Below are 115,343 nucleotides of genomic sequence, written 5' to 3' on the forward strand. Positions count from 1 at the left end.
GCGACCATCGTCACCGACATCAAGCACGCCTCCGGCAACATCCATACCGCTGCCGCAGAGATCGCCGCCGGCAACAACGATCTGTCGCGCCGTACCGAGCAGCAGGCGGCCAATCTGGAAGAGACCGCTGCCTCGATGGAGGAACTGACCTCCACCGTGCGCCAGAACGCCGAGCACGCGCGTCAGGCCAACCAGCTGGCCATCGGCGCGCACACGGTCGCCTCGCAGGGTGGCAGCGTGGTCGGCCAGGTGGTGGCAACAATGGGCGCGATCGAGACCTCGTCGCGGCAGATCGCCGAGATCATCAGCGTGATCGATGGCATCGCGTTCCAGACCAACATCCTGGCGCTGAACGCGGCGGTTGAAGCGGCACGCGCCGGTGAGCAGGGTCGCGGCTTCGCCGTGGTGGCCAGCGAAGTGCGCACGCTGGCACAGCGCTCGGCCGGTGCCGCAAAGGAGATCAAGGCACTGATCGAAGCCTCGGTGGAACAGGTCGGCCACGGCGCGCAGCGCGTGCGCGAGGCCGGCGACACCATGGCCGAGATCGTGGCGTCGGTGCAGCGCGTGACCGACATCATGGCCGAGATCTCCGCGGCCTCGCAGGAGCAGAGCGCGGGCATCGAACAGGTCAGCCAGACGGTGATCCAGATGGATGGCACCACCCAGCAGAATGCGGCGCTGGTGGAAGAAGCCAGTGCCGCCGCACGCAGCCTGGAACAGCAGGCGAACCGATTGATCGATGCAGTGGATGTGTTCGACCTGTCGACCACCGCCGCAGCGAAGGACGCGCTGGCGCGCGCGGCCTGATTGATCCGGTTGCCGGCCAGCGGCCGGCACTACCGTGGAACGCGGTCACGGGTAGTGCCGGCCGCTGGCCGGCAACCCAACTCAACGCAGGTAATCGCTCCGCGCCATCGCTTCGCCCAGGTAATCCAGGAACGAGCTGATCCGCGCCGATACTGCGGTGTTGCGGTAATACACCGCATGGATCGGCTGGTACACGTCCAGCGTCTGTGCCGCCAGCACCGGAACCAGGGTGCCGGCGGCGCGGTCGCGATCGGTCACGAAGTCGGACAGGCAGGTGATGCCCCCCCCTTCCACCGCCAGCCGGCGCAACGTCTCGCCGCTGGACACCGCGATGTCCGGGCGCACCCGCAGCAGGCCATCGGCATCGCCCGGCAGCGGCCAGTGATTCAGCGATTCCGGCTCGTTGAAACTGAGCAGGGTGTGCTGGCCCAGCGCCGCCACGCTGGCCGGTTCGCCATGTGCGGCCAGGTAGGCCGGGCTGGCCACCAGGCGCAGCTGGCAGCGGCCCAGTGGTCGTGCATGCAGGGTGGAATCGGCCAGCGGACCAATCCGGATCGCCAGGTCGGTGCGCCGTTCCAGCAGGTCGATGTAGCGCTCGGAGCTGTTCAGCTCCAGCTGTACTTCCGGATAGCGCGCACGATAGCCGGCGACCAGCGGCGCGATCACATGCAGCACGAACGGCATCGCCGCATCCACGCGCAGGCGTCCGGCCGGGCGTTCGCGGCGCGCCGCCATCTGCTCCTCGGCTGATTCCACTGCGTCGATGATCGCCCGGGCATGGCGCAGGTAAGCCTCACCCTCGGCGGTCAGGTGCAGGCGGCGCGTGGTGCGGGTCAGCAGGGTGGTGCCGAGCTTGTCCTCCAGCCGCCCCAGCGCGCGGCTCACGCCGGAGGGCGTCTGCCCCAGCTGCTCGGCCGCAGCGCTGATCGAACCGCTGTCGATCACCGCCAGGAACGCCTGCATTTCATCGAGGGTGGTTTTCATGGCGCCATTATTGACCACGCGGCAAGAGTGATTGGCGTGAAGACGGGTTTTTAGGCAAAGGTTCGCCGCGCACACTGCGCGCCTTCCTTCCCTCTGGAGCCTGCCATGATCCGTGGCATTCCCCTCGCCCTGCTGGCGCTGACCCTCGGTGCCTTCGCCATCGGCACCACCGAGTTCGTCATCGTCGGCCTGATTCCAACCATCGCCGCCGACCTGCAGGTCAGCCTGCCCTCGGCCGGCCTGCTGGTGTCGCTGTACGCGCTGGGCGTGGCCATCGGCGCGCCGGTGCTGACCGCGCTGACCGGCCGCGTGCCGCGCAAGACCCTGCTGGTGGCGCTGATGGTGCTGTTCACCCTCGGCAACATCATCGCGTTCATGGCGCCGGGCTACACCTCGCTGATCGCTGCACGCATCCTTACCGGCCTCGCCCACGGCGTGTTCTTCTCGATCGGTTCGATCATCGCCACTGCCGTGGTACCGAAGGAGAAGGCGGCCAGTGCCATCGCCATCATGTTCACCGGCCTGACCGTGGCGCTGGTGACCGGCGTGCCGCTGGGCACCTTCATCGGCCAGCACCTGGGCTGGCGGGCCACCTTCCTGGCCGTGGCCGGGCTCGGTGTGATCGCACTGCTGGGCGCGCTGCTGTTCGTGCCGCGCAGCGTGCCGCAGAGCGCCCCGTCCAGCTTCCGCCAGCAGATGGCGGTGCTGGCCCAGCCGCGCCTGCTGCTCGTCTATGCGATGACCACGCTGGGTTATGGCGGCACCTTCCTGGCCTTCACCTACCTGGCGCCGATCCTGCAGGACGTCACCGGTTTCTCGGCCAACGCGGTCAGCCTGGTGCTGCTGGTGTACGGCGTGTCGGTGGCGATCGGCAACCTGTGGGGCGGCCGCATGGCCGACCGCATGGGCCCGGTGCCCGCGCTGAAGCGCATCTTCGCCCTGCTGGCGGTCGTACTGTTCGTGCTCACCTTCACCGCCTACAACATCTGGCTGATGCTGCTGACGGTGCTGGCGCTGGGCGCGGTGGCATTCGGCAACGTGCCGGGCCTGCAGGTGTACGTGGTGAAGCAGGCGCAGCGCTACGCACCGCAGGCCAGCGACGTGGCCTCGGGCCTGAACATCGCCGCCTTCAACATCGGCATCGCCCTGGGCGCCTCGCTGGGTGGCCTGGTGGTGGAGCACATCGGCCTGATGCACACGCCGTGGCTGGGCGCGCTGGTGGTGCTGGGCGCGTATGCGCTGACCGTGCTCAGCGGCCGCCTGGACCGTCGTGATGGCATCGATGATCGTGCCGACGGCATCGCCGTGGCCGTGCACTGAGACAGTCCACGCCGTACCAGCGCCCTGCCGGTACGGTGGTGCAATGCACCGTTGCCGGCATGCATGCAGCCACTGGCCTACCCTTTGCCGGATATTCCCGCACCCCTCCCCCTTTGCTGGAGCTCCCCATGACTGTCCCCGCCTTCGGTCTCGGCACCTTCCGCCTGAAAGACCAGACCGTGATCGACTCGGTGCGCAACGCGCTGGATGTCGGCTACCGCGCCGTTGATACCGCTCAGATCTATGGCAATGAAGCCGAGGTCGGCCAGGCGATCGCCGATTCGGGCGTGCCGCGTGATGATCTGTACCTCACCACCAAGGTGTGGATCACCGAGTTCAAGCGCGATGCGCTGCTGGCCAGCCTGCATGGCAGCCTGGAAAAGCTGCGTACTGATCATGTGGACCTGACGCTGATCCACTGGCCGTCGCCGAACGACAAGGTCGACGTGCCGATGGACGAGTACCTGCCGGCGCTGGCCGAGGCCAAAGCGCAGGGGCTGACCAAGGCGATCGGCATCTCCAACTTCACCATCGCCCAGACCCGCAAGGCCATCGAGATCCTCGGCGCCGATGCAATCGCCACCAACCAGATCGAGATCCACCCGTACCTGCAGAACCGCCTGCTGGTGAAGTTCCTTCAGGACAACGGCATCCACATCACCGCCTACATGAGCCTGGCCTATGGCGAGGTGATCAAGGACCCGGTGATCCAGGCCATTGCCGGCCGCCACCAGGCGACACCCGCGCAGATCGCGCTGGCCTGGGCACTGCAGCAGGGCTTCTCGGTCATTCCGTCCTCGACCAAGCGCGAGAATCTGGCCAGCAACCTGGAAGCGGCCGCGATCCGCCTGACCGAGGAAGACATGGCACAGATCGCCAAGCTGGACCGTGGCCACCGCCTGGCCAACCCGGAAGGCATTGCGCCGGCCTGGGATTGATCAGAAGCCGCCGGGCATGGCCCGGCGCTACCGGATTACCGTGGGTAGCGCCGGGCCATGCCCGGCGGATCCATCAGTCCTGCAACAACCACCCACGCATCGCCGCACTCACTTCGTCCGGTTTCTCCATCGGTGCCAGGTGCCCGCAATCGGGCACCACCACCAGCTGCGAGTGCGGCACCAGGGCGTGCATTTCCTCGCTCACTGCCAGCGGCGTGATGCGATCATTGGCACCACAGATGATCAACAGCGGATCACGGTAGCCGGCCAGCACGTCATGGCCGTCGCGGCGTTCCAGCGCGCTCTGGCGCAGGAACACCTCCGCGCCCAGGCGGGCGGTCATATCGCGCACGCGCTGCACCAGCACGTAGTCGTCCAGCCGCGAGGCATCGATGTAGCTGCGCATCAGCGTATCGCCAAACCCGTGGAACCTGCCCGGCAGGCGCACGCTGGCGCGCTGGCTGCGGCGCTGCTCGGCGCGCTCCGGTGAGTCGGCGTGGATCGAGGTGTCAACCAGCGCCAGCCGCAGTACGCGCTCCGGGGCGATGCGCAGGATCTGCTGGGCGACGAAGCCACCCAACGAGAAACCGGCCAGGGCGAAGCGCTCCGGCGCCTGCGCCAGCACATCCTCGGCCACGGCCTGCAGGGTCTCGCCACGGGTCTGGTCGCCCACGGTGCAATCGGCCATGTCGGCCAGATCGGCCAACTGCGCGCGCCACAGCTCGGCGTCGTTGAGCAGGCCGGGCAGCAGCAACAGGGGAATACGTTCGGTCATGCGGGTATTGTCGCGCGGGTGCGGTGACGGAACCATGCCGCAACGGGCGATTGCGCTGTAGAGTCGAGCCATGCTCGACTGCTCCACAGCCAGTCGAGCATGGCTCGACTCTACAGAAGACCCTACGACACGGACGCGGCCATGGCAGACCCCTACAACAGCGGCAACCCGACGACCTCACTGGCACGTTTCGACGATTCACTGGTCACCACGGCCTTCGAGCTTCCCGGCCACCGGGTCGTGCGCAACCTGGGCGTGGTGCGCGGCATCACCGTGCGCTCGCGCTCGATCGTCGGCAATTTCCTCGGCGGCATCCAGACCCTGTTCGGTGGCAACATCACCATCTACACGGAGCTGTGCGAACAGGCCCGCGAGGAAACCTACCGCGACATGGTCAAGCACGCGCGGCAGCTGGGCGCCAACGCGATCATCGGCATGCGCTACGACGCTACCGATGTGATGACCGGGCTGACCGAGGTGCTGTGCTATGGCACGGCAGTGGTGGTGGAGCCGGTTCGCTGAGGGGATCGCCGGGCAAGGCCCGGCGTTACCAATGGGCGACGATCACGCCACCGGCGGCACGTCGGGCACTTCGACCTGCTGCACCGGCAGGGTCACCATCATCACCGTCGGGTCGTCCGGATCGAGTCTGGTCTTGAAGCCCAGGCTCTGGCACATCGCCAGCATGGTGCTGTTCTCACGCAGCACCTGGCCCTCGACCACATCCAGGCCCAGCCACTTGGCGTACTCGATCATGATCGCCATCAGCCGCCAGCCGATGCCGTGGCCCTTCAGGTCCGAGCGGATCAGGATGCCGTACTCGCCACGGTGGTAATCGGCATCGGCGTGCAGTCGCACGGCACCCAGCATTTCGCCGCTGCGTGGTTCGATCGCCACCAGCGCGATCGAGCGCGCATAATCGAGCTGGGTCAGGCGCGCGATGAATTCGTGGCTGAAGTGCTTCACCGACTGGAAGAAGCGCAGGCGCAGGTCCTCGTCGCTGACACGGGCGAAGAACGCACGGAACAGGGCATCGTCTTCCGGCCGCACCGGCCGCACGAAGGCACGGCCGCCATCGGACAGTTCAATGGTGCGCTCCCACTCCTTCGGATACGGGAACACCGAGAAGCGGGGATGGCCACGACCCTTGTGCAGGATGCGCGACGGCGCCACCGCCACGCGCGCATCGAGGGCAAGGATGCCCTTGCTGTCGACCAGCAGCGGGTTGATGTCCAGCGTGCGCACTTCGGGAATGTCGGCGGCCAGCTGTGCCAGCTTCACCAGTGCCAGGGCCAGCGCGCGCTCGTCGGCAGCCGGTACATCGCCATACGCCTTGAGGATGCGCGAGGCACGTGTCTGCCCGATCAGTTCATGGGCCAGGCGCAGATCGAGTGGCGGCAAGGCCAGTGCCTTGTCATTGATTACTTCCACGGCGGTGCCGCCGCGACCGACCACGATCACCGGGCCGAACGTCGCGTCATCGGCAATGCCGACGATCAGCTCACGCGCCTTCGGGCGGACGATGGTCGGCTGCACCAGCAGGCCGTCGATGCGCGCGTCCGGCCGCAGCTGGCGGGCGCGTGACAGGATCGCATTGGCCGCGCTCTGCACCGCCGGCAGCGTCGTCAGGTTCAGGCGCACGCCATCGACTTCCGACTTGTGCGGAATGTCCGGTGACAGGATCTTCAACGCCACGCTGGCACCACGCTCCAGCAGCGGCTGGGCCAGGTCCATCGCCTCGTGCGCGTCGCGCGCGTGCATCACGGGTGCGGAGGGAATGCCGTAGGCCTTCAGTAGCTCATGCGTGGCCAGCGGGTCCAGCCACTGCTGGCCGTTGGTCAGCGCGGCATCAACCAGCGCGCGTGCCGCAGCCGCGTCGACACTGAAGTCCTGCGGCAGGCTGGGTGGCGTTTCCATCAGCGCGTTCTGCGCTTCGCGGTAGCGCACCAGATGCTGGAAGCCGCGCACCGCTTCGGCCTCGGTCGGATAGGTCGGCACCCGTGCCGCGTTGAGCGTGGCGGTGGCCTGGTCGTCGTTGCCCAGCCACACCGCGAATACCGGCTTGTCTCGGTGATGGCGCGGGCGCAGTCCGAGCGTGCGGGTCAGTGCCTGTGCGGCGTCGGCCGATGAGGTGAACGCGGTCGGGACGTTGACCACCATCACCGCGTCGTTTTCGTTGTCGGCCAGCAGCGCTTCGATGGCCGCGGCATAGCGGTCACCATCGGCGTCGACCACGATGTCGACCGGATTGCTGCGCGACCAGCCCTGCGGCAGCACGGCGTCAAGCTTCTCGACCGTGCTGTCGGACAGGTTGGCCAGGGTGCCACGCAATGCGATCAGCTGGTCCACGGCGAGGCGACCGACGCCGCCGCCGTTGCTGAGAATCGCCAGGCGACGGCCCGGGAAGGTGCCCAACCGCCCCAGCGATTCGGCAGCGGTGAACAGTTCATCCAGCGCGCCCACGCGCAGCAGGCCGGCGCGGTTGAACGCGGCGCCATACACATCGTCGGCGCGCGCCAGTGCCTGCACGTGGGTATCACGGCTGCCCGGCTGCACGCGCTCGGCGCGGCCTGACTTCACCACCACCACCGGCTTGGCGCGCGCGGCGGCACGCGCGGCCGACATGAACTTGCGCGCGTCCTTGATCTGCTCGACATACAGCAGGATGGCGCGGGTGCGATAGTCGGTGGCGAAGTAGTCGAGCAGGTCGCCGAAGTCGACGTCCATCGTGTCGCCCAGCGAGACCACGGCGGAGAAGCCGACCGAACGGGCCACGCCCCATTCCACCAGCGCCGCGGCAATGGCGGAGGATTCGGAGATCAACGCAAGGTCGCCGGCCTGCGGGAAATGCGCGGCGATGCTGGCATTGAGCCGCGCGTGCGGCGCGATCACGCCCAGGCAATGCGGGCCGAGGATGCGCAGGCCATGCTTGCGTGCCACCGCCTCCACCTGTGCCGACAGCGAGCCCGGACCTTCACCCAGGTGCGCGGTGAGGATGATTGCGGCCTGCACGCCGCGCTCGGCAGCGGTGCGCACCACCTGCGGCACGATTGCCGCGGGGGCGGTGATCACCACCAGGTCCGGCACCCAGTCCAGGTCCTTCAGCCGCTTCACAGTGCGGATGCCATCGATCTCTGCGTGCCGCGGGTTGATCCACGCTACCTTGCCGGGGAAGCCCGTGCCGCGCAGGTTGCGCATCACTGCGCGGCCGGCGGAACGCTCACGCGGGCTGCCGCCGATCACCGCGACCGACTGCGGACGGAACACGGACTGCAGGTGGTAGGTACTCATGTGCCTACGGTAACCAAAAAAGGGGACGGAGGGGATCAAGTCGTTTGTGGCACAAACGACTTGATCCCCTCCGTCCCCTTTTTTTGCTTGCGTGCCGACCAAGGTCGGCACCCACCAGAGCACGGGGGCTTCGGCTTACAACAACGTGCCGTGCAGGATCATCGCGGCGATGCTGAAATAGATCACCAGGCCGGTCACGTCCACCAGGGTGGCGACGAACGGGGCCGAGGCACTGGCCGGGTCGAAGCCGAGGCGCTTGAGGATGAACGGCAGCATCGAGCCGGACAGCGAACCGAAGGTGACGATGCCCACCAGCGCCGCACCGATGGTGATCGCCAGCAGGATCCAGTGCTCGCCATAGTCATGCAGGCCGCCCAGCTGCCAGATCACGATGCGCACGATGGCCAGGCAGCCGAGGATGGCGCCCAGCACCATGCCGGTCGGGATCTCGCGGATCGCCACCTTCCACCAGTCGCGCAGGCGCAGTTCACGCAGCGCCAGGCTGCGGATCAGCAGCGAGGTGGCCTGCGAGCCGGAGTTGCCGCCGGAACTCATGATCAGCGGAATGAACAGGGTCAGCACCACCGCGCGCGCCAGTTCGTCCTCGTAGTGCTGCATCGCGCTGGCGGTCAGCATCTCGCCCAGGAACAGCACGCTCAGCCAGCCGGCGCGCTTGCGCAGCATCTCGAAGAAACCGATCTGCATGTACGGCTTGTCCAGGGCTTCCATGCCGCCGAACTTGTGCGCGTCCTCGGTGGATTCCTCGATCAACGCATCCAGCACGTCATCGACGGTGACGATGCCGAGCATCTGCTGCTGCGCATCCACCACCGGGATCGCCAGCAGGTCGTGGCGACGGATCAGCCGTGCCACTTCTTCCTGGTCCATCAGTGCGTCCACCGTGACCGGCGGATTGACCTGGGCCACGTCCAGGATCGACTCCTCCGGCAGGCCGGTGATCAACCGGCGCATGGTCACCACCTGCTGCAGCTGCTGGCTGGCCGGGTCCAGCACGTAGATCGCGTACACCGTCTCGCGGGTGCGCTCGACCTGGCGGATGTGCTGCAGGGTCTGCGCCACGGTCCAGCTGGCCGGTACCGCCACGTATTCGGTGGTCATCAGCGCGCCGGCGGTGTTCGGCGGGTAGCTGAGCAGCTTCTGGATGGCCTGGCGGGCATCGGTACCGAGCAGCGGGATCAGCCGTGCGCGTTCTTCTTCGTCCAGCTCGTGGACGATGTCGGTGGCCCGGTCATCGGCCATCAGCCCGAGCAGTGCGGCGGCGCGGGCCGGTGGCAATGCGGCCACCAGCTCGCCGCTGCGGTGCAGCTCCGGCGCTTCCAGCATCTTCACCGCACGCGGCAACGGCAGCGCAGCCAGCGTTTCCGCGGCGCGCACGAGTTCCAGCGTGTTGAGGAATTCCACCGCGTCGGCGGTGTTGTAGTTCGCCAGCGGTGCGGCCAGGGCGGCGGCATCGGCCACCGGGCGCAGCAATTGCTTCTGGTTCATCGGGTTTGCCTTGTGGGGGTGCGACCTCGCGCAACGCCAACGCAGGCAAACCGTCCCGATGTCAGGCGGTGGCCATCGCTGGCGTCGAACGAGGTCGACTTCTACTGTCGCTGGACATGGGTTGGGGACTCCGGGATGCGTGTGCTGGCGGACGCGCCGCCAGCGGCGGGCAGTCTGGACCCGTGGGCCATGCAGGTCAACCCGGTCCCGCCGCGGCAGCACCCTGTCCCGCAGGTTGTTCTCGTGCGTACACAGACCGGCGCGCATAATGGCGCGGTGGTGTTCGCCACGCTTTCTCCACCCGAACGGACGCACAGCGGGCTCCCCCGATGACCAGGTATTCCCATGCATAGCGGTGGTCTGGAACTGGCCCTGGTGCTGCTGCTGGCGGCGGTCATCGCCGTGCCGGTGTTCAAGAAGTTCGGCTTCGGCGCGGTACTGGGCTATCTGGCGGCGGGCGTGGTGCTCGGCCCGGACGGGCTGGGCTTCGTGCAGGACGCCGACCGCATCCTCGGCGCCGCCGAGATCGGCGTGGTGATGCTGCTGTTCGTGATCGGACTGGAGCTGTCGCCGGCACGCCTGAAGGTGATGCGGCGCTCGGTGTTCGGTGCCGGTGCGGCGCAGGTGGCGCTGTCCGGGCTGGTGCTGGGCGGCCTGCTGCTGCTCGACCACTTCCAGTGGAAGAGCGCGCTGGTGGTGGGCGTGGCGCTGGCGCTGTCATCCACCGCGGTCGGCCTGCAGCTGCTGTCCGAACACAAGGCGATCAACAGCGACCACGGCCGGTTGGGCTTTGCCATCCTGCTGTTCCAGGACCTGATCGCGATCCCGCTGCTGGCGGCCATTCCGCTGCTGGGCGGGGTCAAGAATGAAACCCTGCGCTGGGAAGATGCGGCCGTCGCGCTGGGTGCGCTGGCGGTGGTGATCCTGTGCGGGCGGCCGGTGCTGCGCCGGGTGTTCAGCACCATTGCCCGGACCCGCAGCCCGGAAGTGTTCACCGCCACCGCGTTGCTGGTGGTGCTGGGCACCGCCTGGTTCATGCAGGAAGCCGGCCTCAGCCCCAGCCTCGGCGCCTTCCTGGCCGGCGTGCTGCTGTCCGACTCGGAGTTCCGGCACGAACTGGAATCGCAGATCGAACCATTCAAGGGCCTGCTGCTCGGCCTGTTCTTCATCGCGGTGGGCATGGGCATCGACCTGGACCGCATCGCCGCCGAGCCGTGGCTGATCGCCGCCGGCGTCGGCATCCTGCTGGTGGTCAAATTCAGCCTGCTGTACGCGGTCGGGCGTATCGCCCGGCTCAGCTCGCGGCAATCGCTGCTGCTGGGCAGCGTGCTGTGGCTGGGCGGCGAGTTCGCCTTCGTGGTGTTCAACGAGGCACAGCGTGCGCACCTGCTGGGCAATGCCAACCACGACCGGCTGGTGGCGATCGTCGGCCTGTCGATGGCGATCACGCCGCTGTTGATGATCGCGCTGCTGAAACTGCTCGGCCAGGAGAAAGCCGCGCCGCGAGACCCGGCCGACGCCGACAAGGTGGCGCCGGACAACCGGCCGAAGGTACTGATCGCCGGCATGGGCCGTTTCGGCCAGGTGATCGCGCGCCTGCTGACCGCGCAGAAGGTGCCGTTCGTGGCGCTGGAGGCGAACCCGGACACCGTGGCCGACCTGCGCCGCTTCGGCAACCAGCTGTATTACGGCGACCCGACCCGGCCGGAGATGCTGCGCGCGGCCGGCGGCGAGCACATCGATGTGTTCGTTATCACCGTGGATGACCCGGAAACCAACCTGCGCGCGGTGCGCATGGTGCGACGGCTGTATCCGGACGCGACGGTGCTGGCGCGTGCGCGCAACCGCCAGCATGCGTGGCGGTTGATGGACATGTCGGCCGAACCGTTCCGCGAGGTGTTCGGCACCAGCCTGGAGATGAGCGGCCGCGTGCTGACCGCGCTGGGCATTGCGCCGAACGTGGCCGAACGCCACGTGCAGCGCTTCCGCGAGCACGACGAACAGCTGCTGCGCGACCAGTACCTGGTCTACGACGACGAGGCAGCGGTGATCCAGACCTCGCGCGATGCACGCAACGACCTGATGCACCTGTTCGAGGCCGACGCGGAAAGCGACGACAAGTAGTTCCACGCCATGCGTGGGCACTTTGGCTTCCGGGCACCATCATCCACGCATGGCGTGGATCTACCGGGAAGCATCGACAAGGCTTCGAGACGCGCCGACCAACGGCCGGCACCCAATTCCACAGTAGATCCACGCCATGCGTGGATGGCGCAGACCTCGGCTCAGCCGTTGTCGCGCAGGAACCGCGCCATCGATGAAACACCCGGCACGCGCGGTTCGAACTCGCCGGCCACGTCGATGAAGCCGCGCATCACCGCGATCTCGCGCGGGCTGCGGTTGAGGCTGTCGCGCACTTCCGGATCGGCACCAGCGCGCAGCAGGCGCTGCACCAGCAGCGGCAGGCCGTGCAGGGCCGCGAGGTGCAGCGGTCCGAAGCCGCGCGGATCGCGCACCTCAAGGCTCACGTCCTCGTCCAGCAGGCGTTCCACCGCGGCCATCACCACCTGCTCGTCGCAGGCGGTGCCGGGCTCAGCACGGGCGCCCAGCAGCAGCAGCAGCGGCGTGACCGAACCAGCCGCGGCCTGGTCCGGTTCGGCACCGGCCAGCAGCAGGGTGTCGAGCAGGGCGAGCAGGCGCGAACGATCGCGGGCACTGAAGCCGTACAGCGCGGCACAGTGCAGCGGGCCCAGCTGCTGCGCGTCACCGGCGTGCACGTCGGCACCGGCGGTGAGCAGGCGCGCGACGATGTCCGGCAGGCCCAGCGCAGAGGCCAGCATCAACACGGTCACCCCGCCCGGCAGGCGGTGTTCCAGCTTGGCGCCGGCGTCGAGCAGGGCCGAGACGATATCCACCTGGCGCATGCTGACCGCCGCCGACAGCGGCGTGGCACCGCTGGCCGCCGCGTGCTGCGGATCAGCGCCACGCGCCAGCAGCAGGTCGGTCACCGCCAGATGGCCCCCACCGGCGGCGCGCAGCAGCGCGGTGCAGCCCTGTGCATCGACTGCATCAACGGCGAAGCCCAGATCGATCAGGCGGCGCACTGCATCGACGTCACCGGCCATTGCGGCGGCCGGCAGATCGGCCTCGCGCAGGGTGCGGCGCGGCAACGGCCACACCCGCCAGTCCAGCCAGTCGGCCAGATCGCGGCGACCAATCGACAGCGCCACGCCCAGCGGCGTCTGGCCATCGGCGGCGCGGGCTTCCGGCGAGGCACCGTGCTGCACCAGCAGCTTCAGCGCACCTTCGCGGGCCAGCGCGGTGGCCAGATGCAGCGCGGTCATGCCGTGGCTGTCGCGGGCTTCGCGATCGACGCCCGCCTTCAGCAGGGCCTGCTGCAGCCGCAGCCAGCCCAGGCGCACCGCCAGCGAAAGCGGCGGATCACCGGCCGGCGAAGCTGCGAACGGATCGGCGCCACGCTCCAGCAGTTCCAGCGCCAGCTGTTCCAGGCCGCGCGCCGCCTGGTCGTGCTGGGCGCAGGCGGCAAGGAAGCGCGCCAGGCCGCCACGGCCGGCCGGCGACAGGCCACGCTGCAACATCACCTGCAGCGCCGGCACCGCATCGATGCCGCGCGACAGCAGGGCGAACATCGGCGTATCGGAACAGGCGTCGCGCACGTAGGGATCGGCGCCGTGGCCCAGCAGCCAATCAACCGCGCGCGGCTCAAGCGCCAGTTCCGGATCGAGCAGCAGGCCACCCAGTTCTTCCGGCTGGCACAGCTTGGCCAGCGCGGCCATGCCTTCGGTGTTGCCGAAGCCCAGCGCTTCGCGCAGCAGGGTCAGCGGCGGGCGGTCCGGCAGCAGGCCACTGGCACTGGCGGCTTCGCCACGCTCGGCCAGGCCGTCACTGACCGCGGCCGGCAACGGATAGGAGGGATCCAGCAGCGCGACGATCGCCCAGCGGCCGGCTTCGGCTGCGTAGTCCACCGCGCGGCGACCGACCGGATCGGTCGCGTCGGCGGCGATGCCCAGCTCCACCAGGCGCTTGACCAGCAACGGCGAGACATCCTCCGCCATCACCGCCAGCTGCACCGCGTTGCGGCCTTCGCCGTCAACGGCAACCAGGTCCGGCTTGTGCGGCAGCAGGTGTTCGACCACCGCGGCGCGCCCGGCACGGGCGGCTTCCAGCCACGGCGTGCGCCCCAGTGCATCGCGCGCTTCCAGGTTGGCACCGGCGGCCAGCAGCACGCCGATGATCTCCACGTGGCCGGCCAGCGCCGCCTCGTGCAGCGCGCTGCGGCGCTGGCGATCACGCGCGTCGGCGCGCGCCTTGTGCTTGAGCAGCAGCTGCACGCCAGCCGGATCGTCGTCTTCGGTGGCAGCGGCGGCCAGCAGCACCGGGGTGCCCTCGGCCGGTTCGCTGCGTGCACCGCGTTCGAGCAGGAAGCGGGCCAGGCGCCAGTTGCCAACCTGGCAGGCCACCGCCAGCGGCGACCAGCCATCGCGGTTCAGCGCGTCGACTTCGGCGGCGGCATCGCGCAGCAGCGCGGCCACACCCGGGTCGGAACTGCGCGCGGCATGGTGCAGCGGCGTATTGCCATCGCTGTCGGTAGCACGCGAGTCGGCACCGTTGGCGAGCAGGGTCATCACCGCTTCCGGGCGGCCATGCCAGCTGTCACGCGTGGCGGCCAGCAACGGCGTCATGCCGCGGTGCGGCGCATTCACATCGACGCCGCGGGCGATCAGTTCGCGCAGCAGGCGCAGGTCCGGCAACACCGCGGCCAGCACTGCCAGGCTGCGCTGGTCGCGCCAGTTCGGGTCGGGCAGCGCATACGGATCGGCGCCGGCCTGCAGCAGCTGCAGGCCACGGTCGATGCGGCCATGGCGGGCGGCTTCATACAGTGCCGGGGTCAGTTCCTGCGGCGCCATCGCCTCCAGCGGCGCGGTTTCGGCCGCAGCGGAGAACATCGGTTCGTGTTCGTGGCTGGACGTCGCCAATGGGCTGGAGCGCAACGCCACCAGCGGCGCCGGCTTGACCCGCTGCAGCAGCAGATGCAGCAGCGGTGACAGCAGCACCACCGCCAGCGCGGTGGGCCAGCGTGCGCTTTCCGGCAGCAGGCCCGGCCATGCGGGCAGCACCACCAGCGCGGCCAGCGCGATCACCAGCGCGGCCACGCCGAGACCGCGCCAGGCGGTCAGGTCGCGACCGGCCAGCGCCTGCCAATGCTGGGCCAGGCTGCCATCAAGCCGTTCGACATCGTTCCACAACGGCCAGGTGCGCCAGGCCGCGAGCAGGCCGGCACTGACCAGCACGCTCAGGCCCAGCACCGCCGCAAGGCTGCCGCTGTCACGCAGTGCGGCCAACGGCCAGGCCAGCAGCAGCGCCAGCAACACCGGCGCCGCCGACCACAACGCCAGCAGCGCCGGCAGGTCCTGGCGTGCAACCACCTTCAACGGCAGCAGCGCGCGGCTGCGCCGCCACCACGACACGCCCAGCGCGAACGCCGGTTGTGCCGATGCGGCAAGGACGGCACCGGCAACGCCGCCCACGGCAGCGCCCAGCGCCAGCAGGGCACCGGCAGCGAAGGCGATCGACAGGACGCGCGGACGGGAGGCGTCAGTCATAGTGGCGCGGCATCAGGCTGGCCACCGACGGCGGCACCTGCAGGTAGAACCCGCGCTCGCTCATTTCGCTGCGAACCTTGTCCGGGTCGGCCTGGGCCAGGCGGCGCCCAGCATCCAGAGCCACGTCCAGGACGAAAGTGAGCGTCCCCAGCGATTTGAGCAGCGGCGCAGGCAGCGCGCTGAAATCTTCGCGTCGGGGAACGTAGACGTAGGTGTCCGGCTTGAGTTGGCTTTTATAGACGTAGGCGTGCATGTCCGCGGGACGATAACCCGGGAAGAGCCATGATTGTGTCGGAAAGCCGACACCGGGGAAAGCCGTCAGCCGACGAAGGCGGCGTGTTCAACGGCGTTTCCCCGGCGGGGTTCAGCAATGTGGCGGCGGCGTTCAGGCAACGCCACCGCCCTGCGGTCGCTTACTTGACCTTGGCGTAGGTGCCCTTCAGCGCCACGCCGGCGACGAAGGTGCCGGCCCAGCACTCGTAGTTGGTGCTGCTCTTGAACTCGTTCTTCTTGTAGTAGCTGACGATGTCGACCACCGCGTTGGCACCGCGCGACTTGGCGCCATCCTGCAGCGCGCGCAGCGCCGACAGCGCGACCCAGCGGCAGGCTTCGGCGTCGCTCTTGTTGGCGGCGTTGGTCTTCTTGTTGGTCACGTCTTCGCCCAGGCGCTGCTGCACGCCGACCGGCTGGCCGGCCAGGTAGAAGCGCACGCTGCCGTCAATGCCGGCGTCCCTGGCGGCCTGCGAGCTGACCAGCTCCTGCAGGGACTGCTCGACGCGGGTATCGCGGGCGGAAGCGGTGGAGGTCAGGGCCAGCAGTGCGGTGGCCGTGGCGATCATCAGGGTGCGGCGCATCGGAACATCTCCTTGTCGAGGGTGCGGGTGGGTTGCGGAAAAAGGCGGGATGGGACGGCGGATCATTCGCTCCAGCGGCGGAACACCAGCGAGGTGTTGATGCCGCCGAAGGCGAAGTTGTTGCTCATCACGTACTCGGCCTGCAGTTCGCGGCCCTGCCCGGTGATGAAGTCGAGCTGGCCGCAGCGCGGATCGACCTCGGCCAGGTTCAGGGTCGGCGCGAACCAGCCGGCGCGCATCATCTCGATGCTCAGCCAGGCCTCGAACGCACCACAGGCACCGAGCATGTGGCCGACGTAGCTCTTCAACGAGCTGATCGGCACCCGGCTTCCGAACACCTGCGCGGTGGCCTGGGTCTCGGCGATGTCGCCGTGGTCGGTGGCCGTGCCGTGGGCATTGACGTAGTCGATCTGCGCCGGCTCCAGGCCTGCATCTTCCAGCGCCAGGCGCATGGCGGTGGCCATGGTGTCGGCGCTGGGCTGGGTGACGTGCTGGCCATCGCTGTTGGTGCCATACCCGACCACCTCGGCAAGGATGGTGGCGCCGCGTGCCTGCGCGTGCTCCAGGTCTTCCAGGATCAGCGTGCAGGCACCCTCGCCCAGCACCAGGCCATCGCGGCCGGCATCGAACGGGCGCGGCGTGGTCTGCGGCGCGTCGTTGCGCACGCTGGTGGCGAACAGGGTGTCGAACACCGCCGCAGCGGTGGCGTCGAGCTGCTCGGCGCCACCCGCCACCATCACCGTCTGCTTGCCGCTGCGGATAGCTTCATAGGCCGCGCCGACGCCCTGGCTGCCCGAGGTGCAGGCGCTGGAGGTGGTGTAGACACGCCCGGACAGGCCGAAGAACACGCCGATGTTGACCGGCGCGGTGTGGCTCATCATCTTCAGGTAGGTGGTGGCGCTGATGCCATCGGTGGTGAACTCGTTGAGCATGCGCCCGAACTCGCCGGTGGCTTCGTGGCTGCCCGACGAGGAACCGTAGGCCACGCCGGTGCGGCCGCTGCGCAGCACCGGGTGCTCGTGCAGGCCCGCCTCGCGCAGCGCCACTTCGGTGGCGCGCACCGACATGATCGCGACCTTGCCCATCGAGCGGGTGGTCTTGCGGTTGTAGTTCGGCGGCAGCTCGAAGTCCTGCGCCGGCGCGGCCAGCTTGGTGTTCAGCCCGGCATAGACATTCCACTCGGGCATCGCGCGCACCGCGTTGCGGCAGCTGCGCAGGTGCTCCTCGATGGTCGGCCAGTCATGGCCGAGCGGACTGATCGCGGACGCGCCGGTCACCACTACACGACGATCAGCGGCCATCAGAGCATGCCTCCGTTCACCGAGATCACCTGGCGGGTGATGTAGCCGGCCGGCTCGGACAGCAGGAACGCCACCGTGGCCGCCACTTCGTCGGGACGGCCGACACGGCCGGCGGGAATCAGCTTGAGCGCGTGTTCAACCACTTCGTCGTTGAGCATTTCGGTCTCGATCAGGCCCGGGGCCACGCAGTTGACGGTGATCTGGCGGCTGGCCAGTTCCAGCGCCAGGGCCTTGGTGGCGCCGATGATGCCGGCCTTGGCGGCACTGTAGTTGACCTGCCCGCGGTTGCCGGCCAGGCCGGACACCGACGACAGGGTGACGATGCGGCCCGGCTTGCGCCGACGCACCATCGGCATGATCAGCGGATGCAGTACGTTGTAGAAGCCATCCAGGTTGGTGTGGATGACCTGGTCCCAATCGTCGGCCGACAGTGCCGGGAAGGCGCCGTCGCGGGCGATGCCGGCATTGCAGACCACGCCGTAGTACGCGCCGTGCGCTTCGACATCGGCCTCCAGCACGGCGCGTGCATCCTCTCGATCGGCCACATCGAACATCAGCACGCGGGCCTGCTGGCCCAATGCGTGGATCTCGGCCATCACGGCCTGTGCCTCATCCAGGCGGCTGCGGCAATGCACCGCCACGTCGAAGCCATCACGCGCGATGCGCAGCGCGATGGCCCGGCCGATGCCCCGGCTGGCGCCGGTCACCAGCACACTTCGATTCCCTGTCATGCCTGTCCACTCTCCAGATAGGCCATCGCATCGGCCGGTTCGAACACCGACACGTTGGCTGTCGCCCATTCGTCCTCGCCCGCCAGGATGCGGCAGGCGAACATCCCCAATCCATTGTCACCCAACAGCTCGCAGCGCGCCTGTACACGCAGTCGCGAGCCGCTGGGGAAGCTGCTGCGCGTGCTGTTGTAGCGGCGGCTGCCGAGCAGGAAACCGAGCTGCGGCGGCTTGCCGGCCGCGCGTGCGCGGCAGCCCGCCCAGGCCGCGATGGCCTGCGCCATGTATTCGATGCCGACCCACGCCGGCACCTGCCCGTCTTCGACGAAGAGGCCGGCCTCGGGTACCACCAGTTCGGCCTCGATGGCGTCCTGGTCCCAGTGCGTGATGCGCTCCAGCAGGCACATGTCCTGGCGGTGCGGCACCACCTCTTCGATTGCGTACAGCGTGTTCATCGACGCTCCAGCGCCAGCACGGCGTTGCTGCCGCCGAAGGCGAACGAGTTGCTCAGCACCCGCCGCGGCGGCTGTGCCAGGCGGGTGGCGGGCGCGACCAGCGGCAGCGTCGGCAGCGCGGGATCCGCCACGCCATCCCACCAGTGCGGTGGGAGCTGCTGCTGCGGGTTTTCGGCCAGCAGGATCCAGCACAATGCGGCTTCGATCGCGCCCGATGCACCCAGCGTATGGCCGGTCAGCGGCTTGGTCGAACTGGCCGGAACGTCATTGCCCAGCACCTGGGAAACCGCCAGGCTCTCCATTGCATCGTTGTGCCCGGTGGCGGTGCCATGCAGGTTCACGTAGTCCACTTCATCGGCTGCCCAGCCGGCACGCTGCAGCGCCTGCTGCAGGGCATCGATGGCGCCCAGGCCCTGCGGGTCGGGCGCGGACATGTGGTGGGCGTCGGCCGATTCGCCCCACCCGGCCAGGCACACCGGGCCCGGCTCGCGGGTGAGCAGGAACAACGCGGCGCCCTCACCGATGTTGATGCCGGCGCGGTGCTGCGAGAACGGGTTGCAGCGCAGGGCCGACACCGATTCCAGCGCACTGAAGCCGGCCACGGTGAAGCGGCACAGCGAATCGGCGCCGCCGGCAATCACGGCGTCGACGATACCGGCGCGCAGCATGCGCGCGGCCGACATCAGTGCCTTGGCACTGGACGAGCAGGCGGTGGACAGGGTCCACGCCGGGCCTTGGGCGCCGCTGCGCTGGCGCACGAACTGCGCGGCGGTCCCCATTTCCTGCTGGGCGTAATCGAAGCCCTGCGGCCACTGGCCCTGCTCGGCGTGGGTGCGCAGGGCCTGCTCGGATTCACCGATGCCCGAGGTGCTGGTGCCCAGCACCACCGCCACGCGCTCGGCACCGTGGCGGGCGATGGCAGCACTGACCGCCGGTGCGATCTGCGCCAGTGCCACCTCCAGCAGTGCGTTGTTGCGCCCGCGCAGGGCGACCGGCAGGTCCTCCAGCGCCGGCAGCGGCGTGTGCACTTCACCCAGCGCCAGGGTGCGCCCCGGCAGCAGGCGGTCGTTGTCGCTGAGCCCGCCCGGCACATCGGCGAACATCGCCGACGCGACCGAGGCGCGGCCATCGCCAAGCGCGCAGACCATGCCCAGGTCGTTCAGGTAGATCGGTGCACTCATCGGTCCTGCCCGGCCATGTCGATCGATTCGATGCGCAGCGCATAGCCTTCGGCGCGGTTGTCCAGCTGCACGCTGCCATCGTCCAGGCGCTGCAGCTGCAGCCACACCGTGCCATCGCGCGACAGGCTGCGCTGCTGGCCGTCGTCGCTGACCTGCCAGCCGGCTGGCAGCGCCGCGGCGATGGCGGCGGTTGGCCAAAGCGCGAACTGCAGGTCATCCAGCACACGCTCGGCACGCACCTGCGGCGGCAACCACGGCGCACGCTGCTGGGTCAGTTGCTGGCCGTCCCACTGCAGGCGCACGCCGGTCTGGCCCATCGCCTGCACCGCGAGCTGCACCTGCTGTGCATCGGCTTCCAGCAGCGCATCGAGGTCGCGCTCATGGCTGCCGAAACGGAAGTGCAGCTGCTGCTGCAGCGCCAGCGGCGCCGGCAGGCTGGCCGGCGACAGGCGCAGCGGCGGCAGTTCCACCTGTGGCTTGGGCATGCGCCCGGCACAGGCGGCCAGCAGCAGGCACAGCAGCAGGGCCGCAGTACGGAAGATCAGGCGCTGCACAGTTCCTCCAGCACGCGCATGCGGCGACCACTTTCATCGGCCACATACGGGTTGTTGGTGTCCCAGGCGTATCCGGCCAGGATGGAACTGATCATGTTGCGTACTTCCGGCTGCTGCTGCGGGTGGTAGATGATCTTCTGGAAGCCGCCCTGGTACCAGCTTTCCACGAAGCGGCGGAAGGTCTTCACGCCTGCGCGCAGCGGCCTGGAGAACTCCGCCTCCCAGTCCACGGTTTCACCGGCATAGCGGCGCTTGAGGCACTCGCTGGCCAGCTGCGCGGACTTGAAGGCGATGGTGACGCCGGAGGAGAACACCGGATCGAGGAACTCGCCGGCGTTGCCCAGCAGCGCATAGCCCGGGCCCCACAGCGAGCTGACGTTGGCCGAGTAGCCGGTGATGCGGCGCACCGGCAGCACCGCCCATTCGGCATTGGCCAGCAGCCCGGTCAGGTTCGGGTCCTCGCCGACGATGGCCTGCAGCTTCTGCAGGTCGTCGCCTTCGTAGCGCTCGAAGAACGACGGCTCGGCGACCACGCCCAGCGAGCAGCAGCCGTTGGAGAACGGAATCGTCCAGTACCAGACGTCGATGTGCTCGGGGTGGGTGGTGATCAGGATCTTGTTGCGATCGAAGTCCGCTTCGGCCGGAATGTTGTCGCGCACGTGGCAGAAGATCGCGCCGCGCACCGGGAAGTTGGACGGCGACTCCAGCTGCAGCAGGCGCGGCAGCAGGCGCGCGAAGCCGGAGGCATCGAGGATGAAGTCGGCTTCGATGCGGTATTCGCTGCCATCCGGGCGACGCACGTTCACCGCCGGCTGTTCACCGGGTTCGACCGACAGCACTTCATCACCGAAACGCAGCGTGGTTCCCATGCGCTCGGCGCCACGTGCCAGCACGTTGTCGAAGTCGGCGCGCTGCACCTGGTAAGTGGTGCCCCAGCCCGGCGAGAACTTCTTCCGGAAATCGAAGGCGGTACGTGCTTCACCGTGCACGAAGGCCGCGCCGTTCTTGTACTGGAAACCGGCCTCGACCACGTCCTGCAGCAGCCCGGCCGCTTCGATGTACTCCATGCTCTGCGGCAGCAGGCTTTCGCCGATGGAGAAGCGCGGGAACTGCTGGCGCTCCAGCATCAGCACCTGGCGGCCCTGCTGGCGCAGCATCGCCGCGGCGACGGAGCCGGCCGGGCCCGCGCCGATGATCAGGATTTCAGTGCGTTCGACAGCATCCACAGCAGTACTCATCGGGGCGTCCTTGTTGCTCGATCAGAGGGAAAGAAGAAAAGCGGAAGGCGGGCTCAGGCTGGCGGCAGATCGTGCGGCGGCGGCCGGAACAGCGGCGAGATCAGCCAGACCAGGCCGATGCCGAACAGCAGGGTCAGGCCGAACGCGCGCAGCGCCGGGGTCTGCGACAGGCCCAGCAGGCCGAACGACAGCCAGGTGCTGGCCGCACCCACGCACACCGCCAGCCATGCGCTGGCATCGCCACGGTGCTCGATCAGGAAGATGCCGTAGTCGATGCCCATGCCCAGCAGCAACATCAGCGCCAGTACGTTGAACAGCTGCAGCGGCTGGCCGAACAGGCCCAGCAACCCAAGGGTCAGCGCGCCGGCAATCAGGGTCGGGGCAAACACGCGCCAGGCCTGGCGGCGGTAGCGCAGCCACAGCGCGCCGAACACCAGTGCGATGCCGACCAGCAGCAACCCGCCCATCAGCTTGCGGTAGTGGCCCAGCAGCTTGGAGAAATCAGAGGTGCGGTCTACCCAGCGCACGCCGGGCAGGCCTTCGGCGGCACCTTCCAGCGTGGCCAGGGCATCGGCGCGCGACAGGTCATCAACCATCACCACGCTGATCATCTGCCCACCGACCTCACCCACCCACAGGTGGCGGAACGGCTGCGAGGCCGGCGAGGCCAGGAAGGCTTCGGCGGTAAGCGGCGCATCCGCGAACTGCGGTCGCTGCAGCGGTTCGCCCACCGCCTCGGACACGGCCGACAGCACGCCAGGTTCCACCTTCGCGGTCAGCGCGGCATCGGCCTGCTGGCGTGCCGGTGAGGGCAACCAGTCACTGATGGCGCGGTAGCCGCCGATGCGTTTGTCATCGGCCAGTGCACGCAGGCGTTCGGTCAATGCCTCTTCGCGCTGCAGCAGCTGCGCCGCATCGGTACCCTGCACCAGGTAGAACTGCGCCGGGCTGGGCATGCCCAGCAGCTGGCTCAGGCGGATCTGCTGGGCCATCAGCGCCGGCGGCGACGACTGCAGGCTGCGCAGGTCGTCGTTGCTCTGCAGGCGCGCGATGCCCACCGCGGACAGCGCCAGCGCGGCCACCACGAAGATCGCCACCGGGCGGCGGCCGTGCAGGCGCGGGAATCGCTCCAGCGTGTTGCCCAGCCACTGCGAGAAACGGGTCTGGCGGATCTCGCCACCATCCAGCCACGGGAACCAGAAGATCACCGTGAGGAAGGCGGCGGCCAGGCCGACCACCGAGAACAGCGCCATCTGGCGCAGGCCCGGGAACGGGGCCAGGCCCAGCGCCAGATAGGCCAGCGCACTGGTCAGCAGGGCCAACCACAGGCCGGGCAGCAGATGCCGCAGCAGCTTCCAGCGACGGTCGGCCGGTTCGGCCTGGCGCGACGCAAACCAGTGGATGCCGTAGTCCTCGGCCACGCCCACCAGCGACGCGCCGAACACCAGGGTCAGCACGTGCACCTTGCCAAACACCAGCACGGTCACCGCCAGTGCCACGCCGCAGCCGATCAGCAGCGAGGCGGCCACCAGCAGGATCGGGCGCAGCGAACGGAACGCCAGCCACACCAGCAGCAGCACCGCAGCCAGTGAACCCCAACCGATCGTGTTGATTTCCTGGTTGGCCTGCACCGCCGCCGCTTCAGCATGCAGCGGCACACCGGCATGCAGGATCTCCAGCGACGGCGCAGCCGCCTTGGCCGCCTTTCCGGCCCGCTCCAGCAGGCCATCAAGATGGCGCTCGCCATCGAGCTGGAACGCCGAACCCGGCGTATCGAACTGCAACGCCGCCCAATGCTTGCCCTCGGCTTCGAGCAGGCCGTCATCGCCCAGGCGCAGGCCCGACCCCTGCGCCTGCTGCTGCCACCACTGCGGCCACAGCGACAGCGGGTCCTGCCGCCAGTCGGTCAGGCGCGGCGCACCCATCGGGCCATACAGCGCAGCCAGCGCCTGCTCGGCCAGCGCACCGGTTTCAGTACTCTGCAGCTGGTTACGCTGGGCCGGAGTCAGCAGGCGGTCGCGGTACGGCGCGTAGAACGCGCGCGCCTCATCGAACCAGCCTTCGATCGAACCACTGGGCACCAGCAACGCGCTGTCGGCATCGGCAGCCATGGCTGCGGCGAACGCGGCCTGCGCGCGCTTGGCGGCGGCGCCGTCCTGGCTGCCGAGCAGCACCACCACCTGCCGCGAACTGCCATCGGCAATACGCCGGGTGACATCGCTCAACAGGCGGTCATGCGCATCCTGCGGCAGCAACGCGAGGATGTCGGTGTCGATCCGCGATTCCTGGCTCCACAAATGCCACTGCTGTGCGCCCAGCGCCAGCAGCAGCGCAAGCCAGGCAATGCCCAGCCAGTGCCACCAGCGCCGCAACCGGTCCGGTGCGTTCGATGCCACGGCCTCACTCAAAGCGGCGTGCCTCATCGGGGTTCAACGCTGCAGGGGCCTCGCTCAACGCACTGAACTGGATCTGCGTGCGGTCCTTGTTGGCCTCGACGATCTCGACCTGGCGCACGTAGCGGTCACCTTGCAGCGTCAACGATTCGAAGGCCTTGGCCAGCATCGCCGACTTCGGTGTCAGGCGCAGGCGCCAGCCCTGCCCTTCGCGGCTGGCAGCGACGTTGAACTGGCTGGACAGCGCCTGCACGTCGCCGCTCATCAGCGCGAACATGATCGCGTTGACCGAGCGCATTGCCGGCTGCTGCCGCGCGTCGAGCTCGATACGGGTGCTGCCATCGCGCTGGCGGCTGAGGATGCGGTCGGCCGTGACCACCACTTCGGAGGGGAACGGCTTGAGCGTGGTCCAGATCACACCATGCTGGCGCGCGACCACGAACCGGCCCTGCGAGCGCAGCGGGTTCTTGAAGCCGCTGACCTGCTTTTCCTGGCTGAACTGGCCACGCAGTACGTCGGGCCGCGCCACCGCCTGGGTGATCGCATCGACGGCAGGATCGGCCGCCTGTACACGTGGTACGGCCACCAGCAGCAGCGCGCACAGCAGCACGCTCGAAAGACGGGCAAGCATCGTCACGGCGCAGGCACTCCCAGGCGTTCCCACAGCACCGGCGGGCACTGGTACAGCATTTCCTTGCTGGCCGCGTCCACCGCGACCTGGATGGTCATCGCACGGGTCAGCACCTGGCCGCTTTCCGCATCGAGGATTTCGTACTCGATCTTCAGCCGGTTCTCCCATTCCACGATGCGCGCGACCACGCGCAGGGCCTGGTTGAACAGCAGCGGACGCACGTATTTCACTCGTGCATCGACCACCGGCCACAGGTAGCCCGATTCGAGCATCTGCGGGTAGTCGTAGTCGTAGCGGCCGAGCAGCGCGCAGCGCGCGATCTCGAAGTACTTGAAGTAGTTGCCATGCCAGACCACGTTCATCGGATCGCAGTCATGGAAGGCAGGGGTCAGCGTGATTTCGCCGACCCGTTCGAGGGCCTCATTCACCGGCATACAGCTCCCAACGTTGCGCGCGGATCTCCACCAGCAGTTCCCGCAGCTCGCGATCCAGCGCGCGGTCTTCCTCGACCAGGGCGATGCGCTGCCCCAGGTCGGCGTACATGTCGGCCAGACTGCCATGCAGCTGCGCATTCAGGCCAACCCGTTCGCGCAGGGCCAGGCCCTGGCGCGCGGCAATCAGCATCGCCGCCACCACCTGTTCAGTCAGTTCGATCACGCGCAGGCAGTCGCGCGCGGCGATGGTGCCCATGCTGACCTTGTCCTGGTTGTGGCATTCGGTCGAACGCGAGAACACGCTGGCCGGCATGGTCTGCTTCAGCGCTTCGGCGGTCCACGCCGACACGCTGATCTGCAGTGCCTTCAGGCCATGGTTGATGGCCGCGCGCGGGCCGGTGGCCGCCGACAGGTTGGCCGGCAGGCCATGGTTGTAGCGGGCATCGACCACCAGTGCCAGCTGCCGGTCGAGCAGATCAGCAACATTGGCCACGGTGTTCTTCAGGGTGTCCATCGCCAGCGCGATATGGCCGCCGTAGAAGTGGCCACCGTGCAGGATGCGCTCGCCGTCGGCGTCGATGAGCGGATTGTCGTTGGCGCTGTTCAGCTCGGTCTCGATCAGCTGGCGCAGGAACGGCAGGCTGTCCTCCAGCACGCCGATCACGTGCGGCGCGCAGCGCAGCGAGTAGCGGTCCTGCAGGCGTTGTTCATTGCGCGGCGGACGCTCGCTGTGCAGGTCGCTGCGCAGGCGCGCGGCGATGCGGCCCTGGCCCGGGTGCGGCTTGGCCGCGAACAGGGTCTGGTCGAAGTGGTGCGCGTTGCCATCGCTGGCCAGCACGTTGAACGCGGTCAGGCGCGTGGCCATGCGGGCCAGGTAATCGGCGCGCTGCCAGGCCAGGCAGGCCAGGCCGGTCATCACCGCGGTGCCGTTCATGATCGCCAGGCCTTCCTTCGGCCGCAGCTTCAGCGGGGTCATGCCGATCTTCGCCAGCACCGGGCCGGCCGGCTGCACCTGGCCTTCGAACAGCACCTCGCGCTCGCCACACAGCACCGCCGCCACGTACGACAGCGGGGTCAGGTCACCACTGGCACCGACCGAGCCTTCGGCCGGAATCATCGGCAGCACATCGTGCTGCAGCAGCGTGGCCAGGCCTTCCAGCAGCGGCACGCTGACGCCGGACATGCCGCGCACCAGCGACGCGAGGCGCGCCGCCAGCACCGCACGGGTCTCGACCGGGTCCAGGTAACGACCCAGGCCGCAGCCGTGGTAGGTGTACAGATGGTGCGGCAGCTCGGCCACCAGCGCCGGCGGAATGTTCACCGTGCACGAGTCGCCATAGCCGGTGGTCACACCGTAGATCACGCCATCCTCGCGCAGCAGGCGGTCGAGGAAATCGGCGCCGCGCTGGATGTGCGCGCGGAATGCAGGCGCGTCGCTCAGCGCGGCCTCGCACTGGCGCTGGGCCAGGGCCACCACGTCTTCGATGGTCAACGGTGCATCGCCAAAGCGGCACACGGGTACGGCGTCAGTCGTCATGTGGAGCCTGATCCCAGAAGGGGAAGAAATTGAACCAGTCCAGCGGGGACTGGATGACCTGGAGTTCCAGCCAGCGCGCGAAGCGCTGGGCCTGTTCGGCCAGCGCGGCATCGCGTGAGCCACGCGGCAGCACGATGCGTTCGGCGAACTGTTCGAATGCCACGCGATAGCCCTCGCCCTGGTGCAGGCAGGCCATGGTGTAGACCGGGCAACCCAGCGCGGCGGCCAGCACATAGGCGCCGATCGGGAACGGCGCGCGATGGCCGAGGAAATCGGCGGTGACACTGCGGCCGCCCTGCACCGGCGTGCGGTCGCCGACGATGGCGACGAAGCCACCGGCCGCCACGCGCTCGGCCAGCATCATCGCAGTGGCCGGGCCCATTTCGGTCACCTGCACCAGTTCCACCGCCGCCAGCGGGTCCAGCCGCTGCAGCAGGCGGTTGAAGCGCTGCGCATGTGCGGTATGCACCAGCACGGTGATGCGGAAGCCCGGCACCTGCTCGGCCAGCACCTGGCACAGTTCCAGGCAGCCGATGTGTGCGGTCAGGATCAGGCCGCCTTCGCGGCGCGCGATCTTCTGCAGTACCAGGTCGCGATGCAGGTGGATGCGTTCGGCCGGGTAGCGCCCGCCCAGGCCGAGGATCTTGTCCAGCATCGTGTCGGCGAAGGCGAAGAAGTGGCGCAGGCTGTCGCGCCGCGTGGGTGCGCGGCCCAGCACGCCGCTGTGTGCCTGCAGCCGCTGCAGGTACTGCATCGAGGCCTGGCGGCCGACGCGGTTGCCCAACCAGTGGCAGGCCACCACCGGCCACACGCAGAGGCGGAACGGCCAGCGCCCGAACCAGCGGTGCACCCAGCACAGGAACAGCACGCCGGCCACCGACGTGGATTCGCCAATGTCGGCCCAGTGTGGGGCGCCCTGCGCGGCCGCCATCTCAGCACTGCCCCCGCAGGCGGCGCCACAGCAGGCGCGGTGCGCGCCAGAGCATGCCGAAGAACAGGCGGGTGTGCATGCGGCTGATACGTACGTTGTCACGCCACACATCGAAGTGCGACACGCCATCGGCGGGATAGGTCACGCGCGTGGCCAGGTGTTCGACCGGCACCTGCCGCCAGTACAGGCGAACCATCACTTCAGTATCGAAATCCATGCGCCGGCCGATGGTCTCCTCACCGACCAGGCGCAGCACCGGCGGCAGTGGATACACGCGGAAGCCGCACATGGTGTCGCGCAGATGCAGCGACAGCGTGTTGATCCAGACCCAGATGTGGGTGGCGTAGCGGCCGTACAGGCGCGCTTTCGGAACACTGGCGTCGTAGGCCGGAATGCCGCAGATCACCGCACCCGGGTGCGCGCGCGCCGCCTCGATGAAGCGCGGCAGGTCAGCGGTATCGTGCTGGCCGTCGGCATCGATCTGCAGCACGTGGCTGTAGCCACGCGCAGCGGCTTCGGCAAAACCGGCCAGCATCGCCCCACCCTTGCCCTGGTTGATGTCCAGGCGCAGCAGGTCGACGCCGTGGCGCTGCGCCAGCGAGCGCAGCACCGTCGCGCACGCCTCATGCGAGCCATCGTCGACCAGCAGGCACGGCAGGCCGGTAGCCTGCACGCCGTCGACCACCGCCGCGATGGCGTGCTCGTGGTCATAGACGGGAATCACCACCAGTGGCGCGAACGCGGCACCGGCAACGGCCGGGTCAGTCCGCATCGGCGAAAACCACCTTGCCGCTGGCATGCACACCGTGGCTGGAGGTGTAGCGGAAGGCCAGCACATTGCGTGCGGCATCCCAGTCCAGCTGCAGGGTCAACTCGTCCCCCGGGCGGGCCACGTGCTGGAACTTCACCGCATCCATGCGCAGGAATCCGGCCGGCATGCTGAACGCCTGGCGGCCAAAACGCACGGCCCAGTCCAGCTGCGCCACGCCGGGCAGGATCGCCGCCTGCGGGAAATGGCCCTGGAACGGCCGCAGCGCCGGGTCGAGGGTCATGCGCAGGGTGGCGCTTGCAGCGTCGCGGTGCTCCCATGCCGGTACCGGCATCAGCGGCTGGAACAGCGCCGCCAGTGCCGCCTGGGTGACCTTGCCCTGTGCGTTGATCGGCAGCGCCTGCACCAGGCGCCAGCGGCGCGGCCGGGTGACCGCGTCATGTGCCTGTGCCAGGCGCGCGCCAAGGCGCTGGCCCAGCGCGCGGCGCGCGGCGTCGCCACCCTCCAGCAGCGCCGGATCGGCAGGTACCACCACCGCTGCCAGCTGCTCACGCTGTCCTGGCAGGACCAGCACGCGCACGTCGTCCACTTCGGCGTCTTCGCGCAGCGCGCGTTCCAGCGCATCCAGCGAAACGCGGCGCTCTTCGATCTTGACGATGCGGTCGGCACGGCCCAGCAGGCGGAAGCGGCCATCGGCCAAGGCTTCCACGCGGTCCTGGGTGCGCCACCAGTCGAGGGTTTCCAGATGCGCCGAGGCGACGGCCAGGCAGCCATCCTCGATGCGCCACTGCACGCCCGGCAGCGGCTGCCACGGCGGCAGGTCGGTGTCCCAGCGGCGCCAGGCGATACCACCGGTCTCGCTGCTGCCGTAAACCTCGGTCGGTGCCACGCCCAGCCACTGCCGTACCTGGCGTGCAGCTTCTTCCGGCAGTGGGCCACCGGAGGAGAACACCGCGCGCAGGCGACCGTGCAGGCTGGCCCAGTCGAGCTGCTCAGGCAGGCGCTTGAGGTGGGCTGGCGTCGCCACCAGCACCGTGTCGGTACCAGCCAGCGCGCCTACCAGGTCTTCGTGGAAGAACCGGCGCGGATGGATCAGGCGGCCGGCGGCCAGCGGCCACAGCACGCGGAACAGCAGGCCGTAGATGTGCTGGTGGGACACCGTGCCATGCACCTGCACGCCTTCCAGCTGCGCGCCGAACGCAGCCTGCAGCGCATCCACCTCGCGCGCCAGCTGGTCCATGCGCTTGTTGATCGCACTGGGCTGGCCGGTGCTGCCGGAGGTGAACACGCACAGCTCGCAGGCGCGCTCGTCCAGCACCTGCAGTTCGCCGTCCACGCCAACGGCGGGGGCAACCAGCGGTCGGTAGTCGGCGGAAACATCACCGGCGAAACCGCTCACCTGTGGTTGCAGCGCCTGCAGCGTGGCCGGCAGGTTGTCGGCGGCCAGGAACACCCGCTTGCCGGCATGCCAGGCGCCGAACAGCGCCGCAGCGAAGGCCACCGCGTCATCGAAGTACAGGGCCCAGTCGCGGCCATCGGCAGCAGCAAAGGCCGCGCGCCAGGCCAGCACCCGCTGGCGGAAGCGGGCATGATCGATCACCTCGCCATCGCAGAGGCCGATGCTGCGCTGCGGCTGCGGGTCCACCAGCAGCCGGTCCAGGGCAATCCACTCAGCCATGCGCGTGCGCTGCCTTGACCCGACGCCGCACCAGCCACTCACCTGCAAACAACACGCCCATCATCACGTACGCCAACAATCCGTTGTAGAGCATCCAGACCCGGTCCGACGCGTAAAGCGCGGTCAGCAGGGCCAGGCTGCCGTTGAGAACGAAGAAGCCACACCACACCTGGGTGACGCGGCGGGTATAGGCCACCGCGAACGCCGGCAGGTCCGGCTCCTGCAACCGCGCCAGGCGTTCCACCAGCGGCGGGCCGAAGCGCAGGCTGGTGCCGAACACCGCCAGCATCACCACGTTGACCAATGCCGGGTACAGCTTCAGCGGCAGGGCCTGGTTGAGCACGGTGGCCAGCACGGCCAGCAGGCCGGTACCCGCGGCGGCGGCCCACCACAGCGGCTGGCGCGTACTCAGCGCACGCAGCAGGGCCAGGGTGAACAGCAGCAGCGACAGCCAGCGTGGCTCGAAACGGCCCATCGCCAGGTACACCAGCACCGGGTAGGCCAGCGAAATCGCAGCCACCACGAACGTGCGTGCGCGTGCCATGGCGGAGCCGCCGGCGCTGCGGTCAGGCGGCTGCCTGGTCCGGCAGCAGCCCGTGCACGACATCGACGATGTCCTGTACGGTGCGCACGGCCTTGAACGCTTCCGGCTGCAGGTTGCGGCCAAGCAGCGGCTTGAGCTGCACGATCAGGTCGACCGCATCGATGCTGTCGATATCCAGGTCGTCGTACAGGCGTGCCTCGGGGGTGATCCGGGCGGTTTCGATCTCGAAGCTGTCGGTCAGGATGCTGACGATGCGTTCGAACAGTTCATTCTTGGTCATGGCAATTCCTGGCGCCGTTACGACTGGCGGGCGGCGACGAACTCGCCGAGCGCGCGCACGCTGGAGAAATGGCGACGGGTTTCTTCCGAATCGGCCGAGAGGCTGACACCGTACTTCTTCTGCAGCGCCAGGCCCAGCTCCAGCGCGTCGATCGAATCCAGGCCGAGGCCTTCGACGAACAGCGGCGCGGTCGGATCGATGTCCTCCGGCGTGATGTCCTCCAGCGAAAGGGAGGAAATGATCAATTCCTTGATCTCGTGCTCAAGTGCTTGCACGGGGCGGCTCTCCAGACAGGTCGAAATAACGAGAAAGGTGCTCGGTAACGCGGCGTGCCGCCAAGGCATCCCCCCTTGGCGAGTCGTCTTCGGCCAAGAAAGGCGCGATCGGGATATCTTCGCCGATCTGCAGCCGAACGTGAAAGCGACGTGAGGGGACACGATACCACTTCTGCCCCTTGGTCAGGGTTGGCGGGGTGCAGGTGATCCGCACCGGGGTGATGTCCAGGCGGCCGCGCACGGCGATGTTGGCCGCGCCCCGCTGCAGGCGCGGCGGCTGTCCGGGCACGCTGCGGGTGCCTTCCGGGAAGATGACCAGGGTGCCGCCGGCCTGCACCGCGGCTACGCAGTCGTCCACCAGGCCAGCGCCGTCATCGTTGGAGATGTAGCCGGCCGCCCGCACCGGACCACGCATGAACGGGTTGCAGGCCACGGCCCGCTTGACCACGCAATCGGCGTTGGGCAGCAATGAAATCAGGCAGACCACGTCGATCAGGGTCGGGTGATTGGCCAGAACCAGCAAACCGTCGCGCTGCAGGCGTTCCCGGCCTTCGATCTGCAGGGTCATCACCCCCAGCCGGCACATCAGCCGGACATGGCTGGCAAAGGCGGCCTGGACCACGCGCCGGGCGCGCCGGCGACGGGCCACCGGGTCCCGCATCAGCAGCAGCACCGGCATCACCAGGACACCGAGCAGCAGCCCGCCGAGGCCAAACGCAGCAAAGCTCACGCCGGTGCCGAACACCCGCCAGGCGTGATCGAGGCGGCGCAGCAGCTCACTCACGGCGGCCCCAGCGCCAACGCTGGCCGTGGGCCACGTGCTCCAGCGCCGGCGCGCCGGACAACAGGAAGCGGTGCAGGTCCAGCGCGTGCGGCAGCAGGCCCGGCGCGGAAGTGGCCTGTTCTTCGGCCGGCTGCCACTCCAGAGAAAGAGTCGGGTGGCCCGCGGCGGGCGCGGTCAACCGCCAGCACCACGCAAAGAACGGGTCAGGTTCGTCGGCGAACGTCGCGTAAATTTCAGGAAGCGGAGATTCGTAGACCACCACCCGCACCTCGCGGGCGCCATCGGCCAGCAGGCCAACGGCCTCCAGGCACGCGGCCTCGACCGTGGCCTGGCCGGCAGCCAATGCCAGGTAGTTGCCGCGATGGCCGCGGGCGATGGAATACAGCGCGGCGATCGCGTTGTGCACCGACAGGCCGAATCCAGTGGGCGACAACGGCTGGTCGCCGACCAGCGCACCCAACAGGTCCATCGAACGTGCGACGTCGCCATGGCGGCTGGCGAACACCAGCGGCACGTCGCTGTCGGCCCCCTGCCCCTCCTCGCACCAGCACGCGGCCTGGATCGCCATGCGGCCCAACCGCTCGATGCGACGGCGTTGCATTGCCGGAACCTCCGCCAGTGCCGGCGTATCCCCGCCATGCGGCAGGTACGGCGCATCGGCCCAGCCCAGCCACTGGCTACGCTCGCTCAGGCCGGGCGCCCACGCGGCCCAGTCGACGATGGAGAATTCAATCATTTAGCGTTGGTGCTTCAACGGGAGAACGATAGGCACGAGCCATTACGGCGACGCGCGGCGGCCCCCATTCCTGCAGCCGTGCGTCCGTCCAGGACGTCGCCGGCTGCCCCCCTGGCCGCCGGAAAGGAGCGCACGCTAGCACGTCCCGCGCAGGGTGTGCAGGTTTCACATTCCCCAACGCGGGGCCGGGCAACAGCCGGCCCCGCCTTCAATCGATCAGTGGTAACCGGTGTCGGCGTGCACCTTGCCGCGGAATACCCGATAGGACCAGGCCGTATAGCCGAGGATGACCGGCAACAGAATGACCAGCCCAACCAGCGTGAAGCCCAGCGAGGACGCCGGCGCCGCCGCCTGCCACAGGGTCATCGACGGTGGCAGCAGGTACGGCCACATGCCCAGCACCAGGCCGAGGAAGCCGAGCACGAACAGGGCCAGGCTGAGCAGGAACGGCGGCAGGTCACGGCGAGGATGGGTGGCACTGCGCCACAGCGCGGCCGCCACCGCCAGGGTCAACAGCGGCACCGGCGACAGCCACCAGAAGTTGCCGTCGCTGAACCAGCGCGCCATCAGCCGCGAATCGAGGAACGGCAGCCAGCTGCTGACCAGGCCCATCGCCGCGATCACCGCCACCACCAGCGGCCGGGTCATCTGCCGCGCCAGCGCCTGCACGCGCCCTTCGGTCTTCAGGATCAGCCAGGTGCTGCCCAGCAGCGCGTAGCCGGCGACCAGGGCGGCGCCGGTCAGCATCGCGAACGGGCTGAACCAGGCGAAGGGTCCGCCCTGATAGACGCCGTCCACCAGCGGGATGCCCTGCACCAGCGTGCCGAGGATCACGCCCTGGGCAAACGTGGCCAGCAGCGATCCGAGGCCGAACGCCACGCTCCACAGCCGGCGCGATCGATGCGCCTTGAAGCGGAACTCGAAGGCCACACCGCGGAACACCAGCGCCACCACCAGCAGCAGCACCGGCAGGTACAGCGCCGACAGCAGCACCGCATACGCCTTCGGGAAGGCCGCCAGCAGCCCGGCACCGCCCAGCACCAGCCAGGTCTCGTTGCCGTCCCAGATCGGCGCGGCGGTGTTCATCATCAGGTCCAGCTGTTCCTCGTCCTCGGCGAACGGCGCGAGGATGCCGATGCCGAGCACGAAGCCGTCCAGCACCACGTACATCAGTACGCCGAAACCAATCACCGCAAACCATGCCACCGGCAGCCAGGTCATCAGGTCCATGTCAGCGTTCCTCCAGCGGTTCGTCGGCCGCCGACAACGGACGCGCCGGGGTGTGGCTGCCATGGTCCAGCGATGGCCCTCCGGCATACGGCTGCGGCCCATGGCGCAGGATCTTCACCAGGTACCAGATGCCCCAGCCGAACACGAAGGCATAACCGACCACGTAGACGCCCAGCGACAGCGCGGTCATCCACGCACTCTGCGGGCCGACCGCATCAGCGGTGCGCAGCACGCCATACACCACCCACGGCTGGCGGCCCATCTCGGTGACGAACCAACCCGACAGCAGCGCGATGAAACCGCTGGGCAGCATCCAGTTCCAGCCGCGCAGCAGCCACGGTGAATCCAGCAGCTTCTTCCGCCACAACTGGAAGGCCGACACCCAGGCCAGCAGCAGCATCAACGTGCCCAGCCCGACCATGATGCGGAAGGCGAAGAACACCGGCGTCACCGGCGGCCGCTCGCTGGCGGGGACCGAGGTCAGCGGATCGAAGGTGCCGTCCAGGCTGTGGGTGAGGATCACGCTGCCCAGCTTCGGGATGGCAACTTCGAAGTCGTTGCGCTCTTCCTTTTCGTTGGGCAGCGCGAACACCACCAGGGGTACGCCCTCGCCCTCCTTCGTTTCATGCCAATGCGCTTCCATCGCCGCGATCTTCATCGGCTGGTGCTTGAGCGTGTTCAGGCCATGCATGTCACCGACGAAGATCTGCACCGGCACGGTCAGCGCCGCGAACGCCACCGCCGCGATCAACATGCGCCGGCCTGCTTCCACGTGCGTTCCCTTGCGCAGATACCACGCACCTACGCCACCGATCACGAAACAGGTGGTGATGAACGAGCCCAGCGCCATGTGGGCCAGGCGGTACGGGAACGAGGGATTGAACACCACCTGCCACCAGTCCACCGGATGCACGATGCCGTTGACCATCTCGTAGCCGGCCGGCGTATGCAGCCAGCTGTTGGACGACAGGATCCAGAACGTGGAGAACAGCGTGCCCAGCGCCACCATGCAGGTGGACAGGAAATGCAGGCGCGGCGAGACCCGGCCCCAACCGAACATCATCACGCCAAGGAAGCTGGCTTCCAGGAAGAACGCGGTCAGCACTTCGTAGGTCAGCAGCGGGCCGATGACCGTGCCGGCCACTTCGCTCAGCCGCGGCCAGTTGGTACCGAACTGGAACGCCATGACGATGCCGCTGACCACGCCCATACCGAACGACACCGCGAAGATCTTCTGCCAGAAGAAGTACAGTTCGCGCCACACGGGCAACTTCGTGCGCAGCCAGCGCCATTCGATGAAGGCCAGCCAGCTGGCCGTGCCGATGGTGAAGGCGGGGAACAGCACATGGAAACTGATGACGAATCCGAACTGGATCCGGGACAACAACAACGCGTCCAAGGGACGCCTCCTGCCTGCGACCGGTGGGATACCGGACCACTTTAGGAGGAATTGGTTAAGGTGGGATGCGACCGGGTGACGCGCTGCTTCACTTTGTCGCAGGGACCGGCCGGGGAAGTGATGAACCGTCCTCAGCGCTGGGGGCCATTGGCCCCCAGTCGATTCATCATTGACGATTCTCCAGCAGGTATCCCCTGATCGCGGGGTCCAATCGGACCCTCAACGCAATCTCCTCGATCTGCGCCTCACTTAAACGATAGTTCGAGTCAGCAGGCATCTTCTTGACGAGGGGGACACTTTTCGGATTGGCGATGAACCATACATAGCCTCTCGCAACCCCAGCACGTGGCAGCCCGATCACATCGGAATCGGTCCCATCGGCCATACGCTCTGCTATGAGGTTCTTCGTATGCTCGGAGTTTTCATAGCGTGCGTTCATTGCCTGCAGCAGGGAGTTCTCATACTTCGCTCCCAATTCATCGCTCTGCATGAATCGGAAGTAGCCGTAGACGAAGCCAAGCACGACCGCAGACAGGAGAACCGCCGTTGAGACTTTCCGCATATGCGCCTCAATGATCCGGGTTGAACGACTCAAAGGCAGAGGGCGCAGTTGAGCCCTGCCAAAGCATGGAAATGCTTGCCGCGTTCATCGCTGCAATACCGCCCACCGATACTGGGAATGGGCTGCGGAACGGCATGAGCATCGAGCGAATTCCGCCGGCCGTCAGAGCGTCCTGGGTGCGCGTCGCGCAGGTGTCTCCCCAGGCTTTTACCGGTTCAGACTTGGGATTGGGCAGGCGAATTCCCCTCTTGGTCTCAAGCTGCGCGATCATTCGCGCCTCCTGCTCCGGACTGGTCTTGATCGTAATCAACGTACTGGTTCGGTACTCGGACTGCTTGTTTAGATAGTCTGTAAGTGAGCTACCGTAGTCCGTCAGGGTTCCATCGCTGTAAACACCCTTTCCCGTGAACGCGATGGCCACGTGTCCAGCGGCGTTGCCTGATGTCTCACCCCCGAGGATTACCAAGGTGTCCAGACCGAGAGGGTCCACACGGCTGATTGGATTGGCCCCGGTGTAGCTGTAGGTATTACTGCCCGCGGCCAGCCCGACCGGATCGCTTTGCACATACCGGCCTATGGCCGCGTCGTAGTCCCGGAATCCGTTATACCAAAGCCCCGTTTCCTGATCGAAGTACTGACCGGGGAAACCGATGTTCAAACCACCGATGGAGTCCGTTCGCACAGAACGTCCATATGCATAGTTGTAGGCTTGCCAGACCACTGCCCGATCTGCGTTGCTGGCGGCCTCAGGACGGCCGAGGTGATCGCCGTGGATCTGGGAAATCGTCCCTTGCCGCGACAGTCCAACCAGCTCACCATCGAACCAAAGGTAATTGCTCCATATGCCACTGCCTCGTTCCGACATCAACCTGTTCTGCCCGGCGTACGTGTAATAGCTGGTACCGGCCGGGTTGATCTTCGCCAACCGCTGGCCAAGCGGATTGAGAAGATACTGAGTGCCATATCCGTTGACCTGTGAGGATGTCATCCGGTTGAACGCTGAATAGCCGTAGCTGCGCTCGTCGCCAGCCGCATGCTCTGCGGTCCGGTTCCCCATCGCATCGTAGCTGTAGCTGCGTGATTCATCGCCAGGCTTGTTGGACGAGTACCCAAGCAGACGATTGCTGCCTGCATCGATGCTGAAGGTGCGGGTGTGGTTACCTTCGCCGAAAATCGTCCAGTTGCTGTTTTCATCGTAGCGCATCGTGTGGCCTTTCCCACCTCGCTGCTGCTCGGAAATACGGCCAAGACTGTCATAGCCGATCTGCTGGGAAGCACCGGGTTCAACTGCATCGTCGATTCGGGTAATTTCGTTGCCACTGCTGTAAGCGTAGGTTTTCGAAAGCACCGTTGAATTCGCGCCTGCGATAACCCTCGATTTCAAGCGCCCGTCGACGTCGAATTCCTGACGCTCCTGCAGCCCGTTGGCGAACTGCATGGATCGACGGGCACCGCCCGCCTGGTACTCTGCCTTGTCAACGAGGCGCACCGCCTGACCGTTCTGGATGACGGTCATCGCGTAGGGCGACCCATCCGAGTACTCGTATTGAACCTGCATACCATCGGGATAGGTGATGGTTCTCGGTCTGCGCATCTCGTCGTAGCTGTAGCGCATCGTCAGCAGCTGGCTGACGGTTCCCAGGCGCACGTCGTCACCGCGCTCGGCAACTTGTCCGTCCTGTGTGTAACTGAATGAGGTGATCGCTCCACCCTCTGTGACAGAGCACAACCTGCCTTTGCCGTTCATACAGTTGTCATAGCGGTAGGTCTGCACCTGCCCAGCGGCACTGGCCTGCAGCAGGCGTCCCTGGCCGTCGTACTGGTACGAGGTGTTTATGCCATCGCCGCGCGTGCTCGCCAACAACAGGCCCGCCGGACTGTACGCCAGCGTAGTCGTTCCCGAATCGGGGCTGTCCTGCGCAAGCAGGTTGCCCAGCCCGTCAAATTCATAGAGGGTAACCTTGCCACGAGGGTCTCTGATCTGGACCACGCGATCCGCCGTGTCATAGGTATATGAGGTCACCCCGCCATCGGGATGCGTCACCTTTGACATCCGCCCCAACGCGTCGTAAGTCATGACCAGCCTGCGTCCCAGAGAATCTACCGTCGCGGTGCGGCGGCCTTCTGCATCGTACTCATGGCGGGTCAGCTGACCGTTGTTTCCACGCTCAACGGTCATGCGGCCCAGTTCATCGTACTCAATCGACTTGCTGAGAATCACCGCCGACGCCAGTATCAACAATCCAGAACTCATCATTCTTCCTCGTAGCAGTTGACGCCGCTGCAGTTGGGGCCGCTGCCCTTCCCGCCAACGGTGATGCGATACTCGTGGTTCGGTCCGAAGCGGATACCCGCGTCCATCATCTGAAAGTAGCGGACGTGTGTTCTGGTCAGCGCTTCTGCAGTGGCCTCATAGCTCCAGTTGAACTGCGCTAGCTCGCCGGGGAGCACCCTGTGACCCAATGCGATCTGCTCCCCGGTGTTGAGCACCATCGCAGTACTTCCCGGATTCCAGACGGTGTTACCCGTGTTTCGTACCGTGAATGTAACGCTCCACGTCTGCTCATCACTGAGTGAAGTGCCACGCTCGGGATTGATCAGATCAGCGCCACGCAGCATTGCGGGAACCGTAAATCCGCCCTGCGGTCCAACGAGCGAGTTCGGCCCTCCTGCCGGCGAAATGCCATGGATGAAAATACCTTTGCCGCCATGGGCACGACGCATCCCTGCGTCAAGCGGGAGAGTGAATCGATAAGCCCCTCCGCCAATCTGGCATGCCGCTGCCACCCCAGGCTCGCTTGCCTGATTCGCCGAACCCGAGACTGCGAACGTTCCTGCTCCTGCGGCCCCGCCTGCATAGAGGTGAACGTCGATGGAGCGAGCGACTCCGGTCGCGCATGCCCATCCGCGAACGTAGTAGTTCCAGTTAGAATCGTGACTGACTTCATCGATGTTCCCGACGACCATAGGCGCTGGCACGACCGAAGCTCCGCTTCCACCCAACGATCGATTCTGCCCGCCATCAACGGCGATACCGTAGACCGTTATCGTCTTCCCGCCATGCTGCAGGCGCAGATCGGCGGGCAGACCAATGTGATACCGGTAGTTGCTTCCACCCGCCTTGCAGGACGTAGCAACCTGCGGCTCGCTCACGAGGTTGGCAGTGTTGCCACCAAGGAAGGAAGACCCGCCTGCAGCATCATTGGCGTAAACGTGGACGTCGATGGATCCGTCCATGCCCATGGAACACGCCCAGCCTTCAACGTACCAGTTCCAGTTGGTGTCGTGGGTCACGCGGTCAATCGCACCCGTCACCTGGGTGGTGACAGGGTATGCAGTTTCCATTACCTGCTCGAAGGTCACCTGCGATGCATTGTTGTAGCCGAATGCCCTTCGCGAGTACCCACCACGCTTGTTGGGAGACCACGTCTCCAAAAGACGCAGCGCGGAATCATAGTAGTTGTGGACCTGGCTGCCGTCGGGGTGGACAACCGTATCCACGAGGCCGGCGGGTGTATAGCTGTAGGTCGTGGTGAACGGCTTCCCGTCGACCGTGCTTGTTTCCTTGATCGTGCGGCCACGTGCATCGTACACATAGTCATTGATGGCGCCGTTGGCAGTCGTTATCCGACCCGGCTTTCCAAGGCCATTGTGATTCTCGAAGCGGATGCTGTGTCCCGATCCATTGGTATAGGCGATCAAGTCCCCCGCCACCGAGTACTGAAGGGTGGAGCGGTCTCCTGTACCCGGCAGTGGGCCATCGATCGTCATTTCGGCGACGAGGCCATTGCCGTGCAGGCGATAACCATAGGTAACCTGCTGCTCACGACCCGCACCAGCCGCAGTCAGGTCCTTGTTCGTGATGCTGAGGATGCGCCCCCTGGCGTCGTAGCTGTACCGTGTCGTGGCCTGGCCTGCCAGCGTCTGCGACAGCAGGCGATTGTTCGCCATGTCCCATTCGTAGGTCCAGGTCCGCGCCACGGGCGTACCTGCGGCTTCCACGCGCCGAAGGATGTGGCCCTGGCCGTCGTAGCTGTACTCGGTCACGACGCCCGCGAAGTCGGTGGTGCGTCGCTCGTAGCCGTTTTCGTCGTAGGCCTTCTCTTTGAAACTTGCAGGGCAGCTTCCGGCGGCACCGGACACCGAGACCAAGCGATCGTCTTGGTACGCATAGGTGGTCTTACGGCCCAGGGGCGTTGTCTCGGTAACATCTATGCGTACCGGAATCGCCTTCGCCGGGTCAGACGCTTGCGCGACCGGGGCCGAAGCAGCCATCGCAAACTGCTGCATGGGCTCATCCACCAGGCGTGGCCCGTGGCAGTTCTGCACACCATTGGGTCCGTACTCGCACATCCGCCGCTCTTCGTTGAATACATAGCCGCCGGGCGGTAGCGGCGCAGGTGGCGGAATGACCGGCTTGCTGCTCTTCACATCGTAGGCGAACTGAAAGCGTTCAACGCCACCACTGTGCTGGGTCGAGGTTGCTCGCCCTTCAGCGTCGTAGGTGAAGGTCGAGTAGCGCGTGTCGTTGAATGCCTTACCGGTCAGTGCCCCGGGCAAGCGATTATCTTCGTAGAAGTACGTGATCGTGCTGCCCGGCAACAGAGCATTGGTCAGACGACCGGACCCTGCCCCACTTCCGAAGATGTTGTGGTCGTAATAGTAGCGATAGACATTCCCCGCCGGATCCGTGACCTTTGCCGCCATGCCGTTGGCCCATTCGAAGGCCACGAAGCGTCCCGACGTATGGGTCACCCGGTCGAGATAGTCCCCGCGATAGGTGAAAGTCCAACCTATTCCTTGTTCGTTCACGCGGGTGGTGATTCGCCCTGCTGCCGAGTATGTCTCATGCCCATTGACGTCGTTGAACAGGGTCAGCGAACCGTCCTTATTCCGCACGATGTAGGCGATCGGCAATGCCTTCTGTTCAACGAAGTTGCCGCTGGCGGCATCACGCTGGAAGCGGATCCGACGGCCATCGGGCCTCTGTGCCCAGATCGTCTTCCCGTCGGCGGCGACAGTAATCGAGTAGTCGAAGTTGCTCAGCCAGAATCGGCCAAAAAGACCACGGCCACTCCAGAAGGAGTTGTAGGTACGCGACAGTCGAAGCGGCATTGCACCTTCGCTGCTGAAATCGACTTCAGGTTCGACCTTGTTGCCTGTCGAAAGCACAACGGGGTTGCCGCTCACTTCGCCAGCACAACGTGCCTTTTCCAGCTTGTCGGCGGTGCGCTGCTCTTCGACGCTTGGCGTGGTGATCGACCCGCCCGAACCAGCGCCGGGCCCACGATCCCAATCACCGTTGTTGCTGTTGCCACCGCCACCACCCCAGCCACCCCAGCCCATATCCACGATGCCATCGTCCCAGCATTCGACCTGGGACGCTGAGACAGGTTGGCTTTCCTGGTTGAACGTCATCCCCGTCACGGTCGTCACACAGTGGCGTGCTGCCTGCGCGTGTGGGGAGAAAGAGGAGGCTCCGAAGCCGACGATCGCCAACGCCAGAAGGCTGGGCCGACCAAGGTGGTACGAGTTTTCGAGTTGCACTTGCTGATTCCTGTCAGGCGCATTGCTCGCCATCGGGGAACGCGAAATGCTTCCGCCATCCATGGCGACACAACCAAGGCGGCGATCTTCACATTTGTATTCACAAAACACAATGTGTTCATGCTTCGTCCGGGACGTCGCTACGGCGGGGCCGGCGGGCCGGCCCAACGAGGTTGCGATTCAGCCCCGGAAGTACCAGACGCCTGCCGCCACCAACGCCCCAACCAACACCACCTGCACCACCACGTACCACACACCACTGTCGCGCGATTCAGAAGTAATGCGCTTCTGCAGCGCCTCGCTCACATCCGGCGCGTCTTCCTGCTGCGCCTGCTCACGCAACGCCTGGGCCAGCGCGCGCTCTTCCGCATCGCGGGGGTCGGTTGGTAGGTTCACAGCAGTTCTCCAGCGGAGGCGTGCCGCGTCAGTTCCTGCTTCAGGACCTGGCGCGCGCGGTGCAGGTGGCTCTTGATGGTACCGCGCGCCAGCCCGGTCACCTGCTCGATCTCGGCCAGATCGAAATCCTCCAGGTAGTGCAACCCGACGATCAGCCGCTGCGGCGCACTCAGCCGTTCCAGTGCCGCGCCCAGCTGGCGCCCGGCCTGCAGCACCTCGCTCAGTTCCGCCGGGCCCGGGCCTTCATCACCGATGCCAAGTTCTTCCGGCACCTCCACCGCTACCATCCATTGCGCTTCCAGGCGTCGCCGTCGCAGGTGCTGCAGCGCGGTGGTATAGGCCACCCGCGAAACCCAGGTACGCAACGAAGATTCAAAACGGAACCGGTGCAGCTGGCGGAACACCGCCAGGAAGGTTTCCTGCAGCAGATCGGCCACCTGGTCGCGGTCGCCAACCATTCGACCGATCACGTGCGCGCAGGTGCGCTGATGCGCCTGCACCAGCTGCGCGAACGCCGGCTGCGAACCATCGATGATGGCGCGGACCAGAGCGCGGTCGTCATCTGCGTCGGGTATGGGCTCGGCGGGGACGTCGCGGCGACGCCCCCGCAATGCAGCCAATGCTCCACCCAGCAGGCTCATGCGCGGGGCGCCCCCTGTGCCCGTGGCATGCCTGCCTCAGCCCTTGCGCGCGGCGGGGCGGGTGAAGTGCCAGGCCAGCAGCTGGCCGAGGCCGGCACTGCCGACCATCGCGGCGGCGGCGCCGAAGGTCAGTTCGCGTGCACCGATCGCCTCCAGCAGGCCCATTGCCACGGCCAGGCTGACCAGGCTGATGCCCCAGCGAAGCGCGCCCTGACGGCGACGCTCCTCTTCCAGTACGGCCAACGAGCGGATGACTTCCTCGGGTACATGGGGCGCCACCAGCTTGCTGCGCGCCCGTGCATCGGCGATGGCATGGATCGCGTAGGCGATGCAGATGAAGAGGGTGATCGGGATCAGTTCCTGCATGGTCGGGCTCCTGTTCGGTGGATGATGCGGGTTCAGGAGAATGGATGCGCGACCACGGCAACCGGTTGCACTACCGGTTGCACTAAGTGCCTGCCGCCTCTCCGCTGCCGCCGGGCGTGCCCTCCGGGTCCGGGAAATAGGTCTCCACCTGAAAATCCAGCTGCAGGTCCGCCATCAGTCGCAGCAACTGCTGATCCAGCTCGAAACCCGCCCATGCGGTCTTTCCAAAGATGCCGACACGCAGGCCGATGCCGGCCCCTTCCTGCAGCAGTTCCCTGATCACGTCAGCGCGTGCCTGGAGGAGATCGATCAGCGCTGGCCAGGCATCCATCAGCCAGCCGTCCTTGCCCCTCTCCAGTTCAAATACCACCCGGGTCGCCGCATGCACCCGGATCAGGGTGCCGTCGCGATCCCGATATTCGGTCCCGACATCACGGGAAAACGCCGGTTCCAGATCCAGCCGGGCGGCAATCACGGCGCTGGCCTCTGTCGGGTGCTGTACGCCAAGAGAGATCCTGTAGTCGTAGCAGTACATATCGGTTCCATCCGAACGGAATGGCCATCATGCCGCACAGGCCATCGCGGCGACCCGGACGGTGCCATTTTGCCGATTCCGCTGCCATGACCTGTGGCCCCTGCCCCGGGCCCGGACGGCTGCTACCCTTGCCCGGTTTCCTCTTCCGGTGCCGTCCGCCCATGTCCCGAGTGCTGCCCCTGTCCCTCCTGCTGTCGGCCGTGCTGGCCGCACCGGCCGCGCATGCCGCGCCCACGCCGATCACCATCGAACAGGCCATGGCCGACCCGGACTGGATCGGTCCGCCGGTCGAAAAGGCCTGGTGGTCGTGGAACAGCCAGCAGGTGGAATACCAGCTCAAGCGTAGCGGCAGCCCGGTGCGCGATACCTTCCGCCAGCCGCTGGCCGGTGGCGTGGCCGCACAGGTCGCCGATGACCAGCGCGGCACGCTGGACGTGGCCGAGCCGGTCTACGACCGCAGCCGCAGTCGCAGCGCCTTCGTCCGCAATGGCGACGTGTTCGTGCGCGACCTGCGCAGCGGCGCGCTGACCCAGCTGACCCGCAGCAACGAGCGCGCGGGCAACGTGAACTTCGCCGCCGACAACGGCGTGATCTGGCGGGTCGGCCAGAACTGGTTCCATTGGACTGCCGCCAGCGGCGTGCAGCAGGTGGCCAGCCTGAAGGCCGAGAAGGACCCGCGCACGCCGCCGAATGCCGACGTACTGCGCGACCAGCAGCTCCGCACGCTGGAAACCCTGCGCCGCGACCGCGACCAGCGCGAAGCCTTGAAGGACCAGGACCAGCGCTGGCGCCAGGCCGACCCGACCCGCGCACCGGGCCCGGTATATCTGGGCGCCGACGTGGAGATCGGTGACAGCGTGCTGTCGCCCGACCTGACCCACCTGATCGTGGTGACCAAGCCGAAGGACTTCGATGACGGCCGCGGCGGCAAGATGCCGCTGTACGTGACCGAGTCGGGCTACGAGGAAACCGAGGACACCCGCACCCGCGTCGGCCGCAACGGCTTCGAACCGCACACCCTGTGGTACGTGGACGTGCGCACCGGCAAGGCCGAGAAGGTCTCGCTGGCTGGCCTGCCGGGCATCAGCACCGACCCGCTGGCCGAACTGCGCCGCAAGGCCGGCAAGGACGCGCTGAAGGGCGAACGCAGCGTGCAGGTGATGAGCGACTTCATGGGCGGCGGCATCCGCTGGAGCGCCGACGGCCAGCAGGCCGCAGTGATGCTGCGTGCCAACGACAACAAGGACCGCTGGATCATCAGCGTCAACGCTGCCGACGGCCGCGTGCAGAACCGCCACCGCCTGACCGACAACGCCTGGATCAACTGGGGCTTCAACGATTTCGGCTGGATTGCCGATGGCCGCACGCTGTGGCTGCTGTCCGAGGAATCCGGCTTCTCGCACCTGTACACCCAGGCCGGCACTGCCAAGCCGCAGGCGTTGACCAGCGGCAAGTGGGAAACCTCGGCGCCGGTGCCGTCGGCTGATGGCAAGGGCTTCTACTTCCTGTGCAACCAGCAGGCGCCGCATGACTACGAAGTCTGCGCGGTCGACACCGGCAGCCGCCAGGTGCGCGAGCTGACCAGCCTCAACGGCGTGGAAGACTTCTCGCTGTCGCCGGACGGCCAGCAGCTGCTGGTGCGTTACTCCGGCGCCTACCTGCCGCCGCAGCTGGCCGTGCTGCCCAGCGCCGGTGGCCAGGCCCGCGTGCTGACCGACACCCGCACTGCCGACTACAAGGCACGCCAGTGGATCCAGCCGAAACTGGTGGCGGTGCCGTCCAAGCACGGTGCCGGCGTGGTCTGGGCCAAGTACTACGAACCGGAAAACAAGGAACCGGGGAAGAAGTACCCGATCGTGATGTTCGTGCACGGCGCCGGCTACCTGCAGAACGTGCACCAGCGCTACCCGGCCTACTTCCGCGAGCAGATGTTCCACAACCTGCTGGTGCAGAAGGGCTACATCGTGCTGGACATGGATTACCGCGGCAGCGAGGGCTACGGCCGCGACTGGCGCACGGCGATCTACCGCAACATGGGCCACCCGGAACTGGAAGACTACAAGGACGGCCTGGACTGGCTGGTCGACACCCAGCAGGGTGACCGCGACCACGCCGGCATCTACGGCGGTTCCTACGGCGGCTTCATGACCTTCATGGCGCTGTTCCGCTCGCCGGGCACCTTCAAGGCCGGCGCCGCGCTGCGCCCGGTGGTCGACTGGCACCAGTACAACCACGGCTACACCAGCAACATCCTCAACACCCCGGACATCGATCCGGAGGCGTACCGCGTGTCCTCGCCGATCGAGTACGCGCAGAACCTGCAGGACAACCTGCTGATCGCCCACGGCATGATGGATGACAACGTGTTCTTCCAGGACTCGGTGAACCTGACCCAGCGCCTGATCGAACTGCACAAGGACAACTGGTCGATCGCACCGTACCCGCTGGAGCGCCACGGCTACGTCCGCGCCGATTCCTGGCTGGACCAGTACAAGCGCATCCTCAAGCTGTTCGAGCAGAACCTGAAGTGAGCAACGCCGCAGCCACGATCCGGATCGTGGCTGCGGTCATCCTGGATGACCGCGGCCAGGCGCTGGTGGTGCGCAAGCACGGCGCCAGCCGCTTCATCCAGCCCGGTGGCAAGCCCGAAGCCGGCGAGACGCCACTGCAGGCACTGGCCCGCGAACTGGACGAGGAACTCGGTGTGCAGCTGCGGGCCGGGGCTGCCATCGCGCTGGGCACGTTCGAGGACTGGGCGGTGAATGAGCCCGGCCACCGCGTGCAGGCACAGGCGTGGTGGGTACAGGTGGACGGCACGCCACGGGCGCGCGCCGAGATCGCCGAACTGGCCTGGGTGCCGCTGCAGCCGCCGCATGGCCTGCCCTTGGCACCGCTGAGCGAACACCATATCCTGCCGGCCGTCGCCACCCGGGTGACGGCCCGCTGACCGCGCGGGCACCGATTGCAAGGACACCGGATGTCAGTGCCGCTCCCGCCGCCCTCGTTGCAGCCCTCGCCCTACCATGCGTGGATTCGACCGCTGGTCCAGGCCTCCTTCTGGCTGTCCGCGCTGCTGACCGGTTATTTCGTACTGCAGGGGCTGCTGGTGTGGCCGCTGCACGACGTTCCACTCTGGCAACTGCTGGCCGGTGAAGTACAGCATCGGCAGATGCACAGCCTGACCTGGCTGCTGGCGCACCCTGTGTGTGCCTCGATGATCGCCGCACTGCTCTGCCTGGCCTCGGCCGTGGCCAGCTGGGGCCTGCTGCGAGAGCGCCGCTGGGGCCTGTGGAGCTTCGTGGTGATGCTGCTGTTGAGCGCGCTGGCCAATTTCGCGATCACCTGGTGGCTGGACGTGTTCATGCGCGACATGATCGTGCTGCTCGCCGACGACCCGGGCATGCAGCAATCGATGCAGCCGCGGCGCTGGATGATGACCGTCACCCTGCTTGGCACCTCGGTCCTGTTCCTCGGCCTGCAGGGCTGGCTGGCCTGGCGCCTGCTGCGGCCGGACATCCGCTCGCGTTTCCACTGAGCCCCAACCCTTTCCCGCACGACAAGGACCGTCGCATGCGCTTGCTCACCCTTCTCCCCGCACTGCTGCTGTTCGCCGCACTGCCTGTTGCCGCCGACGCGTTGCACTGCGGCGAGTACCGCAGTGCCGATGGCGGCATGGCGCTGGTGTTCAGCACCCCCAGCACCGGCTACCGCCACAGCGACATCAGCGAGCCGGAGCCGCTGTGGGTTGATCGCAGTGCGGCGCAGACCCGCCTGGTCATGCTCGACGATGGCGTGGCAGAGCCGATCCGGATCAGTGCCGACGGGCAACGCATCGAAGACGATGTGCCGGTGGTCTACACCCTGCGCCAGCCCCGCACCTGCGCCACCGAGCCCAGGGCGATTGCCGGCAGCTGCCGTGCCGCTGGCAGCCACTGCATCGCGCAGCTGCCCACCGCTTCACCGGGCCAGGCCCAGCGCGCCTGCAGCGAACGCGTTGGCGCGGGCTGTTCGGCGCTGCTGCGACAACTGCGCGATGGCGTAACTGCGGCCGGAAACGATGACACCGGCGCCGCCCTCTTCGAACGCCCGCCTGCCTGCCACGAACACACACCCGGGCATGACCCGCAGGCCTGCGAAGCGCTGACTGACGATGCCTTGGCTGCCGCGATGCAGCGGGTGGGTGAACGCCTGCAACAGGAAGACGAAGACACACTGGATTCACCGCTTCCGGCCACTGCACGCGACCGTCTGCAGCAACTGTGTCTGCAGCACCGTAGTGGCCGCTTCTGCGTGGAAGTGGCCGAACAGCAGTTGATCGCGCTGGAACCCGCGTTGGCGGTGCAGGCCCTGCAGGTGGTCTGCGATGCAGGCCGCATCAGTGCCTGCGAACGCATCGCACCGCTGCGCGATCTCGGCGCGGACCTGCGCCTGGTGCCGGCCCAGCAGGTGCCGTGCGGCCGCTATCAGGCCGACGGTGGCGTGATCGACAGGATCGACTTCGGTGATGGCACGCGTGGCCGCCTGCATGACGGCGCCATCCACCTGCAGCAGAACGGTGAAACCCTTGTCCTGCGCCAGCTCGGCAATGGCGACCTGCTCGGCATGGATGAGCAGACCGGCTACCAGCGCTATCAACCCGTGCCCGGCACGGCACAATGCACGCCCCCGCGCGAGGGCCTCGGTTCGCCGTAGCGCCTGGAGTACTCCGTTCGATCGTCAAGGAGACGACATGTTTTCACCCGCACCGCGCCGCCGCTGGCTGGCCTGGGCGTTGCTGCTGGCCGCGCCGATGGCCGCCGCACAGTCACCACAATGCGGCCTGTTCAAGGCCGATGAAGGCAGCGGTACGCTGCGTATCAGCTCGCCGAACCGCGGCGAGCAGAAGCACTTCGGCAGCGCACCGACGCCGGTCGCCTTCCAGCAGATCGACGGAACGCTGCAGCTGGTGAACCTGGAATACGGCCTGCCCAGCGCGCTGCAGGTACGCGATCGTGGCCGCACCGTCGAGGTGGATGGAACGGTCTACACCCTGCAGGCCCCCGCACAGTGCGCCCCAGCCGCCGCGCCGGCTGGAGGCAGCTGCCTGGCCGATGCGGCTGTGTGCCTGGACAACCGCCGCGAAGCGACCCCGGCCGCTCTGGAAGCAGCTTGCCGGGAAGGCGTGCCCGGCATGTGCCTGCAACTGGCCGAGCGTTGGCACGAGGAGGCCAAACCCACGGTCGAGGCCGATCCTTCCCTGGCAAAGGCGGCCCTCGACGCCGCCTTGTCCGGCATCAAGCTCCCCGCCGCCTGCAATGGCGGTGGCTTCGAACAAGCCACACCCGCCTGTGCCGCCGCGCTGGAGGCGGACCCCGCTGTGCAGGAGCAGCTGGTCAAGGCGGCGATGACGGCGGCCATGACCGAAGCCGTGGTGACGATGGCAGCGCCGACCGCGCCGGTGATCATTCCAGCTGAGCAGCGCCATAAGTTGTTGCAGTTGTGCCGCGAGGCATCCCATGGCGGCTTCTGCACCCGCGTGGCTGAACTGTCCTGGGAGGCAGGAGATCACCTGCAGGCGGTGCAGGCCCTGGCTGCGGCCTGCACACCCGGCAACGACACCGCCACCTGCGAACGCCTGCCTGCGCTGCAGGCGGTGGGTGCATCGTTGCGACCGCAGCCGGCAACGGCCCTGCCCTGTGGCAACTACCGGGCCGACGGCGGCCTGATGGACACGCTGGACTTCGGTGACAACGGCCTGGTCGGCGTTGGCTGGAGCAGCCATCTTCGCGCGCGCGTCGAAGAGGGCGACATCCGCATCCGCCACGACAGGGACGGCGACTTCGTGCTGCGCCCGCTGCCCGGCGGCCAGTTGCTGGGCCTGGATAGCTGGACCCGCTTCCAGGTGTTCACCCCCACCGGCGAGGGGCCGACCCGCTGCAGCGCACCGAAGCAGTACACGGTACTGCCGCTGCCGCAGGATTGCCCGCTGGCGCTGGCCAACGAGGACGGTGCCGAAGCCTGCTGCGCGCAGGGCAAGCTGCAGGGCTGCAACATTCTCGGCAACCGTCTTGCGCTGTCCGGGCACTGGCTGCAGGCCGCCGGGCACTACACCACGGTCTGCCGCGCTGGCGTCCGCGAAGGTTGCGAGAACCTGGTCACCGCACAGGGCAACGGTGCGGACGTGGACGCCCGTCGCATCCTGGAACAGCTGTGCAAGGCCGACCGCAGCGGCCTGCATGTGGCCTGCGACGTACTTGGAACCCAGAACTGGGAGCTGATCACGCTGGGCGGCGCCCTGCAGAAGTCGGTTGACGAGGCGGCGGTGGACGACACTCCGGCACCGCGCAACTCCAACCGCAAGCGCTGAGCCGGCCAGGGCCTGTCCGCAGCTTCGGGCGGGCCCTGCGGTAAAGTACGCGCCATGAACGAATTCGAGCGCGTGCGCGCCTACCTCACCGACCTGCAGGACCGCATCTGTGCGGCGATAGAGGCCGCCGATGGCCAGGCCCGCTTCCAGGAAGACCTGTGGCAGCGTGCCGAGGGCGGTGGTGGGCGCACCCGTGTGCTGCGCGACGGCGCGGTGTTCGAGCAGGCCGGTATCGGCTTTTCCGATGTGTCCGGCAGCCGCCTGCCGCCGTCGGCCTCGGCCAACCGCCCAGAACTGGCCGGCGCCTCCTGGCGCGCCACCGGCGTGTCGCTGGTGTTCCACCCGCTCAACCCCTACGTGCCGACCACCCACGCCAACGTGCGCTTCTTCCAGGCGCAGCGCGACGGTGAAGTGGTGGCCAGCTGGTTCGGCGGCGGCTTCGACCTGACGCCGTTCTATCCGTTCGACGAGGACGTGCAGCACTGGCACCGGGTCGCACGCGATCTGTGCGCGCCGTTCGGCGACGAACGCTATGCCGCGCACAAGCGCTGGTGTGATGAGTACTTCTTCCTACGCCACCGCAATGAAACACGCGGCGTCGGCGGGCTGTTCTTCGACGACCTGCACGGCGACTTCGAACCCGATTTCGATTACCTGCGGGCGGTCGGTGATGGCTTCCTCGATGCCTACCTGCCGATCGTGCAGCAGCGCAAGGACACCGCATACGGCGAACGCGAGCGCGAGTTCCAGCTGTACCGCCGCGGCCGCTACGTGGAGTTCAACCTGGTCTATGACCGCGGCACGCTGTTCGGCCTGCAGAGCGGCGGCCGCAGCGAGAGCATCCTGATGAGCCTGCCGCCGCGGGTGCGCTGGGAGTACGGCTTCTCGCCGGAACCCGGCAGCGCCGAATCGCGCCTGGCCGATTACCTGGTACCACGCGACTGGGTCTGATCTTCCGGCGCCACGCCTGACGCGTGGCACCTTCCCTGGCCTGCGCTGCGCTTCGGCCAGGACCCGTTCCATTTCCCTCAAGGACGAACCCATGTTCCCTGCTGTTTCCCTTCGCCCCCGCGTCACGGGTTGGCGCTCCCTGCTGTTGCTCGCACTGGCCTCGGCCAGCCTGCCGGCCGCCGCACAGTCGATGGCCTGCGGCACCTACAAGGACAGCAGCGGCAACATCACGCTGACCCTCGAGAGCGAAGGCCACGGCTTCCTGTCCGGTCCCTACCAGGCGACCGAGGAGCTGCGCATCGCCCGCCAGGAAGACGTGCTGGGTACCGGCAACCTGTCCACGGGCCAGCTTGAGAACTGGTACTTCTCGGACAGCGACCGCACGATCAGCACGCCCTATCGCGAGTTCACCCGTGAGCACGCCACCGCCTGCAAGACGATGCCGGAGCCTGTCGAAGACGGTTGCGTGATGAACACCTCCGAGTGCCTGGAGGCGCTGCCGGAGGCTGCCCCCGTGAAACTGCACGCCTGGTGTGCCGAGGGTGTGGGTGCAGCCTGCATGCGGTTGATGGAGACCTACCAGCAGCAGGCCAAGGACGCAGCCCCGGCGCCTGCACGAGCCGAACCGCCGAAGCCGGAGATCTGCATGGAGGATTCCGCGTCCTTCAACGCCGAGGGCTGCAGGGCGATCGCCGAGGTGGTCGGGCTGGAGATGATCGGCAAGTCCCTGCTCGGGCTGCAGCATTCGGTCGACCCTGCGTTGCCGTCTGCGCAGCTCGATGAGCTGGCCGTACTGTGCCGGCAGCAGCACGGCGAGACCTTCTGCGCCGACGTCGCCGAGGTGCTGTGGAGCGGCGGGCGCCTTTCGCAGGCCCATGAAGCGCTGCAGCTGTCGTGTGCGCAGCGCGCGGACGGCGTGGCCTGCGGCCGCGCCAAGGCACTTGCCAGCCTGGCCGCTGCACCGGCCGCTGCACTGGCCCCGGTACCGGCCACCGCACTGCCCTGTGGCAGCTTTGAAGCCGAGTACGGCGTCCTCTCGCAGCTGCGCTTCCTCGATGGCGGCCTGGTTGAGGCCGAGGGTCGCGGCCAGCGCCTGCGCGCGCGCCTGCAGGACGGCCGTATCTTCATCCGTCGCGATGCCGGCAGCGACTTCGTACTGCAGCCGCTGAAGAACGGAAACCTGGCCAGCGTCGACGGCGGCAACCGCTTCGCCTATTACGAGCGCAAGCCCGCCACAGGCAATGCCACCTGCACGCCGCCGGTGGCCTTCGTGGAGATCCCGCTGCCGCTGGATTGCCCGACCCTGGCCCGCAAGGACGGCGCCAAGGCCTGCTGCACCGATGGCAAGCTGCTCGGCTGCAAGGTGGCCGGCGAAGCGCTGTTCGAGTCCGAAAAATGGGCCGCGTCGCTGCCCTACTTCGAGACGCTGTGCGGCGCGGGCGTGCGCGAAGGGTGCCTGGCATTGGCAGCGGTGTATTCGCACACCGCAGACCCGAAGATTCCGCAGGCCATGGCTGCGATCTGCGCGAAGGATGGCAAGGGCACGCACGTGGCCTGTGATGTGGACGCCACCCGCAACTGGCCGGCACTGAAGGCCGAAGCCGCGCCCTGACGCCCGACACCAGTGGAGCCGGGCATGGACCCGGCTCTACAAATCAGGTGCTCTTCCTGGGGATGATCGTGATGTGCCCGTTGATCTCCAGCAGGGCCAGCTCGACATCCTCCACGCCGAGGCAACCCTGCTGGCGCATGGCGGCCTCGAAATCAGAACGGGTGACCTGCTCGCGGCGCAGAACGGCATCAAACAGGCGCCCATCACGCGCGATCACCACCGGTTCTCCTTCCACCAGTCGTTCGATCCGCCGGCTGCGGGTACTTACCCAGCCCACCCCGTAGTTGAGCAGGATCAGGGTGGCCGCCAGCAACAGGCCGCCGCCCAGCGAGGTGTCGGTGCCCAGCAGCGCGTTCTGCACCGCATTGCCCAGCAGCACCACCAGCAGCACGTCGAACGGGGTGATCTGCCCGAGCGGGCGCTTGCCGCTGAGCCGGACCATGCCCAGCACCACGACATAGACCACCACCGCACGCAGGATGAACTCCCACCATGGCATCGCCAGTGCGAACAGATCGGGCATTGCGGGTTCCCCTGCGTGACGGTTGCCCAGCCTAGCACCTGGGGTCAGATCCCTTTGTCCATCGGGCAAAGGGATCTGACCCCATGCGAAGTGTTCCGGCGGCACAAATAAAAAGCCCCGCTGACCAGGGGGAGGTCAACGGGGCCGGGGAACGGGCACTTGGGGAGGAGTCCCCGTTCCGAGATCTGCTCCAGGGGATGGGAGAGATCCACAACAGGCGTTGCGCCTGTCGAGAGTTATAGAAGCACTCCGAACACTAACGGTTCGTGAAGGGGCCCAATTTAATGAACCTCGATCAGGGCAACATTCATGATCGAGTCAGAAACCTCTGACGAATGAACGAATTCACGTCGTTTTCGGCCTGAAACACCCTCAGTGCGCTTCGTCCCAGTTGTTGCCGACGCCGGTATCGACCACCAGCGGCACCCGCAGTTTGGCCGCTTGCGACATGCGCTCGACCACCTGCAAACGCAACTCCTCGACGAAACTGCTTTCGGTTTCGAAGACCAGTTCATCGTGCACCTGCAGGATCATCCGCGCCGGTGCGCCGCTGTCACGTAGCCACTGGTCCACGTCCACCATCGCCCGCTTGATGATGTCGGCGGCGGTGCCCTGCATCGGCGCGTTGATCGCGGCACGCTCGGCACCGGCGCGCAGGCCCTGGTTACGTGCATGAATGTCGTTCAGGTACAGGCGGCGACCGAACAGGGTCTCCACATAGCCCTGGTCGCGGGCCTGCTGGCGCATCCGCTCCATGAAGTCACGCACGCCCGGGTAGCGGCTGAAGTACAGCGCCACGTAGTCCTGTGCCTGGCCACGGTCGATGCCCAGGTTGCGGGCCAGGCCGAAGGCGCTCATGCCGTACATCAGGCCGAAGTTGATCGCCTTGGCGGCACGACGCTCGTTCGGCGTCACTTCTTCCAGGGTGCGCCCGAACACCTCGGCGGCGGTGGCACGGTGCACGTCGGCGCCCTGCTCGAAGGCACGCACCAGGCCCGGGTCCTCGGACAGGTGGGCCATGATCCGCAGCTCGATCTGCGAGTAGTCGGCGGCCAGCAGCTGGAAGCCCTCCGGGGCGATGAACGCGCGGCGGATGCGGCGGCCGTCCTCGGTGCGGATCGGGATGTTCTGCAGGTTCGGGTCCGACGAGGACAGGCGGCCGGTGGCGGCACCGGACTGGTGATAGCTGGTGTGCACGCGGCCAGTGTCAGGGTTGACCATCTCCGGCAGCTTGTCGGTGTAGGTGCTGCGCAGCTTGGCCAGGCCGCGGTAGTCGAGGATCACCCGCGGCAGCTCGTGCTGGTCGGCAATCGCCTCCAGCGCCTCTTCGTTGGTGCTGGGCTGGCCCTTGGGGGTCTTCACCACCGCCGGCAGCTTCAGCTCATCGAACAGCACCGCCTGCAGCTGCTTGGGCGAATCCAGGTTGAAGCTGCGGCCGGCCAGTTCGGTGGCCTTCTGCTGCGCGGCCAGCATGCGCGAGGACAGGTCCTGGCTCTGCCGGCGCAACTCGTCGGTGTCGATGCGCACGCCGTTGGCTTCAATCGTGGTCAGCACCGGCACCAGCGGCATCTCGATGTCGCGGTACACGCTGTCCAGCGCCGGCTCGGCCAGCAGCTGTGGCTGCAGCGCGCGGTGCAGGCGCAGGGTGATGTCGGCGTCCTCGGCTGCGTAGCGGCTGGCCTCGTCGATGCCCACCTGCGAGAACGGAATCTGCTTGGCGCCCTTGCCGGCCACGTCCTCGAACTTGATGGTGCTGTAGCCCAGGTAACGCAGCGCCAGCGAATCCATGTCGTGGCGGGTGGCGGTGGAATTGAGCACGAAGCTCTCGAGCATGGTGTCGTCGTGGTAGCCCTGCACGTCGACGCCGTGGCGGCGCAGCACGTGCAGATCGTACTTGCCGTGCTGCCCCAGCTTCTTCTTCGCCGGGTCCTGCAGCACCGGGCGCAGCGCGTCCAGCACCTGCTGGAGCGGCAGCTGGGCCGGCGCCCCCGGGTAATCGTGGCCGACCGGAATGTAGGCGGCCTTGCCCGGCTCGACCGCCAGGCTGATGCCGACCAGGCGCGCACGCATCGCGTCCAGCGCATCGGTTTCGGTGTCGAAGCTGATCAGGTCGGCCTGCTGCAGGCGCTCCACCCAGGCCTGCAGCTGCTCGCTGGTCAGCACGGTCTCGTATTCACCCGGCGCGGACAGCGCCGGATCCAGCGTGCCGGCAGCCGGCGCCTCGGCACTGCCACGCGCGAAACCGGCAGCGGTGCCGCGCAGGCTTGGAGTGGCGTCGCTGGCGGCAGTTGGCGCCGACAGCGGCGCACCCAGCTCCTTCAGCGCCTGGGTGAAGCCGTAACGCGTATACAGCTCGGTCAGCTCAGGCACGTCCTGCTCGCGCAGGGCCAGCGTGGTCGGGGCGGCGTCCAGCTCCACGTCGGTGCGGATGGTCACCAGCTCGCGGTTCAGCGGCAGGCGTTCCAGCGCGGCGCGCAGGTTCTCGCCGATCTTGCCCTTCATGGTCGGCGCGGCCGCCATCACGCCGTCCAGGTGCTGGTACTCGGCCAGCCACTTGGCGGCGGTCTTCGGCCCGCACTTCTCCACGCCCGGCACGTTGTCGACGGTGTCGCCCATCAGCGCCAGCAGGTCGATGATCTGGTCGGCGCGCACGCCGAACTTGTCCATCACCGCCGCGTCCGAATCCATGCGGCTGCCGGTCATGGTGTTGACCAGTTCGATACCCGGGCGCACCAGCTGGGCGAAATCCTTGTCGCCGGTGGAGATGGTCACCTTCAGGTCCTGCGCCAGACCCTGCAGCGCCAGCGTGCCGATCACATCGTCGGCTTCCACGCCGGGAATGCGCAGGATGCTGATGCCCAGCGCTTCGACGATGCGGCACATCGGCTCGACCTGGCTGCGCAGTTCATCGGGCATCGGCGGGCGGTTGGCCTTGTACTGGTCGTACAGGTCGTCACGGAAGGTCTTGCCGGGCGCATCGACCACGAACGCTACATAGGCCGGGCGCTCCTTCAGCGTCGAGCGCAGCATGTTGACCACGCCGAACAGCGCGCCGGTGGGTTCGCCCTGTGCATTGGACAGGGGCGGCAGCGCGTGGAACGCGCGGTACAGGTAACTGGACCCGTCGATCAGGACTAATCTGCTCATGGGTCGATTCTACGCGCCCGTGCCTGCACCGCGACGACACGGCACGCACCCGGCGATGGGGCATAATCAAGGCTCTATCCAGGCAAAGGCCCCCGCCGATGAAGACCCTGATGCTGGCTTCCCTGCTCCTGCTCGCTGGCTGCGCCAGCATGGGTGGCGCAGGTGCTCCCCCGGTGGACGTCAAGGGCGCCGATGTCTCCAAGCGGACCATGGACAACGGCGATGTCATCGAGGAATACCGCGTGTCCGGCCAGCTGCGCATGGTCAAGGTGACGCCGTCGCGCGGTGCTCCGTTCTACATGTACGACAAGAACGGCGACGGCCGTTTCGACAACGACAAGGACGGCGTGTCGCCGGTGTACTGGAAGCTGTACAGCTGGTGATGTGAGCGGCTTCGAGACGGGCGGAGTGGCAGCACTCCGCCCCTGCTCAACGGGTCATTGCACGCAATCGGCCGCGTCGCCGTCGCAGGCCCGTGACAGGCCTCCCGGCAACCGGATTCCGGGGTGGGTGATGCCAATGGCCTGCTGCTCGATGGCGGCGGCAGATGCATCGACTCGGACCGCCCGCGGCAGCACCGCGCCCTGTGCGCGCACGCCGGACCGCAACGCTTCAGGATCAGGACCATCGCCTGCGGTCAGGGGACGGCCATCCAGGCCCACGGCATGGAAATAGGCCGGCGCGCGGCCGACGAAATCGACCTCATACGATCTGTGGGTGCTGGTCAGATGGATCGGCGCAGGCTGAGTGCCGATACCGCCGCTCGACCACCAACGACTGCTGCCGGCCAGCACCGGCGTGGTACCCGACTGGAGGATGTCACCGTCCCGGACCTTCAGATAGAACGCGTTGCTGCCGGCGTCGACGCTGAATGCGCTGCCGTTGAGCGTCGCCAGGGTCAGGGTGCGGGCATTGGTCAGGCTGAAGCCTGCAGCCGACTCAAAGTCGCCCAAGGTGCCGATGGCATTGGCCACGAACAACGAGGCATCACCCAGCGTCGTCGGGCCAGCCGCGCGTCCGCTGAGCTGGTCGGCCAGCAGGCGGCCGGCGGCGCTGGCGTGGATCGCACCCGCCGACTGCAGGCGCAGCTGCCCAGCCTGCAGGCTGCCATCGATCAGCAGATCACCACCGCGCACGTCGAGCAGGGCCTGCGCGCCAGCCTGCACGTTGCCGGTCACCTGCAGGCCCTGCAGGGTCTGCAGTTCCAGACCCTGGCTGTTGAAGTCGCCGAGCGTGGCAATGCGGTTGTCGCCCCGCAGGCTGGCCTTGCCACCGGCACTGCCCTGCAGGCGCTGCGCGGCCAGCACGCCACCACTCTGGGTAATCGCGCCACCACTGCCCAGCTGCAGAACGCCGGCGGCCAGCACGTCCTGGCCGAGCTGCAGATCCTGGCCACTGCGCACGGTGATGTTGTTTCCGTGCAGCGCCCCCGGCAGCTGCACCGCACCGCCGGCCAGCAGCTGCAGGTCGCCACTGCCGGCATCGATGAGGGTCGCGGGCAGCGACAGTGCGCCACCGGCCTGCAGGCGCACCGCCGCACTGCGGTTGTCGAGCGAACCGATGCGCAGGTCGCCCACGCTGGCAAGGTCGATGCCGGCGCCGGCTAGTGACACTGCGCCACGCAGGTCATTGCCGGACAGGGCCAGTACGATGGCCGCATTGCTGCGCAGGTCCGTGCTGCCATCCACGCGCAGCGTGCCCTGCTGGTCGATGCCGCTGCTGCCCGCGGCCTGCAGGTTGCCGCCCACATAGGTCGTGCCGAAGTGCAGTTGCTGTCCCTGCAGCGTCGCGTTGCCGGCGATGCTGGCCCCGTCCAGGGTCAAGCGACCACCGCTGCGTGCCACCAGGCTGTCCGCCGTCACGCCCTGCAGCTGCAAGTTTCCCCCGGCACGCAGGCGCACGTCGGACTGGCCGCTGTTGTTCAGGCGATCAACCTGCAGATCACCCGCCGCGCGCAGGTCAACGCCGTTGCCGTCCAGCCCGACCGCACCGGTGAACCGGTTGTCGGCACGATCAAGGGCGATGCCACCCTGCGTACGCACGTCACTGCGGCCGCCGACCTGCATGGCCGCCTGCTGGGACACCCCGGCGCTGCCGGCGCGCGCGTCCAGGTTGCCGGAGGTCGAAACGTTGTCGAGCAACAGGCCGCCGCTGGTGGCAACGGCAACGTTGGCACCCTGCAGGGCGACGCTGCCATCGAAACGATTGCTGGACTGGTCCAGGGTGATGTCCAAGCCCGCCTGGAAGCGGCTGTTGCCAGCCACCTGCAGCGCGGCGGACTGGGTGATTGCAGCGGCGCTGTCCACCTGCAATGTGCCTTGCACGGAGGTGGTGCCCAGGTGCACGCCGTTGCCACTCAGCTGCACATCGCGCATGGCCTGCAGGTTCTGCAGATCCAGCGCTGTACTGCTGGTCAGCGTGACATCGCGGCCCACCGCCCGCAGACCATTTCCCAGCTGGTTGCCAGCATTGCCCAGTACGATATCGGTGCCGGCCAGCAGCTCGCTGTTGTTGCCGAGGGCCAGCGCACCGCTGCCCTGGCGGATGTCGCCCGTGCGCGCGGTGGCCTGCAACAGGCCACCGATGGATGCGCCGTCGAACAGCAGCGATGTACCGTTGAGACTGGCAGCTGCAGCGACGTTGGCATTGGCAAGCGACATCGCACCGCCACTGTAGGCCTCCAGCGTGGTGGTATCGATGCCGTCCAGCGCCAGGCCCGACAGCGCCTGGATGCGCACTGTGGCGCCCGTCAGAGCAACCTTGCCACCGAAGGTGTTCGGATAGGCATCGAGTACCAGATTGCCGGTGGGGCCTGCGCTGAAGCTGGCGTCGCCACCAATGGTGAAGGCACCGCCCTGGGTGAAGCCGGAGCTGCTGGTGACGTCAAGCCGACCGGACGTGCGGATCGCCTTGGTGACCACGCTCGCCCCCTTCAGCTGCAGATCGCTCAGCCAGGCACCGGGCAAGGTCCCCGCGTCCGATTGCAGTTCAAGCGTGCCGTGTGCATCGAGTGCCAGGCTGCTCAGTCCGTCACTGCTCCCATCGACGCGGCCCACCCGCACATTGCCATTGTTGCTGCGGATGCTGAACCAGCGCGGCGTGCTCGCGGCCAGGTTGACGTTGCCCAGTTGGATCGAGCCGCTGGTCGTGACGTTGCCGCCGAGCTGGAGCGGACCGGCACCGTTGATGCCCAGGCTGGCAAGCGCCTGGCGACTGCCGACGTCACCGGCAAACACCACCTCGAGTCCGCTCGTGAGCGTCAACGCATGCGGCCCATCGATGCGTCCGCGGAAGTTGATCTGGCCCAGCTGGCTGTCCAGCACGCTGTCACCGCCCAGTACCGCATCGCCCTGGAAGTACTGCAGCCCGATGCTCCTGCCACTGGCAGGAAGCCGCACGGTATCGGCGATCGCCCATACGCTGCCCACGTCGAAATCGGAGAACGCCAGCATGCCGTTGGCGTAGATGTTGCTGTTGCCGCCCTTCAGCGACATCGCACCACCGAACCGGTTCACGGGTCGGCCCATGCCATCCAACCGGTCCAGGCTGACGAAGCCACCGGCATCGATGCGAGTGGTCCCTCCGATATCCACCACGCTGCCGGCAGCCTGCTGCAGGAAGCCGCTCAGATCCAGCTGCAGGTTGTCCGACAGCAGGGTATTGCCCAGCTGCAGATTACCTGCTCGCAATTGCGCACTCCTTCCCGAAAGGCTGACCTCGCCGCTGAAGCGGTTTCCTGCGTCAGCCAGGGTGATATCGCCCAGGCTCCTGAAGCGTGCCCGCCCATCGACCTGGTAGCTGCCCATCTGGACCAGGGTCAGTGCGGAGTCGATATCGAGGTTGCCCTTGCTGGCGATGCCGCGGCCATTGAAGAGCTGCCCGGTGATGCTGACATCGGCGGCGCTGATGTTGCCGTTGATCTGGACCTGGCCGGTGGTACTCATCACCAGGTTGTAGCCAGCGGTGGTGTTACTGGAGATGCCATCGGTGGTGATGCCGCCGCCACCGGTGCTGATCAGCTGGGTATTGCCATCCAGCCGTACGTCGCCCTCCAGCAGGATCGCGCCAGTGCTGGCAATGCGGCTGCCCAGGCTGATGGTATCGGCGTGGCCGTACAGGCGGCCCACTGGCCCAGCTCCCCCGACGGCTCCACCCAGCGTGAGCTGGCGTGCGCTCAGGTTCAACGTGCCGCCATCGCCATCGAGCGTGCCGCCGAAACGCAGGCTGCCACCCAGCGATGACAGACTGCGCGCGCCGGACACGCGCACCGCGCCATCGAATGCGAGCGTGCCCATGGTGGTGATGTCGCCGAACAGGCGCGTTCCAGTACCGGAGGTGACTCTCAGGCCCTGGAGTGCAGTGCTTCCGCCAACAGCACTGGAGAAGGTGGTCATGCCGCTGGAATCGACGGCCAGCTGGTAGCTTCCATCCACCGTGCCGTTGAACTGGATCGCGCTGCCCTGCAGCGCCGAATTGCCACGCAGTGTCACCGCGGACTGGTAGGTCTGGTCACCGGTGGTGATCACCGTTCCGCCCAGATCAATGCTGCCGGCCTGCACGGCCAGGCTGCGGGCGTTGATGTTGCCCAGCCCCAGTACGCCACCGCTGGCCAGCGTGATGTCCCCGCCGTGGGCACTGACCCCGTTGCCGAAGCTGTTTCCAGAATTGGTCAGCGTGATGTTGCTGGCGCCTGCCTCGATCACGCTGGAACCACCAACCAACAGCGCACCGCCGTTGGACAGGTCGGTGGATGTCGCCAATGTCAGGTCGGCGCCCACGCTGCCACCGACGCTGCCGATGCGGTTGCCACTCTGCCCCAGGGTCGCACCGCCCTGGGTGGCCAGGCTGAGCGCTCCCTCCAGCGTGCCTCCGGCGGTCTGTACGGCATTGTTCGCCGCAATGCTGATCGTGTCGGCCTTGATGCCGCCGCCCAGCATCACGTTTCCGGACGGCCCGCCATCGAACGCGACAGTGCTGGCCTGGATGCTGCCGTCGGCCATCTGGATCGCAACCGGACCACCGACGCTCGCACCGGCCACCGCCACCGATCCAGCGGTGACGGTCGCATTGCTGAGTGCCACCGGCGCCGAGCTGCGGATGGTGAGGCTGCCATCTCCGGCGTCGATGGCATTGGCGATGATGGTGCCGCCGGCGTTGATACCGGTGCTGGAAAGACCAGGCCCCATCAGCGCATTCATGCTGATGCTGCGCGCACTGAGGACGCCGCTGTTGTTGATGCCGGTGCCGGCGAACGTACCGACCGACGTCGGCAAGAACAGCAGCTGCGGAAATCCCGAAGACGACACGCCGTTCAGGACCATCGCGGCACCTGCAGCGACCAGGTTGATGTTGCCATTGGCCGCCGAGATGATGCCGGTGTTGGATACCGCGCCGCCGATCAGACTGATGCCGCCGGAAGCAGCACTCAGGGTCCCGCCGTTGTTGCTGACCACGGCGCCGGTGCCGCCGCCCGCCAGCTGGAAGGCGGGCGAAACGCCATTGGCATCCAGCAGCCCGGGCGTTCCGGGTGACAGTGTGCTGGCCAGCAGGCCGCCGACGTTCACGCTGGCGCCGGAAGTGAAGGTGATGCCGGCCGGGTTGATCAGGAACACCTGGCCGATGGACGACAGTTCACCGCTGATGAGGCTGCCCGAGCTGCCTGTGACCAGGTTGATCGCCGTTGCCTGCGAGCCCCGGACCTGGTTGAACTGGACCTTGCTGGCCGCGCCGATGTCGAAGCTGCCCCATTGGATGAGCGAGGCCGCGCTGGTCTGGTCGATCGTCATCACGTTGCCGTTGATGTTGATCGACGCCGAACCGGCCACGATGTTGCCGTTCTGTGGCAGCGACTGCGCCGTGGCCTGCAGGCTGCCGGTCAGCAGCATCGCTGCGGCCAATGGCGCCAGCCACAGGGCACTGCGCATCCGTTGCGGGGCACGGTAGCGTGGCCCGCGCGCGAACTCCGCAGCGACCTGGACCTGGCCCAGCGAAGGGTTGAAGACGAGTCGGTAGATACGGTTCATGGTCGCTCCTCAGAAGGTCAGGCCAAGCCGCGCGTACAAGCGGACATCGCGGCCGTCACCCGGTCGCAGGGCGCTGGTCGGCTTGGCGGCCGCCACGCGCAGTTCCAGGTTCTTCCACTGGCGCAGGCGGAACGTCGCGCCCATGCCCACCGATGCCAGTTCGGCCGGTGCCTCCAGTCCATCGACGTCGAACACCCGCGCCTGGTCGGCGAAGACATCCAGTTCCAGTACCTCGCGCCACGGCACACCACGGAACGGCGAAGCCACATCGCCGAAGCCGGGCGCATCGACGTGGTACTCCAGCGCGGCATACCAGCCACGGTCCCCCAGCGTCTCGCCCTGTGCGTAGCCACGCACGCTGTCGTTGCCCCCCACCTGGAACTGCTCCAGTGCCGGCAGTGAGTTGTTGCTGTACTGGCCGTTGAACTTGAACAGCAGGCGCTGGCTGCGGCTGAGATGCTGCAGGCGCAGCAGGCCCAGGCGCACCACGTTGAACCGGCTGTCGCGGGTCGGGTTGATCGCATCGAAGTCGGCCGAGCGATCACGCAGCGAATGGCGCACGCTCAGCTGCGCCAGGTTGATGCCATGCCAGCGTGCATCGTTGTGGCGCAGGCTTGCGCCCACTTCGGCCACGTCGTACTTCTGCTTGGACAGAACCAGGCCCAGCGCCTCGAAGCGCGAGCTCTCGCGGATGTAGCGCGCCGAACTGGTCACCTGCAGATCGGGGCGGTTGATGAACTTCCAGTCGGCGCCGGTATACGCCTGCGACGCCGGCCCTTTCAGCTTGAAACCGCGCAGGATGCCGTCGTCCACTTCCAGTTCACTGCGATTGGCACCGGCCAGCACCGACAGCCCCTGCACTGCCTGCAGCGGTACGCTGTAGGACAGCGCGCCGGCGCGGCTGGCCTGCGGATCGAACGCATAGGTTCCACTGGCCGCGAGTACATCGCCCAGACCCAGCGGACTGTTCCAGGTCACGCCCAGCTGGGCGCGCCCGCGACCGCTCAGCTCGGTGCCGTGGTTGTCCACGCTTGTACTGATTTCGTACGGCCGGCCACTTTCGCGCGCGACCAGCACAAGATCGGTTTCACCTACGTTCTCGCCAGGCTGCAGCACCGAGGACACCGATACCCCGGGCAGGTCGCGTGCGTACAGCAATGCGCTGTCGATGTCGGCCTGGCGCAACGGTTGCCCGCGCAGGCGCTCGGCGACGTTGCTGAGCGTATGCGTGCGATAGCGCTGGTTCCCCTGCACCACCACCTTGCCGATGCGACCTTCCAGCACGCGCACTTCGATGCGTCCTTCGGCATCGAGTTTCTGCGGAGGCAGGTAGGCAATGCTGACCAGGAAGCCTGCCTTGCGATAGGCCGCCGTCACTGCATCCGCCGCCCCCTGCAACTGGGCGAAGTCCAGTGCGATCACGTCCGCGCCGTGCGCCAGACGGGCGAAGTAGGCATCCAGCACCGCCTGTACCCGCGCAGGAGTGATACCACGTTGCGGATGGTCCCCGACGTCGCTGGCGCGGAAACCGTGTACCTGCAGGGTCTGGCTGCCGGTGCGCACGGCCATGCCGGGCTGGTCAACGGTGGATGGCACATCGGCCTGCTGCGCGGCAGCGGCTACAGGCAGGGCCGCAGACAGCAGCAGCGCGAACGACGATCGTTTCAATGGCACGAATGTGTCCTCCAATGACTACGGATGTCCAAGACAACGGACAGCACCCGCCAGTCCCCGGGCGGAGCGCATGAAAGAGACAGGCGCAGCAGGACGCGCTGGCATCCAGCAGGCGATCCGCCCACTGCCCAGACATGCGTGCACCTCAACAACCCCGCGCGGAGGATGCCACAAAGAATGAACGGCCACGCGTGCCGTTCGTAACCGTTCGTCGGACGCATCTGCGCATGGCCGATGGCTTCGGCACATGGATCGATCTGAATGCATGTGCGCCGCTCAGGGCCCACAAAAGGTGACGCCGGCGCGCATCCTGCGGCCGGCGTCGGGTCCCCTCCCCGGGAACGCTTGAATCAGTGGGCGTGGATCAGCGGATGACCAGGACCGGCAGGGTGCTGCGCGCCAGCACTTCCGCGGTCTGGCTGCCCAGCAGCACGCGGGTCACGCCGCGACGGCCATGCGAGGTCATCACGATCAGATCGCTGTTGCGCTCGCCCGCCGTCTCGATGATGCCGTCGGCCGCATAGCGGTCCAGCACATGCACGGGGTTGGCGGTAATGCCCTGCTCGGCCGCCTTGGCCAGCGCCGGCTGCAGCACCTTCTGCGCGCCTTCCTCGCGGTCGGCCTTGTACTCGGGGCTGTTCATGTAGCCCACGCTCCAGCCCATGGCGTCGTACATGCCAACGGCCCACGGCTCGGAAACAGTCACGATATCGACCTCGGCGTTGAGGTCCTTGGCCAGCTCCAAGCCCTTGGCCAGGCCCTTGTCGGCCAGCTCGGATCCGTCGGTGGCAATCAGGATGCGCTTGTACATGGTGGGGCTCCGTAGCGATCTGCCAGATGGGAACGACACCATTGCACACCGGATGTGCAGGCCGCGCCTTGAGCAGGATCAATCCGGCGCCGCGCAGCGACCCGTGCGCACCACCCGCTTGCCCGCCCCCTTGCCGCGGCGCATGCTGGACCAGCGGCACCGCGCCGCGCCGGGAGAACGCACATGCAGGACAGCAAGCCGACACCACGAAGCTCCCTCAGGATCATCCTTTGGAGCCTCATCGCCGCCTTCGTGCTGTTCTACGGCGGCTATCATCTGGGCAAGGACATGGCGCTGCGTGACAACGCCCGCCAGGCAGCGGGCAAGTAACCCGCTTCTGTAGAGCCGAGCCCATGCTCGGCTGCTTTTCCCGTCAGAAGCAGCCGAGCATGGGCTCGGCTCTACAGTTGACCTTCTCAGGCGATCTGCACCACGCGTGCGTTCTGGCACAGCGGGTAGCTGGCCACGAATCCGGCGATCGCATCACGCATCGCCTCGAACGATTCGCCATACATGTACAGCGCGGTTTCGGTCGGGCCCTGCCACCAGCTGCAGATCTCGCCCAGGCCATCGATGTTCTCGGACAGCTGCTCGAACACGTGGTTCGAATCGCACTGCTCGTAGACTTCATCCGGCAGGGTCAAGCCATCCAGGTAGATGCCCAGGCCCTCGGTCACGCCGAAGCTGCGGTCGGCCTCACCCGCGCCCTGCAGCTGCGAACCCTTCGGCGCTCCCAGCTGTTCCAGCAGATCGATCAGCTTCGGCACGCCGCTCGCATCGATCAGCGCCACTTCGATATCGCCGTACTCAACCTCACCCAGGTCCGACACCGCGGTGCCGCCGCCAGTCAGCTCGCCCACCTGGGCCGCCTGCAGCAGCGCGTCGAGCGGGTCCTCGAACAGTTCGTGGCGATGCTCGGGCTGCAGCCGGGCGTTCAACTTCACGGTGACGTGCAGCGTGGGTTCGGTCATGGGGGCGTTCCTGGAAAATGTGGGATCTATTGTAGAGCCGAGCCATGCTCGGCTGCTTTTTGCTCGACTGCCCTGCCCTGACCAAAGCCACTCCCGAGCCCTGCGGACCACGCGATAATGCGCAGGACAAGGACACCATTCCAACAGGGGGATACATGAAGTCGATAATTGGTCTTTCGTTGCTGCTGCTCCTCACCGGCTGCGGCATCCGCACGGAAGTGGTGCGAGTAAATGTGCCCGACATCCGGGTCAACCCCGAACAGGGCACCACGATCGTGGTCGCCCCCGTGGGTGACAATCGCCCGCCAGACTTCCTCTCTCTTGTTCCCGCATCGGATCGAGTCAAGAATGTCGGCGGAGAGATCCGCAGCGGTAATGGTTTCAACCTCGTACTGGAATCGGGCACGACATCCGAAAAGACCCGCGAGATCATCATCCAGGCGCTGCGCAACATGGGCTATCGCACTGCCGACCAGTGCGATGCGCAATGCCTTCGTCTGGAGGCGTCGATGAACGAGTTCGTGGTCAGGGCGCCCTTCAACTTCTGGCGGGCTGCCGGCTGGGCGCAGCAGATGGTCGCGGATCTGTCTGTCGAAGTGACGACCCACGACGGAGGCCGGGTCCGGTCGTTTACCGCCAAGGGTCATGGCACGAATGTGTTCCAGGTCATTTCGCCGGAAAACTGGGAGAAGGCGCTGGAACGTGCCGTCACTGATTTCACGGCGAATTTCAAACAGAACATGTCCGCGCAGGATGCGGCCGTCAGCTCCAAAGCACAGGACTGAGGCTCTGTCCTTCTCATGGAGCCGAGCATGGGCTCGGCTCTACAACACCCGGGCTCAGCGCAGGAACGGCGTGACCTTGCGCTTCAGCAGTTCCACCAGCACCGGGTCCATGTACTCGTAGTCGTCCGGAATATCCAGGCAGATCACCCGCTTGCCGTTCAACCAGGCCTTGTAACGGCTGGACAGCCGATTGCGGTGGGCGCGCTCCATCACGAACACCAGGTCCGCCCACTGCAGCAGCTCAGGGCTGAGCACTTCCTCGGCATCGGCCAGCAGCCCGGCCGAGGCTGTCTCGATGCCCGGCCAATCAGCAAACACCTGCTCGGCGGTCGGGCTGCGCAGGCGGTTCTGGCTGCAGAGGAAGAGCACGTTGCGGGTCATGACCGCAGCCTAATCGGGGCCGGATCCCTTTTCCATCGGAAAAGGGCTCTGGCCCCATACGTGTAACGTCCAACCGCTTTTGTAGAGCCGAGCCCATGCTCGGCTGTTCTTCCCCGCCAACAGCAGCCGAGCATGGCTCGGCTCTACAGGTATCCCGCCCCTCGACGGTGATCAGATCACCGTCAGATTCGCATACGCCATCACCAGCCACTTGCTGCCGGCGTCGGCAAACTCGACCTGCACGCGGGCGTGGGCGCCGCTGCCTTCGTAGTCGGTCACCATGCCTTCGCCGAACTTGGGATGGGTGACCAGCGCGCCGAGCTTGACCGGCGGTGCCTCGATCGAGGCATGGCCCATCACCCGGCTGGCACCCATCGAGGCTGGCCGCGAGACCTGCACCTTCGGGCGCACTTCGTGCAGCAGCTCGCGCGGGATCTCGCGCAGGAAACGCGACGGCAGGCTGTAGTTGTCCTGGCCATGGATGCGGCGCGACTCGGCATAGCTCAGCACCAGTTTCTGGCGTGCGCGGGTGATGCCCACGTAGGCCAGGCGACGTTCTTCTTCCAGCCGTCCGCTTTCCTCCAGCGAACGTGCGCTGGGGAACAGGCCTTCTTCCAGGCCGGCCAGGAACACCAGCGGGAATTCCAGGCCCTTGGCCGAATGCAGCGTCATCAGCTGCACACCTTCCTCGCCGGCCTGCGCCTGGCCTTCACCGGCCTCCAGCGCGGCATAGGCCAGGAACGCGACCAGCTCGTCCATGTCCTCGCCCACTTCCTCGATGTCATCGGCACGGCGCACGAAGCGCGAGGCCACCGAGACCAGTTCGTCGAGGTTGTCGGTGCGCGATTCCGAGTCCAGCGCGTTGCGGCTTTCCTTGCTCCAGTGCTCGCGCAGCTGCGAGCGGGCCAGCACGTGGTCCACGCGCTCGGCCAGGGTCATGTGCAGGGTCTGCGCCTGCAGCTCATTGACCAGCACCAGGAAGCCGGCCAGCGCATTGCGCGCGCGCGCGGCCAGTGCGCTGCCCTGGGTGACCAGCATGGTCGCTTCCCACAGCGAAATGCCTTGCGCGCGCGCCTCGCGGCGTACTTCGTCCAGCGTGCGGTCGCCGATGCCACGGGTGGGCGTGTTGACCGCGCGCTCGAACGCCGCGTCATCGTTGCGGTTGGACAGCAGGCGCAGGTAGGCCAGCGCATCCTTGATTTCGGCACGCTCGAAGAAGCGCATGCCGCCGTACACGCGGTACGGCACCTGTTCGCTCAGCAGCGCTTCTTCCAGCGCGCGCGACTGCGCGTTGCTGCGGTAGAGCACGGCCACTTCGGTGTAGCTGCCACCGTCGCGCACCCACTGGCGCGCACGCTCGACGATGTAGCGCGCCTCATCCATCTCGTTGTACGCGGCATACAGATCGATCGGCTCGCCGTCACCGCTGTCGGTCCACAGCTGCTTGCCGATGCGATCGGGGTTGTGCGCGATCACCGCGTTGGCGGCACCGAGGATGTTGGCGGTGGAGCGGTAGTTCTGCTCCAGGCGGATGGTCTGCGCACCGGGGAAATCGCGCAGGAAGCCCTGCACGTTCTCGACCTTGGCACCACGCCAGCCATAAATGGCCTGGTCATCGTCGCCGACCACGAACACGTGGCCGGAATCACCGGCCAGCACGCGCACGAAAGCGTACTGGATGGCGTTGGTGTCCTGGAACTCGTCCACCAGGATCTCGCGGAAGCGCGCGCGGTAATGCGACAGCAGCGCCGGGTTGTCGCGCAGCAGTTCGTGCGCGCGCAGCAGCAGCTCGGCGAAGTCGACCAGGCCGGCGCGGTCGCAGCGTGCCTGGTACTCGATGTAGGCCTGGCGCATGGTTTCCAGCCAGGCGTCGTGCGGCTCTGGCTGGATGTGCTGCGGGCGACGGCCCTCGTCCTTCTGCGCGTTGATCCACCACGCGATCTGCTTGGCCGGGTACTTGCCGTCGTCCAGTTCCAGCGCCTGCACCACACGCTTGACCAGCCGCAGCTGGTCGTCCGAATCCATCACCTGGAAACCTTCCGGCAGCTTGGCGTCCTGCCAGTGCAGGCGCAGCAGGCGGTTGGCCAGGCCGTGGAAGGTGCCGATCCACATGCCACGGCTGCCATTGGGCAGCTGGGCGTCGATGCGGTGGCGCATTTCGCCGGCCGCCTTGTTGGTGAAGGTCACCGCGAAGATGCCGTGGGTCGGCACGCCGTCGACTTCATGCAGCCAGGCGATGCGGTGGGTGAGTACGCGGGTCTTGCCGGAACCGGCACCGGCCAGCACCAGGTGGTGGCCGGGGGGAGCGGAGACGGCTTCGCGCTGGGCCGGGTTCAGGCCATCAAGCAGGTGGGAGACATCCATGCCCCCATTTTACGGCATCGCCGTCGCGGCTCCTGCGACCACCTGGGTTGCCAGTGCCTGGGCCTGCTGACGCAGTTCAGGCACCGCCAGGCTTTCCCACAGGCTGCCGATGCGCAGGCTGCCGAGCACGCCCAGCCGTGCCTGCGGCTGGCCACCCGCGGCACACAGGCGATCGCCCGGCACCGAGCTGTCCAGGCCCAGCCCATGCGGGCCGGGGCGCGCCAGCCCATCGGCCTGCAACTGCTGCAGCAACGGATTGCGCAGCGCACTGGCGCGGGTTTCGACGCCGGTGGCGTTGATCACGCCGCCAATCGTCCACTGCTGTTCCTCGCCCGAGGCATCCCGGCCGGACAACTGCACGGCATCGCCATCACGCCAGACGCGTTGCAGGCGGGCACGGTGGACGCGCAGCTGGCCGCTGTCGATCAGCGCCTGCAGCTGAACATCCACCTCTTCGGCGATGCGGTGGCGATGCACATCCCAGTAGCGCACCACGTGGCGCAGGAAGCGGCGCTGGTCGGCCTCATCGAGGCTGCACCACAGCGCCTGCCCGTGCGGGCGGATGCGGTCCATCACGCCTTGCCACGGCAGGCCATCGGCCCGCGCCTGGCGGGCGAAGCCGCGCAGTGCGTGCAGGCGCTGGCGCAGGTTCATCGGCAGCAGCGTGGCCGGGTCGAAGCTGGGCAGGCCGCCGTGCGCATGCGGCAGCGGCAGCAGTCCGTGGCGCGAGATCACATGCAGCGGGCCGCTGTGACCGGCGGCGAGTAGCGCCAGCACGGTGTCAGCCATGCTCAGGCCGGAGCCGACAATGGCCACGGCATGGTCGCCGGCCAGGGTACGCACACCGTCGTAGTCCCAGGCCTCGATCACGTCATCGGCGGGCAGCGCATCGGCGCCGGGTACCGGCAGCGGGCGCATGCTGTTGCCGGTGGCCAGCACCGCCTGCGCGGCGTGCAGCGTGCTGCCATCGCCCAGTGTCAGCTGGTAGCCGCGGTCATTCGGCTGCAGGCCCAGCACCGGCTGCGCGATCACCTGCAGCTGTGCCGGGCTGGCGGCCGCGGCCTCCTGCAGGCGCTGCTGCAGGTAGGCGGCAAAGAAGTGGCGGCACACATAACGCTCGCCCAGCACCTCGCGCGCCTCGCCCGGGTAGGCGTTGGTGGCCATCAGGTAATCGAGGAAATCGCCGGGCGGGTCGGCAAACGCGCTCATCTTCGCCGCCGGCACGTTCAGCAGGTGCTCCGGCCACGGCGTGGCATAGGCGATGCCCTGGGCCAGCTGCGAGGCCGGCTCGAAAATGGCCAGCGCCAGCGGCGCCTTCGCCTGGCGCAGTACCTGGATCGCTACCAGCACCCCGGCCGCACCACCACCGATGATTGCCAGGTCCAGTTCGCCATTACGCGGTGAATCAGTCATGCACCGATTGTAGGCCATCGGCGATGACGGGAATGACGGGAATAACCGGGGGTAGAGTCGACTGTTAGTCGACTATCGCGCGCAGCGCGGGATTTTTATCGCAAGAGCAGTCGACTAACAGTCGACTCTACCCCCCCGGTTGCATCCACCCCGCCGGTTGCATCCACCGCATCGGTTGCATCCCCCTGCCGGTTGCACCCAGCCCACCGGTCGTGCGCTCCGCTCACATCAACGCATCGGCCAGCCGTGCGATGCCCTCGCGGCTGCGCCGCCAGGTGGGGCGGCTGCGCCACTGCTGCAGGTCCAGCTGCCGCGACTCACGCAGGTAGCCATCCTCGATCGCGCACAGCTGCTGCACCAGCGAGCGGTCGTAGCAGATCAGGCCGATTTCGGCATTCAGCGCGAACGAGCGGATATCCATGTTGATCGAGCCGAGCACGGCGATGTCCTCGTCCACGCTCATGTGCTTGGCGTGCAGGAACTGCGGCTCGTACAGGGCGATGCGCACGCCACAGCGCAGCAGCTCGTCGTAGTAGGCCTCCTGTGCCCACGAGGTCAGCCGCTGGTTGTTGCTGGCCGACAGGATCAGCTGCACTTCCACGCCGGACAACGCCGCAATGCGCAGCGCGCTGAGCGTGGCTTCATCGGGCACGAAATACGGGGTGACCATCACCAGCCGGCGCCGTGCCAGGTGGATCAGCGCCGCCACTGCATCGCGCGCGTTGCTGTACGGGTAGGCCGGGCCGCTGGGCAGCAGCTGGGTGGCGATGTCGTCGCTGCACTCGGGCACATCGGCGATCACATCCAGGCGCTGCCCGGTTTCCATGTACCAGTCGCTGGCGAACACCGCCTCCAGATGCGCCACCGCCGGGCCACGCACGCGCGCCACCAGCTCGCGGTTCGGGTGACCGGGCACGAACTGCGGTCCGGCCAGGTTCTGCGAACCGACATAGGCCACTTCGTTGTCGATCACCGCGATCTTGCGGTGGTTGCGCAGGTCCATGCGCCCGCTGCGACGCCAGCGCAGGCCACCGGGCAGCATCGCGCGCACCTCGATGTCGCGCGCTTCCAGGCGCTTGCGATAGGCGCGCAGGCCGCGCTTGGCACCCACCGCGTCGAGCAGCACACGGCACTGCACGCCCCGTGCAGCCGCACGCTGCAGTGCCTCGACGATGGCCTCGCCCACCGCGTCGTCGAACATCAGGTAGTACAGCAGGTGCACGCGGTCTTCGGCCTGGTCGATGTCGGCGATGAGCGTGTGCAGCGATTCATCGTAGTCGGTCAGCAGATCGACCGCATTGCCGTGCACCGGCATGAAATCGCCCTGGCGCTGCACCAGCGGCACGATCTCGGCGCTGGCGGTATCCGCCTGCGGGGTCCAGCGCAGGCGGTGCTGCAGCGCCTGTTCCTCGCGGATCACCTGAGAGGCCTCGGCCTGGCGGCGGATGCGCTCGCGCGACAGCCATGGGTGGCCGAACAGCAGGTACAGCGGCAGGCCCAGCAGCGGCACGAAGCCGACCAGCAGCAGCCAGCTGCGCGCCGCACCCGGCGTGGTGCGGGTGGGAATCCAGCACAGCGCGACCAGCCGGATCAGCCAGTCGATCAGCAGCAGGTAGGAACCCAGCAACCACTCGAACAGCATCGCGTCGCCCGTCGGGAGGTGATGGGCCATTCTGCCCAGCAGGGTGTGTAGAGTCGAGCTTGCTCGATTGCCTTGAACCAGCGTGTCGACCAAGGTCGACACCTACCGGGCGTGGGGAGAGCGTGTCGACCAAGGTCGACACCTACCGGGTGTGGAGGCAGCGTGTCGACCAACGGTCGGCACCCACCATGGGGACTCCAGGCATGGATACCGGGCATGAAAAAACCCGCCACAAGGGCGGGTTTCTTCGCGGGGATCAGCAATCCTTGCGGATTACTTGATCTTGCCTTCCTTGTACAGGACGTGCTTGCGCACGACCGGATCGTACTTCAGGAATTCCATCTTCCCCGGGGTGTTCTTCTTGTTCTTGTCGGTCGTGTAGAAGTGGCCGGTACCGGCCGAGGAAATCATACGGACCTTATCGCGCTTGCCTGCCATGATGCTTTACTCCTCAGACCTTTTCGCCGCGCGCACGCAGCTCAGCCAGAACGGAATCAATGCCGTTCTTGTCGATGGTGCGCAGTGCATGCGCGGAAACACGAAGCTTGACCCAGCGGTTCTCGCTGGCCACCCAGAAACGGCGCTCGTGCAGATTCGGCAGGAAACGACGACGGGTCTTGTTGTTGGCGTGCGAGACGTTGTTACCCGTCTGCACTCGCTTGCCGGAAACCTGGCATACGCGGGACATTGCGCACCTCGATAGTAGTAGTTGTCAGCCCGTAGCCCGGGAGACGGCGGCCTCGATGGTTGCCCACCACACGTCAAGAGAATCAAAGGGTTACGCTGGCGTTGGGCGGCCGGGGACGTGCTCCCGGGGGCGCCGCCCGGTAGAAAACCGGACACAGCGAGCCGCGCATTATGCACGGGTTCAAGCACTTGCGCAAGTTACCCACAGGCTGGGGCTGAATGCGGCGGCGGGAGCCCTTGTAGAGCCGAAGGTAGCGACAGGAGCCGCTGCCAACGTCGCTTGCGACGGCCCGTAGGGTGACGGTCAGGACGACCGGCATAGCCCAAACTCGGCTCAGGCTTTCCCGGACACAGCAGCCGAGCGTGGGCTCGGCTCTACAACAACGGCCGGACCGGCTCAGCGCAGGTGCGGAATCACCTGGGCCAGCAGATGGGCGTCCTTCAACGCGCCATGCAGGCCACGCGTCCCTGGAATGCGCAGGCGCTGCAGCACATCGTCCAGCTTGTTGCCCTGGCCGGGCCAGCGCCCGCGCGCCAGCTTCAGGCTGCAGGTGACCCGACAGTGCTGGGCCAGCGTGGCGGGAATGCCGGCCAGGCGCAGCTCATTGTCGAGGAAACCGACGTCGAAGGTGGCGTTGTGCGCAACCATCTCGCTGCCGCGCAGGAATTCCAGCAGTTCGGCGGCCTTGCTGGAGAACAGTGGCTTGCCCACCAGCATTGCATCGCTGATGCCGTGCACGCGCTGCGCGCCCCAGTCCACCTTCCGTTGCGGCTGCAGGTAGGTATGGAACTGGCGACCGGTGAGCTGGCCATCGATCAGTTCGACGGCACCGATTTCGATCACGCGATGACCCAGGCGATGGGAAATGCCGGTGGTCTCGGTATCAAGTGCGACGATGCGGCTCATCAGGGTGTGCGTTCTCCAGTACGTGCCCCTGGATTTTCGCACGCGATCGATGCACTCACCCCAACGCTTCCATCACCCAATCAATGAACACCCGCAGGCGCTGGCTCATGTGCCGGTTCGGCGGGAACATCACGTGCATCGGCATCGGTGGCAGCTGCCAGTCCTGTAGCAAAGGCAGCAGCTCGCCACGTGCTACATGCGGCGCGGCCATGTAGCTGGGCAGCACCACCACGCCGAGCCCCGCCAACGCGGCCGCCAGATAGGCGTTGCCGTCGTCGAAGCCGACCGTATAGCGGCCCTGCACTTCGATGCGCTCATCGCCGCGCTGCGCGCTGAACACGCGGGCACGGCCACTGCGCGGGCTGAGGAAGCCGACCATGTGATGGTCGGGCCCTTCCAGCGCGCGCGGATCGGCTGGCCGCCCGAAACGCTGCACATAGCCCGGACTGGCGTGGAAACCGATCGGCAACGCCCCCAGCGGCCGCGCCACCAACGCCGGATCGGCCGGGGTGCCGCCACGGATCACGCAGTCGACGTTGTCGGCGATGACATCGACCTCGCGGTCGCTGACGCCGACGTCCAGCTGGATCTCCGGATAGCGCGCCTGGAACTCCGGCAGCGCCGGCACCAGCCGCAAGCGCGCGTACGGCCCGGGCACATCCACGCGCAGGCGTCCGCGCGGCTGGGCGGCCGCATCGCCCAGCCCGCCTTCCACCTCGTCCAGCTCGGCCAGCAGCCGGGCGATGCGCGGGTAAAAGGCCGCGCCATCGGCGGTGACGCTGACCCGCCGCGTGGTGCGGTTGAGCAGGCGCAGCCGCAGGTGCGCCTCCAGCTGCTGCACCAGCTGGGTGACGGTGGTGCGGCTGACCTGCAGGGTGTGCGCGGCACGGGTGAAGCTGCCTGTTTCCACCACCCGGGCAAACGCCCGCATCGCCTCGAAACGGTCCATGGCTGGCCGTGATTGTTTGGGATTGACAATCAATCTAGGCCGATCATCGCGGTTTATCCAGACAGCGCCTGCGGGGAGGATGGCCTTCTCTCCCACGGGATCTTCCCCATGTCACAGCGTGATGTCGTTTTCCCCGCCGGGCGCCAGGCCCTCTACCAGCGCAATCGCTATTCGCCGGCGATCCGGTCCGATGGCTTCCTGTTCGTTTCCGGCCAGGTCGGCAGCCGCGAGGACGGTTCGCCCGAGCCGGATTTCGAGACGCAGGTGCGCCGCGCCTTCGAGAATCTCAATGCGGTGTTGGCCGCCGCAGGCTGCACGTTCGATGACGTGATCGACGTGACCGTGTTTCTGGTCGACCCGGAGAAGAACTTCGAGAAGGCCTGGGCGATCGTGCCGGAGTACTGGGGCGAGGCGCCGCACCCGACCCTGACAGGCATCGGCGTGACCTGGTTGTATGGGTTCCAGTTCGAGATCAAGGTCATCGCGAAGCTGCCGTGACCCGGGTAGTGCCGGCCGCTGGCCGGCAATGTGTCGGGGTCAGAGCCCTTTCCGGAGGAAAGGGATCCGACCCCACGCCGCCCACCTGAACGGGAGATTCCGACGTATTCCCGAAGCGGCCATTGATATTGTATCCGGCGAAAACCGCTTGCTAGCCTCCCCTTCATGCGCTGGATCACCCGCCACCTCCGTTCGACCCTGCTGATGCTGCTGATGGCGGCATTCGTGGTCGTGCCGGTGGCCGATGCCCTGGCGTGCACGGTGGAACCGCATGCCAGCACGGTGCATGTGGAGTCCGCCCCGGATGCCGATGGCGATACCGACGGCAAGCATGTCGGTGCCTGTGGCCACAACCACTGCCACCACTCCAACCTGAGCCTGCCGGCGCACACGATCGCCGCCTTCGGGGCGCCACTGCCGGCGCGCTGGATGAGTGCGGGCGATGCGGCGACCTATGCGGTCGCCCAGGATGAATTGACGCGTCCACCCCGGGCGTGAGTTGAGCGCGTCCCGCGATTGCGGGCTCCCGTTTCACTCACAACCGGAATCCCCCTATGTCGATCCTGACACCTCGGTCGCCGCGTGCGGCCGGGCTGGTCGTCGCCGTGTTGCTGGGCCTGGCCCCGGCGGCATCGGTGATGGCGCAAGCCGCCCCCTCCTACGACACCCTGCTTGAACGCCTGGACCAGCTGCCCGGCACCCGTGTGGGTACGGCACTGGCCGAGGCCGCCGATGCGCGCGCCGACCAGGCCCGTGCGCTGCCCAATCCCTCCCTTTCCTACTCGGCCGAGAATGCCTGGGGCTCCGGCACCTACCGTGGCATGGGCAAGGCCGACACCGTGCTCACCCTGTCCCAGCCGCTGGAGGTCTGGGGCCAGCGTGGCGCGCGCGTTCGTGCCGCCCGGGCCGAGGCACAAGCCGCTGCCCTGCGTGGTTCGCAGAGCCGCAGTGATGTCGCCAGCCAACTGGCGGCGGTCTACGCACAGGCGGAAAGTGCATTGCGTCGTTACGCCCTCGCCGGCGAAGCGCTGACCCTGACCCGCGACGATGCGGCTGCCGTCAATGCGATGGTCAAGCAGGGCCGCGAACCACAGCTGCGCGCGGTGCAGGCACAGAGCGAAGTGGCCAATGCCACGGCGTCGCTGGATGAAGCACAGGCGTTCCGCGATGCCGCGCTGGCCCGCCTGGCCGGCACCGCGCTGCTGGATGCGCCGGTGCAGTCGATCGACAACAGCCTGCTCGACCGCGCGCCACCGCTGCCGCGCGGTGCCACCGATACCGCGCTGGCGGTGCGCATCGCCGAAGCCGAAGCCGATGCGGCGGGCAAGCTGGTCGACGTGGAGCGCAAGCGCGCCCTGCCCGACCTCAGCGTCACCGCCGCGCAGACCCGCTTCCGCGAAGGCGGCGAGCGTGCCTACAACCTCGGGGTCAGTCTCAGCATCCCGCTGTTCGACCGCAACCGCGGTGGCATCCGCGCCGCCAATGCCGACCAGCGCGCGGCCGAGGCACGCCTGGACCAGCAGCGCCGCGACAGCGAGGCCGCACGCCTGTCCGCCGTGGCCGGACTGAAAGCCGCCGGCAGCCGTACCCGCGCCGCCGATGAAAGCGTGGTCGCCGCCGAAGAGGCGTATCGCCTGGCCCGCGTCGGCTTCGATGCCGGACGCATCTCGCAGCTGGAACTGCGCAGCACCCGCAGCGCCCTCATCGCCGCCCGCGGCACCGCCGTGGATGCGCGCCTGTCGCGCGTCGGCGCGGAAATCGATCTCGCCCGCCTGGAAGGGCGCGCACCCTTTGTGGAGGCCCCATGACTCTCTCCCGTTCCTTCCCCCTCATCGGCGGCCTCCTGCTGACCGTGTTCCTGGCCGGCTGCGCCGGTAACGCGCAGACGCCTGCGAATGAAGACCCCGCTGCGGCCAAGGCCGGTACAGACGATGGCCACGGCCACGCCGCCGACAGCAAGGAAGCCAAGGCAGAAACCGCGAAGGCGCCGGCGGACGCCGATGAAGGCGTGGTGCAGCTGACCTCGGAGCAGATCAAGGCCTCCGGTATCGAAGTGGTCGCCGTCGGTCGTGGCGGCGGCGGTTCAACCCGCCTCGCAGGCCGGGTCGAGCCCTCGGTCGGTGCGCGTGCATCGGTGGCCTCCACCGTGACTGGCCGCGTTGAACGCGTGCTGGTTGCACCGGGCACCGCGGTGAAACAGAACCAGGCACTGGCCATCGTGGTCAGCGGCGAGGCGGCGGTGTTCCGCGCCAATGCGCTGGCCGCATCCGCCGAAGCCGAGGCCGCACGCCTGGCCTATGGCCGCGACAAGGCGCTGGTCGACCAGGGCGTGGTCGCGCGCCAGGAAATGGAAGCCTCGCGCGCCCGCTCGTTGGCCGCCCAGGCCCAGGCCGCGGCCGCGCAGGCGCAGGCCGCCGCCAACGGTGCGCCTGATGCCAGTGGCCGCGTGCGCATCACCAGTCCAGTGGCCGGCATCGTCGGCAACGTGCAGGTCACTCCGGGTGGCGTAGTCGCCGCCGGCAGCGCCGTGGCCGACGTCGCCGACCCGGCGATGAACGAGCTGGTGTTCACCGCACCGCCGGCGCTGGCCGCGCAGGTCACGCCGGGCATGAAGCTGGAAGTGAGTGTCCCGGGTGGCAGCTTCACCGCCACCGTCACCGGCTCGGCCGCGGATGTTCGCCAGCAGGGTGGCGTGGCCGTGATCCGCGCCACACCGGTCGATGCCTCGTTGCCGCCGGCCGGTTCGCCGGTATCGGCGGTGGTGGTCACCGAAGGCCAGGACGGTTCGCTCAGCGTGCCCGCCGATGCGGTGCAGAACGTCGATGGCGGCAGCGCGGTGTTCGTCGCCGTCGATGGCGGCTTCAAGGCGCAGCCGGTGCTGGCCGGGCGTCGTGCCGGCGACCGCATCGAGATCCTCGGCGGGCTGACCGGCAACGAGCGCATCGTCGGTGCCAACGCCTTCCTGCTCAAGGCCGAACTGGCCAAGGGCGAAGCCGAGCACGGCCACTGAGGAGGCGACCATGTTCAAGCTGATCATTGAAACAGCGGTGCGCCACCGCTGGCTGGTGGTGTTCCTGGCGGCGCTGATCGCCGCGGTGGGCCTGTTCCAGCTGGGCAAACTGCCGATCGACGCGGTACCGGACATCACCAACCGCCAGGTGCAGATCAACACGGTGGCACCAGCACTGACCCCGGAGCAGATCGAGCGGCAGGTAACCTACCCGCTGGAAACCGCGCTGGCCGGCATTCCCGGCCTGACCACCACCCGTTCGCTGTCGCGCAATGGCTTCTCGCAGGTGACCGCGATCTTCACCGATGCCACCGACATCTACTTCGCGCGCCAGCAGGTGGCCGAGCGCATGCGCGAAGCGGCCGATGACCTGCCCGATGGTGCATCGCCGATGCTGTCGCCGGTCACCACCGGCCTCGGCGAAGTGCTGATGTGGACGGTGGACTTCACCACGTTCGATCCTGCCAAGCTGGCCAAGCCCGGTGAAGCCGGCTGGCAGGCCGGCGAGGTCTACCGCACACCGGAAGGCAACCTGCTGCGCACGCCGGAAGAGCGCGCGACCTACCTGCGCACCGTGCAGGACTGGATCATCGCGCCGCAGATGCGCTCCAGCCCCGGGCTGGCCGGTGTCGATACGGTCGGCGGCTACGTCAAGGAATACGGCGTGCATCCGGACAGCGCGCGGCTGGCCGCGCATGGCCTCGGCCTGGCCGACCTGGTCACCGCGCTGCAGCGTTCCAACGTGCAGGCCGGCGCCGGTTTCGTGCAGCGTGCCGGCGAAGGCCTGGTGGTGCGTGCCGATGGCCTGGCGCTGACCACCGAGGATCTTGCACAGGCGCCGGTGGCCACCCGCAATGGCGTGGTGGTGCGTGTGGCCGATGTGGCCACCGTGGAACTGAGCCGCGCGCCACGCCTGGGTGCGGCCAGCCGCAACGGCCACGAGGCCGTGCTGGGCACCGCGCTGATGATTGCCGGTGGCAACAGCCGCACCGTGGCGCAGGCTGCGGCCGCACGCCTGGAACAGGTCAACAAATCGCTGCCGGCCGACATCGTGGCGGCGCCGGTGCTGGACCGCAGCGTGCTGGTCAACTCCACCATCAAGACCGTGGCCAAGAACCTCACCGAGGGCGCACTGCTGGTGGTGGTGGTGCTGTTCCTGCTGCTGGGCAACCTGCGTGCGGCCACCATCACCGCGCTGGTGATTCCGCTGTCGTTCCTGTTCGCAGTGATCGGCATGAACCGCTTCGGCATCAGCGGCAACCTGATGAGCCTGGGTGCGCTGGACTTCGGCATCCTGGTGGACGGTGCGGTGATCGTGGTTGAGTCGACGCTGCTGATGCTGGGCCAGCGCCGCGCCGAACTGGGCCGTGCGCTGACCGCGATGGAACGCCTGCGCGTGGCCGCCGATTCGGCGTTGAAGATGGCGCGGCCGGCGGCGTTCGGCCAGCTGATCATCCTGCTGGTGTTCGCGCCGATCCTCACCCTGGAAGGCGTGGAGGGCAAGACGTTCCACCCGATGGCGGCCACCTTCATGCTGGCCCTGGTGGGTGCCTTCATCTTCTCCTTCACCTTCGTGCCGGCGATGGCCGCACTGCTGGTGCGCGAGCCGAAACTGAAGGACGGCGATGCCCATGCCGACGATGGCGAGCACGAAACCAAGCTGATCCGCGTGCTGCGCGCGCGCATCGAGCCGGTGGTGCGCAAGGCCGTGGCGCATCCGCGCACGGTGCTGGCCGGTGCGGTGATGATGGTGGTGGTGGGCATCGGCTCGTTCTCGCTGCTGGGCCGCGAGTTCATGCCGACGCTGGACGAAGGCAACGTGGCGATGCAAGCCCTGCGCGTGCCCTCGACCTCGCTGGAGCAGTCGCTGGCGATGCAGCTGGCACTGGAAAAAGCGATCGCCAAGCAGCCGGAAGTAGAGACCGTGTTCTCGCGTACCGGTACTGCCGAGGCGGCGATCGACCCGATGCCGACCAACATCTCCGACAGCGTGATCGTGCTGAAGCCGCGCAAGGACTGGCCCGATCCGAAGCTGGCCAAGGACGCACTGGTGGCGCGTTTCGAGAAACTGGCTGGGCAGCAGCTGGGCAACAGCTTTGAGTTCAGCCAGCCGATCGAGCTGCGCTTCAACGAGCTGATTTCCGGCGTGCGTACCGACCTGGCGGTGATGATCTTCGGCGATGACTTCAGCCAGCTGCAGAAGGTGGCCGACCAGGTGGCGCTGAAGCTGCGTGCGGTGGATGGCGCCGCCGATGTGCGGGTGGAACAGATTTCCGGCCTGCCCACGCTGAACGTGGCGATCGACCACGTGGCGGCGGCGCAGTACGGGCTGACCGCAGCGGACGTGAGTGATGCGCTGTCCACCGGCATCGGCGGTACCGCGGCAGGCAAGATCTTCGAAGGTGATCGCCGCTTCAACGTGGTGGTGCGCCTGGACGATGCCTCGCGCAACGATCCGGACCAGCTGGCCTCGCTGCCGATCGCCACGCCTTCGGGGCTGGTGATTCCGCTGTCGTCGGTGGCGCGCATCACGGTGAGCGAAGGGCCGAACCAGATCAGCCGCAACAACGGCAGCCGCCGCGTGGTGGTGCAGGCCAATGTGCGTGGCCGTGACCTTGGCGGTTTCGTCGGCGAGGCACAGGCAGCGGTGGCCGACGTGGCGCTGCCACCGGGTGCCTACCTGACCTGGGGCGGCCAGTTCGAGAACCTGCAGCGCGCGGAGAAGCGGCTGGCGACGGTGGTGCCGGTGGTGTTCCTGCTGATCGGCAGCCTGCTGTTCATGGCCCTGCGCAGCGGCAAGGAAGCCGTTCTGGTGTTCAGCTGCGTGCCGCTGGCACTGGTCGGCGGCATCCTCGCGCTATTGCTGCGTGGCATGCCGTTCTCGGTATCGGCGGCGGTCGGCTTCATCGCCGTCTCCGGCGTGGCCACGTTGAACGGCCTGGTGCTGATGCAGGCGATCCGCGAACGCCTGGATGCCGGTGACGTGCCGCTTCAGGCGGCGATCAACGGTGCCTCCAGCCGCATCCGCGCGGTGCTGACCACGGCGCTGGTGGCGATCGTCGGCTTCATTCCGATGGCGATTGCCAGCGGTTCCGGCGCGGAAGTGCAGAAGCCGCTGGCGACGGTGGTGATCGGTGGCCTGATCACCGCCACCGTGCTGACGCTGCTGGTGCTGCCGACGTTTGCCGCGCGCGTGGCCAAGCCGCGGGCGGTGGGGTGAGGTGAGAGGAGGTCGGATCCCCGCCATCGGTGGGGCTCCGACCCGATCACATCACGCTCGCCGGGCATGGCCCGGCGACGCGTCGGGTCAGGCCTTCTTGCGTTCGGCGATGTAGGCCTGGATCTGCTGTTCCAGCACCGGCAACGGCACCGAGCCCTGCTTCAGCAGGGTGTCGTGGAAACCCTTGATGTCGAACTTGTCGCCCAGCTCCTTCTCGGCCTGCGCACGCAGGCGCACGATGGCGATCTCGCCCAGCTTGTAGCTCAGCGCCTGGCCCGGCCAGGAGATGTAGCGGTCCACTTCGGTGGTCACTTCATGCTCGCTCAGCGCGGTGTGGTCGCGCAGGTAGGCCAGCGCCTGCTCGCGGGTCCAGCCCTTGCTGTGCACGCCGGTGTCGATCACCAGGCGCGCCGCACGCCACATCTCGTAGGTCAGGCGGCCGAAATCCTCGTACGGGGTTTCGTAGATGCCCATCTCCACGCCCAGCTTCTCGCAGTACAGCGCCCAGCCTTCGCCATAGGCGGAAATGTAGGCGTTGCGGCGGAACTCGGGCAGGTTCTTCTGCTCGGCGGCGATGGCGCCCTGCAGCGCGTGGCCCGGATCGGATTCATGCAGGGTCAGCGCCGGCAGGTTGTACAGCGGGCGCGATGGCAGGTTGTAGGTATTGAGCCAGTAGGTGCCCATGCCACCACGGCCGGCAGTCCAGAACGGCGCGATATCCGGCGGTACCGGCACGATGGTGAAGCGCGCGCGCGGCAGCGTCATGTACTTGCCCAGCTGGCCGTCTGCCCGCTTGGAGATCCACGCGGCGCGCGACAGCAGCTCCTGCGGGGTCTTGGCGTAGAACTGCGGGTCGGTGCGCAGGAAGGTCAGGAACTCGGCGAAGCTGCCCTTGAACTTCACCTGCTTGATGATGTCGTTCATCTCGCCCTGGATGCGTGCGACTTCCTCCAGGCCGATGCGGTGGATCTCGTCCGGCGACAGGTCCAGCGTGGTGTACTCGTGGATCTGCTGCTTGTAGTACGCCTTGCCATCGGGCATCGCTTCGGCGGCCAGGGTGGTGCGGGCCTGCGGCACGTACTCGTTGACGAAGAAGGTACGCAGCTGCTGGAACGCCGGCACCACCTTGCCGCTGATCGCCGCGCGCGCCTGCGCCTGCAGCTTGGCCTGTTCGGCGGCCGGAACAGTATTGGGCAGCTTCTTGAACGGCGCATACAGCGGCGATTCGGTCGGGTCCTTCAGCTCGGCGACGGTGGCAATGGACACCTCGCGGCCATCGAGCACCGCACGCGGCACGCTGAAACCACGCTTCAGGCCGGCGCGCATGTTCTCGGTCTGCTGGCCGAAGTAGCGCGGCACATCATTCAGGCGTGCGATGTAGTTCTGGTAGTCCTGCACGGTCTTCATCTCGCGCCGCGCCATGAAGGACAGGTTGGACCAGAACGAGGAGTCGGCGTTGAACGGCATCTCATAGCCGCGCAGGCGCACTTCCTCGGCCAGGTTGAACACCTGGTCGTGGTAGATCGCGTAGTTGACCTGGTTGTCGGGCGAGAGCGTCTTAGGGTCGATCTTCTTCAATGCGGCCAGGGTCTCGTCCCAGACCTTCAGGCGCGCCTGCTGCGCGGCCGGGCCGACGTCGGGCATGCGGGTGGCATTGGCCGGGGCGTCTTCGTCCTCGCTGGCCTCGCCGCCGCCTTGCTGGCGCCACTTCCATTCCTTCTCGTACAGCGCGCGGAAGGCAGCATCGGCAGGCGATTCGGTGGCGACGCTGGCCGGCGCGGCGGCGGGCGGCGCGGCCAGGGCCACGGCGGGGGCGGACAGGGCGATCAGCAGGGCAACGGCAAGACGGGTTTTCACGAGCACAGGTTCCCGGGAAGGCAGACCCCGATCATGGCACCCCCCACCGCCCGTGGCATGGGACGAAGGTCCTGCCTGTAACGCAGGCAGGGCCGGGAACCGGCCGCAGGCCGGGACCCAAGCGCCGGAGGCGCGTGGTAGCGCGGGGCCATGCCCCGCGAGCGCGCAGCGCGGAAAAGATACATCCGCCGGGCATGGCCCGGCGCTACCAACGAACATGCCGTAGATCCACGCCATGCGTGGATGCGCCGGGGATCCTGACGGGGGTCAGAGCCCTTTCCTGCGGAAAGGGATCCGACCCCAAGCCCTACCCGGGGCCCTCAGTGGCTGGCCCTGTCGCGTTTCCAGCCGCGGTGCTTGATGTCCAGGTGCAGGCTGTACAGCGCGGTGAACGCCGGGAACAGGTTCTGCAGCACGCCCACCGAGTCCTGCTTGGCCGAGAACAGGAAGTAGCTCAGCGTCATCAGGCTGCCGATCACGCTCATGTACCAGAACAGGCGCGGGATGACCGGCTTGCCGGCGCGCTTGGAGGCGATGAACTGGACCAGCCAGCGGCCGCCGAACATCAGCGCGCCGGTGTAACCGATCAGCTTCCAGCCGGTCACATGCAGCCCGGTCCAGTACAGCCAGGTCAACGGCTGGTCCAGCCAGTGCAGCTCCAGGTCCATCAACGCTCCTCCACCGCGGTGCGCTTGCTGCGGGTGATCAGCCAGGCCACGCCGCGCAGGTCGCGGATGCCGACCAGCGCGCGGCCCAGGTTGTTGTACTTGGACACGCCGGCGGTGCGGTGGCGGTGGTTGACCGGCACGCTGGTGGTCTTCCAGCCGGCGCGCTGCATCAGCGCCGGCAGGTAGCGGTGCATGTGGTCGAAGTACGGCAGGTCGAGGAACGCGCTGCGCTCGAACAGCTTGATGCCGCAGCCGGTATCGGGGGTGTCGTCGCGCAGCATGCGCGCGCGGATGGCGTTGGCCCAGCGGCTGGCCCAGCGCTTGCTGCCGCTGTCCTGGCGGTTGACGCGCCAGCCGGCGAACAGCTTCACCTGCGCCTCGGCGGCATCGCGCGCGGCCAGCAGTTTGGGAATATCGGCCGGATCGTTCTGGCCGTCACCATCGAGGGTAGCGATCCAGGGCGCCCGTGCGTGCTTGACGCCGGTGCGCACGGCGGTGCTCTGCCCGCTCTGGTTCACGTGGTGCAGCACCCGCAGTTCCGGCGTGGTCGCCTTCAGGCCCTGCAGCACGGCCAGGGTGTCATCGCGCGAGTGATCGTCGATGTAGACGATCTCGAACGGCAGCCGGCCGCGCAGTGCAGCGGTGATTTCGGCAACCAGCGGGGCGACATTGTCGCGCTCGTTGAACACCGGGACGACAACGGAAAGCTCGGGTTGGCTCATAAGGCACTCGGCCAAGGGGGGACAAAGACCGCGCATTCTCCGAAACCGAGGTTATCCGAAGATGAACCCGGCCATGTGAGGGTCCATCCTCAGGCGCGATCGCCAAAATACTCGCGGCACCACTGCACCACCGGCGGCAGGCCTTGTTCGATCGGGGTCACCGCATCGAAGCCGAAAGCGTCATGCGCGCGCCGGGTATCGGCCATCGTGCGCACCATGTCGCCGGGCTGCATGGGCTTGTAGACCTTCTGCGCGGGGCGGCCGGCAGCCTGCTCGATCACGCTGATGAAGCGCTCCAGCTCGACCGGCGTATGGTTGCCGAGGTTGAACACCCGGTGCGGCACCGGACCATCGGCCGGATGCGCGAGCGCGCCAAGGATACCGGCCACGATGTCGGAGACATGTGTGAAATCGCGCTGCATGCGGCCTTCGTTGAACACATCGATCGGCCGCCCGGCCAGCACCGCGCGCGAGAACAGCAGCGGCGCCATGTCCGGCCGGCCCCACGGGCCGTACACGGTGAAGAAGCGCAGGCCGGTGGCATGCAGGCCGTACAGCTGCGCGTAGGTGTAGGCCATCAGCTCGTTGGCGGCCTTGGTGGCCGCGTACAGCGAGCGCGGCTGGTCCACGCGCTGGTCCTCGGAAAATGGCGGCGTGGCCGAGTCGCCATACACCGAGCTGCTGGAGGCATACACCAGGTGCTGCACGCCACGATGGCGGCACAGCTCCAGCATGTTGACGAAGCCGACCAGGTTGCTGTCGACGTAGGCCTGCGGGTTTTCCAGCGAATAGCGCACGCCGGCCTGTGCGGCCAGGTGGATCACGGCGGTCGGCTGCACCTCGTCGAACAGCGCGGCCAGGCCCTCGCGGTCGGTCAGGTCCAGCGTGCGCAGGTCCAGCGTCGGGCACAGCGCGGCCACGCGGTCGCGCTTGATCTGCGGGTCGTAGTAATCGTTGAAGTTGTCCAGGCCGACCACGGCCTGGCCCTGCTCCATCAGGGAGCGGGCGGTGTAGGCACCGATGAAGCCGGCAGCGCCGGTGAGCAGGATGGTCATGGAAGGGCCCGCAAACGAAGTTCAGGCCCCCGATGTTACCGGTCTCAGAACAAACCGAAACGCTTCTTCGCGACGTTCACCCGTCCCGGCTCGATCACATCGTTGATCTGTTTCGCATCGAAGCGGTCGAGCAGTACGTCGGCGCCCTTCTTCAGCTTCAGGTCCATCTCTTCGGGGTACAGCGGGACCAGGCTCATGAAGCTGATGCGCTTGCCGTCGTCCAGTTCCAGCGTGGCGAAGTCATCTGGAGTGGTGACCGGCGGCAGCACGATGGCGCCGTCGAAACCCACGCCCGGTGCATAGGGCTCGCTGGGATGGCCGTTGGGAATGGTATGGCCGAAGCCCAGCCAGGTGTCGTACTCGTGCGGCAGCCGCGCCATGCCCTTCAGCAGGCGCACCGGCCAGTAGTTGCGCTCGTCCTCGAAGGCGTCCTGGGACATCGGCCAGTCGGCCGGCAGGGTCACCATCAGCTCCATGTAGCGCGGTACGTCCGCGTCCGCCTCGGCGGGCACGGTCATCGGCAGGTCGCTCATGCCGGAGGTGACCAGGCGGAGGTACGGGCAGTGGTCATTGGCCGGCACCACGTGCACGTCGATGTGCACCAGGTCGGAGATGAGTTCGTGCAGGACCGTGGCGATCGGCCCGAGATGGCGCGCGATGTGGTCGCTGATCGCCTCGATATGCTGTTCTTCGCCGATGGCGAGCACAAAGTCCTTTTCGCGCCGGTGCCTCAGTATCTGGGTGCCGTCCGGGCTGACGTCGTCGTATTCGTTGCTCATGTCCTGCTCCCTGGATGAAGCCACGGGCCGGAGAGCAGTGCATCCCCCGGTGTGCGCGGCGGTGCGTTCCCTGTCATCTGCAGGACGCGGCAGGAACAGGCCGCATCCCCTGTCGCTGCGCCGGGTTCAGCCCTGGCGCGTACGCAGCTTTTCCAGCACGCCGTCCAGGGTATCCAGGTCGGTGTAGTGGATGATCAGCTTGCCCTTGCCGCCGCGGCCATGGTTGATCGCCACCTTGGCACCCAGTGCTTCGGACAGTTCGGTTTCCAGCGAGGCGATGTCGGCCTGCTGCACCTTCGGCGTGGCCACCGGGCGGTTGCTCGGCACCTTGCCGGCCGCAAACGCCTGCGCACGGCGCTCGACCTCGCGCACCGACCAGCCTTCATCGGCCGCTTCCTGCGCCAGCTTGCCGGCCAGCTCGGGAGCCAGGGTCAGCAGCGCACGGGCATGGCCCATTTCCAGGCGACGGGTTTCCAGCAGCAGGCGGATGGCGACCGGCAGCTCCAGCAGGCGCAGCAGGTTGGACACCGCCGCGCGCGAGCGACCGACGGCCTCGGCGGCCTCGGCATGGGTCAGGGTGAACTCGCTGATCAGGCGCTGCAGCGCCTCGGCTTCTTCCAGCGGGTTGAGGTCTTCGCGCTGGATGTTCTCGATCAGCGCCATCGCGATGACGGTGCGGTCTTCCAGCTCGCGCACCACCACCGGCACTTCGTCCAGGCCGGCCAGCTGCGATGCGCGCCAGCGGCGCTCACCGGCGACGATTTCGTAGTTGCCCGCCGGCAGCTGGCGCACCAGGATCGGCTGGATCACGCCCTGCGACTTGATCGAGTCGGCCAGCTCGGACAGCTTGCCCTCGTCCATCTCGCGGCGCGGCTGGTACTTGCCCGGCTGCAGCTGGCCCACGGCCAGCTTGCGCAGCACTTCGCCCGGCAGCGGCTCGATCACCGCGGTGGTGGCCTGCACCTGGCTGACCGCCCCCTTAGGGCCCAGCAGCGCATCCAGGCCACGGCCGAGGCCTCGCTTCTTGGCTGCCGGCTTGCTGCTGGTCATCAGACGGTCTCCACGGCCTTGGCGGCCTTGTTGCGTTCGTTGTTGCGGCGGATGATCTCGCCGGCCAGGCCCAGGTAGGCCACGCCACCGCGCGAGGCACGGTCGTAGCCGACGATGCTCTGGCCATGGCTGGGCGCTTCGGCCAGGCGCACGTTGCGCGGCACGATGGTGCGGAACACACGATCACCGAAGTGTTCGGTCAGTTCGGCCGACACCGCGTTCGCCAGGTTGTTGCGCACATCGAACATGGTGCGCAGCACGCCTTCGATCTCCAGCGCAGGGTTCAGGCTGGTGCGCAGCGCTTCGATGGTTTCCACCAGCGCGCTGAGGCCTTCCAGTGCGTAGTACTCGCACTGCATCGGCACGATCACCGAATCGGCGGCGGCCAGCGCGTTGAGCGTCAGCAGCGACAGCGCCGGCGGGCAGTCGATCAGGATGAAGTCGTACTCCTCGCGGATCGGCGCCAGCGCGCGCTTCAGGCGCTGCTCGCGCTCGCTCTCACCCATCAGCTGGATTTCAGCGGCGGTCAGGTCGATGTTGCCGGGCAGCAGGTCGTAGCCTTCGGCGGTCTGCACGCGCACATCGGCGGCGCTGTTCTCGCCCAGCAGCAGATCACAGGTGGAGGCGGCCAGCTCACGCTTGTCCACGCCGCTGCCCATGGTCGCGTTGCCCTGCGAATCAAGGTCGACCAGCAGCACGCGCTTGGGTGCGTTGGCCAGGGAAGCGGCCAGGTTGACGGCGGTCGTGGTCTTGCCGACGCCACCCTTCTGGTTGGCGATGGCGATGATGCGGGCCATGCAGGTGTGCCTCGTCGACGGATGGTTGGGACCGGTCATTATGCGTACAACCGGCCCCGGGCGGAAATCGTGAATCGCCAACCTCTTGTTCCACAAAGGGCTGGCGGCGGGAATCAGGGACCTGTAACAGTGACCAGGTGGCGTTCGCCGGCCAGGCCGGGCACGCTCAGCGGGGTCACTTCACGCACCTTCCAGCCAGCCGGCAGGTCCGCGATCTCCTCATGCGGGTAGACGCCCTTCATGGCCAGCAGCACGCCGCCGGGGCGCAGCAGGTGGCCGCCGACGCGGACGATGCCGGCCAGGGTATCCATCGCACGCGCGGTCAGCTGGTCGTAGCGACCGGCCTCGTCCAGCGCCTCGGCGCGCGATTCGGCCACGCGGGCATTATCCAGCCCCAGCTGGCGCACGGCCTCGCGCATGAAGCGCGCCTTCTTGCCGTTGCTTTCCACCAGGGTGACCTGCAGGCCCGGGCAGGCGATCGCCAGCGGGATGCCGGGCAGCCCGGGGCCGGTGCCGAGGTCGGCCAGGCTGCCATCGGCCACGAACGGCTGCATCGCCAGCGAATCGAGCAGGTGGCGGGTGACCATCTCCTGCGGGTCGCGGATGGCAGTGAGGTTGTAGGTGCCGTTCCAGCGGTGCAGCAGGGCCAGGTAGCGCAGCAGCGGCGGCGCCAGCGCGGCGTCCAGGCCCATGCTGGCCAGGCCCTGTTCCAGCGTGGCGGCCACGCTGGCGGGAAGTGGGTGTTCGCTCATGCCGGCATTATCGCCGGTTTTGCACGCTGATTCCCCGCTTCAGTGCGGATACCAGGCCAATGCGGCGCGGAACTGCCCAGTGGCCTGCCATTCGTGCAGGTGCCAGCGCGCAGCCTCGCCCAGTTCCGGGTCGCACCAGCGCAGGTGCAGGGCGCCATCGGCCCCGGGTGCCAGCTGCAGGCGGTGCAGGCCGAACGAGATGCCCTGACCATGCGCCTTCAGCATCGCTTCCTTGGCGCACCACACGCGGAAGAACCAGTGCTCGCGCCCGGCCTCGTCCAGGCTTTCCAGCCAGGCCACTTCCTCGGGGTGGAAGAAGCGCTGGACGATTTCCAGCAGGCGGGCCCGCGGCCGCAGCAGTTCCAGGTCGACGCCCAGCCGCACACCCTCGCCCAGCGCCACCAGCAACACCTCGCCGCTGTGGCTCCAGCCAGTGCCGTAGTGGGCCAGCGCGCCGCTCAGCTCCGGCCGGCCCTTGTCGTCGCGGACCAGCGGCAGCGTCTCCGGATCGGTGCCCAGTGCCTGTGCCAGCACCTGCCGTGCCTGTGGTTCACCGCGATGGCCGGGCACGTGCGGGCGCCGCCAGACCGTCACCGGGCCGAAACGCCACGGGCCCTCAAGGGTGGCTGGCAGGCTCATCCGCACGCGCCCATCACACGATTGCACGACGGGTTCACAGCCCTGCGCGTCAACTGGTCACAGTTCCCCACCGGAGGTTCGATCATGGGCATCATCATCTGGCTGATCGTCGGCGGCATCGTAGGCTGGCTGGCCAGCATCATCATGAAGCGCGATGCCCAGCAGGGCATCATCCTCAACATCGTGGTCGGCATCGTCGGCGCGCTGATTTCCGGCTGGCTGTTCGGCGGCGGCATCAACGAAGCGATCACCATCCGCACCTTCCTGTTCTCGCTGATCGGCGCGGTGATCCTGCTGGCGATCGTCAACCTGTTCACCCGCAAGAGCATACGGTGATCCGAGGGGGAGCGCCGGGCCATGCCCGGCGTCTCCCTGCCGCCGCTGTGCTCGCCGGGCATGGCCCGGCGCTACCTCAACCCAGTTCCACCCACGCCGGCGCATGGTCGCTCGGGCGTTCCCAGGTACGCGGCTCGCGGTCGATGCCCGAGGCCACCGCACTGCCCTTCAGCGCATCGGAGACCAGGGTCAGGTCGATGCGCAGGCCCAGGTTGCGGCGGAAACCAGCGGCGCGGTAATCCCACCAGCTGAACACACCGGCCTCGTCGTTGTGCAGGCGGAAGCCGTCGTGCAGGCCCAGCTGCAGCAGCTTGTTCAATGCGCCGCGCTCAGCGGTGGAGGTGAGGATGTGGTTTTCGTTCCACACCTCCGGGTCGTGCACATCGCGCGCGTCCGGGGCGATGTTGAAGTCGCCCATCACGATCAGCTTCGGGTGACGCTGCAGTTCTTCGGCGGTCCAGGCGTGCACCGCCTCCAGCCAGCGCAGCTTGTACTCGTACTTGTCGGTGCCGATGTCCTGGCCGTTGACCACGTACAGGTTGATTACCCGCAGGTCGCCGAAGGTGCCGGCGATGACGCGCTTCTGCTCGTCCTCGAAGCCGGGGATGCCGATCTGCACGTCCTGCGCCGGCTCACGCGACAGCAGCGCCACGCCGTTGTAGGTCTTCTGGCCGGCGAACACGCTGCGGTAACCCGCGGCGATCAGTGCCGAATCGGGGAACTTGTGGTCCTCCAGCTTGGTTTCCTGGATACCGACGATGTCCGGGCCGAAGTCCTTGAGCCACTGCTCCAGGTGCGGCAAGCGGACATTGAGCGAATTGACGTTCCACGAGGCGATCTTCATGGGGGCATTCTACCCGGCCCTGCTTTGGTAGGCGCCAACCTTGGTTGGCGCTGAAGCCCCACGCGTGCCAACCAAGGTTGACACCTACCAGTAGAGCCACGCCATGCGTGGCTTCACCGCAGCAGGAATCGCAACAACCCCGCAATCTTCGAATACGGCGGCCGCAGCCGGTCGCTGGCCGCCCAGCGCGACTGCCACAGCACCGGCAACCGCTTGCTCATCGCGTCGAACCCGGCCCGGCCGTGGTACGCCCCCATGCCGCTCGCCCCGACCCCGCCAAACGGCAGGCCGTCGGCGGCAAAGTGCAGCAGCGTGTCATTCACCGTCACCCCGCCGGCCACCACCTGGCCGAGGATGCGCTCCACCGTCACCGTGTCATGGCTGAAGGGATACAGCGCCAGCGGCCGGTCACGGGACAGCACGTCGGCCAGCGCCGCCTCGAGGTCCGGGTAGGCGCGCACCGGCAGGATCGGGCCGAAGATCTCCTCGCGCATCAGCTCCAGGTCGTCCGGCGGGTCCAGCACCACGGTCGGCACCAGCAGGCGCTCGCGGTCAGCGCGCGCCTCATCCACCTGCGCCAGCGGAATCACCGGCACGCCGCGTTCGCGCGCCTGCGCCAGATAGCCCTGCAGGCGCCGGTACTGGCCTTCGTTGATGATCCGCGTGTAGTCGTCGGCGCTGCTGAAATCGCCGTAGCGCTCGCGTACCTGCTGCTGCAGCGCCTGCACGAACTCGCGCTGGCGCGCGGTATCGATCAGCACGTAATCCGGCGCGATGCAGGTCTGGCCGGCGTTGAACCACTTGCCGGTGGCCAGCCGCGCGGCGGCCTTGTCCAGTGGGAAATCGCGGCAGACGATGGCCGGCGACTTGCCGCCCAGTTCCAGCGTGACCGGCACCAGATGCTCGGCGGCCGCCGCCATCACCTTGCGGCCCACGGCCGTCGAGCCGGTGAACAGCAGATGGTCAAGCGGCAGCGAGGACACCGCCGCGGCCACGTCCGCCCCACCCTGCACCACTGCCACGTGATCGGGCGGGAACACGCTGGCCAGCAGATCGGCCAGGAACGCGCTGGTGCGCGGGGTATGTTCGGACGGCTTCAGCAGCACGTGATTGCCCGCCGCAATTGCGGTGGCCAGCGGCACCAGTGCCAGGGTGACCGGGTAATTCCATGGCGAGATCACCCCGACCACACCCAGTGGCGTCGGCCGCAGCTGCGCGCGTGCAGGCCACAGTCGCCAGCCTGCACCGACCCGCTGCGGCTTCGACCAGTGCCGCAGATGGCGGCGCAGGTGATCGATGGCCGACAGCACGCTCATGCCGTCGGCCAGTTTCGATTCGGTGTGGGCGCGGTGGCCGAAGTCTTCGGCGATGGCCGCAGCCATTTCGTCCAGGCGTGCCTTCAGCGCTTCGCGCAGGCGGCGCAGGTCATTCCCGCGCTGGTCCAGCGACGGGCGCTGCGACTGCCAGGTGCTGCGCAGGGTGTGCAGGATGGCGGGGAGGTCGGCCGGGGTGGTGGTGGTCATGGGCCGACTATACGGGGTGCTGAGCCATGTAACGGTAGAGCCGACTGGGTAGAGTCGACTGTCAGTCGACTGCCCTTGGCGGGACATATGAAAACCCCGCGCTGCGCGCGATAGTCGACTCTACCCCGCCTCAATTCCCCCATTCCCTCGAACAGAAAGGCCGTGGTCTGCACCACGGCCTCTCCTTCATCCGATGAACATCGTTCCTACTTGGTGATATCCACGTCCTTGGTCTCGCGCAGGAACAGGCCGCCGATCACCACCGACATCAACGCGATGATGATGGGGTACCACAGGCCGTAGTACAGGTTGCCGGTACCGGCCACCAGCGCGAACGAGATCGCCGGCAGGAAGCCACCGAACCAGCCGTTGCCGATGTGGTACGGCAGCGACATCGAGGTGTAGCGGATGCGGGTCGGGAACAGTTCGACCAGGTAAGCGGCGATCGGGCCGTAGACCATGGTCACGTACAGCACCAGCAGCCACAGCATGAACACCGTGCCGGCGATGTTGATGCGGGCGCCATCGGCCTTGGCCGGGTAGCCGGCAGTGGTCAGCGCGGTCTTCAGTTCCGCACCGAACGCGTCGGCCTTGGCCTTGCCGTCTTCCTTGGTCAGGCCAGCGGCCTCATACGAGGTGACGCTGGCGCTGCCCACGTTCACCATCGCCAGCGAACCGGCGGCGGCAGGCTGCACGTCGTACGGCACACCGGCCTTGGTCAGCGCGGCGGTGGCCACGTCGCAGGAGCTGGTGAACTTGCGCAGGCCGACCGGATCGAACTGGAACGAGCAGGTAGCCGGATCGGCCACGACCAGGGCCGGCGAGCTGCTGCGGGCTTCTTCGATGGCCGGGTTGGCGAAGTGGGTCAGGCCCTTGAAGATCGGGATGTAGGTGACGGCGGCCAGCAGGCAGCCGGCCAGGATGATCTTCTTGCGGCCGATACGGTCGGACAGCCAGCCGAAGAAGATGAAGAACGGCACGCCCAGCGCCAGCGCCGCGGCAATCAGCAGGTAGGAGGTGGTGGCGTCGACCTTCAGCATGCTGCTCAGGAAGAACAGCGCGTAGAACTGGCCACCGTACCAGACCACGGCCTGGCCGGCTGCAGCGCCGAGCAGGACCAGCAGCATCAGCTTCAGATTGCCGCCCTTCAGGCTGTCACGGAACGGCGTCTTGGAACCCTTGCCCTCGGACTTCATCTGCTGGAACAGCGGCGATTCGCTCAGCTGCAGTCGGATCCACACCGAGATGCCCAGCAGCAGGATCGAGACCAGGAAAGGAATGCGCCAGCCCCAGGCTTCGAAGGCTTCGTTGCCCAGGAAGTAGCGGCAGGCCAGGATGATCAGCAGCGACATGAACAGGCCCAGCGTGGCGGTGCACTGGATGAAGCTGGTGTACAGGCCACGCTTGTCGTCCGGGGCATGCTCGGCCACGTAGGTGGCCGCACCACCGTACTCGCCGCCCATCGCCAGGCCCTGGGCAAGGCGCAGCACGATCAGGATCACCGGTGCCGCAAAACCGATCGTGGCGTAATTGGGCAGCACGCCGACCAGGAAGGTCGAGATGCCCATGATCAGGATGGTGACCAGGAACGTGTACTTGCGGCCGATGCGGTCGCCGAGGCTGCCGAAGAAGGCCGCGCCGAACGGACGCACGAAGAAGCCGGCGGCGAACGCCAGCAGGGCGAAGATCATGCCCGTGGTTTCATTGACGCCACTGAAGAACTGCTTGGCGATGATGGCCGCGAGCGAGCCGTACAGGAAGAAGTCATACCACTCGAAGACCGTGCCGAGGCTCGATGCGAAGATGACCTTCTTGTGGCCCTGGGTCAGGGTGCCCGCTTTGTGTGCGGTGCTGGGTGTGCTGGACATGGGACGCTTTCCCTCTGTGGGTGCCGACCGTTGGTCGGCACGCAATCTCTGTAGGTGCCGACCTTGGTCGGCACGCCTTTAGAAGCTGTACTTCGTGGTGAACTGCAACCGGGTGATATCACCCTTGTTGCCGTTCTCCACTTCGCGACGGCCGTACATCAACTCCGCGCCGATATCGACCTTGGGCAGCGGCGAATAGAAGATGTTGCCGCGGATGCTCTGCACGCTCTTGGTCACCAGTGGGCCGAGGATGCTGTCGTTGTCGTAGTCGCTGCGCGCGTAGATCAGGTTGGTGCGCAGCTTCGGCGAGAACGCATGCCGCCAGCCCACGTAGCCGGCCAGCACACCGGTCGGATTGAGCTCGTCGCGGGCCACGTCGTAGGCGCTGTCGGCGGTGATGCCCAGACCGATGTAGCGGGCGATGCCTTCGCCACCGGTCAGCTGGTAGTGCAGCGAATCGCTGTCACCCATCACCCACTTGCCGCCCAGGGTCAGGCCGCCGGCCACCTTGTCGGCCTTGGCGCCGGTGGCCTGGTTGTCGACCTTCAGCTGGCGAACGATGCCGCCGACACCGAAGGTGCCCCAGTCACCCTTCCAGCCATAGCGCATGGTCAGATCGGGCAGGCTGCCGCGGTCGGAGTTGGCGCTGGCGTTGGTCCATGCCCCGGTGACCGGGTTGCGGGTACCGGTGAGGGTGGTGGTCTCCGGGTTTTCCAGCGCGACGCTGAAGCCACCCTGGGTGTAGCGCACCTGGGCTTGGCGCACGAAGATCACACCGTCGGTGGGGCCAACGAAGTCGACCGCTTCGGGCAGTGCGGCCGCGTCCATGAAGTTGGACCAGGTCTGGCCGGCCATCCAGTTGTTCCAGTACATGTAGGCGTGGCGCAGGGTCACACCGTAGGTATTGGTGGCGGTCTGGTTGCCCAGCGAATTGCCGAAGAAGTCCATCTCGAAGAACGCACCGGCCTTGTTGCCCGATTCGCTCACGTTGTCGATGCCCAGGTTGAAGCGCGAGAACTTGGCGTGGGCATTGAAGTCGGTACCCGAACGCTTGCCGCTGCCGCCAGCGCCTTCCACCGGGGTCTGGCCCGGCAGGTACAGCGAGCGCCCGGTGGCGTCGTCGGCCAGCTGGCCGTCACTGGTCTGGGTGGCCAGGAAATCGGCCTTGATGAAGCCACCGATCTTGACCGTGGTGCCCGGCGCCGCGCCCGGGGTGATGGTGGTGACCTGGATCGGCTGCTTGCCGGCCGGCACCGAGGCAACCGGCTTCTGCTCGGCCTGCACCGTGCGGACTTCGGTTACGGCCTGCTGTGTCTGGCTGATCTGCGTCTGTTGTTGTTGCTGCGAAGACAGCAGCAGCTGGACCTGGCGTTCCAGTTCGGCAACGCGTGCTTCCAGTGCCTTCTCTTTGGCGGTCTCTGCGAACGCCATGCCCGGTGCGACCAGGGCGACCAACAGGCAGGCCGCCAAAGGTGTGCGCACGGCTTTCAACGTACGGTGGCTCATGTTGCCCTCTCTCCCAAGTGGCAAGGTGATGCCGCGCGTGGGGCACGGTCGAGCCGAGACTGCGGGGCGATTATGTATAGCGGCTATTCGCCATTGGTCGAACCCGGCCCTGCTGGGCGCTCACTTTCGACCATGGTCTAACCAGAGTGGTGACGCGACCGGGGGTGGATGGGGCAAACTGAGGGGGATCGGTCGCCGCAATGCTGCGACCGCACACACAAAGTCAACGTGCAAGTGAGGGTGCCATGGCTGATATCTACCCCGTCGATCCGCAGTTCGCCGCCAAGGCACGCATCGACAAGACGTCCTACGAACAGCAGTACCAGGCTTCGCTGACCGACCCGGATGGTTTCTGGGGCAAGGCCGCCGAACGACTGGAATGGATGCGCAAGCCGACGAAGATCAGGAACGTCAGCTACGACCTGTCCGACTTCCACATCAAGTGGTTCGAGGATGGCGAGCTCAACGCCAGCGTGAACTGCCTGGATCGCCAGCTCGAGAAGCGCGGCGACAAGACAGCGTTGCTGTTCGAACCGGACGGCCCGGATGCGCCGGCCCAGCACGTGACCTATCGCGAGCTGTACGAGCGCACCTGCCGCCTCGGCAACGCGCTGCGCAACCTCGGGGTCAAGAAGGGCGACCGGGTCACCATCTACCTGCCGATGATCGTCGACGCCGCCGTGGCCATGCTGGCCTGCGCGCGCATCGGTGCGATCCACTCGGTGGTGTTCGGTGGCTTCGCGCCGAACTCGATCGCCGACCGCGTCAGCGACTGCCAGAGCAAGCTGATCATCACCGCCGACGAAGGCCTGCGTGGTGGCCGGAAGATTCCGCTGAAGGCCAACGTCGATGCCGCGCTGAAGCTGCCCGGCACGAATACGGTTGAAACCGTGCTGGTGGTGCGCCACACCGGCGGCGCGGTGGACATGCAGGCGCCGCGCGACCGCTGGTTCCACGACGTGGTGGACAGCCAGCCGGCCAGCTGCGAGCCGGAACGCATGAACGCCGAAGACCCGCTGTTCATCCTCTACACCTCCGGTTCCACCGGCAAGCCGAAGGGCGTGCTGCACACCACCGGCGGCTACCTGCTGTACGCGGCCTACACCCATGAAGCGGTGTTCGACCTGCGCGAGGACGACATCTACTGGTGCACCGCCGACGTCGGCTGGGTCACCGGCCACAGTTACATCGTGTACGGGCCACTGGCCAACGGCGCGACCTCGCTGATGTTCGAGGGCGTGCCGAACTACCCGGACACCTCGCGCTTCTGGAACGTCATCGACAAGCACAAGGTCAGCATCTTCTACACCGCCCCGACCGCCATCCGTGCGCTGATGCGCGAGGGCGAGGAGCCGGTGAAGAAGACCTCGCGCGCCTCGCTGCGCCTGCTCGGCAGCGTGGGCGAGCCGATCAATCCGGAAGCCTGGCGCTGGTACTACGAGGTGGTCGGCGACAGCCGTTGCCCGATCGTCGATACCTGGTGGCAGACCGAAACCGGCGGCATCCTGATCTCGCCGCTGGCCGGTGCGATGGATCTGAAGCCGGGTTCGGCCACCCTGCCCTTCTTCGGCGTGCAGCCGGCGCTGGTCAATGCTGATGGCGAAATCCAGGACGGCCCGACCGAGGGCAACCTGATCATCCGTGACTCCTGGCCGGGCCAGATGCGCACGGTGTACGGCGACCACCAGCGCTTCATCGACACCTATTTCCGCACCTACCCGGGCAGCTACTTCACCGGCGACGGTTGCCGCCGCGACGAGGACGGCTATTACTGGATCACCGGCCGCGTTGACGACGTGATCAATGTGTCCGGCCATCGCATCGGCACCGCCGAAGTGGAAAGCGCGCTGGTCTCGCACCCGAAGGTGGCCGAGGCAGCCGTGGTTGGTTTCCCGCACGACGTGAAGGGCCAGGGCATCTACGCCTACGTCACCCTGGTGGCCGAAGAGGCGCCGAGCGACGAGCTGCAGAAGGAACTGGTCGCCTGGGTACGCAAGGAGATCGGCCCGATCGCCACGCCGGACCACTTGCAGTGGGCGCCGGGCCTGCCGAAGACCCGCTCGGGCAAGATCATGCGCCGCATCCTGCGCAAGATCGCCGAGAACGCGCCGGACCAGCTCGGCGACACCTCGACCCTGGCCGATCCGTCGGTGGTGGCGTCGCTGGTGGACGAGCGCAAGGTACGCTGATGCACGACCCGGGGTCAGATCCCTTTCCGCAAGGAAAGGGCTCTGACCCCAGGGGCTTGGCCCCCGAACAGTTTCCCCCACGGTTCCCCCCGACCATGACCACCCTCCTGATTGCCGATGACCACCCGCTGTTCCGCGAAGCCCTGCGTGGGGCCGTGCAGCGGGTCATCCCGGGCGTACAACTGTTCGAGGCCGACAGCGTGGAAGCACTGTACGCGCTGGCCGATCAGCACAACGACGCCGACCTGGTCCTGATGGACCTCAACATGCCGGGTGCGCAGGGCTTCAACGCACTCGTGCACATGCGCTCGCTGCACCCTCACCTGCCGGTGGTGGTGGTCTCCGCGCGCGAGGAAGCCACGGTGATGCGCCGCGCGCTCGACCACGGTGCGCTCGGCTTCATTCCCAAATCGGCCGACTCGGACACCATCGGCCATGCACTCGGCACCATCCTCGATGGCGAGACCTGGGCGCCGCCGGAAGCGCACAACGTGCCGCCGACCGAACGCGAGGAGCGCGAAGTCGGGCAGCGCCTGCGTGAGCTGACCCCGCAGCAGTTCCGCGTACTGCAGATGCTGGGCGCCGGCCGCTTGAACAAGCAGATCGCCTACGACCTCAATGTCTCCGAAGCGACGATCAAGGCCCACGTCACCGCCATCCTGCGCAAGCTGGGCGTGACCAACCGCACCCAGGCCGTGCTGATGGCCGGCAAGCTGGCGATCGACGACGACGCCATCGTGCTGCCGCCGGAAGAAGATTGAGGTAGTGCCGGCCGCTGGCCGGCAATCGCCTGAAAGACATGAAATCGCTTCGGTAGGTGCCAAGCTTGCTTGGCACGCTTTCGCCCTTGCGCGTGCCGGCCAGCGGCCGGCACTACCAGGCACCGCTGCGCTCGCGATATAGCCATCGCTATACAAACCAGCCCTGCCTGCGCGTTTGTCTGCAAACGCGCCACGCGCGGATCGCGGTGCTAAGCTGCGCGTCCCCTTGGGGAGTAGCCGGATTCCTTCGCAGGAATCGTCCACGTCAACATACTCGGCCAGTGCGCCGTGGCGTGGACAACCATGATGGTTGGCGAGACCAGCGGCCCGCGCGCGCAACGTCAGGTTGGGCGCGAGCGCGAGCCGTGCGTCCGTCCTTGCCCGACCTTCAGCAGCCGCCAATGTCCCCCATTTCGATCCTCCTGATCGGCTTTGCCATGTCCACCGATGCCTTCGCCGCGGCGATCGGCAAGGGTGCGGCCATGCGCAAGCCGGTGTTCCGCGATGCACTGCGCGCCGGCATCATCTTCGGCGTCATCGAGGCGATCACACCGATCATCGGCTGGTTGCTCGGCCGTGCCGCCCTGCAGTACGTCGAAGCCTTCGACCACTGGATCGCCTTCGGCCTGCTCGGTGCGCTGGGCATCCACATGATCTACAACGGACTGCGACCGGACAGTGCCGAGGAAGAAGAAGATCCTTCGCAGCACCACGGCTTCTGGAAGCTGGCGTTGACCGGTTTCGCCACCAGCATCGACGCGATGGCGGTGGGTATCGGCCTGGCCTTCATGGACGTGCATATCGGTGTGATGGCCGCTGTCATCGGCCTGTGCACGCTGACCATGGTCACCGTCGGCATCATGCTCGGCCGCGTGCTGGGCAGCATGGTCGGCAAGCGCGCGGAGATCATCGGTGGCGTGATCCTGGTGATCATCGGTGCAACGATCCTGTACGAACACCTGCACGGCGTGGGATAACGCGTCGGAAGTGAGCGATTGCGTGGTTGCCGGCCAGCGGCCGGCACTACCTGGCGTCGCATCCACGCATGGCGTGGATCTACTGCGCATCGCGCAACGCGCCCAGGAAGGCGCGCAGCGAGGCCGGCTTGATCGGCTTGGTCAGCACGCGGTAGCCACGCTCGCGTGCCATCCGCTTCAGTTCGTCGCGGCCATCGGCGGTCAGCAGGGCACCCGGCAGTGGGTAACCGGCCGCTTCGCGCAATGCCACCAGCGCGTCCAGGCCATCCATGCGGTCGTGCAGGTGGTAGTCCACCAGCATCACCTGCGGGCGCTCGGCGATCTTCTCCAGCGCCTGGTCGACGGTGGCAGCGGTGATCACCTGCACCTGCCAGCGGCCGAGCAGGGCGCGCATGCCGTCGAGGATCTCTTCGTCGTTGTCCACGCACAGCACGCGCAGGCCAGCCAGCGAATCGCTGCGCAGCGGCGTGGCCACGGCCTGCACCGGCGTGGCCAGTTCGGTGTAGCCCGGCAGCGGCGCCACCCGCGGCAGGATGATCGAGAACATCGAGCCGCTGCCGACGCGGCTGCGCGCATTGAGGCGATGGTCCAGCAGCCGCGAGATACGCTGGCAGATCGACAGGCCCAGGCCCAGTCCCTGCTCGCCCCAGTCGAACGGCTGCTGGTAGCGGTGGAACTCATCGAAAATCTGCCGCATGTGGTGCTCGGGAATGCCGGGGCCGGTATCCCATACCTGCAGCTCCACTTCGTCGCCACGATGGCGCACCGCCAGCACGATGCGGCCCTGCCGGGTATAGCGCAACGCGTTGGCGAGGAAGTTCTGCAGCACGCGGCGCAGCAGGCGGCGATCGCTGCGTACCCAGGCCGGGCGCGCGAACAGGTCCAGGCGCAGGCCGCGACCCGCCGCGACCGGGGTGTACTGCGCGGCCAGTTCGCGCATCAACGCGCTAACGTCGAACTCCCCGATCACCGGGTGCAGGCCACCGGCATCCAGGCGCGACACGTCCAGCAGGCCATCAAGCAGTTCTTCGGCAGCACGCAGCGACGCATCCACGCGCTCGGCCAGATGCTTCTGCTCGTCGCTCACATGGTCACTGTCACGCAATGCCGAGGCGAACAACCGCGCAGCGTTCAACGGCTGCAGCACGTCATGGCTGATCGCCGCCAGGAACCGCGTCTTCGACTGCTGCGCGACCTCGGCCTCGTGCGAGCGCTCGGCCACGCGCTGCTCCAGCGTCTCATTGGCTTCCAGCAACGCCTTTTCCGCATGCTTGTAGTCGGTGATGTCGTTGTAGCTGGTCACGTAGCCACCACCGGGCAGTGCCTGCCCACGCATCTCGATCACCTTGCCGTCGCTGCGGGTTCGCTCGAACACATGCGGCGAACCGGCGCGCATGTAGCCGATGCGACGGTTGATCTGCACCTCGATATCGCCTTCGCCCAACTCGCCACGCTCGGCGTTGTAGCGGATCAGGTCGGCCACCGGGCGACCCACGTAGAGCATGCCGTCGGGGTAGCCGAACATGTCCTGGTAGCGGCGGTTCCATGCGGTCAGGCGCATGTCCGGATCAACCACGCTGACGCCGGCGCTGATGTTCTCCAGCGTGGTCGACAGGATCTCGCGGTTGAAACGCAGCTCCTGCCCGGCTTCGTCCAGCACCGCCACCACTTCGCCCAGGTCCATGCCCGAACCACGCAGCAGGCTGGTCAGCAGCAGGCGTGCCGACGCCGCACCAATCGACGCGGCCAGCAGGCGTTCAGTGAACTGCACCCACGGCCGGTCGGCTGGCGCGGAGGACTGCAGCTCGCGGCCCAGCGACTGCGCCTGTTCGAAGAACGATCGCCGTGCATGGCGCTCGCCGACCACGCGCGAGGCCAGTGCCAGCAGGTCGCCCACGTGCACATGACCGGGCCAGCCACCGGCCACCGAAGGGCGCTCGGCATAGGGGTCGAGGAACGGCGCCGCACGCAGCCGCTCGTCCACACCGGGGCGCCAGCGCGCGGACACCAGCATCATCGTCGCAGCGTTGACCAGCAGCGACCAGAAGGTGCCGTGGGTCAGCGGATCCCAGCCGGTCATGCCGAACAGCTGCTGCGGACGCAGCCACTCGATGCCGAACGGTCCGTGCTGCACCCAGGCGGCATCGACCCAGCCGGCCATGGTCATCGCCGGCAGCAGCAGCGTGTACAGCCAGGTCGCGAAGCCGAGCAGCATGCCCATCTCGACACCGCGGCGGCTGGCACCCCTCCAATACAAGCCGCCGATCAGGCCCGGCGCGAACTGCGCCACCGCCGCGAACGCCATCAGGCCGTAGGAGGCCAGCGTGCTGTCGTTGCTGCTGGTGCGGTAGTAGCTGTAGGCCATCAGCGCCAGCAGCAGGATCGCCAGACGGCGGATCCACAGCACGCGCGAGGCGACATCGGCCGCTTCCTGGTGGTCGCCACTGCGGCGCAGCAGCACCGGCATCACCAGGTCGTTGCTGACCATGGTGGCCAGCGCGATGGACGAGACGATGACCATGCCGGTGGCGGCAGAGAAACCGCCCACATAGGCGATCAGCGCCAGCGCGTTGCGGCCTTCGGCCAGCGGCAGCGCCAGCACCATCGAATCGTCGGCAACGCTGCCGCCGGTGCCGAACAGGGTGACGCCAGCTGTAGCAATCGGCAGGACCATGCCCGAGATCACCACCAGATAGCCGCCGAACATCCAGCGCGCGCGGCGCACGTCGCGCACATCACCACACTCGACCACCGCCACGTGGAACTGGCGCGGCAGGCAGATGATGGCCAGGAAACTGAGCAGTGTCTGCGAGATAAAGCCCACCGGCGGCAGCCCGGTGAACAGCGTATGCACCGACTCGACCACCGCGTCGGTGCGGTTGCTCAGCCACAGGTAGGCGAACACGCCCACCGCCACCATCGCCAGCAGCTTGATCACCGATTCGAAGGCGATCGCCAGCATCATGCCGTGGTGGTGCTCGGTGGCATCGACCTGGCGGGTGCCGAACAGCGTGGCGAACAACGCCATCAGCAGCGCCACGTACAGTGCCGGGTCGGTGAAGAAGCCGGTGGGGCCGGTGTTGCCGGTCAGCACCTGCAGGCTCATCGCCACCGCTTTGTACTGCAGGGCGAGGTACGGAATGATGCCGATCAGCGCGATGATCGCCACCAGCGCCGCCAGCCGCCGCGAGCGACCGAAGCGCGAGGAGATGAAATCGGCGATGGACACCACGTTCTGGCTGCGCGCGATCAGCGCCAGGCGCTCGATGATGCGCCAGCCGAACAACAGCAGCAGCAACGGACCGATGTAGATCGGCAGGTAGCCGATGCCGTTGCGCACGGCGGTACCCACGGCGCCGTAGAAGGTCCACGACGAGCAGTAAACGGCCAGCGCCAGGCTGTAGACGACCGGCCGCAACCACGGCCGGTCGGGATACATCGGCCGACGGTCACCCCACCACGCCACGCCGAACAGCAGCGCGGCATAGGCAACCGAGACCAGCAGCAGGATCCAACTGGAGACCACGCGTGTGTTTCCGTCGGAGGAACCCGCAGTGTAGGCCAGGCGTGGCCGGGTGTACGGGCTCGTTCGGGGCAACCACCCCCACCAAGGTGGGGGCCCACAATCACCAGGCCCCCATCGAGGTGAGCGCCTGCAATCCGTGCTCGAACCGGCCTTATTCCGCCGGCACGCCCATTTCCTTCAGCAGCTCGGGCGCCGGGTAGACCTTGGCCAGCAGCCAGCGCAGGTAGCGCATGTCCACGTGCACGGCGCGCTTGTAGCGCGGGTCGAACCACCAGCTGGCGCTGACCGATTCCCAGTTGCTGTCGAAGTTCAGGCCGATCAGTTCGCCCTTGGCGTTGAGCACCGGCGAGCCGGAGTTGCCGCCGGTGGTGTCCAGGTTGGTCAGGAAATTGACCGTCTGGGTCTTCAGTGCCGGGTCGGCGGTGCTGCCGAAATCACCCTTGGCGATCGCCGCCAGCAGCGGCTTGGGTGCATCGAACGGATAGGCGTTGGTGTTCTTCTCGACGATGCCGGCCACGGTGGTCACCGGCGAGTAGGTCACGCCGTCGCGCGGGTGCAGCGCCTCGACCTTGCCGTAGCTGATCCGCAGGGTGCGGTTGGCATCCGGGTACACCGCACGGCCCTGCTTGGCACGCCAGGCGAACAGCGCCTGCATGTACGCCGGGCGCAGGCGCAACTGCTCGCCTTCGCGGGTCTTGCTCTCGTTCTCGATGCGCAGCTGCGCGGCCACCAGCGGGCCGGCCACGGTGATCAGCGGGTCTGCGGCCAGGGCCTTGCCTTCGCGTGCGGCAGCAAAGCGCGACAGGCGCTGCGCCTCGTCACCCAGCTGGGTGCCGGCGTAAAGGGTGTCCAGCGCCTTGGCCAACTGCCCCGGGGTACGGCCGAAGGCCGCGTCGAACTCGGCCACGCGCTGCGCGTCCGGCAGCTGCTGGTAGCGGGTCAGCAGGGTGGTCAGCAGGGCCTTCTCGACCTCCGGTGCGTAGCGGCGCTGGACCTGCTTGAGCACGCCTTCGATCATCGCCTGGTCGCGCTGCTGGTAGCCGCTCTCGCGCTGCGCGTCCGGCTTGGCCGATTCAATGCGCAGGCGCTCCAGCAGCAGCGCAGAGCGCAGCAGCTGGCTCTGCGCGGCCATCTGGTCCAGCAGCAGGTCTCGCTCGCCCACCGCCGCGCCCTGCGACAGATTGGCCAGCAGCGCCTTGATGTCGCCCTGGTACTTGCGGTCGGTCGCGGCCAGCATCGCCGTCTCGTCGGCGGCACGCTGGACCTTGGCATCGCTGCGCAGCAGGCCTTCCAGTTCACCGGCAGCGCGCTTGCGGTTGTTCTTCAGCGACTGCAGCTGCGAGGCGTAGCGGGTACGCGCCTGCGCATCCTTGGCACTGGCGGCCTCGATGGTGTCGATCATCTGCTGGAACACCGACACGCGGCGCGGCAGCACGGCATCGATCTGGCCGGCGAATTCGGCCGCGGTGCGGTGACGGTAGGTGATGCCCGGGTAACCGGCCAGCATCGCGTAGTCGCCTTCCTTCGGGCCTTCCACCGACATCTGCAGGTGCGCCGGTGCCTGGTAGGGCACGTTGTCCTTGCTGTAGGCGGCCGGCTTGCCGTCCTTGCCGACGTAGGCGCGCAGCAGGGTGAAGTCGCCGGTGTGGCGCGGCCACATGAAGTTGTCGATCTCGTCGCCGTAGTTGCCGATCGCACGCGGCGGCGCGTACACCAGGCGCACGTCGCTCAGTTCCAGCTGGGCGATGCGGTAGAAGTCGGTGCCGTAGTACATGTTGGCCACCGAGCAGCGCACGCTGCCATCCTTCTCGCACTCGGCCACGATCTGCTTGCTGGCCGCATCCACGGCATCGAAGTAGGCGCGACCGGTCTTGCCACGGGCCTGCGCCAGCACCTGGTCGGTCACCTTGTCGAAGCCGACGGTGACCAGTACGCGGAAGTCCGGGTTGGCGGGGCGCTCGTCGGCGCGGTCCCTGGCGATGAAGCCACCATTGATCAGGTCGTGCTCGGGCGAGCTGTTGTACTGGATCACGCCCATCGCCACGTGGTGATTGGTCAGCAGCAGGCCATCGGCGGACACGAACGAGCCGGTGCCGCCACCGGCACGCACCACCGCGCTCAGCGGCGGCGCGGTGACGTTGGCCAGGTCAGCCGGATTGCCCTTGAAACCGGCTGCCTGCAGCGGCTTGGCCAGTTCCGGCAGCTGGGTCGGCATCCACATGCCTTCATCGGCATGGGCGCCCGCGGCGAGGGTCAGGCCCAGGGCCAGGGCGGTGGGAAGGGCTTTGCGTGGTGACATGAGGCAATCCGGTACGACAGAACAGCCCGGGACCATAGCCGCTGGGGCGCTGTCGGGCAACGCCCGATAGTCAGGCCTGCCCCGCACTCCTAGAATTGCCGTTTTCTGCACATCGGACGTCAGCAGATGATCGTCGGTATCGATCTTGGCACCACCCATTCCCTCATCGGCATGCACACGGCAACCGGGCCGCAGCTGTTCCCCAATGCCCATGGCGAGCTGTTGACGCCGTCGGTGGTGAGCCTGGTCGATGGCGCCGTGCTGGTTGGCCAGCCGGCCCGCGACCGCCTGGTCAGCCATCCACAGCAGACCGTGGCCCACTTCAAACGCTGGATGGGCAGCGATCGCGAGACCCGGCTGGGTGAGCGCAGTTTCCGCCCCGAGGAGCTCTCGGCCATGGTGCTGCGCTCGCTGCTGGCTGACGCCGAGGCCGCCCTGGGCCACAAGGTGGAGGAAGCGGTGATCAGCGTACCGGCCTATTTCTCCGACGCCCAGCGCAAGGCCACCCGGGCGGCCGGCGAGCTGGCCGGCATCCGCGTCGAGCGCCTGATCAATGAACCCACGGCCGCCGCGCTGGCCTATGGCCTGCAGGAGCGTGACGGCGAAGGCCGCGTGCTGGTGCTGGACCTGGGCGGTGGCACCTTCGACGTCTCCATCCTGGAACTGTTCGACGGCGTGGTCGAAGTGCATGCCAGCGCTGGCGACAATTTCCTGGGCGGCGAGGATTTCCTGCAGGTACTCGTGCAGGCCTTCCATGCCGACCAGGGCACGTCCGCCGGCGACCTGTCCGCTGCCGAACAGGCGCAGCTGCTGCGTCGGCTGGAACTGTTCAAGCGCGAACTCAGCCTGAGCGGCGCCGCCAGCCTGCAGTTGCCCCTGGCCGGCAGCGAACGCCAGTGGCAGATGGACGAGGCAGGCTACACGCAGCTCTGCGAGCCGCTGCTGCTGCGCATGCGTGCGCCCATCGAACGCGCGATCCGCGACGCCCGGCTCAAGCCCGACGCGCTGGACGACATCATCCTGGTCGGCGGTGCGGTACGCATGCCGATGGTCAGCAAGCTGGCGACCCGCATGTTCGGCCGGCTGCCGTTGCGCCACGTCCATCCGGACCAGGCAATTGCCTTGGGTGCCGCCGTTGCCGCCGGACTGAAGGCGCGCGACGAATCGCTGCGCGAGGTCGTGCTGACCGATGTCTGCCCCTACACGCTGGGCACGCAGGTGTCCCGCCAGGATGCTGCCGGTGGCGAGCGCAGCGGCTATTTCCACCCGATCATCCAGCGCAACAGCGTGGTGCCGGTCAGCCGCGAGGATCGCTTCTACCCGCTGCACGAGCGGCAAAGTGCTATCCGCATCGACGTGTTCCAGGGCGAGAGCCCGACGGTGGATCGCAACATCAAGCTCGGTGAGCTGACCGTGCCGCTGACCCATTCTGTCCCGATGCAAGAACGCAGCGTCACCGCCCGCTTTACCTACGACGTGAACGGGCTGCTGCAGGTCGAAGTCACCGAGGACGCCACCGGCAAGCGCCACGAGCTCATCCTGGAACAGAATCCCGGGCTGCTGTCACCCGAAGAGATCCAGCAGCGCCTGCGCGCGCTGGAAGCGCTGAAGATCCACCCGCGCGACGCCCAGCCCAACCTCGCGGTGATCGCCCGCACCGAGCGCCTGTACGAGGAACGCATCCATCACCGCGAACAGTTGCAGTCGTGGCTGAGCGGCTTCCGCCATGTGCTGGAGAGCCAGGATGCCGTTGCCGTCGAGCGTCATCGCCATCAGCTGGACGAGGCACTCGACACCCTCGAGCGCGATGCATGAGCTGGGCACTTCACGTTCTGGAGCTGGACGAAACCGCTGACGAGCGCGCGATCAAGCGCGCCTATGCAAAGCGCCTGCGGGTGACTCGCCCCGACGAGGATCCCGTCGCCTTCCAGCACCTGCATGAGGCCTATCAGGCGGCATTGGACTGGGTCCGCCAGGAAGCGCTGGCCGATGCCGATGCCGATGCCGATGCCGATGCCGATGCCGAGGACGAGGACGAGGACGAACCGGCGGAACATGCAGCCGATATCGGCCCCTGGCCGCACGACGCCGACGTGGCATGGGCGCCGCCCGAAACGCGTTCGTACTCGCCTCCATTGCCACCGCGCGGCACGCCTGTGCTGCTGCGCACAGCGCCGGTGGTGGAGTTGGACGGGGTGGTCGATGTATCGGGCCATGCACAGACGATCCTGCGCATGGCCCATCTGTCTTCCCCTGAAGACTTCGGGCCGTGGCTGGAGGCCACGCCGGTGCTGTGGTCGTTGCGCTACAAGCCATTGGTGGGCGACGCGCTGCTGGATGAACTGGCACGCAGTCACAACGGCATCAGCGCAGCCAACATGGGTCTGCTGGCACGCTGCTTTGGCTGGGATGATGTACACGATGGCGTGGATCCGGACAGGCTGGCATCGATCCAGTCGCGCGGTCATCGGCGCTGGGCCGCCGAGACCGGGAATGCGGCGGAGCTGTCGGCACTGCTTGAACAAGAGGGCAGCCTGCGGCTGGGGAAGATCACGGTCAGCCGTTGCCTGCGCTACCTGTCGCAGCCATGGCACCCGCGACGATCCCTCTGGCAGGCGCAGCTGCCCGAGCACATCAATGAAGTCAACGCACTGCTGGATGCCATCGAGGCGGGCGGAAGGGAACAGGTGCCCGAGGCATGGGATCCGCAGCAGATCCTGTTCTGGCGAAGTCTTGCAGACATCTCCCGGCCCAACCGGTGGCGCTGGCAGGTGAACGCACTGCGTGGCGTGCTGCTGGGCGTCTGCAGCCTGTTGTTCTTTGCTGGAATCGCAGGCGTCTCGCTGGTCCAGGGAAAGACGGGCGAAGCCGCGATTTTCACCCAGCTGGGGGTGCCTTTTGGCCTGCTGCTGGCTGCGATCGGCGCACTGTGGGTGCCTGTGCGCTGGGCGCTGCGCCAGCTGACGCTGGATCTCCCCCCTTCCCGGCGGGGATGGCTGCTTGCGCTGCCAGCGCCGTTGATGGCGATCGGCAGCCTGGTTCTTGTCCATGGCCTTGGCCACCGCATCGAAGGTACCCTGTTGATCTTCATGGCACTGCCCTTGGCGACTGCGCGCCTGTGGCGACGCGTCGGTTCCCGGATACGGTTCGGAATCCGCCATGCTGTGTTCATGGTGCTTGCCATGCTTATCGCCGAAGCAGGCATCGTTCTGATCCTGCTGCAGTGGGGAGCCGAGTTCATACATCGCACGCGCCGTCACGCGTCGATTGACCGGCTCCCACCTCCCTCCGGAAACACCGTGTGAACCGGGCACTGGACGCGCTCGGGCTCGACACCAGCGCCGACGAACGTGCGATCAAGCGCGCCTACGCGCAGAAACTGCGCACGGTGCGCCCGGATGAAGACCCGATGGCATTCCAGGCGCTGCACGAGGCTTACCAGGAGGCCCTGCAGTGGGTCCGCAACCGCGCGCAATGGCAGGAGGAAGACGGTGCAGAAGCGCTGTCGACCCCACCTGCAGACAACAGCCCACCCGGCCCACCGGCGCCGTACGACAGCCATTCGCCGATGGACCACATGCCGATGCTGCATCATCCATGCACGCTCGACACCGACATGCCGGACGACGTGGTGGAGCCGTCATTGAACCTGCCCCGGTTTGCGCGTCTGCTGGTCCACACCGCGGCCGACGCCGACCCGGCCAGCTTCGAGCACTGGCTGGCCCATCGCCCGGAGCTGTGGTCATTGGCCGACAGGCCGCGCATCGGTGACGTGGTGCTGCAGCAGCTGCTGCACCAGGGCGGGCCCCTGTGCGAGTCCAACTTCGATCTGCTCGGTCGGTACTTCGGCTGGAACGAGATCCGGAGCAATACCGATCCTTACCGGATCCGCGCACGACGCAACCTTCTGCATCGCCAGTGGCAGCTGCAGCCGCGCAACCACACGGCCCTCACTACAGCCCTGGACCGACCGCAGGACCGGGTGTCCGCAACCGAGGCCCATGCCCGCGTGGAACGCTTGACCCGACCATGGCACTGGCTGCAATCGCTGCTGTCGGCCAGCGTGCCCGGGCGTGCTGCCACCATGCGGCAAACGATGCAGCGTCTGGGGGTGCATGGCGTCCGTGACACGCTGGCGCCACTGGACGGGGATCAGGTCGCCTTCTGGATGGCGATATCCCAACCCGGGCGCTTCAATCTCATGAAGATGCAGGTGGCAATAGTCCGCTGCCTGCTGGGCGCTCTCGTCGTGCTGGCCATCCTGGCGGCGCTGGCCCTGCTGGGTGATGCCGCTCGACCCATCGCGATCAGCACGTCCAGCATGAAACACGTGGCAATCCATGCCTCGGTGGTCATCGTGTCTGGCATCCTCATGCTGACGCCCTTCGTTGGAGGGACCCCATCCCGAACGGCGTCCGCACCAACACCGGCCGAACCACCGTCGCCGCCCGATGGGCAAGGCATGCAGACGCATGGACCCCGCCCGCGCAGGCCAGCTCCCTCATTCGCCGTCGTGAGCCGGGGTGCCCCTGGCACAGACGGCGATTGAGTGGCGGCGGATTACTTCTCCCTTCGCCAGTTGATCGAACCACGGTTTTCCACCGTGCTCGATTCCACTTCCACGTCGAAGCCGCGGCGCAGCAGGTACTTCAGCGTGATCACCGAGCCGGCACCGACCAGCGACACGCCGTAGCCGACGTACAGCTTGGGCGAGATGTACTTGCCGACGCCGATCACCGAGCCGCCCAGCGCGCGCGACTGGCTCACGCCGGCATCGTCCAGGCCCAGCTTGGCACCCAGCTGCGAGGCCAGCAGGCCGCTGCCGGCCGAGAGTGCCGCCGAGGCCGCGTTGACCTGCTGGGTCTGGTCGCTGCTGGCACCGGTCAGGCTGCGCCCCAGCACCAGGTAGGCCAGTGCTTCGGACTGCGACATCGCCGGCTCGGACCACACGTCCGCACGCGGCTGCTGCGCACGCCCGGTCACGTCGATGCCGGCGGTGACATCACCGATCCGGCGCTCGGCACGGATGTTGATGCGCGGGTCGGACACCGCGTTGTAGTTCCAGGTGAGGTTGCCACGGGTGATGGTCAGGTCCTGACCGTACGCCTTGTAGCGGCCACTGACTTCCAGCCCGCCGTTGGCGGTCATTTCGCGCCCAGGCTTGGCCCAGACCTGCATCTTGCCGGTCAGCGCGCCCTTCAGGCCGAAGCCGGTCATCTTCACCTTGTCACCGAGGCTGACCGTCAGGTCCATGTCCAGCGGCGAGGTGCGCGACTCTTCCGGATCAGCCGGGTCGAGCACCACCACGTCTTCGGACACCGAGGTACCGCGGTCCAGGCGCTCGAGGTCGATGTCGGCCTCGGGCACGTGCACGGTGCCACGCAGCTCCATCGCCGCCTTGGCCAGGGTGAAGTCGAGGTTGGGATTGGCGACGATGCGCAGTTCGCTGGTGTTGGACAGCAGCACGTTCTCGCCGTGGATCTTCAGCTGCAGCGGCTGTGCATCGCCGAACCAGGACAGGCCGCCATCCACGTACAGCGTGCCCTGGCCGGAGTTGGCCTGTGCAGTGATCTTGGCCGAGCCATCGGGCTGCGCCACGAAGCTGCCCTTACCCTGGTCGAAGGTCAGGCCCAGTGCCGGGAATTCACCCTTGAAGTTGCTCAGCTGCGCGTCGCCACCCAGCGACGGCTGGCCACGCGTACCACGCAGGCTGACGTGGCCCTCGATCAGGCCGGTCGGTCGCACGATGTCCGGCGAGAACAGCTCCAGCCAGTACAGCCGCGACATGTTGAGATAGAGCTCGCCGTTCAACGGCGCGCTGGCTTCCCAGCCGGTCTGCATCCTGGCGTCGACGAAGCCGTTGCCCTGGAAGCCCATGCCCAGGTAGCCCTTGATGCTGGCCGGGGTCATGTCGAGCTTCAGCGAGAACTGGTCATAACGCACCAGCTCGCCACGGGTGGCATCGCCCACGGTGTTGCGGTTCTCGCCCAGGCGCACGCCGCCTTCCTTCGAGCGCACTTCCACGTGGCCCTCCCAGGCGTTGCCGCGCGGGCGGATCTGCGCATCCAGGCTGACATCGCCGCGCAGGTAGATGCGGCGGCCGGACTGCGGCGGCAACCACGGCTGCACCAGCGCCAACGGCAACGCATCACTCCGCACCACCAGGCCCTCGCGCGGCCAGTTGGCCTGTGCGCACAGTGCGCCGCTGCTGGCGGCGGCCAGGCAGGCTTCGGACAGCGTGTAGGTTCCGCCGTTGATCGCGAACGCCGCCGGAGCGCGAAGCGACCAGGCATCGCCCTTCACCGGCGCGATGCGCAGCGATGCCAGTTCGCCGCGCCACTGCGTGCCCTGCTGGCGCACGCTGCCCTGCAGCTCGACCGCGCCCATCTCGTTGCGGGTCTGCGCCGCCAGGCGCAGATTGGAGACACTGCCCTGCGCGTCCACATTCAAGCGTTCCAGCAGCATGCCGGCGTTGACCTGCTGGCCCTGCACCGCCAGCGTGCCGCTGTCGCCGCGCCACGGCAGGTGGCCCTTGATGCTCACGCTTTCGGCGCCGTAGCCATCCCAGTTGAGGTTGTTGCCGACCAGGTCGGCGGTGATGTCCGGCGCATCGCGCGGGCCCTTCACCTGCACCTGGCCGCGCAGGCCACCATCGGCGCCCGGCAGCAGATCGCTCAGCTGCAGCGGTTCGAAACGCGCATCGATGTCGAGGCGGTCGCCGACCTTGCCCGACGCAGTCACCCGGCTGCTGCCCAGCGACAGCTTCAGGTCACCCTGGCCCTGCTCGCCCTGCAGGGCGAACTTGCCCTGCGCGTCGAGGTTGCGCTGGCGCAGCATGCCCTTCAGCGACGGCAGATCGACCGTGGCTTCGAGCGTGCCGGCGGTACCTGGCGGTGCGTTTGCCGGCGGCGGCAGCTGGCGGCCCTTGGAGGCCAGGTTGCCGGACAGGCGGCCATTCCAGCCCGGCACGAAATAGCCGGGGTCGAAGTCCTTCAGCGTGGCCTTGGCATCCCAGTCCAGCTGCGGTGCCCACGCCACCTGGCCTTCCACCTGCAGCTGCCCACCCGGGGTCTGCGCCTGCAGCTGGTGGATCGACGCGGCCTGGTCGTTGCCGCGCACGTCGAAGCGCAGCTGCGCCTTCTGCGCATCGCGCTCGACCTCGGCACGGCCGATCGCCGCCCAGGCCTTGAGGGTACCCGCCAGCCCGAAGCGCGCTTCCTTCAGGGTGACCGGCACCGGTGCGCTGCCGGCGGTGTTCGGGTCCGCTGCCGGCACGTAGGTCAGATCGCGTGCAACCACCGAGAAGTTGAGCTTCTGCTGGTCTTCCTGGCTGAAATCGGCCGTGCCTTCCAGCCGCGCTTCGCCGCCAAGCCCCTTCACCAGCAGTGGTGAAACCTTCAGCACCTGGTCCTGCAGCGACACCACCGACGGTGCCAGCTCCAGTTCCTGATCGCCCTGCTTGATCCTGCCGTGCAGGTTGGCGTTGCCGCCCTTGCCGGCCGCGGTGAAATCCAGTGCCAGCGGTGCGATCGCCGAGCTCGCCAGTGCCGGCGACAGCAGCGCCAGATCCAGTTCGTCGCTGCGCACCGTGGCGTTCCAGGTCGGGTCGGTACGGCCATCGAACACCAGCATGGCGTGCAACGGCTTCGGCGCGCGTCCCGCTACCGCCACTTCCATGTGCGCAAGGTCGCCGCGTGCCACCAGCCCAACCGTCGCGGCGGTACGTCCACGCGGCGCCGGCAGCACGGCAGTGACGGTCACGTCGGTGTCGTAGTCCTTGGCCGGGATATAGCGGCCCTGGGCGGTGAAATTGCCCATGTCGCTGTCCACCACCAGTTTGTGCGCCTGGAACTCGCCGTTGGCGATCTCGATGCCACCGCGCACGCGGCTGATGTCGATCACCGGCTCGTTGGCCTGGCTGATGCGGAAGCCATCGATGGCGATGGCGTCGGCCTGGATCGCCAGCGGCATCTCGATCTGCGGCAGCGAATCCGGCCACGACGGCAGCTTGAACGGCTCGTCACTCTTGGCCAGGTTCAGCGTCGCGTTGGTCAGCTCCAGCTTGTCCAGCAGCAGCTTGCGGCCCAGCAGCGGGCGCAGGTCCGGCTCCAGGTGCGCGCGCTCGGCGTGGAAGTGGATGTCGTTGTAGCGGAAATCGACGTTGTACAGGGTCAGCGGGCCGGCCACCGGGCCGTCCACCTTGTCCCAGGTGAAGCTGGCGCCCACCGGCAGCCGCGCCACCACCTGGGCCAGCAGCACATCACGACCGGCCACGGTCTGCAGCAGCCAGTAAACCGCCAGCAGGGCCAGCAGCACCAGGGCCAATACGCCAACACCCGACCAGGCCCAGAAGCGGCGGCGGCGATAGAAGCGCACGCGCGGCGGCGGCGTGTTCGGGCTCGGTGCGGGCGTGCTCACAGGTCCGCTCCGATGTTCAGGTACAGCTGGAACTGCGAATCCGGGTTGTTCAGGCCATGCGCGATATCCACGCGCACCGGACCCACCGGCGATTTCCAGCGCACGCCGAAGCCGACGCCGGTATGCAGGTCGATGGTGTTGTCGAAGGCGCTGCCGGTATCGACGAACACCGCCGCACCCCACGGGCCACCGTTGAAGTAGTGCTCGTACTCGGCCGAGCCGATCACCAGGTTCTTGGCGCCCAGCGCGTATTTGTCCGGTGCCGGGGTGCGCGGGCCGACCTCGCGGTAAGCGTAGCCGCGGATGCTGCGGTCACCACCGGCGAAGTAGCGCAGGCTCGGTGGCATCGCCACCAGGTCGCTGGTCCAGGTGGTGCCACCCTCGCCGCGCAGGATCAGGCGATTGCTTTCTCCCACCGGGATGTACCAGCGCAGCACGGCGTTGGCCTGTACGAAGCTGGTATCCGAACCGGCGCCCTCGATGCCGGCACGCATGGTCGCGGTACCGCTGATGCCCTTGCGCGGGAACATCTCGTCGTCGACGTTGACGTAGTCGGCGACCATCTGCGGATACACCAGCGTCGAGGTGTTGTAGACCGCATCGGTGAATTCAGTGCCGGAGGCATAGCGCCAACGCTCGCGCAGTGCGTTGATCGAGGCGATCGCGGTCCAGTGCTCGTTGATCTCACCGCTGCGGCTGGCGATCAGCTTGAAGTTGCGCAGGTCGATGTAGTCGGTCTGCTCGTCGTAGGCGCTGGCAGCGAAGGTGTACCAGCCATCGAGCCAGTTGAAGGCCGGAATGCGGTAGCTGGTCACCAGGCTCTTGCGCTTCTGCGCATAGTCCAGCTGCGTGTTCATCTTGTGGCCGCGGTTGTTCAGGAACCGCCGCTCGATGCCACCGCGCACACCCGGGCCGCTCTCGCTGCCGTAGCTCAGGCCGGCGGTGTAGATGGTGCGCTTGGCGCGGGTCAGCTTCACATCCACCGGCACCTCGCCGTTGGCATCGGCCTCGTCCGGCCGCGGCTGGATGTCGATCACGCTGAAGTAGTCCAGCTTGGTCAGCGACTCGCGCAGCCGGTCCAGCTTGCCCTCGTGGAAATAGCTGCCCTGTTCCCAGTACACCAGCGGGTCGAACAGCTTGTCGACGAAGTAGTCCTGCTCGAAACGCACCGGGCCCATGTTGTAGCGCCGGCCGCTGTCCCAGGTCAGGTCGATGTCGGCGGCGTTGTCGGCACGGGTGATCTGCACCTGGCGCTGGGTGTAGTCGGCGTCGAAATAGCCACGTTCGGCCAGGCGGCGGGTGACGGTGATCTTGCTGGCTTCGTACTGCGTATGCTCGAACCGCTGGCCCTTGCGCGGCTTGAACGCGGCCAGGTCGTCCTGCAGGTACTGGTCGTACATCGCCGGGCCGGTGATGTCGATGTGCTCGCGGCGGACGGTCACCGGCGTGCCCTTGTCGACATGGATCAGCACACGCACGTGCTCGTCCACGCGCGGCGCCTCGACCTTGATCACCGGGTTGTAGTACCCGAAGGGTTCCAGCGCCTGGCGGGTCTGCCGCTCGGCCTGTGACAGCAGGTATTCCAGGCGCGACTCGCCCTGCTCCTTGCCGATCGTGTCGTACAGCGACAGCGATTCCT

General features: G+C 67.2%; 92 protein-coding genes and 1 riboswitch (2 of these 93 only partly in view). Of the genes, 27 read left to right on the forward strand and 65 right to left on the reverse strand.

All coding sequences use genetic code 11. The features are described 5' to 3' along the window. Positions 1 to 807 carry the end of a methyl-accepting chemotaxis protein gene (locus tag QP552_RS20125; RefSeq protein WP_286074515.1) on the forward strand. 1,314 nt of this gene lie to the left of the window's left edge, so 807 of the gene's 2,121 nt are visible here — the last part of the coding sequence; its start codon lies beyond the left edge, outside the window; the stop codon is at positions 805 to 807. A gap of 81 nt (positions 808 to 888) precedes the next feature. Here QP552_RS20125 and QP552_RS20130 read toward each other — a convergent pair whose 3' ends face one another. Then, positions 889 to 1,791, reverse strand: a complete 903-nt coding sequence (locus QP552_RS20130; protein ID WP_286074516.1) for a LysR family transcriptional regulator — start codon at positions 1,789 to 1,791, stop codon at positions 889 to 891. 105 nt (positions 1,792 to 1,896) lie between these two features. On the opposite strand from QP552_RS20130, the gene QP552_RS20135 reads away from it, so the two are divergent. Next, entirely contained in the window at positions 1,897 to 3,111 is a 1,215-nt protein-coding gene (locus tag QP552_RS20135; RefSeq protein ID WP_286074518.1) for an MFS transporter, read from the forward strand. A gap of 128 nt (positions 3,112 to 3,239) precedes the next feature. Beyond that, the gene (dkgB, locus tag QP552_RS20140; RefSeq protein ID WP_111113155.1) at positions 3,240 to 4,049 is read left to right on the forward strand and encodes a 2,5-didehydrogluconate reductase DkgB; all 810 of its coding nucleotides are present in this window, start codon (positions 3,240 to 3,242) and stop codon (positions 4,047 to 4,049) included. A 73-nt stretch (positions 4,050 to 4,122) separates the two neighbouring features. On the opposite strand, the gene QP552_RS20145 is transcribed toward dkgB, so the two are convergent. Continuing rightward, the gene (locus tag QP552_RS20145) at positions 4,123 to 4,824 is read right to left on the reverse strand and encodes an alpha/beta hydrolase (RefSeq protein WP_286075950.1); all 702 of its coding nucleotides are present in this window, start codon (positions 4,822 to 4,824) and stop codon (positions 4,123 to 4,125) included. A 141-nt stretch (positions 4,825 to 4,965) separates the two neighbouring features. Between QP552_RS20145 and QP552_RS20150 the strand changes: the two genes are divergently transcribed. Further along, on the forward strand, positions 4,966 to 5,346 hold the full coding sequence (locus QP552_RS20150) for a YbjQ family protein (RefSeq protein WP_049426729.1): 381 nt from the start codon (positions 4,966 to 4,968) through the stop codon (positions 5,344 to 5,346). 42 nt (positions 5,347 to 5,388) lie between these two features. On the opposite strand, the gene QP552_RS20155 is transcribed toward QP552_RS20150, so the two are convergent. Together QP552_RS20155 and mgtE are read right to left on the reverse strand one after the other, a co-directional pair. After that, a complete protein-coding gene (locus QP552_RS20155) occupies positions 5,389 to 8,115 on the reverse strand; it encodes a bifunctional acetate--CoA ligase family protein/GNAT family N-acetyltransferase (protein ID WP_111113154.1) in 2,727 nt (908 codons plus the stop codon). 135 nt (positions 8,116 to 8,250) lie between these two features. Then, on the reverse strand, positions 8,251 to 9,621 hold the full coding sequence (gene mgtE, locus QP552_RS20160) for a magnesium transporter (protein WP_099551749.1): 1,371 nt from the start codon (positions 9,619 to 9,621) through the stop codon (positions 8,251 to 8,253). Positions 9,622 to 9,966: 345 nt separating this feature from the next. Here mgtE and QP552_RS20165 point away from each other — a divergent pair, with 345 nt between their 5' ends. Further along, positions 9,967 to 11,745, forward strand: coding sequence for a monovalent cation:proton antiporter-2 (CPA2) family protein (locus QP552_RS20165; RefSeq protein ID WP_106549963.1), 1,779 nt, complete (start codon positions 9,967 to 9,969; stop codon positions 11,743 to 11,745). A gap of 161 nt (positions 11,746 to 11,906) precedes the next feature. Here QP552_RS20165 and QP552_RS20170 read toward each other — a convergent pair whose 3' ends face one another. From QP552_RS20170 to QP552_RS20315, 30 genes are all read right to left on the reverse strand, one after another. Next, a complete protein-coding gene (locus QP552_RS20170) occupies positions 11,907 to 15,245 on the reverse strand; it encodes an ankyrin repeat domain-containing protein (RefSeq protein ID WP_286074519.1) in 3,339 nt (1,112 codons plus the stop codon). Further along, positions 15,238 to 15,498 carry a YcgL domain-containing protein gene (locus QP552_RS20175; RefSeq protein WP_106549965.1) on the reverse strand — a complete coding sequence of 87 codons (261 nt, stop codon included), beginning with the start codon at positions 15,496 to 15,498 and terminating at the stop codon, positions 15,238 to 15,240. The genes QP552_RS20170 and QP552_RS20175 overlap by 8 nt, the downstream gene beginning before the upstream one ends. A 160-nt stretch (positions 15,499 to 15,658) precedes the next feature. Beyond that, positions 15,659 to 16,099: an excinuclease ATPase subunit gene (locus QP552_RS20180; RefSeq protein ID WP_106549966.1), complete on the reverse strand. Its 441-nt coding sequence runs from the start codon at positions 16,097 to 16,099 to the stop codon at positions 15,659 to 15,661. A 62-nt stretch (positions 16,100 to 16,161) separates the two neighbouring features. Beyond that, the gene (locus QP552_RS20185; protein WP_106549967.1) at positions 16,162 to 17,400 is read right to left on the reverse strand and encodes a beta-ketoacyl-ACP synthase; all 1,239 of its coding nucleotides are present in this window, start codon (positions 17,398 to 17,400) and stop codon (positions 16,162 to 16,164) included. Beyond that, on the reverse strand, positions 17,400 to 18,131 hold the full coding sequence (locus QP552_RS20190; protein WP_106549968.1) for a 3-ketoacyl-ACP reductase FabG2: 732 nt from the start codon (positions 18,129 to 18,131) through the stop codon (positions 17,400 to 17,402). Before QP552_RS20190 ends, QP552_RS20185 begins: the two co-directional genes overlap by 1 nt. Further along, a complete protein-coding gene (locus tag QP552_RS20195) occupies positions 18,128 to 18,583 on the reverse strand; it encodes a hotdog family protein (protein WP_106549969.1) in 456 nt (151 codons plus the stop codon). The genes QP552_RS20190 and QP552_RS20195 overlap by 4 nt, the downstream gene beginning before the upstream one ends. Then, a complete protein-coding gene (locus tag QP552_RS20200) occupies positions 18,580 to 19,764 on the reverse strand; it encodes a beta-ketoacyl-[acyl-carrier-protein] synthase family protein (protein ID WP_286074520.1) in 1,185 nt (394 codons plus the stop codon). Before QP552_RS20200 ends, QP552_RS20195 begins: the two co-directional genes overlap by 4 nt. After that, positions 19,761 to 20,318, reverse strand: a complete 558-nt coding sequence (locus QP552_RS20205) for a DUF3261 domain-containing protein (RefSeq protein WP_111113151.1) — start codon at positions 20,316 to 20,318, stop codon at positions 19,761 to 19,763. The genes QP552_RS20200 and QP552_RS20205 overlap by 4 nt, the downstream gene beginning before the upstream one ends. Then, the gene (locus tag QP552_RS20210; RefSeq protein WP_106549972.1) at positions 20,306 to 21,556 is read right to left on the reverse strand and encodes an NAD(P)/FAD-dependent oxidoreductase; all 1,251 of its coding nucleotides are present in this window, start codon (positions 21,554 to 21,556) and stop codon (positions 20,306 to 20,308) included. Before QP552_RS20210 ends, QP552_RS20205 begins: the two co-directional genes overlap by 13 nt. Positions 21,557 to 21,609: 53 nt before the next feature. Then, a complete protein-coding gene (locus QP552_RS20215) occupies positions 21,610 to 23,964 on the reverse strand; it encodes an MMPL family transporter (RefSeq protein WP_286075951.1) in 2,355 nt (784 codons plus the stop codon). Beyond that, positions 23,957 to 24,580, reverse strand: coding sequence for an outer membrane lipoprotein carrier protein LolA (locus tag QP552_RS20220; RefSeq protein WP_286075952.1), 624 nt, complete (start codon positions 24,578 to 24,580; stop codon positions 23,957 to 23,959). The genes QP552_RS20215 and QP552_RS20220 overlap by 8 nt, the downstream gene beginning before the upstream one ends. 2 nt (positions 24,581 to 24,582) lie before the next feature. Beyond that, on the reverse strand, positions 24,583 to 25,014 hold the full coding sequence (locus QP552_RS20225; RefSeq protein ID WP_106549975.1) for an acyl-CoA thioesterase: 432 nt from the start codon (positions 25,012 to 25,014) through the stop codon (positions 24,583 to 24,585). Next, complete coding sequence (locus QP552_RS20230) at positions 25,001 to 26,551, reverse strand: aromatic amino acid ammonia-lyase (RefSeq protein ID WP_106549976.1); 1,551 nt, start codon at positions 26,549 to 26,551, stop codon at positions 25,001 to 25,003. Before QP552_RS20230 ends, QP552_RS20225 begins: the two co-directional genes overlap by 14 nt. Then, positions 26,541 to 27,482: an acyltransferase gene (locus QP552_RS20235; RefSeq protein ID WP_286074522.1), complete on the reverse strand. Its 942-nt coding sequence runs from the start codon at positions 27,480 to 27,482 to the stop codon at positions 26,541 to 26,543. The genes QP552_RS20230 and QP552_RS20235 overlap by 11 nt, the downstream gene beginning before the upstream one ends. 1 nt (position 27,483) lies before the next feature. Beyond that, entirely contained in the window at positions 27,484 to 28,254 is a 771-nt protein-coding gene (locus tag QP552_RS20240) for a glycosyltransferase family 2 protein (RefSeq protein ID WP_286074523.1), read from the reverse strand. Then, on the reverse strand, positions 28,244 to 29,929 hold the full coding sequence (locus QP552_RS20245) for an AMP-binding protein (protein WP_286074524.1): 1,686 nt from the start codon (positions 29,927 to 29,929) through the stop codon (positions 28,244 to 28,246). Before QP552_RS20245 ends, QP552_RS20240 begins: the two co-directional genes overlap by 11 nt. Continuing rightward, positions 29,922 to 30,473 carry a membrane protein gene (locus tag QP552_RS20250; protein WP_049431675.1) on the reverse strand — a complete coding sequence of 184 codons (552 nt, stop codon included), beginning with the start codon at positions 30,471 to 30,473 and terminating at the stop codon, positions 29,922 to 29,924. The genes QP552_RS20245 and QP552_RS20250 overlap by 8 nt, the downstream gene beginning before the upstream one ends. 22 nt (positions 30,474 to 30,495) lie before the next feature. Further along, positions 30,496 to 30,753, reverse strand: coding sequence for an acyl carrier protein (locus QP552_RS20255; protein ID WP_005411609.1), 258 nt, complete (start codon positions 30,751 to 30,753; stop codon positions 30,496 to 30,498). Between the two features lie 17 nt (positions 30,754 to 30,770). Then, positions 30,771 to 31,028 carry a phosphopantetheine-binding protein gene (locus tag QP552_RS20260; protein ID WP_005411610.1) on the reverse strand — a complete coding sequence of 86 codons (258 nt, stop codon included), beginning with the start codon at positions 31,026 to 31,028 and terminating at the stop codon, positions 30,771 to 30,773. Continuing rightward, the gene (locus QP552_RS20265) at positions 31,015 to 31,812 is read right to left on the reverse strand and encodes a lysophospholipid acyltransferase family protein (RefSeq protein WP_106549980.1); all 798 of its coding nucleotides are present in this window, start codon (positions 31,810 to 31,812) and stop codon (positions 31,015 to 31,017) included. Before QP552_RS20265 ends, QP552_RS20260 begins: the two co-directional genes overlap by 14 nt. After that, positions 31,805 to 32,548: a beta-ketoacyl synthase chain length factor gene (locus QP552_RS20270; RefSeq protein ID WP_286074525.1), complete on the reverse strand. Its 744-nt coding sequence runs from the start codon at positions 32,546 to 32,548 to the stop codon at positions 31,805 to 31,807. The genes QP552_RS20265 and QP552_RS20270 overlap by 8 nt, the downstream gene beginning before the upstream one ends. Before the next feature lie 216 nt (positions 32,549 to 32,764). Then, positions 32,765 to 33,778, reverse strand: coding sequence for a cytochrome d ubiquinol oxidase subunit II (gene cydB, locus QP552_RS20275; RefSeq protein WP_005414876.1), 1,014 nt, complete (start codon positions 33,776 to 33,778; stop codon positions 32,765 to 32,767). Between the two features lies 1 nt (position 33,779). Continuing rightward, a complete protein-coding gene (locus QP552_RS20280) occupies positions 33,780 to 35,177 on the reverse strand; it encodes a cytochrome ubiquinol oxidase subunit I (protein ID WP_286074526.1) in 1,398 nt (465 codons plus the stop codon). Positions 35,178 to 35,343: 166 nt separating this feature from the next. Further along, complete coding sequence (locus QP552_RS20285; protein WP_286074528.1) at positions 35,344 to 35,739, reverse strand: hypothetical protein; 396 nt, start codon at positions 35,737 to 35,739, stop codon at positions 35,344 to 35,346. Positions 35,740 to 35,746: 7 nt separating this feature from the next. Next, positions 35,747 to 37,993, reverse strand: coding sequence for an RHS repeat-associated core domain-containing protein (locus QP552_RS20290; protein ID WP_286074529.1), 2,247 nt, complete (start codon positions 37,991 to 37,993; stop codon positions 35,747 to 35,749). Next, on the reverse strand, positions 37,993 to 41,286 hold the full coding sequence (locus QP552_RS20295; RefSeq protein ID WP_286074530.1) for a DUF6531 domain-containing protein: 3,294 nt from the start codon (positions 41,284 to 41,286) through the stop codon (positions 37,993 to 37,995). The genes QP552_RS20290 and QP552_RS20295 overlap by 1 nt, the downstream gene beginning before the upstream one ends. A 180-nt stretch (positions 41,287 to 41,466) precedes the next feature. Beyond that, the gene (locus QP552_RS20300; RefSeq protein ID WP_099485149.1) at positions 41,467 to 41,682 is read right to left on the reverse strand and encodes a hypothetical protein; all 216 of its coding nucleotides are present in this window, start codon (positions 41,680 to 41,682) and stop codon (positions 41,467 to 41,469) included. Then, the gene (locus tag QP552_RS20305; RefSeq protein WP_286074531.1) at positions 41,679 to 42,323 is read right to left on the reverse strand and encodes a sigma-70 family RNA polymerase sigma factor; all 645 of its coding nucleotides are present in this window, start codon (positions 42,321 to 42,323) and stop codon (positions 41,679 to 41,681) included. Before QP552_RS20305 ends, QP552_RS20300 begins: the two co-directional genes overlap by 4 nt. A gap of 36 nt (positions 42,324 to 42,359) precedes the next feature. Further along, a complete protein-coding gene (locus QP552_RS20310; RefSeq protein ID WP_010482336.1) occupies positions 42,360 to 42,689 on the reverse strand; it encodes a hypothetical protein in 330 nt (109 codons plus the stop codon). A gap of 82 nt (positions 42,690 to 42,771) precedes the next feature. After that, positions 42,772 to 43,224 carry a hypothetical protein gene (locus QP552_RS20315; RefSeq protein ID WP_111113143.1) on the reverse strand — a complete coding sequence of 151 codons (453 nt, stop codon included), beginning with the start codon at positions 43,222 to 43,224 and terminating at the stop codon, positions 42,772 to 42,774. 161 nt (positions 43,225 to 43,385) lie between these two features. On the opposite strand from QP552_RS20315, the gene QP552_RS20320 reads away from it, so the two are divergent. The 7 genes from QP552_RS20320 to QP552_RS20350 all read left to right on the forward strand — a co-directional run bounded on the left by QP552_RS20320 (position 43,386) and on the right by QP552_RS20350 (position 52,133). Continuing rightward, the gene (locus tag QP552_RS20320) at positions 43,386 to 45,755 is read left to right on the forward strand and encodes a S9 family peptidase (protein WP_286074532.1); all 2,370 of its coding nucleotides are present in this window, start codon (positions 43,386 to 43,388) and stop codon (positions 45,753 to 45,755) included. Then, positions 45,752 to 46,171 (forward strand): NUDIX domain-containing protein, encoded by a 420-nt coding sequence (locus QP552_RS20325; RefSeq protein WP_111113141.1) that lies wholly within the window; start codon positions 45,752 to 45,754, stop codon positions 46,169 to 46,171. The genes QP552_RS20320 and QP552_RS20325 overlap by 4 nt, the downstream gene beginning before the upstream one ends. A 30-nt stretch (positions 46,172 to 46,201) precedes the next feature. Further along, on the forward strand, positions 46,202 to 46,759 hold the full coding sequence (locus QP552_RS20330; RefSeq protein ID WP_111113140.1) for a hypothetical protein: 558 nt from the start codon (positions 46,202 to 46,204) through the stop codon (positions 46,757 to 46,759). 35 nt (positions 46,760 to 46,794) lie between these two features. Next, positions 46,795 to 47,916 (forward strand): hypothetical protein, encoded by a 1,122-nt coding sequence (locus tag QP552_RS20335; protein WP_111113139.1) that lies wholly within the window; start codon positions 46,795 to 46,797, stop codon positions 47,914 to 47,916. A gap of 37 nt (positions 47,917 to 47,953) precedes the next feature. Further along, the gene (locus QP552_RS20340) at positions 47,954 to 49,570 is read left to right on the forward strand and encodes a hypothetical protein (protein WP_111113138.1); all 1,617 of its coding nucleotides are present in this window, start codon (positions 47,954 to 47,956) and stop codon (positions 49,568 to 49,570) included. Positions 49,571 to 49,624: 54 nt separating this feature from the next. Next, positions 49,625 to 50,521: an oxygen-dependent coproporphyrinogen oxidase gene (gene hemF, locus QP552_RS20345; RefSeq protein WP_286074533.1), complete on the forward strand. Its 897-nt coding sequence runs from the start codon at positions 49,625 to 49,627 to the stop codon at positions 50,519 to 50,521. A gap of 91 nt (positions 50,522 to 50,612) precedes the next feature. Beyond that, positions 50,613 to 52,133: a hypothetical protein gene (locus QP552_RS20350; protein WP_286074535.1), complete on the forward strand. Its 1,521-nt coding sequence runs from the start codon at positions 50,613 to 50,615 to the stop codon at positions 52,131 to 52,133. 43 nt (positions 52,134 to 52,176) lie between these two features. Here the strand turns inward: QP552_RS20350 and QP552_RS20355 are convergent, their stop codons facing one another. Together QP552_RS20355 and polA are read right to left on the reverse strand one after the other, a co-directional pair. Next, positions 52,177 to 52,656 carry a YetF domain-containing protein gene (locus QP552_RS20355; protein ID WP_106549994.1) on the reverse strand — a complete coding sequence of 160 codons (480 nt, stop codon included), beginning with the start codon at positions 52,654 to 52,656 and terminating at the stop codon, positions 52,177 to 52,179. A gap of 372 nt (positions 52,657 to 53,028) precedes the next feature. After that, positions 53,029 to 55,803, reverse strand: a complete 2,775-nt coding sequence (gene polA / locus QP552_RS20360; RefSeq protein ID WP_286074537.1) for a DNA polymerase I — start codon at positions 55,801 to 55,803, stop codon at positions 53,029 to 53,031. A gap of 98 nt (positions 55,804 to 55,901) precedes the next feature. On the opposite strand from polA, the gene QP552_RS20365 reads away from it, so the two are divergent. Beyond that, positions 55,902 to 56,186, forward strand: a complete 285-nt coding sequence (locus QP552_RS20365) for a DUF2782 domain-containing protein (protein ID WP_005411628.1) — start codon at positions 55,902 to 55,904, stop codon at positions 56,184 to 56,186. Positions 56,187 to 56,240: 54 nt separating this feature from the next. Here the strand turns inward: QP552_RS20365 and QP552_RS20370 are convergent, their stop codons facing one another. The 3 genes from QP552_RS20370 to QP552_RS20380 all read right to left on the reverse strand — a co-directional run bounded on the left by QP552_RS20370 (position 56,241) and on the right by QP552_RS20380 (position 64,311). Beyond that, on the reverse strand, positions 56,241 to 61,826 hold the full coding sequence (locus QP552_RS20370) for a filamentous hemagglutinin N-terminal domain-containing protein (protein WP_286074538.1): 5,586 nt from the start codon (positions 61,824 to 61,826) through the stop codon (positions 56,241 to 56,243). A gap of 9 nt (positions 61,827 to 61,835) precedes the next feature. Beyond that, positions 61,836 to 63,395, reverse strand: coding sequence for a ShlB/FhaC/HecB family hemolysin secretion/activation protein (locus tag QP552_RS20375; protein WP_286075953.1), 1,560 nt, complete (start codon positions 63,393 to 63,395; stop codon positions 61,836 to 61,838). Positions 63,396 to 63,864: 469 nt separating this feature from the next. Further along, complete coding sequence (locus QP552_RS20380) at positions 63,865 to 64,311, reverse strand: universal stress protein (RefSeq protein ID WP_005411629.1); 447 nt, start codon at positions 64,309 to 64,311, stop codon at positions 63,865 to 63,867. A gap of 183 nt (positions 64,312 to 64,494) precedes the next feature. Between QP552_RS20380 and QP552_RS20385 the strand changes: the two genes are divergently transcribed. Continuing rightward, positions 64,495 to 64,641, forward strand: a complete 147-nt coding sequence (locus QP552_RS20385; RefSeq protein ID WP_181454000.1) for a hypothetical protein — start codon at positions 64,495 to 64,497, stop codon at positions 64,639 to 64,641. A gap of 86 nt (positions 64,642 to 64,727) precedes the next feature. Here the strand turns inward: QP552_RS20385 and QP552_RS20390 are convergent, their stop codons facing one another. After that, complete coding sequence (locus QP552_RS20390) at positions 64,728 to 65,282, reverse strand: hypothetical protein (protein WP_286074539.1); 555 nt, start codon at positions 65,280 to 65,282, stop codon at positions 64,728 to 64,730. Positions 65,283 to 65,326: 44 nt separating this feature from the next. On the opposite strand from QP552_RS20390, the gene QP552_RS20395 reads away from it, so the two are divergent. After that, positions 65,327 to 66,067: a hypothetical protein gene (locus QP552_RS20395; protein WP_286074540.1), complete on the forward strand. Its 741-nt coding sequence runs from the start codon at positions 65,327 to 65,329 to the stop codon at positions 66,065 to 66,067. A 54-nt stretch (positions 66,068 to 66,121) separates the two neighbouring features. Here the strand turns inward: QP552_RS20395 and QP552_RS20400 are convergent, their stop codons facing one another. From QP552_RS20400 to QP552_RS20435, 8 genes are all read right to left on the reverse strand, one after another. Then, positions 66,122 to 66,448, reverse strand: a complete 327-nt coding sequence (locus QP552_RS20400; protein ID WP_049454192.1) for a low molecular weight protein tyrosine phosphatase family protein — start codon at positions 66,446 to 66,448, stop codon at positions 66,122 to 66,124. A 171-nt stretch (positions 66,449 to 66,619) separates the two neighbouring features. After that, positions 66,620 to 68,812 (reverse strand): DNA helicase II, encoded by a 2,193-nt coding sequence (uvrD, locus tag QP552_RS20405; RefSeq protein WP_111204302.1) that lies wholly within the window; start codon positions 68,810 to 68,812, stop codon positions 66,620 to 66,622. 9 nt (positions 68,813 to 68,821) lie between these two features. After that, positions 68,822 to 70,243 carry an FAD/NAD(P)-binding protein gene (locus tag QP552_RS20410; protein WP_286074541.1) on the reverse strand — a complete coding sequence of 474 codons (1,422 nt, stop codon included), beginning with the start codon at positions 70,241 to 70,243 and terminating at the stop codon, positions 68,822 to 68,824. Positions 70,244 to 70,448: 205 nt separating this feature from the next. After that, positions 70,449 to 71,867, reverse strand: a complete 1,419-nt coding sequence (gene cls, locus QP552_RS20415) for a cardiolipin synthase (protein ID WP_286075954.1) — start codon at positions 71,865 to 71,867, stop codon at positions 70,449 to 70,451. 273 nt (positions 71,868 to 72,140) lie between these two features. Beyond that, positions 72,141 to 72,308, reverse strand: coding sequence for a 50S ribosomal protein L33 (gene rpmG / locus QP552_RS20420; protein WP_169411268.1), 168 nt, complete (start codon positions 72,306 to 72,308; stop codon positions 72,141 to 72,143). Between the two features lie 10 nt (positions 72,309 to 72,318). Next, complete coding sequence (gene rpmB, locus QP552_RS20425; RefSeq protein WP_005411638.1) at positions 72,319 to 72,555, reverse strand: 50S ribosomal protein L28; 237 nt, start codon at positions 72,553 to 72,555, stop codon at positions 72,319 to 72,321. A gap of 396 nt (positions 72,556 to 72,951) precedes the next feature. Then, the gene (gene dnaQ, locus QP552_RS20430; RefSeq protein ID WP_286074543.1) at positions 72,952 to 73,461 is read right to left on the reverse strand and encodes a DNA polymerase III subunit epsilon; all 510 of its coding nucleotides are present in this window, start codon (positions 73,459 to 73,461) and stop codon (positions 72,952 to 72,954) included. A gap of 55 nt (positions 73,462 to 73,516) precedes the next feature. Next, on the reverse strand, positions 73,517 to 74,410 hold the full coding sequence (locus QP552_RS20435; protein WP_286074544.1) for a LysR family transcriptional regulator: 894 nt from the start codon (positions 74,408 to 74,410) through the stop codon (positions 73,517 to 73,519). Positions 74,411 to 74,518: 108 nt separating this feature from the next. Here QP552_RS20435 and QP552_RS20440 point away from each other — a divergent pair, with 108 nt between their 5' ends. The 5 genes from QP552_RS20440 to QP552_RS20460 all read left to right on the forward strand — a co-directional run bounded on the left by QP552_RS20440 (position 74,519) and on the right by QP552_RS20460 (position 81,138). Further along, positions 74,519 to 74,908, forward strand: a complete 390-nt coding sequence (locus tag QP552_RS20440; RefSeq protein ID WP_107232639.1) for a RidA family protein — start codon at positions 74,519 to 74,521, stop codon at positions 74,906 to 74,908. A gap of 165 nt (positions 74,909 to 75,073) precedes the next feature. Continuing rightward, complete coding sequence (locus QP552_RS20445; RefSeq protein WP_019337929.1) at positions 75,074 to 75,406, forward strand: hypothetical protein; 333 nt, start codon at positions 75,074 to 75,076, stop codon at positions 75,404 to 75,406. Between the two features lie 56 nt (positions 75,407 to 75,462). Then, positions 75,463 to 76,716 (forward strand): TolC family protein, encoded by a 1,254-nt coding sequence (locus tag QP552_RS20450; protein WP_286074547.1) that lies wholly within the window; start codon positions 75,463 to 75,465, stop codon positions 76,714 to 76,716. After that, complete coding sequence (locus QP552_RS20455; protein WP_286074548.1) at positions 76,713 to 77,918, forward strand: efflux RND transporter periplasmic adaptor subunit; 1,206 nt, start codon at positions 76,713 to 76,715, stop codon at positions 77,916 to 77,918. Before QP552_RS20450 ends, QP552_RS20455 begins: the two co-directional genes overlap by 4 nt. Positions 77,919 to 77,928: 10 nt before the next feature. Beyond that, positions 77,929 to 81,138, forward strand: coding sequence for a CusA/CzcA family heavy metal efflux RND transporter (locus tag QP552_RS20460; RefSeq protein ID WP_286074550.1), 3,210 nt, complete (start codon positions 77,929 to 77,931; stop codon positions 81,136 to 81,138). Positions 81,139 to 81,225: 87 nt separating this feature from the next. Here the strand turns inward: QP552_RS20460 and QP552_RS20465 are convergent, their stop codons facing one another. The 9 genes from QP552_RS20465 to QP552_RS20505 all read right to left on the reverse strand — a co-directional run bounded on the left by QP552_RS20465 (position 81,226) and on the right by QP552_RS20505 (position 89,457). Then, positions 81,226 to 82,995 carry a DUF885 family protein gene (locus QP552_RS20465; protein ID WP_286074551.1) on the reverse strand — a complete coding sequence of 590 codons (1,770 nt, stop codon included), beginning with the start codon at positions 82,993 to 82,995 and terminating at the stop codon, positions 81,226 to 81,228. Between the two features lie 320 nt (positions 82,996 to 83,315). Further along, a complete protein-coding gene (locus tag QP552_RS20470; protein WP_049415940.1) occupies positions 83,316 to 83,663 on the reverse strand; it encodes a lipid-A-disaccharide synthase N-terminal domain-containing protein in 348 nt (115 codons plus the stop codon). Beyond that, positions 83,663 to 84,385 carry a glycosyltransferase family 2 protein gene (locus tag QP552_RS20475; RefSeq protein WP_049443806.1) on the reverse strand — a complete coding sequence of 241 codons (723 nt, stop codon included), beginning with the start codon at positions 84,383 to 84,385 and terminating at the stop codon, positions 83,663 to 83,665. Before QP552_RS20475 ends, QP552_RS20470 begins: the two co-directional genes overlap by 1 nt. An 89-nt stretch (positions 84,386 to 84,474) precedes the next feature. Continuing rightward, positions 84,475 to 85,440 carry an NAD-dependent epimerase/dehydratase family protein gene (locus QP552_RS20480; RefSeq protein ID WP_286074553.1) on the reverse strand — a complete coding sequence of 322 codons (966 nt, stop codon included), beginning with the start codon at positions 85,438 to 85,440 and terminating at the stop codon, positions 84,475 to 84,477. A 44-nt stretch (positions 85,441 to 85,484) separates the two neighbouring features. Beyond that, positions 85,485 to 86,219 (reverse strand): suppressor of fused domain protein, encoded by a 735-nt coding sequence (locus tag QP552_RS20485; RefSeq protein WP_286074554.1) that lies wholly within the window; start codon positions 86,217 to 86,219, stop codon positions 85,485 to 85,487. A 126-nt stretch (positions 86,220 to 86,345) separates the two neighbouring features. Continuing rightward, positions 86,346 to 87,269: a ParB/RepB/Spo0J family partition protein gene (locus QP552_RS20490; RefSeq protein WP_008267278.1), complete on the reverse strand. Its 924-nt coding sequence runs from the start codon at positions 87,267 to 87,269 to the stop codon at positions 86,346 to 86,348. Next, positions 87,269 to 88,066 (reverse strand): ParA family protein, encoded by a 798-nt coding sequence (locus QP552_RS20495; protein WP_106549809.1) that lies wholly within the window; start codon positions 88,064 to 88,066, stop codon positions 87,269 to 87,271. The genes QP552_RS20490 and QP552_RS20495 overlap by 1 nt, the downstream gene beginning before the upstream one ends. 113 nt (positions 88,067 to 88,179) lie before the next feature. Then, positions 88,180 to 88,818, reverse strand: a complete 639-nt coding sequence (gene rsmG, locus QP552_RS20500) for a 16S rRNA (guanine(527)-N(7))-methyltransferase RsmG (RefSeq protein ID WP_010482382.1) — start codon at positions 88,816 to 88,818, stop codon at positions 88,180 to 88,182. 39 nt (positions 88,819 to 88,857) lie between these two features. Further along, positions 88,858 to 89,457, reverse strand: a complete 600-nt coding sequence (locus QP552_RS20505) for a 4'-phosphopantetheinyl transferase superfamily protein (RefSeq protein WP_111113120.1) — start codon at positions 89,455 to 89,457, stop codon at positions 88,858 to 88,860. A gap of 84 nt (positions 89,458 to 89,541) precedes the next feature. On the opposite strand from QP552_RS20505, the gene QP552_RS20510 reads away from it, so the two are divergent. Beyond that, on the forward strand, positions 89,542 to 89,793 hold the full coding sequence (locus QP552_RS20510) for a GlsB/YeaQ/YmgE family stress response membrane protein (RefSeq protein ID WP_005411656.1): 252 nt from the start codon (positions 89,542 to 89,544) through the stop codon (positions 89,791 to 89,793). 76 nt (positions 89,794 to 89,869) lie between these two features. Here the strand turns inward: QP552_RS20510 and xth are convergent, their stop codons facing one another. The 4 genes from xth to QP552_RS20530 all read right to left on the reverse strand — a co-directional run bounded on the left by xth (position 89,870) and on the right by QP552_RS20530 (position 95,534). Then, complete coding sequence (gene xth / locus QP552_RS20515; protein WP_286074556.1) at positions 89,870 to 90,637, reverse strand: exodeoxyribonuclease III; 768 nt, start codon at positions 90,635 to 90,637, stop codon at positions 89,870 to 89,872. Between the two features lie 113 nt (positions 90,638 to 90,750). Continuing rightward, positions 90,751 to 92,160 (reverse strand): coniferyl aldehyde dehydrogenase, encoded by a 1,410-nt coding sequence (locus tag QP552_RS20520; RefSeq protein ID WP_286074557.1) that lies wholly within the window; start codon positions 92,158 to 92,160, stop codon positions 90,751 to 90,753. Between the two features lie 206 nt (positions 92,161 to 92,366). Beyond that, positions 92,367 to 94,028 carry an MFS transporter gene (locus QP552_RS20525; protein WP_286074559.1) on the reverse strand — a complete coding sequence of 554 codons (1,662 nt, stop codon included), beginning with the start codon at positions 94,026 to 94,028 and terminating at the stop codon, positions 92,367 to 92,369. Between the two features lie 78 nt (positions 94,029 to 94,106). Continuing rightward, positions 94,107 to 95,534 carry a DcaP family trimeric outer membrane transporter gene (locus QP552_RS20530; RefSeq protein ID WP_111113116.1) on the reverse strand — a complete coding sequence of 476 codons (1,428 nt, stop codon included), beginning with the start codon at positions 95,532 to 95,534 and terminating at the stop codon, positions 94,107 to 94,109. A gap of 245 nt (positions 95,535 to 95,779) precedes the next feature. Here QP552_RS20530 and acs point away from each other — a divergent pair, with 245 nt between their 5' ends. The 3 genes from acs (at position 95,780) to QP552_RS20545 (ending at position 99,461) form a co-directional block, all read left to right on the forward strand. Next, positions 95,780 to 97,723: an acetate--CoA ligase gene (acs, locus tag QP552_RS20535; protein ID WP_286074560.1), complete on the forward strand. Its 1,944-nt coding sequence runs from the start codon at positions 95,780 to 95,782 to the stop codon at positions 97,721 to 97,723. A 95-nt stretch (positions 97,724 to 97,818) separates the two neighbouring features. After that, the gene (locus QP552_RS20540; RefSeq protein ID WP_005411662.1) at positions 97,819 to 98,484 is read left to right on the forward strand and encodes a response regulator transcription factor; all 666 of its coding nucleotides are present in this window, start codon (positions 97,819 to 97,821) and stop codon (positions 98,482 to 98,484) included. 222 nt (positions 98,485 to 98,706) lie between these two features. Beyond that, positions 98,707 to 98,875, forward strand: a riboswitch (yybP-ykoY riboswitch). A gap of 10 nt (positions 98,876 to 98,885) precedes the next feature. Next, on the forward strand, positions 98,886 to 99,461 hold the full coding sequence (locus tag QP552_RS20545; RefSeq protein ID WP_197607789.1) for a manganese efflux pump MntP family protein: 576 nt from the start codon (positions 98,886 to 98,888) through the stop codon (positions 99,459 to 99,461). Positions 99,462 to 99,540: 79 nt separating this feature from the next. Here the strand turns inward: QP552_RS20545 and QP552_RS20550 are convergent, their stop codons facing one another. Next, the gene (locus tag QP552_RS20550) at positions 99,541 to 102,987 is read right to left on the reverse strand and encodes a PAS domain-containing hybrid sensor histidine kinase/response regulator (RefSeq protein ID WP_111113114.1); all 3,447 of its coding nucleotides are present in this window, start codon (positions 102,985 to 102,987) and stop codon (positions 99,541 to 99,543) included. A 151-nt stretch (positions 102,988 to 103,138) separates the two neighbouring features. Then, positions 103,139 to 105,286 (reverse strand): S46 family peptidase, encoded by a 2,148-nt coding sequence (locus QP552_RS20555; protein WP_286074562.1) that lies wholly within the window; start codon positions 105,284 to 105,286, stop codon positions 103,139 to 103,141. A 126-nt stretch (positions 105,287 to 105,412) separates the two neighbouring features. Here QP552_RS20555 and QP552_RS20560 point away from each other — a divergent pair, with 126 nt between their 5' ends. The 3 genes from QP552_RS20560 (at position 105,413) to QP552_RS20570 (ending at position 109,835) form a co-directional block, all read left to right on the forward strand. Further along, complete coding sequence (locus QP552_RS20560; RefSeq protein ID WP_286074563.1) at positions 105,413 to 107,101, forward strand: molecular chaperone HscC; 1,689 nt, start codon at positions 105,413 to 105,415, stop codon at positions 107,099 to 107,101. After that, entirely contained in the window at positions 106,993 to 108,591 is a 1,599-nt protein-coding gene (locus tag QP552_RS20565) for a heat-shock protein (protein ID WP_286074564.1), read from the forward strand. The genes QP552_RS20560 and QP552_RS20565 overlap by 109 nt, the downstream gene beginning before the upstream one ends. Positions 108,592 to 108,695: 104 nt before the next feature. Beyond that, complete coding sequence (locus tag QP552_RS20570; protein WP_286074565.1) at positions 108,696 to 109,835, forward strand: heat-shock protein; 1,140 nt, start codon at positions 108,696 to 108,698, stop codon at positions 109,833 to 109,835. 11 nt (positions 109,836 to 109,846) lie between these two features. On the opposite strand, the gene QP552_RS20575 is transcribed toward QP552_RS20570, so the two are convergent. Together QP552_RS20575 and QP552_RS20580 are read right to left on the reverse strand one after the other, a co-directional pair. Then, positions 109,847 to 113,704, reverse strand: coding sequence for a translocation/assembly module TamB domain-containing protein (locus QP552_RS20575; RefSeq protein WP_286074566.1), 3,858 nt, complete (start codon positions 113,702 to 113,704; stop codon positions 109,847 to 109,849). Beyond that, on the reverse strand, positions 113,701 to 115,343 hold the 3' portion of the coding sequence (locus QP552_RS20580) for an autotransporter assembly complex family protein (protein WP_080355060.1). Its footprint extends 154 nt past the window's final position; only the last 1,643 of its 1,797 coding nucleotides appear in the window; its start codon lies beyond the right edge, outside the window; its stop codon occupies positions 113,701 to 113,703. The genes QP552_RS20575 and QP552_RS20580 overlap by 4 nt, the downstream gene beginning before the upstream one ends.

Origin of the sequence: Stenotrophomonas sp. 59, assembly GCF_030291095.1 — a bacterium.
Taxonomy (GTDB): domain Bacteria; phylum Pseudomonadota; class Gammaproteobacteria; order Xanthomonadales; family Xanthomonadaceae; genus Stenotrophomonas; species Stenotrophomonas maltophilia_Q.

What these genes read in the sequence shown, in the direction of transcription:
- QP552_RS20130 (WP_286074516.1), bottom strand. Translation starts at nt 1,791, where the DNA reads ATGAAAACCACCCTCGATGAAATGCAGGCGTTCCTGGCGGTGATCGAC.
- QP552_RS20135 (WP_286074518.1), top strand. Translation starts at nt 1,897, where the DNA reads ATGATCCGTGGCATTCCCCTCGCCCTGCTGGCGCTGACCCTCGGTGCC.
- dkgB (WP_111113155.1), top strand. Translation starts at nt 3,240, where the DNA reads ATGACTGTCCCCGCCTTCGGTCTCGGCACCTTCCGCCTGAAAGACCAG.
- QP552_RS20145 (WP_286075950.1), bottom strand. Translation starts at nt 4,824, where the DNA reads ATGACCGAACGTATTCCCCTGTTGCTGCTGCCCGGCCTGCTCAACGAC.
- QP552_RS20150 (WP_049426729.1), top strand. Translation starts at nt 4,966, where the DNA reads ATGGCAGACCCCTACAACAGCGGCAACCCGACGACCTCACTGGCACGT.
- QP552_RS20155 (WP_111113154.1), bottom strand. Translation starts at nt 8,115, where the DNA reads ATGAGTACCTACCACCTGCAGTCCGTGTTCCGTCCGCAGTCGGTCGCG.
- mgtE (WP_099551749.1), bottom strand. Translation starts at nt 9,621, where the DNA reads ATGAACCAGAAGCAATTGCTGCGCCCGGTGGCCGATGCCGCCGCCCTG.
- QP552_RS20165 (WP_106549963.1), top strand. Translation starts at nt 9,967, where the DNA reads ATGCATAGCGGTGGTCTGGAACTGGCCCTGGTGCTGCTGCTGGCGGCG.
- QP552_RS20170 (WP_286074519.1), bottom strand. Translation starts at nt 15,245, where the DNA reads ATGACTGACGCCTCCCGTCCGCGCGTCCTGTCGATCGCCTTCGCTGCC.
- QP552_RS20175 (WP_106549965.1), bottom strand. Translation starts at nt 15,498, where the DNA reads ATGCACGCCTACGTCTATAAAAGCCAACTCAAGCCGGACACCTACGTC.
- QP552_RS20180 (WP_106549966.1), bottom strand. Translation starts at nt 16,099, where the DNA reads ATGCGCCGCACCCTGATGATCGCCACGGCCACCGCACTGCTGGCCCTG.
- QP552_RS20185 (WP_106549967.1), bottom strand. Translation starts at nt 17,400, where the DNA reads ATGGCCGCTGATCGTCGTGTAGTGGTGACCGGCGCGTCCGCGATCAGT.
- QP552_RS20190 (WP_106549968.1), bottom strand. Translation starts at nt 18,131, where the DNA reads ATGACAGGGAATCGAAGTGTGCTGGTGACCGGCGCCAGCCGGGGCATC.
- QP552_RS20195 (WP_106549969.1), bottom strand. Translation starts at nt 18,583, where the DNA reads ATGAACACGCTGTACGCAATCGAAGAGGTGGTGCCGCACCGCCAGGAC.
- QP552_RS20200 (WP_286074520.1), bottom strand. Translation starts at nt 19,764, where the DNA reads ATGAGTGCACCGATCTACCTGAACGACCTGGGCATGGTCTGCGCGCTT.
- QP552_RS20210 (WP_106549972.1), bottom strand. Translation starts at nt 21,556, where the DNA reads ATGAGTACTGCTGTGGATGCTGTCGAACGCACTGAAATCCTGATCATC.
- QP552_RS20220 (WP_286075952.1), bottom strand. Translation starts at nt 24,580, where the DNA reads ATGCTTGCCCGTCTTTCGAGCGTGCTGCTGTGCGCGCTGCTGCTGGTG.
- QP552_RS20225 (WP_106549975.1), bottom strand. Translation starts at nt 25,014, where the DNA reads ATGCCGGTGAATGAGGCCCTCGAACGGGTCGGCGAAATCACGCTGACC.
- QP552_RS20230 (WP_106549976.1), bottom strand. Translation starts at nt 26,551, where the DNA reads ATGACGACTGACGCCGTACCCGTGTGCCGCTTTGGCGATGCACCGTTG.
- QP552_RS20235 (WP_286074522.1), bottom strand. Translation starts at nt 27,482, where the DNA reads ATGGCGGCCGCGCAGGGCGCCCCACACTGGGCCGACATTGGCGAATCC.
- QP552_RS20240 (WP_286074523.1), bottom strand. Translation starts at nt 28,254, where the DNA reads ATGCGGACTGACCCGGCCGTTGCCGGTGCCGCGTTCGCGCCACTGGTG.
- QP552_RS20245 (WP_286074524.1), bottom strand. Translation starts at nt 29,929, where the DNA reads ATGGCTGAGTGGATTGCCCTGGACCGGCTGCTGGTGGACCCGCAGCCG.
- QP552_RS20250 (WP_049431675.1), bottom strand. Translation starts at nt 30,473, where the DNA reads ATGGCACGCGCACGCACGTTCGTGGTGGCTGCGATTTCGCTGGCCTAC.
- QP552_RS20255 (WP_005411609.1), bottom strand. Translation starts at nt 30,753, where the DNA reads ATGACCAAGAATGAACTGTTCGAACGCATCGTCAGCATCCTGACCGAC.
- QP552_RS20270 (WP_286074525.1), bottom strand. Translation starts at nt 32,548, where the DNA reads ATGATTGAATTCTCCATCGTCGACTGGGCCGCGTGGGCGCCCGGCCTG.
- cydB (WP_005414876.1), bottom strand. Translation starts at nt 33,778, where the DNA reads ATGGACCTGATGACCTGGCTGCCGGTGGCATGGTTTGCGGTGATTGGT.
- QP552_RS20285 (WP_286074528.1), bottom strand. Translation starts at nt 35,739, where the DNA reads ATGCGGAAAGTCTCAACGGCGGTTCTCCTGTCTGCGGTCGTGCTTGGC.
- QP552_RS20290 (WP_286074529.1), bottom strand. Translation starts at nt 37,993, where the DNA reads ATGAGTTCTGGATTGTTGATACTGGCGTCGGCGGTGATTCTCAGCAAG.
- QP552_RS20305 (WP_286074531.1), bottom strand. Translation starts at nt 42,323, where the DNA reads ATGAGCCTGCTGGGTGGAGCATTGGCTGCATTGCGGGGGCGTCGCCGC.
- QP552_RS20310 (WP_010482336.1), bottom strand. Translation starts at nt 42,689, where the DNA reads ATGCAGGAACTGATCCCGATCACCCTCTTCATCTGCATCGCCTACGCG.
- QP552_RS20315 (WP_111113143.1), bottom strand. Translation starts at nt 43,224, where the DNA reads ATGTACTGCTACGACTACAGGATCTCTCTTGGCGTACAGCACCCGACA.
- QP552_RS20320 (WP_286074532.1), top strand. Translation starts at nt 43,386, where the DNA reads ATGTCCCGAGTGCTGCCCCTGTCCCTCCTGCTGTCGGCCGTGCTGGCC.
- QP552_RS20330 (WP_111113140.1), top strand. Translation starts at nt 46,202, where the DNA reads ATGTCAGTGCCGCTCCCGCCGCCCTCGTTGCAGCCCTCGCCCTACCAT.
- QP552_RS20335 (WP_111113139.1), top strand. Translation starts at nt 46,795, where the DNA reads ATGCGCTTGCTCACCCTTCTCCCCGCACTGCTGCTGTTCGCCGCACTG.
- QP552_RS20340 (WP_111113138.1), top strand. Translation starts at nt 47,954, where the DNA reads ATGTTTTCACCCGCACCGCGCCGCCGCTGGCTGGCCTGGGCGTTGCTG.
- hemF (WP_286074533.1), top strand. Translation starts at nt 49,625, where the DNA reads ATGAACGAATTCGAGCGCGTGCGCGCCTACCTCACCGACCTGCAGGAC.
- QP552_RS20350 (WP_286074535.1), top strand. Translation starts at nt 50,613, where the DNA reads ATGTTCCCTGCTGTTTCCCTTCGCCCCCGCGTCACGGGTTGGCGCTCC.
- QP552_RS20355 (WP_106549994.1), bottom strand. Translation starts at nt 52,656, where the DNA reads ATGCCCGATCTGTTCGCACTGGCGATGCCATGGTGGGAGTTCATCCTG.
- polA (WP_286074537.1), bottom strand. Translation starts at nt 55,803, where the DNA reads ATGAGCAGATTAGTCCTGATCGACGGGTCCAGTTACCTGTACCGCGCG.
- QP552_RS20365 (WP_005411628.1), top strand. Translation starts at nt 55,902, where the DNA reads ATGAAGACCCTGATGCTGGCTTCCCTGCTCCTGCTCGCTGGCTGCGCC.
- QP552_RS20370 (WP_286074538.1), bottom strand. Translation starts at nt 61,826, where the DNA reads ATGAACCGTATCTACCGACTCGTCTTCAACCCTTCGCTGGGCCAGGTC.
- QP552_RS20375 (WP_286075953.1), bottom strand. Translation starts at nt 63,395, where the DNA reads ATGGCCGTGCGCACCGGCAGCCAGACCCTGCAGGTACACGGTTTCCGC.
- QP552_RS20380 (WP_005411629.1), bottom strand. Translation starts at nt 64,311, where the DNA reads ATGTACAAGCGCATCCTGATTGCCACCGACGGATCCGAGCTGGCCGAC.
- QP552_RS20385 (WP_181454000.1), top strand. Translation starts at nt 64,495, where the DNA reads ATGCAGGACAGCAAGCCGACACCACGAAGCTCCCTCAGGATCATCCTT.
- QP552_RS20390 (WP_286074539.1), bottom strand. Translation starts at nt 65,282, where the DNA reads ATGACCGAACCCACGCTGCACGTCACCGTGAAGTTGAACGCCCGGCTG.
- QP552_RS20395 (WP_286074540.1), top strand. Translation starts at nt 65,327, where the DNA reads ATGCTCGGCTGCTTTTTGCTCGACTGCCCTGCCCTGACCAAAGCCACT.
- QP552_RS20400 (WP_049454192.1), bottom strand. Translation starts at nt 66,448, where the DNA reads ATGACCCGCAACGTGCTCTTCCTCTGCAGCCAGAACCGCCTGCGCAGC.
- uvrD (WP_111204302.1), bottom strand. Translation starts at nt 68,812, where the DNA reads ATGGATGTCTCCCACCTGCTTGATGGCCTGAACCCGGCCCAGCGCGAA.
- QP552_RS20410 (WP_286074541.1), bottom strand. Translation starts at nt 70,243, where the DNA reads ATGGCCTACAATCGGTGCATGACTGATTCACCGCGTAATGGCGAACTG.
- cls (WP_286075954.1), bottom strand. Translation starts at nt 71,867, where the DNA reads ATGCTGTTCGAGTGGTTGCTGGGTTCCTACCTGCTGCTGATCGACTGG.
- rpmB (WP_005411638.1), bottom strand. Translation starts at nt 72,555, where the DNA reads ATGTCCCGCGTATGCCAGGTTTCCGGCAAGCGAGTGCAGACGGGTAAC.
- dnaQ (WP_286074543.1), bottom strand. Translation starts at nt 73,461, where the DNA reads ATGAGCCGCATCGTCGCACTTGATACCGAGACCACCGGCATTTCCCAT.
- QP552_RS20435 (WP_286074544.1), bottom strand. Translation starts at nt 74,410, where the DNA reads ATGGACCGTTTCGAGGCGATGCGGGCGTTTGCCCGGGTGGTGGAAACA.
- QP552_RS20440 (WP_107232639.1), top strand. Translation starts at nt 74,519, where the DNA reads ATGTCACAGCGTGATGTCGTTTTCCCCGCCGGGCGCCAGGCCCTCTAC.
- QP552_RS20445 (WP_019337929.1), top strand. Translation starts at nt 75,074, where the DNA reads ATGCGCTGGATCACCCGCCACCTCCGTTCGACCCTGCTGATGCTGCTG.
- QP552_RS20450 (WP_286074547.1), top strand. Translation starts at nt 75,463, where the DNA reads ATGTCGATCCTGACACCTCGGTCGCCGCGTGCGGCCGGGCTGGTCGTC.
- QP552_RS20455 (WP_286074548.1), top strand. Translation starts at nt 76,713, where the DNA reads ATGACTCTCTCCCGTTCCTTCCCCCTCATCGGCGGCCTCCTGCTGACC.
- QP552_RS20460 (WP_286074550.1), top strand. Translation starts at nt 77,929, where the DNA reads ATGTTCAAGCTGATCATTGAAACAGCGGTGCGCCACCGCTGGCTGGTG.
- QP552_RS20470 (WP_049415940.1), bottom strand. Translation starts at nt 83,663, where the DNA reads ATGGACCTGGAGCTGCACTGGCTGGACCAGCCGTTGACCTGGCTGTAC.
- QP552_RS20475 (WP_049443806.1), bottom strand. Translation starts at nt 84,385, where the DNA reads ATGAGCCAACCCGAGCTTTCCGTTGTCGTCCCGGTGTTCAACGAGCGC.
- QP552_RS20480 (WP_286074553.1), bottom strand. Translation starts at nt 85,440, where the DNA reads ATGACCATCCTGCTCACCGGCGCTGCCGGCTTCATCGGTGCCTACACC.
- QP552_RS20485 (WP_286074554.1), bottom strand. Translation starts at nt 86,219, where the DNA reads ATGAGCAACGAATACGACGACGTCAGCCCGGACGGCACCCAGATACTG.
- QP552_RS20490 (WP_008267278.1), bottom strand. Translation starts at nt 87,269, where the DNA reads ATGACCAGCAGCAAGCCGGCAGCCAAGAAGCGAGGCCTCGGCCGTGGC.
- QP552_RS20495 (WP_106549809.1), bottom strand. Translation starts at nt 88,066, where the DNA reads ATGGCCCGCATCATCGCCATCGCCAACCAGAAGGGTGGCGTCGGCAAG.
- rsmG (WP_010482382.1), bottom strand. Translation starts at nt 88,818, where the DNA reads ATGAGCGAACACCCACTTCCCGCCAGCGTGGCCGCCACGCTGGAACAG.
- QP552_RS20505 (WP_111113120.1), bottom strand. Translation starts at nt 89,457, where the DNA reads ATGAGCCTGCCAGCCACCCTTGAGGGCCCGTGGCGTTTCGGCCCGGTG.
- QP552_RS20510 (WP_005411656.1), top strand. Translation starts at nt 89,542, where the DNA reads ATGGGCATCATCATCTGGCTGATCGTCGGCGGCATCGTAGGCTGGCTG.
- xth (WP_286074556.1), bottom strand. Translation starts at nt 90,637, where the DNA reads ATGAAGATCGCCTCGTGGAACGTCAATTCGCTCAATGTCCGCTTGCCG.
- QP552_RS20520 (WP_286074557.1), bottom strand. Translation starts at nt 92,160, where the DNA reads ATGACCACCACCACCCCGGCCGACCTCCCCGCCATCCTGCACACCCTG.
- QP552_RS20525 (WP_286074559.1), bottom strand. Translation starts at nt 94,028, where the DNA reads ATGTCCAGCACACCCAGCACCGCACACAAAGCGGGCACCCTGACCCAG.
- QP552_RS20530 (WP_111113116.1), bottom strand. Translation starts at nt 95,534, where the DNA reads ATGAGCCACCGTACGTTGAAAGCCGTGCGCACACCTTTGGCGGCCTGC.
- acs (WP_286074560.1), top strand. Translation starts at nt 95,780, where the DNA reads ATGGCTGATATCTACCCCGTCGATCCGCAGTTCGCCGCCAAGGCACGC.
- QP552_RS20540 (WP_005411662.1), top strand. Translation starts at nt 97,819, where the DNA reads ATGACCACCCTCCTGATTGCCGATGACCACCCGCTGTTCCGCGAAGCC.
- QP552_RS20545 (WP_197607789.1), top strand. Translation starts at nt 98,886, where the DNA reads ATGTCCCCCATTTCGATCCTCCTGATCGGCTTTGCCATGTCCACCGAT.
- QP552_RS20555 (WP_286074562.1), bottom strand. Translation starts at nt 105,286, where the DNA reads ATGTCACCACGCAAAGCCCTTCCCACCGCCCTGGCCCTGGGCCTGACC.
- QP552_RS20560 (WP_286074563.1), top strand. Translation starts at nt 105,413, where the DNA reads ATGATCGTCGGTATCGATCTTGGCACCACCCATTCCCTCATCGGCATG.
- QP552_RS20570 (WP_286074565.1), top strand. Translation starts at nt 108,696, where the DNA reads ATGGCATTCCAGGCGCTGCACGAGGCTTACCAGGAGGCCCTGCAGTGG.